Source organism: Enterobacter hormaechei subsp. xiangfangensis, from assembly GCF_001729785.1.
Lineage (GTDB): Bacteria > Pseudomonadota > Gammaproteobacteria > Enterobacterales > Enterobacteriaceae > Enterobacter > Enterobacter hormaechei_C.
The window spans coordinates 56017-170256 of the sequence record NZ_CP017183.1 but is presented as its reverse complement, the minus strand read 5'-3'; the positions used below and the strand labels follow the sequence as shown (position 1 = coordinate 170256).

Annotated in this window: 112 protein-coding genes and 1 tRNA gene (1 of these 113 only partly in view); 55 read left to right on the top strand and 58 right to left on the bottom strand. The window is 54.4% G+C overall.

Annotated elements, in window-relative coordinates:
- The 7 genes from rffC to trxA form a co-directional block, all read right to left on the bottom strand.
- Window positions 1-60: the 5' end (the start) of a dTDP-4-amino-4,6-dideoxy-D-galactose acyltransferase gene (gene rffC / locus BFV63_RS00830; RefSeq protein WP_022650165.1), read on the bottom strand. 618 nt of this gene lie to the left of the window's left edge; the window shows 60 of its 678 coding nt (coding positions 1-60); the start codon lies at window positions 58-60; the stop codon falls past the left edge of the window.
- The gene (gene wecC / locus BFV63_RS00825; RefSeq protein ID WP_048209856.1) at window positions 57-1319 is read right to left on the bottom strand and encodes a UDP-N-acetyl-D-mannosamine dehydrogenase; all 1263 of its coding nucleotides are present in this window, start codon (window positions 1317-1319) and stop codon (window positions 57-59) included. Before wecC ends, rffC begins: the two co-directional genes overlap by 4 nt.
- Window positions 1316-2446, bottom strand: coding sequence for a non-hydrolyzing UDP-N-acetylglucosamine 2-epimerase (gene wecB, locus BFV63_RS00820; protein WP_032608211.1), 1131 nt, complete (start codon window positions 2444-2446; stop codon window positions 1316-1318). The genes wecC and wecB overlap by 4 nt, the downstream gene beginning before the upstream one ends.
- Window positions 2447-2502: 56 nt before the next feature.
- Entirely contained in the window at window positions 2503-3549 is a 1047-nt protein-coding gene (gene wzzE / locus BFV63_RS00815; protein WP_017383601.1) for an ECA polysaccharide chain length modulation protein, read from the bottom strand.
- A 13-nt stretch (window positions 3550-3562) separates the two neighbouring features.
- Window positions 3563-4666 carry a UDP-N-acetylglucosamine--undecaprenyl-phosphate N-acetylglucosaminephosphotransferase gene (gene wecA, locus BFV63_RS00810; protein ID WP_001050933.1) on the bottom strand — a complete coding sequence of 368 codons (1104 nt, stop codon included), beginning with the start codon at window positions 4664-4666 and terminating at the stop codon, window positions 3563-3565.
- Window positions 4667-4908: 242 nt separating this feature from the next.
- Window positions 4909-6168, bottom strand: coding sequence for a transcription termination factor Rho (gene rho, locus BFV63_RS00805; protein WP_001054528.1), 1260 nt, complete (start codon window positions 6166-6168; stop codon window positions 4909-4911).
- Window positions 6169-6509: 341 nt separating this feature from the next.
- Window positions 6510-6839: a thioredoxin TrxA gene (gene trxA, locus BFV63_RS00800; RefSeq protein ID WP_006812392.1), complete on the bottom strand. Its 330-nt coding sequence runs from the start codon at window positions 6837-6839 to the stop codon at window positions 6510-6512.
- Window positions 6840-6983: 144 nt separating this feature from the next.
- On the opposite strand from trxA, the gene rhlB reads away from it, so the two are divergent.
- Window positions 6984-8252, top strand: a complete 1269-nt coding sequence (rhlB, locus tag BFV63_RS00795) for an ATP-dependent RNA helicase RhlB (RefSeq protein WP_003860827.1) — start codon at window positions 6984-6986, stop codon at window positions 8250-8252.
- Between the two features lie 6 nt (window positions 8253-8258).
- Entirely contained in the window at window positions 8259-9743 is a 1485-nt protein-coding gene (gene gppA, locus BFV63_RS00790; RefSeq protein ID WP_032661064.1) for a guanosine-5'-triphosphate,3'-diphosphate diphosphatase, read from the top strand.
- Window positions 9744-9793: 50 nt separating this feature from the next.
- On the opposite strand, the gene rep is transcribed toward gppA, so the two are convergent.
- Window positions 9794-11818 carry a DNA helicase Rep gene (gene rep / locus BFV63_RS00785; protein ID WP_048241564.1) on the bottom strand — a complete coding sequence of 675 codons (2025 nt, stop codon included), beginning with the start codon at window positions 11816-11818 and terminating at the stop codon, window positions 9794-9796.
- A gap of 85 nt (window positions 11819-11903) precedes the next feature.
- Between rep and ppiC the strand changes: the two genes are divergently transcribed.
- A complete protein-coding gene (gene ppiC / locus BFV63_RS00780; protein ID WP_006812396.1) occupies window positions 11904-12185 on the top strand; it encodes a peptidylprolyl isomerase PpiC in 282 nt (93 codons plus the stop codon).
- 54 nt (window positions 12186-12239) lie between these two features.
- Here the strand turns inward: ppiC and cysE are convergent, their stop codons facing one another.
- The 5 genes from cysE to BFV63_RS00755 all read right to left on the bottom strand — a co-directional run bounded on the left by cysE (window position 12240) and on the right by BFV63_RS00755 (window position 15349).
- Window positions 12240-13061 carry a serine O-acetyltransferase gene (gene cysE / locus BFV63_RS00775; RefSeq protein ID WP_022646641.1) on the bottom strand — a complete coding sequence of 274 codons (822 nt, stop codon included), beginning with the start codon at window positions 13059-13061 and terminating at the stop codon, window positions 12240-12242.
- 75 nt (window positions 13062-13136) lie between these two features.
- Window positions 13137-14156 (bottom strand): NAD(P)H-dependent glycerol-3-phosphate dehydrogenase, encoded by a 1020-nt coding sequence (gene gpsA, locus BFV63_RS00770; RefSeq protein ID WP_006812398.1) that lies wholly within the window; start codon window positions 14154-14156, stop codon window positions 13137-13139.
- Window positions 14156-14623 carry a protein-export chaperone SecB gene (gene secB, locus BFV63_RS00765; protein WP_003860835.1) on the bottom strand — a complete coding sequence of 156 codons (468 nt, stop codon included), beginning with the start codon at window positions 14621-14623 and terminating at the stop codon, window positions 14156-14158. Before secB ends, gpsA begins: the two co-directional genes overlap by 1 nt.
- Window positions 14624-14654: 31 nt before the next feature.
- Window positions 14655-14906 carry a glutaredoxin 3 gene (gene grxC / locus BFV63_RS00760; RefSeq protein WP_003860837.1) on the bottom strand — a complete coding sequence of 84 codons (252 nt, stop codon included), beginning with the start codon at window positions 14904-14906 and terminating at the stop codon, window positions 14655-14657.
- Between the two features lie 11 nt (window positions 14907-14917).
- Window positions 14918-15349 (bottom strand): rhodanese-like domain-containing protein, encoded by a 432-nt coding sequence (locus BFV63_RS00755; protein WP_003860840.1) that lies wholly within the window; start codon window positions 15347-15349, stop codon window positions 14918-14920.
- A gap of 248 nt (window positions 15350-15597) precedes the next feature.
- Here BFV63_RS00755 and gpmM point away from each other — a divergent pair, with 248 nt between their 5' ends.
- The 3 genes from gpmM to BFV63_RS00740 are packed head-to-tail and all read left to right on the top strand — an operon-like array spanning window position 15598 to window position 19371.
- A complete protein-coding gene (gpmM, locus tag BFV63_RS00750) occupies window positions 15598-17142 on the top strand; it encodes a 2,3-bisphosphoglycerate-independent phosphoglycerate mutase (RefSeq protein ID WP_048241566.1) in 1545 nt (514 codons plus the stop codon).
- A 33-nt stretch (window positions 17143-17175) separates the two neighbouring features.
- A complete protein-coding gene (envC, locus tag BFV63_RS00745; RefSeq protein WP_026094345.1) occupies window positions 17176-18435 on the top strand; it encodes a murein hydrolase activator EnvC in 1260 nt (419 codons plus the stop codon).
- Window positions 18436-18438: 3 nt separating this feature from the next.
- Window positions 18439-19371, top strand: coding sequence for a divergent polysaccharide deacetylase family protein (locus BFV63_RS00740; RefSeq protein WP_032634365.1), 933 nt, complete (start codon window positions 18439-18441; stop codon window positions 19369-19371).
- An 11-nt stretch (window positions 19372-19382) separates the two neighbouring features.
- On the opposite strand, the gene BFV63_RS00735 is transcribed toward BFV63_RS00740, so the two are convergent.
- Window positions 19383-20183, bottom strand: coding sequence for a glycosyltransferase family 2 protein (locus BFV63_RS00735; protein ID WP_023323978.1), 801 nt, complete (start codon window positions 20181-20183; stop codon window positions 19383-19385).
- Between the two features lie 205 nt (window positions 20184-20388).
- On the opposite strand from BFV63_RS00735, the gene BFV63_RS00730 reads away from it, so the two are divergent.
- Complete coding sequence (locus tag BFV63_RS00730) at window positions 20389-21594, top strand: glycosyltransferase (RefSeq protein WP_045350346.1); 1206 nt, start codon at window positions 20389-20391, stop codon at window positions 21592-21594.
- Between the two features lie 15 nt (window positions 21595-21609).
- Window positions 21610-22524, top strand: coding sequence for a hypothetical protein (locus tag BFV63_RS00725; protein WP_045350347.1), 915 nt, complete (start codon window positions 21610-21612; stop codon window positions 22522-22524).
- Between the two features lie 27 nt (window positions 22525-22551).
- Here BFV63_RS00725 and tdh read toward each other — a convergent pair whose 3' ends face one another.
- Window positions 22552-23580 carry an L-threonine 3-dehydrogenase gene (gene tdh, locus BFV63_RS00720; RefSeq protein WP_017383610.1) on the bottom strand — a complete coding sequence of 343 codons (1029 nt, stop codon included), beginning with the start codon at window positions 23578-23580 and terminating at the stop codon, window positions 22552-22554.
- A gap of 9 nt (window positions 23581-23589) precedes the next feature.
- Complete coding sequence (kbl, locus tag BFV63_RS00715; protein ID WP_045346016.1) at window positions 23590-24786, bottom strand: glycine C-acetyltransferase; 1197 nt, start codon at window positions 24784-24786, stop codon at window positions 23590-23592.
- Window positions 24787-24999: 213 nt separating this feature from the next.
- Here kbl and rfaD point away from each other — a divergent pair, with 213 nt between their 5' ends.
- From rfaD to BFV63_RS00685, 6 genes are read left to right on the top strand one after another with little or no spacing between them, the layout of a single operon-like run.
- Window positions 25000-25932 carry an ADP-glyceromanno-heptose 6-epimerase gene (gene rfaD, locus BFV63_RS00710; RefSeq protein WP_003860858.1) on the top strand — a complete coding sequence of 311 codons (933 nt, stop codon included), beginning with the start codon at window positions 25000-25002 and terminating at the stop codon, window positions 25930-25932.
- A gap of 2 nt (window positions 25933-25934) precedes the next feature.
- A complete protein-coding gene (rfaF, locus tag BFV63_RS00705) occupies window positions 25935-26981 on the top strand; it encodes an ADP-heptose--LPS heptosyltransferase RfaF (protein ID WP_003860863.1) in 1047 nt (348 codons plus the stop codon).
- 3 nt (window positions 26982-26984) lie between these two features.
- On the top strand, window positions 26985-27968 hold the full coding sequence (rfaC, locus tag BFV63_RS00700; protein WP_022646632.1) for a lipopolysaccharide heptosyltransferase RfaC: 984 nt from the start codon (window positions 26985-26987) through the stop codon (window positions 27966-27968).
- A gap of 3 nt (window positions 27969-27971) precedes the next feature.
- Complete coding sequence (locus tag BFV63_RS00695; RefSeq protein ID WP_022650153.1) at window positions 27972-29081, top strand: glycosyltransferase family 9 protein; 1110 nt, start codon at window positions 27972-27974, stop codon at window positions 29079-29081.
- A 5-nt stretch (window positions 29082-29086) separates the two neighbouring features.
- On the top strand, window positions 29087-29986 hold the full coding sequence (locus tag BFV63_RS00690) for a glycosyltransferase family 2 protein (RefSeq protein ID WP_022650152.1): 900 nt from the start codon (window positions 29087-29089) through the stop codon (window positions 29984-29986).
- A complete protein-coding gene (locus BFV63_RS00685) occupies window positions 29974-31185 on the top strand; it encodes an O-antigen ligase family protein (RefSeq protein WP_048241568.1) in 1212 nt (403 codons plus the stop codon). The genes BFV63_RS00690 and BFV63_RS00685 overlap by 13 nt, the downstream gene beginning before the upstream one ends.
- Window positions 31186-31211: 26 nt before the next feature.
- On the opposite strand, the gene BFV63_RS00680 is transcribed toward BFV63_RS00685, so the two are convergent.
- Window positions 31212-32165, bottom strand: coding sequence for a polysaccharide deacetylase family protein (locus BFV63_RS00680; RefSeq protein ID WP_048241570.1), 954 nt, complete (start codon window positions 32163-32165; stop codon window positions 31212-31214).
- 150 nt (window positions 32166-32315) lie between these two features.
- Between BFV63_RS00680 and rfaQ the strand changes: the two genes are divergently transcribed.
- The 7 genes from rfaQ (at window position 32316) to coaD (ending at window position 39208) form a co-directional block, all read left to right on the top strand.
- Window positions 32316-33386 carry a putative lipopolysaccharide heptosyltransferase III gene (gene rfaQ, locus BFV63_RS00675; protein ID WP_003860870.1) on the top strand — a complete coding sequence of 357 codons (1071 nt, stop codon included), beginning with the start codon at window positions 32316-32318 and terminating at the stop codon, window positions 33384-33386.
- The gene (locus BFV63_RS00670; RefSeq protein WP_023315168.1) at window positions 33383-34510 is read left to right on the top strand and encodes a glycosyltransferase family 4 protein; all 1128 of its coding nucleotides are present in this window, start codon (window positions 33383-33385) and stop codon (window positions 34508-34510) included. Before rfaQ ends, BFV63_RS00670 begins: the two co-directional genes overlap by 4 nt.
- A gap of 2 nt (window positions 34511-34512) precedes the next feature.
- Window positions 34513-35613: a glycosyltransferase gene (locus BFV63_RS00665; RefSeq protein ID WP_023323973.1), complete on the top strand. Its 1101-nt coding sequence runs from the start codon at window positions 34513-34515 to the stop codon at window positions 35611-35613.
- Window positions 35614-35624: 11 nt separating this feature from the next.
- A complete protein-coding gene (locus tag BFV63_RS00660; protein ID WP_048241573.1) occupies window positions 35625-36614 on the top strand; it encodes a glycosyltransferase in 990 nt (329 codons plus the stop codon).
- A gap of 66 nt (window positions 36615-36680) precedes the next feature.
- Window positions 36681-37955, top strand: a complete 1275-nt coding sequence (gene waaA / locus BFV63_RS00655; protein WP_003860874.1) for a lipid IV(A) 3-deoxy-D-manno-octulosonic acid transferase — start codon at window positions 36681-36683, stop codon at window positions 37953-37955.
- The gene (locus BFV63_RS00650) at window positions 37955-38725 is read left to right on the top strand and encodes a glycosyltransferase family 2 protein (protein WP_003860875.1); all 771 of its coding nucleotides are present in this window, start codon (window positions 37955-37957) and stop codon (window positions 38723-38725) included. The genes waaA and BFV63_RS00650 overlap by 1 nt, the downstream gene beginning before the upstream one ends.
- 3 nt (window positions 38726-38728) lie before the next feature.
- The gene (gene coaD / locus BFV63_RS00645; RefSeq protein WP_023315165.1) at window positions 38729-39208 is read left to right on the top strand and encodes a pantetheine-phosphate adenylyltransferase; all 480 of its coding nucleotides are present in this window, start codon (window positions 38729-38731) and stop codon (window positions 39206-39208) included.
- Between the two features lie 2 nt (window positions 39209-39210).
- Here the strand turns inward: coaD and mutM are convergent, their stop codons facing one another.
- The 4 genes from mutM to radC all read right to left on the bottom strand — a co-directional run bounded on the left by mutM (window position 39211) and on the right by radC (window position 41402).
- The gene (mutM, locus tag BFV63_RS00640) at window positions 39211-40020 is read right to left on the bottom strand and encodes a bifunctional DNA-formamidopyrimidine glycosylase/DNA-(apurinic or apyrimidinic site) lyase (RefSeq protein WP_003860879.1); all 810 of its coding nucleotides are present in this window, start codon (window positions 40018-40020) and stop codon (window positions 39211-39213) included.
- A 72-nt stretch (window positions 40021-40092) separates the two neighbouring features.
- A complete protein-coding gene (gene rpmG / locus BFV63_RS00635) occupies window positions 40093-40260 on the bottom strand; it encodes a 50S ribosomal protein L33 (RefSeq protein ID WP_003024094.1) in 168 nt (55 codons plus the stop codon).
- A 22-nt stretch (window positions 40261-40282) separates the two neighbouring features.
- Complete coding sequence (gene rpmB, locus BFV63_RS00630; protein ID WP_002436699.1) at window positions 40283-40519, bottom strand: 50S ribosomal protein L28; 237 nt, start codon at window positions 40517-40519, stop codon at window positions 40283-40285.
- A 217-nt stretch (window positions 40520-40736) separates the two neighbouring features.
- A complete protein-coding gene (radC, locus tag BFV63_RS00625; RefSeq protein WP_006812419.1) occupies window positions 40737-41402 on the bottom strand; it encodes a RadC family protein in 666 nt (221 codons plus the stop codon).
- Window positions 41403-41575: 173 nt separating this feature from the next.
- Between radC and coaBC the strand changes: the two genes are divergently transcribed.
- From coaBC to slmA, 3 genes are all read left to right on the top strand, one after another.
- Window positions 41576-42787 carry a bifunctional phosphopantothenoylcysteine decarboxylase/phosphopantothenate--cysteine ligase CoaBC gene (coaBC, locus tag BFV63_RS00620; RefSeq protein ID WP_168707755.1) on the top strand — a complete coding sequence of 404 codons (1212 nt, stop codon included), beginning with the start codon at window positions 41576-41578 and terminating at the stop codon, window positions 42785-42787.
- Window positions 42765-43223 carry a dUTP diphosphatase gene (dut, locus tag BFV63_RS00615; protein WP_015570042.1) on the top strand — a complete coding sequence of 153 codons (459 nt, stop codon included), beginning with the start codon at window positions 42765-42767 and terminating at the stop codon, window positions 43221-43223. Before coaBC ends, dut begins: the two co-directional genes overlap by 23 nt.
- Before the next feature lie 121 nt (window positions 43224-43344).
- Entirely contained in the window at window positions 43345-43941 is a 597-nt protein-coding gene (gene slmA / locus BFV63_RS00610; protein ID WP_003860901.1) for a nucleoid occlusion factor SlmA, read from the top strand.
- 82 nt (window positions 43942-44023) lie between these two features.
- Here slmA and pyrE read toward each other — a convergent pair whose 3' ends face one another.
- Window positions 44024-44665: an orotate phosphoribosyltransferase gene (pyrE, locus tag BFV63_RS00605; protein ID WP_003860903.1), complete on the bottom strand. Its 642-nt coding sequence runs from the start codon at window positions 44663-44665 to the stop codon at window positions 44024-44026.
- Window positions 44666-44731: 66 nt separating this feature from the next.
- Window positions 44732-45448, bottom strand: coding sequence for a ribonuclease PH (gene rph / locus BFV63_RS00600; RefSeq protein ID WP_015570044.1), 717 nt, complete (start codon window positions 45446-45448; stop codon window positions 44732-44734).
- 125 nt (window positions 45449-45573) lie between these two features.
- On the opposite strand from rph, the gene BFV63_RS00595 reads away from it, so the two are divergent.
- Entirely contained in the window at window positions 45574-46437 is an 864-nt protein-coding gene (locus tag BFV63_RS00595; RefSeq protein WP_003860907.1) for a YicC/YloC family endoribonuclease, read from the top strand.
- Window positions 46438-46645: 208 nt separating this feature from the next.
- Window positions 46646-47263: a trimeric intracellular cation channel family protein gene (locus tag BFV63_RS00590; RefSeq protein ID WP_003860909.1), complete on the top strand. Its 618-nt coding sequence runs from the start codon at window positions 46646-46648 to the stop codon at window positions 47261-47263.
- A 26-nt stretch (window positions 47264-47289) separates the two neighbouring features.
- Here the strand turns inward: BFV63_RS00590 and etk are convergent, their stop codons facing one another.
- From etk to ligB, 8 genes are all read right to left on the bottom strand, one after another.
- Window positions 47290-49467 (bottom strand): tyrosine-protein kinase, encoded by a 2178-nt coding sequence (gene etk, locus BFV63_RS00585; protein WP_045332964.1) that lies wholly within the window; start codon window positions 49465-49467, stop codon window positions 47290-47292.
- 22 nt (window positions 49468-49489) lie between these two features.
- Window positions 49490-49933, bottom strand: coding sequence for an arsenate reductase/protein-tyrosine-phosphatase family protein (locus BFV63_RS00580; protein WP_015570047.1), 444 nt, complete (start codon window positions 49931-49933; stop codon window positions 49490-49492).
- Window positions 49921-51054 (bottom strand): polysaccharide export protein, encoded by a 1134-nt coding sequence (locus BFV63_RS00575; RefSeq protein WP_045342684.1) that lies wholly within the window; start codon window positions 51052-51054, stop codon window positions 49921-49923. The genes BFV63_RS00580 and BFV63_RS00575 overlap by 13 nt, the downstream gene beginning before the upstream one ends.
- 43 nt (window positions 51055-51097) lie before the next feature.
- The gene (locus BFV63_RS00570; protein ID WP_072163320.1) at window positions 51098-53191 is read right to left on the bottom strand and encodes a YjbH domain-containing protein; all 2094 of its coding nucleotides are present in this window, start codon (window positions 53189-53191) and stop codon (window positions 51098-51100) included.
- Window positions 53191-53928 (bottom strand): capsule biosynthesis GfcC family protein, encoded by a 738-nt coding sequence (locus tag BFV63_RS00565; RefSeq protein WP_023323967.1) that lies wholly within the window; start codon window positions 53926-53928, stop codon window positions 53191-53193. Before BFV63_RS00565 ends, BFV63_RS00570 begins: the two co-directional genes overlap by 1 nt.
- Complete coding sequence (locus BFV63_RS00560; protein ID WP_023323966.1) at window positions 53925-54569, bottom strand: YjbF family lipoprotein; 645 nt, start codon at window positions 54567-54569, stop codon at window positions 53925-53927. The genes BFV63_RS00565 and BFV63_RS00560 overlap by 4 nt, the downstream gene beginning before the upstream one ends.
- Before the next feature lie 115 nt (window positions 54570-54684).
- Complete coding sequence (locus tag BFV63_RS00555; RefSeq protein WP_022650140.1) at window positions 54685-54981, bottom strand: hypothetical protein; 297 nt, start codon at window positions 54979-54981, stop codon at window positions 54685-54687.
- A gap of 708 nt (window positions 54982-55689) precedes the next feature.
- Window positions 55690-57360, bottom strand: coding sequence for an NAD-dependent DNA ligase LigB (gene ligB / locus BFV63_RS00550; protein ID WP_048241577.1), 1671 nt, complete (start codon window positions 57358-57360; stop codon window positions 55690-55692).
- Between the two features lie 250 nt (window positions 57361-57610).
- Between ligB and gmk the strand changes: the two genes are divergently transcribed.
- The 5 genes from gmk to recG are packed head-to-tail and all read left to right on the top strand — an operon-like array spanning window position 57611 to window position 63477.
- The gene (gmk, locus tag BFV63_RS00545; RefSeq protein ID WP_006177710.1) at window positions 57611-58234 is read left to right on the top strand and encodes a guanylate kinase; all 624 of its coding nucleotides are present in this window, start codon (window positions 57611-57613) and stop codon (window positions 58232-58234) included.
- A 54-nt stretch (window positions 58235-58288) separates the two neighbouring features.
- On the top strand, window positions 58289-58564 hold the full coding sequence (rpoZ, locus tag BFV63_RS00540) for a DNA-directed RNA polymerase subunit omega (RefSeq protein WP_000135058.1): 276 nt from the start codon (window positions 58289-58291) through the stop codon (window positions 58562-58564).
- Between the two features lie 19 nt (window positions 58565-58583).
- Window positions 58584-60698: a bifunctional GTP diphosphokinase/guanosine-3',5'-bis pyrophosphate 3'-pyrophosphohydrolase gene (gene spoT, locus BFV63_RS00535; RefSeq protein WP_003860921.1), complete on the top strand. Its 2115-nt coding sequence runs from the start codon at window positions 58584-58586 to the stop codon at window positions 60696-60698.
- Window positions 60699-60702: 4 nt separating this feature from the next.
- Window positions 60703-61392 carry a tRNA (guanosine(18)-2'-O)-methyltransferase TrmH gene (gene trmH / locus BFV63_RS00530; RefSeq protein ID WP_003860922.1) on the top strand — a complete coding sequence of 230 codons (690 nt, stop codon included), beginning with the start codon at window positions 60703-60705 and terminating at the stop codon, window positions 61390-61392.
- Between the two features lie 3 nt (window positions 61393-61395).
- A complete protein-coding gene (gene recG, locus BFV63_RS00525; RefSeq protein WP_045897271.1) occupies window positions 61396-63477 on the top strand; it encodes an ATP-dependent DNA helicase RecG in 2082 nt (693 codons plus the stop codon).
- Window positions 63478-63480: 3 nt separating this feature from the next.
- On the opposite strand, the gene gltS is transcribed toward recG, so the two are convergent.
- Window positions 63481-64683 carry a sodium/glutamate symporter gene (gltS, locus tag BFV63_RS00520; protein ID WP_006812438.1) on the bottom strand — a complete coding sequence of 401 codons (1203 nt, stop codon included), beginning with the start codon at window positions 64681-64683 and terminating at the stop codon, window positions 63481-63483.
- Between the two features lie 225 nt (window positions 64684-64908).
- Here gltS and xanP point away from each other — a divergent pair, with 225 nt between their 5' ends.
- Together xanP and BFV63_RS00510 are read left to right on the top strand one after the other, a co-directional pair.
- Window positions 64909-66300 (top strand): xanthine/proton symporter XanP, encoded by a 1392-nt coding sequence (gene xanP, locus BFV63_RS00515; RefSeq protein WP_003860925.1) that lies wholly within the window; start codon window positions 64909-64911, stop codon window positions 66298-66300.
- 118 nt (window positions 66301-66418) lie between these two features.
- Window positions 66419-68113, top strand: a complete 1695-nt coding sequence (locus BFV63_RS00510; protein ID WP_048210834.1) for an AsmA family protein — start codon at window positions 66419-66421, stop codon at window positions 68111-68113.
- Window positions 68114-68197: 84 nt separating this feature from the next.
- Here the strand turns inward: BFV63_RS00510 and yicI are convergent, their stop codons facing one another.
- A complete protein-coding gene (gene yicI / locus BFV63_RS00505; RefSeq protein WP_048241579.1) occupies window positions 68198-70516 on the bottom strand; it encodes an alpha-xylosidase in 2319 nt (772 codons plus the stop codon).
- 12 nt (window positions 70517-70528) lie between these two features.
- Entirely contained in the window at window positions 70529-71920 is a 1392-nt protein-coding gene (locus BFV63_RS00500) for a glycoside-pentoside-hexuronide family transporter (protein ID WP_048241581.1), read from the bottom strand.
- Between the two features lie 287 nt (window positions 71921-72207).
- Here BFV63_RS00500 and BFV63_RS00495 point away from each other — a divergent pair.
- A tRNA-Sec gene (locus BFV63_RS00495) sits at window positions 72208-72302 on the top strand.
- 15 nt (window positions 72303-72317) lie between these two features.
- Here BFV63_RS00495 and BFV63_RS00490 read toward each other — a convergent pair.
- Together BFV63_RS00490 and BFV63_RS00485 are read right to left on the bottom strand one after the other, a co-directional pair.
- Entirely contained in the window at window positions 72318-73331 is a 1014-nt protein-coding gene (locus BFV63_RS00490) for a DUF3800 domain-containing protein (RefSeq protein WP_023323950.1), read from the bottom strand.
- Window positions 73332-73336: 5 nt separating this feature from the next.
- The gene (locus tag BFV63_RS00485) at window positions 73337-73507 is read right to left on the bottom strand and encodes a YlcI/YnfO family protein (RefSeq protein ID WP_065186978.1); all 171 of its coding nucleotides are present in this window, start codon (window positions 73505-73507) and stop codon (window positions 73337-73339) included.
- A gap of 128 nt (window positions 73508-73635) precedes the next feature.
- Between BFV63_RS00485 and BFV63_RS00480 the strand changes: the two genes are divergently transcribed.
- The 4 genes from BFV63_RS00480 to BFV63_RS00470 all read left to right on the top strand — a co-directional run bounded on the left by BFV63_RS00480 (window position 73636) and on the right by BFV63_RS00470 (window position 75753).
- Complete coding sequence (locus BFV63_RS00480) at window positions 73636-73932, top strand: SymE family type I addiction module toxin (protein ID WP_023323949.1); 297 nt, start codon at window positions 73636-73638, stop codon at window positions 73930-73932.
- Window positions 73933-74308: 376 nt separating this feature from the next.
- The gene (gene tssD / locus BFV63_RS00475; protein ID WP_023323948.1) at window positions 74309-74794 is read left to right on the top strand and encodes a type VI secretion system tube protein TssD; all 486 of its coding nucleotides are present in this window, start codon (window positions 74309-74311) and stop codon (window positions 74792-74794) included.
- A gap of 9 nt (window positions 74795-74803) precedes the next feature.
- Complete coding sequence (locus BFV63_RS22270; protein ID WP_023323947.1) at window positions 74804-75169, top strand: tlde1 domain-containing protein; 366 nt, start codon at window positions 74804-74806, stop codon at window positions 75167-75169.
- Window positions 75166-75753 (top strand): hypothetical protein, encoded by a 588-nt coding sequence (locus tag BFV63_RS00470; protein WP_023323946.1) that lies wholly within the window; start codon window positions 75166-75168, stop codon window positions 75751-75753. Before BFV63_RS22270 ends, BFV63_RS00470 begins: the two co-directional genes overlap by 4 nt.
- Window positions 75754-75785: 32 nt before the next feature.
- Here BFV63_RS00470 and BFV63_RS00465 read toward each other — a convergent pair whose 3' ends face one another.
- From BFV63_RS00465 to BFV63_RS00450, 4 genes are all read right to left on the bottom strand, one after another.
- Window positions 75786-76229: a GNAT family N-acetyltransferase gene (locus BFV63_RS00465; protein WP_017383639.1), complete on the bottom strand. Its 444-nt coding sequence runs from the start codon at window positions 76227-76229 to the stop codon at window positions 75786-75788.
- 48 nt (window positions 76230-76277) lie between these two features.
- Complete coding sequence (locus tag BFV63_RS00460; RefSeq protein WP_263740538.1) at window positions 76278-77048, bottom strand: GlxA family transcriptional regulator; 771 nt, start codon at window positions 77046-77048, stop codon at window positions 76278-76280.
- 353 nt (window positions 77049-77401) lie between these two features.
- Window positions 77402-77881: a YqeJ family protein gene (locus BFV63_RS00455; RefSeq protein ID WP_017693981.1), complete on the bottom strand. Its 480-nt coding sequence runs from the start codon at window positions 77879-77881 to the stop codon at window positions 77402-77404.
- Between the two features lies 1 nt (window position 77882).
- Window positions 77883-78671: a winged helix-turn-helix domain-containing protein gene (locus BFV63_RS00450; RefSeq protein WP_022650133.1), complete on the bottom strand. Its 789-nt coding sequence runs from the start codon at window positions 78669-78671 to the stop codon at window positions 77883-77885.
- A gap of 834 nt (window positions 78672-79505) precedes the next feature.
- Between BFV63_RS00450 and BFV63_RS00445 the strand changes: the two genes are divergently transcribed.
- Genes BFV63_RS00445 through BFV63_RS00420 form a run of 6 tightly spaced genes read left to right on the top strand, consistent with a single transcriptional unit; the run spans window position 79506 to window position 85541 of the window.
- Window positions 79506-80108 carry a helix-turn-helix domain-containing protein gene (locus BFV63_RS00445; RefSeq protein WP_022650132.1) on the top strand — a complete coding sequence of 201 codons (603 nt, stop codon included), beginning with the start codon at window positions 79506-79508 and terminating at the stop codon, window positions 80106-80108.
- Window positions 80109-80160: 52 nt separating this feature from the next.
- Window positions 80161-80745, top strand: a complete 585-nt coding sequence (locus tag BFV63_RS00440; RefSeq protein WP_003860947.1) for a fimbrial protein — start codon at window positions 80161-80163, stop codon at window positions 80743-80745.
- A gap of 53 nt (window positions 80746-80798) precedes the next feature.
- On the top strand, window positions 80799-81476 hold the full coding sequence (locus tag BFV63_RS00435) for a fimbrial biogenesis chaperone (RefSeq protein WP_023323945.1): 678 nt from the start codon (window positions 80799-80801) through the stop codon (window positions 81474-81476).
- A gap of 23 nt (window positions 81477-81499) precedes the next feature.
- A complete protein-coding gene (locus BFV63_RS00430; RefSeq protein ID WP_057058944.1) occupies window positions 81500-84025 on the top strand; it encodes a fimbria/pilus outer membrane usher protein in 2526 nt (841 codons plus the stop codon).
- Window positions 84016-84534: a fimbrial protein gene (locus tag BFV63_RS00425; protein ID WP_022650129.1), complete on the top strand. Its 519-nt coding sequence runs from the start codon at window positions 84016-84018 to the stop codon at window positions 84532-84534. The genes BFV63_RS00430 and BFV63_RS00425 overlap by 10 nt, the downstream gene beginning before the upstream one ends.
- Entirely contained in the window at window positions 84534-85541 is a 1008-nt protein-coding gene (locus BFV63_RS00420; protein ID WP_023315120.1) for a fimbrial protein, read from the top strand. The genes BFV63_RS00425 and BFV63_RS00420 overlap by 1 nt, the downstream gene beginning before the upstream one ends.
- Before the next feature lies 1 nt (window position 85542).
- Here the strand turns inward: BFV63_RS00420 and BFV63_RS00415 are convergent, their stop codons facing one another.
- Window positions 85543-86067 carry a lipocalin family protein gene (locus tag BFV63_RS00415; RefSeq protein WP_003860954.1) on the bottom strand — a complete coding sequence of 175 codons (525 nt, stop codon included), beginning with the start codon at window positions 86065-86067 and terminating at the stop codon, window positions 85543-85545.
- Window positions 86068-86184: 117 nt separating this feature from the next.
- On the opposite strand from BFV63_RS00415, the gene BFV63_RS00410 reads away from it, so the two are divergent.
- From BFV63_RS00410 to BFV63_RS00390, 5 genes are all read left to right on the top strand, one after another.
- Window positions 86185-86910 carry a MerR family transcriptional regulator gene (locus tag BFV63_RS00410; RefSeq protein ID WP_032608172.1) on the top strand — a complete coding sequence of 242 codons (726 nt, stop codon included), beginning with the start codon at window positions 86185-86187 and terminating at the stop codon, window positions 86908-86910.
- 99 nt (window positions 86911-87009) lie between these two features.
- On the top strand, window positions 87010-87420 hold the full coding sequence (gene uraH / locus BFV63_RS00405; RefSeq protein WP_022650126.1) for a hydroxyisourate hydrolase: 411 nt from the start codon (window positions 87010-87012) through the stop codon (window positions 87418-87420).
- Window positions 87421-87522: 102 nt separating this feature from the next.
- Entirely contained in the window at window positions 87523-88482 is a 960-nt protein-coding gene (locus tag BFV63_RS00400) for a YbgA family protein (protein WP_048241585.1), read from the top strand.
- Window positions 88483-88628: 146 nt separating this feature from the next.
- Window positions 88629-89717, top strand: a complete 1089-nt coding sequence (locus BFV63_RS00395; protein WP_069597423.1) for an AAA family ATPase — start codon at window positions 88629-88631, stop codon at window positions 89715-89717.
- A 175-nt stretch (window positions 89718-89892) separates the two neighbouring features.
- Complete coding sequence (locus BFV63_RS00390; RefSeq protein ID WP_048241587.1) at window positions 89893-90696, top strand: DUF4225 domain-containing protein; 804 nt, start codon at window positions 89893-89895, stop codon at window positions 90694-90696.
- Here BFV63_RS00390 and BFV63_RS00385 read toward each other — a convergent pair.
- The 15 genes from BFV63_RS00385 to BFV63_RS00315 form a co-directional block, all read right to left on the bottom strand.
- A complete protein-coding gene (locus BFV63_RS00385; RefSeq protein WP_023315117.1) occupies window positions 90674-91003 on the bottom strand; it encodes a hypothetical protein in 330 nt (109 codons plus the stop codon). The two genes, BFV63_RS00390 and BFV63_RS00385, sit on opposite strands and share 23 nt — an antisense overlap.
- Window positions 91004-91126: 123 nt before the next feature.
- Window positions 91127-92113, bottom strand: a complete 987-nt coding sequence (locus BFV63_RS00380) for a GlxA family transcriptional regulator (RefSeq protein ID WP_022650122.1) — start codon at window positions 92111-92113, stop codon at window positions 91127-91129.
- A gap of 25 nt (window positions 92114-92138) precedes the next feature.
- On the bottom strand, window positions 92139-92918 hold the full coding sequence (locus BFV63_RS00375; RefSeq protein WP_022650121.1) for an MBL fold metallo-hydrolase: 780 nt from the start codon (window positions 92916-92918) through the stop codon (window positions 92139-92141).
- An 89-nt stretch (window positions 92919-93007) separates the two neighbouring features.
- Window positions 93008-94258, bottom strand: a complete 1251-nt coding sequence (locus BFV63_RS00370; RefSeq protein ID WP_023315115.1) for an HlyD family secretion protein — start codon at window positions 94256-94258, stop codon at window positions 93008-93010.
- 6 nt (window positions 94259-94264) lie between these two features.
- Window positions 94265-95014, bottom strand: a complete 750-nt coding sequence (locus BFV63_RS00365) for a hypothetical protein (RefSeq protein WP_003860969.1) — start codon at window positions 95012-95014, stop codon at window positions 94265-94267.
- The gene (locus BFV63_RS00360; RefSeq protein ID WP_048241589.1) at window positions 95011-97107 is read right to left on the bottom strand and encodes a peptidase domain-containing ABC transporter; all 2097 of its coding nucleotides are present in this window, start codon (window positions 97105-97107) and stop codon (window positions 95011-95013) included. Before BFV63_RS00360 ends, BFV63_RS00365 begins: the two co-directional genes overlap by 4 nt.
- A 67-nt stretch (window positions 97108-97174) precedes the next feature.
- Window positions 97175-97360 (bottom strand): hypothetical protein, encoded by a 186-nt coding sequence (locus tag BFV63_RS00355; protein WP_001196016.1) that lies wholly within the window; start codon window positions 97358-97360, stop codon window positions 97175-97177.
- A 23-nt stretch (window positions 97361-97383) separates the two neighbouring features.
- The gene (locus tag BFV63_RS00350) at window positions 97384-97578 is read right to left on the bottom strand and encodes a hypothetical protein (RefSeq protein ID WP_022646586.1); all 195 of its coding nucleotides are present in this window, start codon (window positions 97576-97578) and stop codon (window positions 97384-97386) included.
- Window positions 97579-97651: 73 nt separating this feature from the next.
- Entirely contained in the window at window positions 97652-98305 is a 654-nt protein-coding gene (locus tag BFV63_RS00345) for an EcpB family pilus assembly chaperone (RefSeq protein ID WP_006812468.1), read from the bottom strand.
- Between the two features lie 6 nt (window positions 98306-98311).
- Complete coding sequence (locus BFV63_RS00340) at window positions 98312-99910, bottom strand: fimbrial adhesin EcpD family protein (RefSeq protein ID WP_048210827.1); 1599 nt, start codon at window positions 99908-99910, stop codon at window positions 98312-98314.
- Complete coding sequence (locus tag BFV63_RS00335; RefSeq protein ID WP_032608167.1) at window positions 99888-102482, bottom strand: CS1-pili formation C-terminal domain-containing protein; 2595 nt, start codon at window positions 102480-102482, stop codon at window positions 99888-99890. Before BFV63_RS00335 ends, BFV63_RS00340 begins: the two co-directional genes overlap by 23 nt.
- Window positions 102483-102488: 6 nt before the next feature.
- Complete coding sequence (locus BFV63_RS00330; protein WP_022650117.1) at window positions 102489-103166, bottom strand: EcpB family pilus assembly chaperone; 678 nt, start codon at window positions 103164-103166, stop codon at window positions 102489-102491.
- A 45-nt stretch (window positions 103167-103211) separates the two neighbouring features.
- Window positions 103212-103835 (bottom strand): common pilus major fimbrillin subunit EcpA, encoded by a 624-nt coding sequence (locus BFV63_RS00325; RefSeq protein WP_003860995.1) that lies wholly within the window; start codon window positions 103833-103835, stop codon window positions 103212-103214.
- A gap of 227 nt (window positions 103836-104062) precedes the next feature.
- Entirely contained in the window at window positions 104063-104533 is a 471-nt protein-coding gene (locus BFV63_RS00320) for a FidL-like protein (RefSeq protein ID WP_003860998.1), read from the bottom strand.
- An 18-nt stretch (window positions 104534-104551) separates the two neighbouring features.
- Window positions 104552-105364 carry a winged helix-turn-helix domain-containing protein gene (locus BFV63_RS00315; protein WP_022650116.1) on the bottom strand — a complete coding sequence of 271 codons (813 nt, stop codon included), beginning with the start codon at window positions 105362-105364 and terminating at the stop codon, window positions 104552-104554.
- Window positions 105365-105738: 374 nt separating this feature from the next.
- On the opposite strand from BFV63_RS00315, the gene BFV63_RS00310 reads away from it, so the two are divergent.
- From BFV63_RS00310 to BFV63_RS00295, 4 genes are read left to right on the top strand one after another with little or no spacing between them, the layout of a single operon-like run.
- Window positions 105739-106323 (top strand): fimbrial protein, encoded by a 585-nt coding sequence (locus BFV63_RS00310; protein WP_045342666.1) that lies wholly within the window; start codon window positions 105739-105741, stop codon window positions 106321-106323.
- A gap of 52 nt (window positions 106324-106375) precedes the next feature.
- The gene (locus BFV63_RS00305; protein WP_001223973.1) at window positions 106376-107068 is read left to right on the top strand and encodes a fimbrial biogenesis chaperone; all 693 of its coding nucleotides are present in this window, start codon (window positions 106376-106378) and stop codon (window positions 107066-107068) included.
- Window positions 107069-107083: 15 nt separating this feature from the next.
- Window positions 107084-109576 carry a fimbria/pilus outer membrane usher protein gene (locus tag BFV63_RS00300; protein WP_048241591.1) on the top strand — a complete coding sequence of 831 codons (2493 nt, stop codon included), beginning with the start codon at window positions 107084-107086 and terminating at the stop codon, window positions 109574-109576.
- A gap of 15 nt (window positions 109577-109591) precedes the next feature.
- Window positions 109592-110656 (top strand): fimbrial protein, encoded by a 1065-nt coding sequence (locus tag BFV63_RS00295; RefSeq protein WP_022650114.1) that lies wholly within the window; start codon window positions 109592-109594, stop codon window positions 110654-110656.
- A gap of 6 nt (window positions 110657-110662) precedes the next feature.
- Here BFV63_RS00295 and BFV63_RS00290 read toward each other — a convergent pair whose 3' ends face one another.
- Entirely contained in the window at window positions 110663-111298 is a 636-nt protein-coding gene (locus BFV63_RS00290; RefSeq protein WP_015570092.1) for a LuxR C-terminal-related transcriptional regulator, read from the bottom strand.
- A gap of 570 nt (window positions 111299-111868) precedes the next feature.
- Between BFV63_RS00290 and BFV63_RS00285 the strand changes: the two genes are divergently transcribed.
- Window positions 111869-112489 (top strand): LuxR C-terminal-related transcriptional regulator, encoded by a 621-nt coding sequence (locus tag BFV63_RS00285; protein ID WP_015570093.1) that lies wholly within the window; start codon window positions 111869-111871, stop codon window positions 112487-112489.
- Window positions 112490-112565: 76 nt separating this feature from the next.
- Window positions 112566-113246 carry an EAL domain-containing protein gene (locus tag BFV63_RS00280; protein WP_023315105.1) on the top strand — a complete coding sequence of 227 codons (681 nt, stop codon included), beginning with the start codon at window positions 112566-112568 and terminating at the stop codon, window positions 113244-113246.
- A gap of 33 nt (window positions 113247-113279) precedes the next feature.
- Here BFV63_RS00280 and nlpA read toward each other — a convergent pair whose 3' ends face one another.
- Entirely contained in the window at window positions 113280-114080 is an 801-nt protein-coding gene (gene nlpA, locus BFV63_RS00275; RefSeq protein WP_048241592.1) for a lipoprotein NlpA, read from the bottom strand.
- Window positions 114081-114240: the final 160 nt, after the last annotated feature.

Sequence of the window (114240 nt, the reverse complement as noted above, 5' to 3'; positions counted from 1 at the left end):
ACGCGCAAAAAATGCGCTTTCCCACTCAAGAGACTCCAGCACGCCGTTGAGGATACTCAACGCCACACGCCTTTGGTATCAACAACATACTGCTGACATACGGCATCACCGGAAACCGCTTTAAACGCATTGTGATCCACCAGCAGCACCAGCACATCCGCCGTCGCCAGCGCGTCATCCAGGGCGGTAAGGGTGCAGTGACCGGCAAGTTTTGCCGGCAACGCATGAATATTCGGCTCAACCACCAGCGTTTCACCGCTGTGCCAGGCAGCGATCATTTCGGCAATTTCCATCGCCGGGCTTTCGCGCAGATCGTCAATATTCGGTTTGAATGCCAGACCAAAGCAGGCAATTTTCAGCTCACTGGCGCGTTTGCCGCTGTCGGCCAGGCAATCCGCGACCGTGGCTTTGACCTGGTTGATAACCCAGTGCGGTTTATGGTCGTTTACTTCGCGCGCGGTGCGAATCAGGCGTGCCTGTTCCGGATTTTGCGCCACGATAAACCACGGATCGACCGCGATGCAGTGCCCACCCACGCCCGGCCCCGGCTGAAGGATGTTCACGCGGGGGTGACGGTTGGCAAGGCGAATAAGTTCCCAGACGTTAATCCCCTGATCGGCGCAAATCAACGACAGTTCATTCGCAAACGCGATGTTAACGTCGCGGAAACTGTTTTCGGTCAGTTTGCACATCTCGGCGGTGCGGGAGTTGGTCACCACACATTCGCCTTCAAGGAAAATTTTATACAGCTCGCTGGCGCGCGCGGAGCAGACTGGCGTCATGCCGCCAATCACGCGGTCATTTTTAATCAGTTCCACCATCACCTGGCCTGGCAGTACGCGCTCAGGGCAGTAGGCGATATTGATATCGGCCTGGTCGCCCACCTGCTGGGGGAAGCTAAGATCGGGACGCGCCTCGGCCAGCCACTGTGCCATCTGCTCGGTTGCCCCAACAGGTGAAGTGGACTCAAGGATAACCAGCGCCCCTTTCTTCAGCACAGGCGCAATGGATTTTGCCGCCGCCTCGACGTAAACCATGTCAGGCTCATGATCGCCTTTAAAGGGCGTTGGAACCGCAATCAGGTACGCATCGGCTTCTACCGGCGTGGTGCTGGCGCGCAGGAAGCCACCGTCCACCGCCTTTTTCACCACGCGATCGAGATCGGGCTCCACGATATGAATTTCGCCACGGTTGATGGTTTCCACCGCGTGCGCGTTGATATCTACGCCAACGACCTGCTTTTGACGAGAGGCAAAGGCCGCCGCAGTAGGCAGCCCGATATAGCCAAGACCAACAACAGAGATGGTAGTAAAACTCATAGCGTTACCCGATTGTGTTTAAGTGCGTGCAAAATACGACCACAAGCCTGCCCGTCACCGTACGGATTGTGGGCCCGGCTCATCGCCTGATACTCTTCATCGTCATGCAGTAAGCGCGTGACCTCTTCGACAATACGACGCGGATCCGTTCCCACCAGACGCACGGTACCGGCAGTAACCGCTTCCGGGCGTTCGGTGGTTTCACGCATCACCAGTACCGGCTTACCGAGGGAGGGCGCCTCTTCCTGAATGCCGCCAGAATCGGTCAGGATCAGCCAGGCGTGGTTCATCAGCCAGACAAATGGCAGATAGTCCTGCGGCTCGATCAGGAGCACGTTTTCCACGTGACCCAGGATACGGTTGACCGGTTCGCTGACGTTCGGGTTGAGGTGCACCGGATAGACAATCTGCACATCCTCGTTCTGCGCGGCGATTTCAGCCAGCGCGTGGCAGATTTGCTCAAAGCCACGGCCAAAGCTTTCGCGGCGGTGGCCCGTCACCAGAATCGTTTTCTTGCCGTTGTTCAGGAACGGATAGCGCGCAGCAAGTTCTGCCTGAAGCTCGCTGTTAGCCAGCACGCGGTCACGCACCCAAATCAGCGCATCAATGACCGTATTGCCGGTGACGAAGATCTTGCTGTCGCTGATATTTTCGCGCAGCAGGTTTTGGCGTGAGTTCTCGGTTGGCGCAAAATGGTACATCGCCAGGTGACCGGTGAGCGTACGGTTGGCCTCTTCCGGCCACGGGGAATAGAGATTGCCGGTACGCAGACCCGCTTCAATATGACCAACGGGGATACGCTGATAGAACGCGGCCAGGCTGGTTGCCACGGTAGTGGTGGTGTCGCCGTGCACCAGCACTACATCCGGCCTGAACGACTCCAGAATAGGCTTTAATTCTTGCAGAATACGGCAGGTGATTTCCGTCAGTCCCTGTCCCGGTTTCATTATATTGAGATCGTAATCCGGGACGATAGAAAAGAGGGTTAAGACCTGATCGAGCATCTCACGGTGCTGGGCAGTCACGCACACTTTCGCTTCAATATCAGGATCTCTGGCCAGCGCATGAACCAGAGGCGCCATCTTGATGGCCTCCGGCCTGGTGCCAAATACGGTTAGTACTTTCACATCGATTCTCTTCGATTAGACGATGAAGGTCACAGCCTTCATCGTAGACGGCGTTCTTAGTTTGTGCGGCGACGCAATAACGCTACGCCAGCGCCAGTCAGTGCGCCCACAATCCCCCACATGATCATCAGGAATGCGCGACGCGGACTATCGCGTTTTACAGGCTCTTCAGGCGTTCTTAAATAACGATAGGTCTGAAAACGCGGGTCCAGCGTTGGACCGACGTTGAGCGTATTGAGCATGGCGCGATTTTGGTCGTAATCAAGGTCAAAGTCAGGGCCAACGGCCTGGATATTTTCCAGACGAGCCTGAAGCATTGGGCGACCAAGAAGGAACATTTCTGAATCCGGGAGTTCGTCCGCCGGAACATCCGTTTCGCTACGGGAAATATTGTGCTGTTCCGCAATCTTCAGCGCCTGCTCAAGATTATGCACGCGACGGGCGAAGATGGCCTTAGCGACCTCTTCCTGACGTTTGACCTGCGCTTTCATCTGGATAGTGCGCGCAGCCCAGGCGCCTTTTAGCTCGTCATTCAAATGACTGGCCGCGCGCTGGCTGGCAAAAGCAACGTACTGACGCAACAGGTTATTGGCGTCCGGCGCCGTTTCCGCAATCAGCTTCACGCTGTCGCTAACGTTACGAAGCACATCGCCAGGCATAAACTGAATGTTATTAATCAGATCATCCAGCAGCGCGGCATCCGCTTTGCTGTTACCGACCATGCGCTGCTTGTAGTAGTCCGTCTGGGACCAGAAATCGCGACGTGTATCCCACGACGCCAGCTGCATCACAAACTCTTTGTAGGATTCATCCATCACCGAGGCCTGATCCGGGGTCGCCAGATTGGCCTTGATATCAAGATTACGCAGGAATTGCTGCTGGGAGTAGTAGCCTCCAAGCATATTCACCGTTGGTCGGTCTGTGATCGCCGTGGCGCTCCACTCTTGTTTTGCAAAGAAGGTGTAAGCAAGCGCTAACAGCGCGAACCCCAGGGCAATCCCTACAATCCACAGTTTGCCCTGCCATAACACGCGAAACAAACCACGAATATCCAGCTCGTTCTCAGTGCCCACTGATTTCGCTCCCGCCAACGGTTGAGTCATCATAGTCCCGGTTTTACTTAGTTAATGTTGTGTTTTTGCCACTGTTCCGACGCATCCTGCGTTTTAAACGTTTAATAAAACGCGCGACTTTCCATGCACGCTTGATGCAGTAACCGTACATGAAAAATGCTAGCAAGAATAATACCAACATTACCCATTCAGGAATGAAATGTGCGTATTCCGCGGCAACGCCAATCGCAGCCAGAATAGCAGCCGCAAGCGTAATCAACACAAATGCCTGACGAGACGTGAAGCCGGCGCGCATAATCAGGTGGTGAATATGCTGCCGATCGGGAGAAAACGGGCTCATCCCTTTACGCAGACGGCGGTACATAATAGCGACCATGTCCATCAGCGGGATGGCGATAATCCAGAGGGCCGTTACCGGGCTGATAGGGTGCGTTTTACCCTGCGTGGTTTCCAGCAGGACCCAGATAACCGTAAAGCCAATCAGGGTACTGCCCGCATCGCCCATAAAGACTTTATAGCGACGCCCTAACACACCCAGGTTCAGGCAGATGTATGGCAGGATGGCGGCAATCATAGCAAAGCACCACATTGACAGGCTGTACTGGCCGTCAAACCATAAGATGATGCCGATCGCGCCAAACGAAACAGAGGACAGCCCACCAAGCAGACCGTCGATACCGTCAACCATGTTAAAGGCGTTGATAGCCGCCCACACGGCAAACAGCGTCAGGAAGAAGCCGAATGGCCCAAGCACCAGCTCCCAGGGACCAAACACGTAGCCCAGGCTTCTGAGATAGAGGCCGCCTACCACCATCATAATGATGCCAATGGCCGCCTGTACCGTCGCGCGGAACTTCACGCTGATATCAAAACGATCATCAAGGGCGCCGACCAGTACCAGCACACCGGCACATGCCAGATAGAGTGCGGCATGGGGGATATAATAATCCGCGATCCCGAATGTGAAACAGATGCCTGCGTATACCGAAATGCCGCCCACCAGCGGAATAAGCCCCTGATGACGTTTACGGAAGTTCGGTTTGTCCACTAACCCAATTCTTTTTGCTACCTTGCGCGCAATGAACAAAAAACAGGTTGTGAATAAAAAAATACTGATCAGCTCAGTTACTGCAGTGAGTAGATTCACAATGGATTGCTCTCAACAAATGTTAGTCCCGGAAGTATAACCATGAAGCCACTGCCTCAGAAGGATTAAAGATGGCTTCTCACAACTCTCTTTGTATGTTTTTCAATCAATTATTTCTTTGACTGTGCAAACATTCTTATTGTCGCACCGACAGGTCAAAATTGGGAGTGTGTGGTAATAGCGTATAGTCCATAAATAAAAAACGCCACGTAAAAACGTGGCGTTTACTGGGATTATTTGCGTTACGAGCGTTTCATCATGTCGAAGAAATCGTCGTTCGTTTTGGTCATCGCCAGTTTGTTGATGAGGAATTCCATTGCGTCGATTTCGCCCATTGGATGGATGATTTTGCGCAGGATCCACATTTTCTGAAGCTCTTCCTGAGTGGTAAGCAGCTCTTCTTTACGGGTACCGGAACGGTTGTAGTCGATCGCCGGGAAGACGCGTTTTTCTGCGATTTTACGAGAAAGGTGCAGTTCCATGTTGCCTGTACCTTTGAACTCTTCGTAGATAACTTCGTCCATTTTGGAGCCGGTATCGATCAGCGCCGTCGCGATAATGGTCAGGCTACCGCCCTCTTCCACGTTACGCGCCGCACCGAAGAAACGCTTCGGACGATGCAGGGCGTTGGCATCCACACCACCGGTCAGTACTTTACCGGAAGCCGGCACCACGGTGTTGTAGGCACGCGCCAGACGGGTGATGGAGTCGAGCAGGATGATCACATCTTTCTTGTGCTCAACCAGGCGTTTCGCCTTCTCGATAACCATTTCCGCAACCTGAACGTGGCGGGAAGCAGGCTCGTCGAAGGTAGACGCAACCACTTCCCCTTTCACCAGACGCTGCATCTCGGTCACTTCTTCCGGACGTTCGTCAATCAGCAGCACCATCAGCACACAGTCTGGGTGGTTGTAAGCAATGCTCTGCGCGATGTTTTGCAGCAGCATGGTTTTACCGGCTTTTGGCGGCGCTACAATCAGACCACGCTGGCCACGACCAATTGGCGATGCCAGATCCAGCACACGCGCGGTTAAGTCTTCAGTAGACCCGTTACCACGCTCCATGCGCAGGCGAGAGTTCGCGTGCAGCGGCGTTAAGTTCTCGAACAGGATCTTATTGCGGGAGTTTTCCGGTTTGTCGTAGTTAACTTCGTTAACCTTCAACAGCGCAAAGTAGCGTTCACCCTCTTTTGGAGGACGAATCTTACCTGAAATGGTGTCACCAGTGCGGAGGTTGAAACGGCGGATTTGGCTAGGGGATACGTAGATGTCGTCAGGGCCGGCGAGGTAGGAGCTGTCTGCGGAGCGGAGGAAACCAAATCCGTCTTGCAGTATCTCCAGCACACCGTCGCCAAAGATATCTTCGCCACTCTTAGCGTGCTGCTTCAGGATGGCGAAAATGATGTCCTGCTTGCGCATACGAGCCTGGTTTTCCAGTCCCATATTTTCGCCGAGAGTGATCAGCTCAGAAACCGGCGTATTCTTTAATTCGGTAAGATTCATAATGGTGTGGGTTCTTAAACTCGGGGTGATTCTCGAACTTAATGTTGTGAATGGTATGGCAGGGTCATCCATGCCTGTTTAGCGGCCATCACCTCATGTCTGTTCGCTGTCTGGTCACAGGGAAAGAACGCAGAACTGAAACGACAAGACGGATTGAGTGACAAGCCCGGAATCTAGCAACTTCACGCACTGTTTATGTTAACAACGGGAAGTATCGGGTAAAACAAGATTCAAACAACAAGATATGTTTAAAACGTAGTCATAGCTAACTTAGCACGACTAAAGCCGGGCGTCCAGATCTCGCCGTTAATTAGGCGCTCTGGACGCTCAGCTGAGAAACCTTACGCCAGGTTAGCGTCCAGGAACTCTTTCAGTTGACCTTTGGACAGTGCGCCCACTTTGGTCGCTGCCACGTCACCGTTCTTGAACAGCAGCAGGGTCGGGATGCCACGGATACCGTATTTTGGCGCGGTGCCCGGGTTCTGGTCGATGTTCAGCTTGGCAACGGTCAGTTTGCCCTGATATTCGTCAGCGATTTCATCCAGAATCGGAGCGATCATTTTGCAAGGACCACACCATTCAGCCCAGAAATCAACGAGGATCAGCCCGTCAGCTTTAAGTACGTCCGTGTCAAAACTGTCGTCAGTCAGGTGAATAATTTTATCGCTCATATATAACTCCACAGGAATAAGCCTGGTACGTTGGTTTTGTCTCCACCAACGACGTGTTGATGTCGCATTAACCAACTAAAGGTTGACTTTATTTCACCGGATACGCTTTCGTAAAGCAATAGTAAGCTGATATTCTACCACACTATGAGCAAAACACATTTAACAGAACAGAAGTTTTCCGACTTCGCCCTGCACCCAAAGGTGATCGAAGCCCTTGAAACTAAAGGGTTTCATAACTGCACGCCCATTCAGGCTCTCGCCCTGCCGCTGACGCTGGCCGGTCGCGATGTTGCAGGGCAGGCGCAAACCGGTACTGGCAAAACGATGGCGTTTTTAACGTCAACGTTTCATTATTTACTTTCTCACCCAGCGATTGCAGACCGCAAAGTTAACCAGCCGCGCGCGCTAATTATGGCCCCGACGCGAGAACTGGCGGTACAGATCCACGCAGACGCTGAGCCCCTGGCGCAAGCCACCGGCCTGAAACTTGGCCTGGCCTATGGCGGCGACGGCTACGATAAACAGCTGAAAGTGCTGGAAAGCGGCGTCGATATCCTGATTGGGACCACCGGCCGTCTTATCGACTACGCCAAACAGAACCATATCAACCTCGGCGCAATCCAGGTCGTGGTGCTGGATGAAGCAGACCGCATGTACGATCTGGGCTTCATTAAAGACATCCGCTGGCTGTTCCGCCGTATGCCTGCGGCAAACCAGCGTCTGAACATGCTGTTCTCCGCAACCCTGTCATACCGCGTACGTGAACTCGCATTCGAGCAGATGAACAACGCGGAATATGTGGAAGTAGAACCGGAGCAGAAAACCGGGCACCGCATTAAAGAAGAGCTTTTTTATCCTTCTAATGAAGAGAAAATGCGCCTGTTGCAAACCCTGATCGAAGAAGAGTGGCCGGATCGCGCGATTATCTTCGCGAACACCAAACACCGCTGTGAAGATATCTGGGGACACCTGGCGGCAGATGGTCACCGTGTGGGTCTGCTGACCGGCGACGTGGCGCAGAAAAAACGCCTGCGCATTCTCGACGAATTTACTCGTGGCGACCTTGATATTCTGGTCGCGACCGACGTGGCGGCCCGTGGCCTGCACATTCCAGCCGTGACGCACGTCTTTAACTATGACCTGCCAGATGACTGTGAAGACTATGTACACCGTATCGGTCGTACTGGTCGTGCAGGCGCAAGCGGTCACTCCATCAGCCTTGCGTGTGAAGAGTATGCGCTGAACCTTCCGGCCATTGAGACCTACATCGGTCACTCTATTCCACAGAGCAAATACAATCCGGAAGCGCTGTTAAGCGAGTTGCCGCCACCTAAGCGCCTTACACGTCCACGCTCCGGCAATGGCCCGCGTCGTTCCGGCGGTGCACCGCGTAATCGTCGTCGTTCAGGTTAAGAAAATATGCTCAGCTCCACCTCGCTTTATGCGGCAATTGATCTCGGTTCGAATAGTTTTCATATGCTGGTTGTGCGCGAGGTGGCGGGAAGCATACAAACGCTGACGCGCATTAAGCGCAAGGTCCGCCTCGCGGCGGGCCTGAGCAGCGATAATCATCTCTCCCCGGAAGCCATGGAACGTGGCTGGCAGTGTCTGCGTCTGTTTGCAGAACGTTTACAGGATATCCCGCTCAGTCAAATTCGCGTTGTTGCCACGGCGACCCTACGTCTGGCGGTTAACGCTGGCGATTTCATTGCCAGAGCACAGGAAATTCTGGGCTGTCCGGTGCAGGTCATCAGCGGTGAAGAAGAAGCGCGTCTGATTTATCAGGGTGTGGCGCATACGACCGGCGGCGACGATCGTCGTCTGGTGGTCGATATCGGTGGCGCCAGTACCGAACTGGTCACGGGCACAGGCGCGCAGGCGACGTCGCTCTTCAGCCTGTCAATGGGCTGTGTGACCTGGCTGGAACGCTACTTTACCGATCGAAACCTTGCCAAAGAGAATTTTGACGAGGCGGAAAACGCGGCGCGTGCGGTCCTGCGCCCGGTCATGGACGAACTGCGCTATCACGGCTGGAAAGTGTGTGTCGGCGCGTCCGGAACCGTGCAGGCGTTGCAGGAAATCATGATGGCACAGGGGATGGACGAGCGGATCACGCTTGCCAAACTCCAGCAGCTTAAACAGCGCGCCATCCAGTGTGGTCGTCTGGAAGAGCTTGAAATAGAAGGGCTGACGCTTGAACGCGCGCTGGTTTTCCCCAGTGGGCTCGCCATTCTAATCGCCATTTTCACCGAGCTTAATATCCAGTGTATGACCCTGGCAGGCGGTGCGCTGCGTGAAGGTCTGGTCTACGGAATGCTGCACCAGTCGGTCGATCAGGACATCCGTAGCCGTACGCTGCGTAACGTTCAACGCCGCTTTATTGTGGATACCGACCAGGCGCAGAGAGTGAGTCAACTGGCGTCACAGTTTGCCGATCAGGTGAAAAAAAGCTGGGATATTGAACCGTTAAGCCGCGATCTGTTGCTAAGCGCCTGTGCGCTACATGAAATTGGTCTCAGCGTGGAGTACAAGCAGGCACCGCTGCACGCGGCCTGGCTGGTGCGTAATCTCGATTTGCCGGGTTATACGCCCGCCCAGAAGAAGCTGCTGGCCACCCTGCTGCTGAATCAGACTAACGCCGTCGATCTCTCTTCCCTTCACCAGCAGAACGCTGTGCCGCCGCGCGTGGCGGAGCATCTGTGTCGTCTGCTTCGGCTGGCGATCTTGTTTGCCAGTCGGCGTCGAGATGATTTGCTGCCAGCCATTACGCTGGCGGCAGACGAGGAGAAACTGACGCTGACGCTACCGGAAAACTGGCTTGAGGATCATCCCCTTGGGGCGGAACTGATTGAGCAGGAGTACCAGTGGCAGAGCTATGTGCACTGGGCGCTTGATGTGAAGTGACCCTTGAAGCGTGCCGGGTGGCGGCTTCGCCTTACCCGGCCTACAAATAGTTATCCCTTCTCTTTGGCTTTTGCCAGCATCGCGCGAATGTTTGCCACGTTTGCCTGCCCTTTATGCATACGCTCTTCAGCGGTAATGACTTTACGCTCCTGCTCCCAGATAAGATCGTCCTGAGGCAACTCCAGCAGAAAACGGCTCGGCTCCGGGCGCACCAGCTCACCATACTGACGGCGCTCTTTGCACAGCGTAAACGTCAGCTCTTTCTGCGCACGGGTGATCCCAACGTAGGCCAGACGGCGCTCTTCGTCGACGTTATCTTCATCAATGCTGCTCTGGTGCGGCAATAGGCCCTCTTCCATCCCCACCAGATAGACATAAGGGAACTCCAGCCCTTTCGAGGCATGTAACGTCATCAGCTGAACCTGATCGGCCTCTTCTTCGCTTTCCCCGCGCTCCATCATATCGCGCAGCGTGAAGCGGGTGACCACCTGCGTCAGGGTCATGGGCTCGTCAATCTCAGATCCTTCAAGCATTTCGGTCATCCAGCTGAAGAGCTGGTTAACGTTTTTCATGCGCATCTCTGCCGCTTTCGGGCTGGCGGAGGTTTCATACAACCAGGATTCGTAATCAATGCCGTGGATCAGATCGCGTACTGCCGCCACAGGCTCGCGCTCAGCCAGACGCTGCACCTCACCCAGCCAGTGGGTAAAGCGGGTTAAGGCCTCATAGCCGCGCCCGGTCAGGGTCTGGCTCAGCCCCATATCGAAGCTGGCGGTGAACAGGCTTTTGTTGCGGGTCATCGCCCATTCACCCAGCTTTTGTAGCGTCGCAGAGCCAATCTCGCGCTTCGGCGTATTTACAATGCGCAGGAAAGCGCTGTCGTCATCCGGGTTGGTCAGCACGCGCAGATAGGCCAGCAGATCCTTGATTTCCGGACGCGAAAAGAACGACGTACCGCCGGAGATTTTGTAGGGGATGCGGTTCTGCATCAGCATCTTTTCAAAGACGCGCGACTGGTGGTTACCGCGATAGAGGATCGCGTAATCCTTGTATTCAGTTTTGTTGACGAAGTGATGGGCAATCAGCTCGCCGGTTACGCGCTCCGCTTCGTGCTCTTCGTTATTGGCGCTGAGCACTTTCAGCTCGGTCCCGTAACCCAGTTCAGAGAACAGGCGCTTCTCAAAGACGTGCGGGTTGTTGGCAATCAGGATGTTCGCCGCCTTCAGGATACGCCCGGAAGAACGGTAGTTCTGCTCCAGTTTAATCACCTGCAACGCCGGGAAGTCTTTGCTCAGCAGCACCAGGTTTTGCGGACGTGCGCCACGCCAGGAGTAAATCGACTGATCGTCATCGCCTACAACGGTAAAACGCGCGCGCTGTCCTACCAGCAGCTTTACCAGCTCGTACTGGCTGGTGTTGGTATCCTGGTATTCATCCACCAGCAGGTAACGAATTTTGTTCTGCCAGCGCTCGCGCACCTCTTCATTCCGCTGAAGCAGCAGCGTCGGCAGAAGGATCAGATCGTCGAAATCCAGGACGTTACAGGCTTTCATATGCGCGTCGTACAGACCGTAGCAGTGGGCAAAGATGCGGTCGCGCTCGCCTTTGGCACTTGCCGCTGCCTGGGCCGGCGTCATCAGATCGTTTTTCCAGTTCGAGATCGTCGAGATCAGCTGTTGCAACAGCACTTTGTCATCTTCGATCAGCCCTTCCGTTAGCTCTTTAAGCAGCGCCACCTGGTCGGTGTCATCAAAGAGAGAAAAGTTGGACTTCATGCTCAGCGCCGCGTATTCGCGCTTGATAATATCCAGACCCAGCGTGTGGAAGGTGGAGATCATCAGCCCGCGCGCCTCTTTACGGCCCAGCGTCTGGCCGACGCGCTCTTTCATCTCACGCGCCGCTTTGTTGGTAAAGGTGACCGCCGCGATATGGCGCGCCTGGTATCCACAACCCCGAATTAAATGGGCGATTTTGTTGGTGATCACGCGTGTTTTACCGGATCCCGCTCCCGCCAGCACCAGGCAGGGTCCGGTGACGAATTCGACAGCTTGTTGTTGTCCGGGGTTTAAACGCATAAATGATCACTCAATGAAAGTCGGGAGAGGAGGAAAAACGCGTGGTAGTATACCGACCGTAAACTCGTTGACTCAAGGCACGATCATGGCAAAAACAGCAGCAGCACTGCATATCCTTGTTAAAGAAGAGAAACTGGCACAGGATCTGCTCGAACAGATTAAAAACGGCGCCGACTTCGGCAAACTGGCGAAGAAACACTCGATTTGCCCGTCAGGCAAACGCGGTGGTGACTTAGGCGAGTTCCGCCAGGGCCAGATGGTCCCGGCGTTTGATAAAGTGGTTTTCTCCTGCCCGGTGCTGGAGCCAACCGGCCCACTGCATACGCAGTTCGGCTATCACATTATCAAAGTGTTATACCGCAACTAATCAAAAGCCCGGTGCATTGACTCACCGGGCTTTTTTATTTGGCTGTTCCGGCGTTCAGATGCCGTCGCCGTATTCGAAGGTGTGGTGAATACCGTTGAAGTGCTGATCCATATCCATCGACGGCTTATCGCTGTCTGGCTTACCGACGATGCGCGCCGGGACGCCAGCGGCGGTGGTGTGCGGCGGTACAGGCTGGAGCACAACCGACCCCGCGCCAATCTTCGCGCCGCGTCCGACTTCAATATTGCCGAGGATTTTAGCACCCGCGCCAATCATCACCCCTTCACGAATTTTCGGATGGCGATCGCCGCTGGTTTTACCGGTACCGCCCAGCGTAACGGATTGCAGGATCGACACGTCATCTTCGATCACCGCCGTTTCACCGACAACAATGCCGGTGGCGTGGTCGAGCATGATCCCACGGCCAATTTTCGCCGCCGGATGAATATCGACCTGGAAGGTCACGGAAACCTGGTTTTGAAGAAAGATGGCCAGCGCGCGGCGTCCCTCATTCCATAACCAGTGGCCGATGCGGTACGCCTGTAAGGCGTGGAATCCTTTGAGATACAGTAGCGGCGTGGAGTATTTATCCACCGCCGGGTCACGCGTACGCACGGCCTGAATGTCGCAGGCGGCAGAAGCAATCATCTCCGGATCTGCGGCGTAGGCCTCTTCAACCACCTCGCGAATGGCAATAGCAGGCATGATAGGGGAAGCCAGTTTATTGGCGAGCATATAGCTCAGGGCGCTGCCGAGATTTTCGTGCTTAAGTAGCGTCGCGTGATAGAAACTGGCCAGCATGGGCTCACAGTCGGCCAAAGCTCGGGCTTCGGCTTTAATATTATTCCAGACGATATCCAGTTCTTCACACGGCATTGCTTGCTCCAGACGATAGTTAATGACCAGCCAGTTCTGCGCTGGCTGGGTCATTCAGGTGACGATACTTCCCGGCTAATTGCTGCTGCGCTCGTCCTTGCGCGCACGACCTAATAAGGTCAATGCTGCCTCGCGCGCATTTTTTCCGCAATACAATACCTGATAAATTTCCTCGGTTATTGGCATTTCGACACCGAAACGGTGCGCCAATTCGCGAACTTCTTTGGTATTGCGATAGCCTTCAACCACCTGACCAATCTTCTCCTGCGCGCTTTTTACATCGCTGCCCTGTCCGAGCATCATGCCAAAGCGGCGGTTACGCGACTGGTTATCGGTGCAGGTCAGCACCAGGTCGCCCAGCCCAGCCATTCCCATAAAAGTGGCCGGATCGGCACCCAGCGCTTCGCCCAGGCGGGACATTTCGGTCAGACCACGGGTGATCAACGCCGTACGCGCATTCGCGCCGAAACCGATGCCGTCAGACATCCCGGCCCCGATGGCAATGACGTTCTTCACCGCGCCGCCCAGCTGCACGCCGATAAAATCGGGGTTGCTGTACACGCGGAAGCTTTTGCCGCAGTGCAGCAGTTGCTGAAGATCGTCTGAAAATGCCTGGTCGGTGGACGCCAGCGAGATCGCCGTCGGCAAGCCCGCAGCCAGCTCTTTGGCAAAGGTCGGCCCCGAGATCACCGCCAGCGGGATCGCTGTTCCCAGCGCTTCGCGGGCAACGTCCTGCAACAGACGTCCGGTTTCCGCTTCCAGCCCCTTCGTCGCCCACACAATACGCGCATCCGCACGCATCAGCGGCTTAATCTGACGCAGGACTTCGCCAAACACGTGGCTTGGCACCACAATCAGAATATTGCGGCTGGCCGCCAGCGCGGTCGCGAGGTCGCTTTCCAGATAGAGAGAGTCAGGGAACGGAACGTCCGGGAGAAACGCCACGTTGCAGCGGTCGTGTTGCAACGTCGCGATATGTTTTGGATCGTGGCCCCACAGGACCACGTCGTGACCATTTCTTGCCAGCGTGATGGCAAGAGCGGTGCCGTAAGAGCCGGCACCGATCACAGTCATTGACGCATTAACAGTGCTCATCAGGCATCCTGATGTTGTTCGGCACCTTCGCCAGCCTGCTGCTGTAGATAGTTCATGAACAGCGCATCAAAGTTTACTGGCGCGAGGTTCAGTTGCGGGAATGTACCGCGAGAAACCAGGCTGGTGATGCATTCACGCGCATACGGGAACAGGATGTTCGGGCAGTATGCACCCAGGCAATGCGCCATCTGGTTACCTTCGATGCCGCCGATGGAGAAGATACCGCCCTGCTGAACTTCGCACAGGAACGCAGTTTCTTCGCCCAGAGAGGCGGTCACGGTGACACGCAGTACGACTTCATACACATCATCCGCCAGCTGGGTGGATGCGGTATCCAGATCAAGTTTAACCTCTGGCTGCCAGTCTTTCTGGAAAACGTGCGGCGCATTTGGCGCTTCGAAAGAGACATCCTTGGTGTAGATGCGCTGGATCTGGAAAGTCATCTCGGTGTTATTTTGTTCTGACATGGAAAAACCCTTTTTAATTGTCCTAAAGTCTCTAGCTCAGCAGCGGATCGAGTCCACCACGGGCGTCGAGCGCATACAAGTCATCACAGCCGCCAATGTGCTGCGCATCAATAAAAATCTGTGGAACCGTTGTGCGACCACTGCGTTGGATCATCTCTTCGCGTTTAATCGCGTCACCATCGATCGGCAGTTCCTTGAACGTTACGCCTTTGCTGGACAGCAGCGCTTTCGCTCGGTGGCAGAACGGGCACGTTGCTTTGGTGTAGATCTCAATATTGGCCATCACTTAACTCCTTATTTACCGCGCACTAAAGGAAGATTCTCCCCGCTCCAGCCGGAGATGCCTTCTTTCAGCACCGTTACGTTTTCAAAGCCTGCTTTATGCAGTGCGTTGGCAGATTCCTGCGCCTGCATGCCAGTGCCGTCAACAACAATAATCGGCTGGGCTTTATGCTTCTCCAGCTCACCAATGTTGTTCGCTTTAATTTCCGCTGGCAGCAGGTTGATAGCACCTGCAATATGGCCCTTGCGGAAATCGTCGCGCTGACGCAGATCGACAACCACGGCGTCCTCTTTGTTGATCAGACGTGTCGCTTCACCGCGGGTGATCACCTTAATTTTAGACGTCAGTCCCTTAAATGTGGTGAACAGTACAGCGACCAGCAGGCCAATCCACGCGATGCTCAGAACCGGGTGGCGGCTAACGAATTGCATAATTTCTTGCATGGGGGGTAACAACTCCCGACTAAGTGATTAAAAAAACCAGGACAGGAGTATACCTGTGCGCTGTGGCAAATACAGCCAGCGACATAAAGCTAATCTATTTTCTGCGGCATGCCACGTAAAAAAAGCCTCAAAATGGCCTGAGAACAGCCTTGCCCCCGCGCTTTCTTTGATCTTCTGCGGCTATTTTATCGATTCAGCTGTAGTAAAATTACGCAAAATTTTTGTCTCTTGAGCATGAGGTTGTCGCAATGTCGGTTTCTAAAAAACCTATGGTACTGGTGATTCTGGATGGCTATGGCTACCGTGAAGATCAACAGGATAACGCCATTTTCAACGCCAAAACCCCGGTTATGGATGCGCTATGGGCAAAACGTCCCCACACCCTGATTGATGCGTCTGGCCTGGAAGTGGGTCTGCCGGATCGTCAGATGGGCAACTCAGAAGTGGGTCACGTTAACCTGGGTGCGGGCCGTATCGTTTATCAGGACCTGACGCGCCTGGACGTTGAAATCAAAGAACGTACATTCTTTGCCAACCCAACGCTCACCGGAGCGGTTGATAAAGCCGTTGCCGCAGGCAAGGCCGTTCACATTATGGGTCTGCTCTCTGCGGGCGGTGTTCACAGCCACGAAGATCACATCATGGCGATGGTAGAACTGGCCGCTGAGCGCGGTGCGGAAAAAATCTATCTGCACGCCTTCCTGGATGGTCGCGATACGCCGCCACGCAGCGCAAAAGGTTCTCTTGAAACGTTTGAAGACAAATTTGCCGCACTGGGCAAAGGCCGCGTGGCGTCCATCATTGGTCGTTACTATGCCATGGACCGCGACAACCGCTGGGACCGCGTTGAGCAAGCCTATGATCTGCTGACCCTGGCAAAAGGCGAGTTCCAGTTCCCGACCGCCGTTGAAGGCCTGGAAGCGGCTTACGCGCGTGATGAAAACGACGAATTTGTGAAGGCAACCGTGATCCGCGCTGAAGGCCAGGCCGATGCCGCCATGGAAGATGGCGATGCGCTGATCTTCATGAACTTCCGTGCCGATCGCGCGCGCGAAATCACCCGCGCCTTCGTCAACAGCGATTTCGACGGTTTCGCCCGTAAGAAAGTGGCGAAGATTGATTTCATCCAGTTGACCGAATATGCAGCGGATATCAAAGCCCCATGCGCGTATCCACCCGCCTCGCTGGCAAACACCTTCGGCGAGTGGATGGCGAAAAATGACAAAACGCAGCTGCGCATCTCCGAAACTGAGAAGTATGCGCACGTGACATTCTTCTTTAACGGCGGCGTAGAAGAGCCGTTTAAAGGCGAAGACCGCATCCTGATTAACTCACCGAAAGTCGCCACTTACGATCTCCAGCCAGAAATGAGCTCTGCGGAGCTGACCGAAAAACTGGTGGCCGCGATCCAAAGCGGTAAATACGATACCATCATCTGTAACTATCCGAATGGCGATATGGTGGGCCACACCGGCGTGATGGAAGCAGCCGTTAAAGCGGTTGAAGCGCTGGACCACTGCGTTGAGCAGGTTGCGAAAGCGGTTGAATCCGTAGGCGGCCAACTGCTGATTACCGCTGACCACGGTAACGCAGAACAGATGCGTGACCCGGCAACCGGTCAGGCACATACCGCCCATACCAACCTGCCTGTTCCACTGATTTATGTGGGTGATAAATCAGTGAAAGCAGTGGAAGGCGGCAAGCTTTCCGACATCGCGCCAACCATGTTGTCGCTGATGGGTATGGAAATCCCTGAAGAGATGACTGGCAAGCCGCTGTTCATCGTGGAATAATCGCTCCCCATGAGGGGAAAGGCGATTTTTTCAATCACATGGGTCGTGAAGCCGCTTCGGTTATCAGTCAGACCTCTGCTTTGCGCCAGCGCACTCAGCGCTGGCGTATTGCTGTGCGCCGCATCCGCCCATGCGGATGACCGCGATCAGCTTAAATCCATTCAGGCCGATATCGCCGCCAAAGAGCGTGCGGTACGTCAGCAGCAACAGCAGCGCGCCACCCTGCTCGCCCAGCTTAAAAAGCAGGAAGAGGCCATTTCCGCCGCCGCGCGTAAGCTGCGTGAAACACAAAACACCCTTGCCCAGCTCAATAAGCAAATCGATGAAATGAACGCGTCGATTGCGAAACTGGAGCGTCAGCGCGATGCCCAGGAGCGGAACCTTGCTGCACAACTTGATGCTGCTTTCCGTCAGGGTGAACACACAGGCCTTCAGCTGATCCTCAGCGGTGAAGAGAGCCAGCGAGGTCAGCGTTTACAGGCCTATTTCGGCTATCTTAACCAGGCGCGTCAGGAGACCATTGCGCAGCTGAAACAGACGCGCGAAGAAGTCACCACGCAAAAAGCCGAGCTGGAAGAGAAGCAGAGCCAGCAGCAAACGCTGCTCTACGATCAGCAGGCGCAGCAGGAGAAGCTTGAGCAGGCGCGCAATGAGCGTAAGAAGACGCTCGCCGGGCTGGAGTCCTCTATCCAGGCAGGACAAAGCCAGCTGAGCGAAATGCGCGCCAACGAATCCAGACTGCGTAACAGCATTGCCCGGGCAGAAGCCGCGGCCAAAGCGCGCGCCGAAAAAGAAGCGCGCGAAGCGCAGGCGGTGCGTAACAAGCAGCAGGAAGCCTCCCGCAAAGGCACCACCTACAAACCGACTGAAAATGAACGTTCCCTGATGTCCCGTACCGGCGGCCTCGGCTCCCCGCGTGGTCAGGCTTACTGGCCCGTTCGCGGTACGATCCTGCATCGCTATGGCGAACAGTTGCAGGGTGAGCTACGTTGGAAGGGGATCGTTATCGGTGCGTCTGAAGGTAGCGAAGTGAAAGCCATCGCCGATGGCCGCGTGATCCTGGCCGACTGGCTACAGGGTTATGGGCTCGTGGTGGTGGTTGAACACGGTAAAGGCGACATGAGTCTTTACGGCTACAACCAGAGTGCGCTGGTCAGCGTTGGCACTCAGGTGCGCGCGGGTCAACCCATTGCCCTTGTGGGCAGCAGTGGCGGTCAGGGCCGCCCGTCACTCTATTTCGAAATTCGTCGTCAGGGTCAGGCGGTCAATCCACAGCCGTGGTTGGGAAGATAGGTTTTGCTTCAATTTCGTCGAATTGTTTTTTCCGTAGTCAGCGCACTGGCGCTGGCTGCACCGGTTTATGCAGGCAAACTCGCGATTGTGATTGATGACTTCGGTTATCGACCACACTATGAAAATCAGGTGCTGGCGATGCCGTCAGCCATCTCTGTCGCCGTCCTGCCTAATGCGCCTCACGCGCATGAAATGGCGACCAAAGCTCACAATGGCGGCCATCAGGTCCTTATCCATCTGCCGATGGCCCCCCTCAGCAAGCAGCCGCTGGAAAAAGATACCCTGCGCCCGGACATGAGCAGCGACGAGATCGATCGCATCATCCGCGATGCGTACAATAAAGTGCCGTATGCCGTGGGTCTGAATAACCATATGGGCAGCGCGATGACCTCCAGCCTGTACGGTATGCTGAAAGTGATGCAGGCGCTGGAGCGTTACAACCTCTATTTCCTCGACAGCATGACCATCGGCAACAGCCAGGCGATGCGTGCCGCTCAGGGAACGGGCGTGAAAGTCATCAAGCGCAAAGTATTCCTGGATGACTCCCAGAACGAAGCGGATATCCGCGTCCAGTTCAACCGCGCGGTACAGCTGGCGCGCCGTAACGGTTCGGCGATTGCCATTGGGCATCCGCATCCATCTACCGTTCGCGTTTTGCAGCAAATGTTGCCGGGCTTACCCGCCGATATCACGCTGGTGCGTCCGAGCGATCTGCTCAATGAACCTCAGGTGGATACTTCTCGTCCGGGTAGCGCGCAACCACCCGCAACGCGGCCACGTAATCCATTCCGCGGCGTGAAGAACTGCACGCTGAAACAGCCGCCTGAACCGGTCTATGCAACCCGCTTCTTCACGGTGATTGGCGAAAGCATCAGCAGCAGTACGCTGGTTAAATACGTCCAGCAACAGTGGCAGGGTTGGGGAAAAAAAGCCTGATCGGCTAACGCCTATTCTGCCAGATAAGAGTCCGATTGCTCTTTTGCAACGGACTCTTTCTTTTCCCGATTCTGATACCAGGCCTTGAAATACTTCAAAAAACTGTACGCCGTGGCATAAAACCCTGTCACCACACCCACTTTGCCCTGACGCCAGGCACCACTAAACAGATACCATTTGAAAAATGCGCCGATAGCGCTGATCGCTCCGCGACCAAGAGAGGGACGTATCGTCTGATATTGAACCAGGCGAGTGGTATATCCGTTTAATTTATTGAAAAGTTCATGCAGTGAATAAAATGTATCATGTCTGACATAGCCAGGAATACGTTCAGAATGGAGAAAACCTTCGACCTGATCGTCTACTGGCCGGTTATTAAATCGCGACTGCGTACGGTTAAAAAGACGCACCGGATAATCCGGTGATGAGACGGGATAAATCGTTCGGACATTTTCTCCCAGAACAAACCAGTGACGACATATCCGCCACGCCATATCCGGTTCGGGTTCATCGCCCATTTTTAATTTTAAAATAGCATCAACGGTTTCTTGATCGAGTATTTCGTCGCTGTCCATGCACAGCACCCAGTCGTTGTGCGCATGGGATACGGCATGGTTCATCTGCTCGCCGTGCCAGCTATATTTTTTGAATATGGCCGACAATCCATAACTCTGGCAAATATATATCGTTGCGTCTGTACTTCCGGAATCAACTACAACGAATTCATCCGCTATTTTTAAAAGAGGAGGAATAACATCGTGCAACGTTCTTTCGGAGTTAAACGTTAATAAGCAGACCGTTATTTTAAACATTTTCTCACTCTCTCAATAACAACATAAATACTTTCGCTAATAGTATCTAATTGAGAAGAGGCGATTAAAGTCTTAAATCACACTTTTAAAATAAGCGCGTTTAAAACGTTTTCTTATAAAAAGACAAAGAAATACAAAAAATCTATTTTATTTCAACAAATTCTTTATAATGCGGTCAGATGAAGGGTAGCATACGGATTCAGACATGCCGCAAAAACGTAAAATCCTCCTCCTGGACACGGGCAAAGAATGGGGGGGAGGTACCAACAGTATGCTTGAGCTTCTGAAGCGAATCAACCGCGAAAAATTCGACATTACTTGTTGTTTTTACAGTGATTATAGTCGTGCTGAAGGTGAAACGATAGGCCAGGTGCTCAATAGCATTGGGATACCTCTACTCGTTATCCCTCAACGTAAGCAACCGGCATGGGCAAAACTCCTGAAAGAAGCGGGACGTGGTCTGCTGTTTTTCTCGCGTTCGGCGCGCAAAGCATTTACGCGACATATCGATACCCTGTGGCGCATTCGCCCCAACGTCAGCAAGATCGAGACCATTTTCAGGGAAGGTGGATTCGATACGCTGTATATGAACAACCAGCCAGGCTCTAACGAAGAAGGGTATCTGGCGGGCGCAAACCTGCATGCGCGGATAATCCAGCACTGCCGGATTGAACCGGTGCTGACCCCGCCGCTGGTGAAGTTGGTCAATGCCCATGCCACAAAAATCATCGCCGTCTCGCACGGCGTTGAACGCGTGTTGCTTCAGCATGGCGTCCGGCCAGCGCTGTGTACCACGGTCAACAATGCTATCGACATCCACCAGCCTTTGCCTGACCGACGCGCGATGCGCCAGCGCCTGAACATTGATGACGACACGTTTGTGTTCGGCAGCATTGGCTCGCTAATCCCTCGCAAAGCCAACCACCATACGCTGGAGGCGCTGGCACAGTTCAGCCAGAGGCACCCGCAGGCAAAATGGAAGATGGTGCTGGTCGGTGAAGGGGCGGAGCGCGGCGCACTGGCGGCACAGGCTGACGCGCTGGGTATTGCTGAGCACGTCATTTTTACCGGTTTCCAGAACACGCCTTTTGACTATCTCGCCACCTTTGACGCATTTATTCTGGCCTCGAAGAGCGAAGGCCTGCCGCGCGTCGTGCTGGAGGCAATGCTGCTGAATATTCCCGTGATTGGTTCAAAGGTGACCGGCACGGCAGAATTGATCGATCATGAGTCGACCGGCCTGCTGTTTCCCTGGAGCGACGTGTCGCAACTTGCTCAACATCTGGATAATATCTGGCAGGATCCTGCTCTGCGCGCCCGGCTCGCCGCTGCCGCACACCAGAATGTCTGCAACATGTATGCCATTGAAAGCTATGTTAACGGTGTCGAGGCCGTTCTTGGCGCGCAATAACCAAACGAGAAGAACATGTTTAAATTCCTGAATGCTCGCTACCGCCACATTACCGGGCGTCATAACATTCCTTACGCTTCCCTTCCGGTCACGCGCGATCTCGTTGCGGTTGATTCCATTGTGATCCCGTGTACGGGCGCGGATTTCGTCGAAGAGGCGTTATTATCAGCGACCTTTGCAGAGCGTTACGCCACCGACGTCAGCGAGATTGTTATCGTCAGCGATCAGCCTGAATCCGCTTTCGGCGAGCTGCCGCTAAAAACCCGCGTTGTGACCCTCACGCTTCCAAAACGTGAAGAAGACTACCGCTATAAGCAAATCTACCTCAGTCGTCTGGTGAAGCTTAATGCTCCGTTGCAGGCGCGCGGTGAAGGGGTGCTGATGATCGACTCCGATCTCAACCTGCTTAAAATGCCAGAGATCAACATGGCGGATATGCACATCTACTCCAGCTTCCGTCAGGGCAAAATGATTGCCAAGCTGGACGGTGCGCCAGCGGAGAAAGTGCCGGCATATTACAAAGAAACGGTGCGCCCGTATCTGGTCGATCACGTTAACGGCGCGTTTCTTGCGGCCACCAAAAAGACCTGGCGCCGTATCTGCCCGCTGTGGCTGACGCTGTTCCAGGATACCTGGGAGCTGATGGACGATACGCAGCCGCCGACCGATCAGCTGCCGCTCGCTGCGCTGCTGGACATGCTGGATGTAAAAACGGTTAACCTGGGCGACTGGATGAACTGGCCGGTCTCCAAGAAGATCGGCGGTCAGGAAGCCGTTGTGCCGAAAGAGGTGATTGGCGCGCACGGTGGTTTCCCGCTTTCCGAGTGGCAGAAGTATCTGGAATCGCCGGATAACAAACTGCTGTTCAAAGGTCAGGACTACACCCGCAAGGTGCGTTACCTGACGGACGAAGAGAAAAAGAATCAGTAAAATAAGGGGCCGCTGGCCCCTTTTTCATTATTTATCCCAGCTCAGGATCACTTTCCCTGACTGGCCGGAACGCATCGCGTCAAAGCCCTGCTGGAACTCATCGATGGAGAAACGGTGAGTGATAATCGGGGACAGATCCAGACCAGACTGGATCAGCGCGGCCATCTTGTACCAGGTCTCAAACATCTCGCGGCCATAGATGCCCTTAATGAATAGCCCCTTGAAGATGACTTTGTTCCAGTCGATGGACATATCTGACGGCGGAATACCCAGCATCGCGATACGACCACCGTGGTTCATGGTGTCGAGCATGGTGCGGAACGCGGGTGGCGCGCCGGACATCTCCAGACCCACGTCAAAGCCTTCGGTCATGCCCAGCTCTTCCATCACGTCGGTCAGGCTCTCTTTCGAGACATCCACCGCGCGGGTGACGCCCATTTTGCGCGCCAGCGACAGGCGGTATTCGTTCACGTCGGTGATCACCACGTTGCGCGCACCCACATGCTTCGCCACGGCTGCCGCCATAATACCGATGGGGCCTGCGCCGGAGACCAGCACGTCTTCCCCCACCAGGTCGAAGGAGAGCGCCGTATGTACCGCGTTGCCGAACGGGTCGAAGATGGAGGCCAGATCGTCAGAGATATTGTCCGGGATTTTGAACGCGTTAAACGCCGGGATCACCAGGTATTCCGCGAAGCAGCCCGGACGGTTCACGCCCACGCCGACGGTGTTGCGGCACAGGTGGGTACGCCCACCGCGACAGTTGCGGCAGTGACCACAGGTAATGTGGCCTTCACCGGAGACGCGGTCGCCAATGTTGAAGCCTTTCACTTCCTGGCCGATGCCGACTACTTCGCCGACATATTCGTGGCCGACTACCATTGGCACGGGAATAGTTTTTTGCGACCACTGGTCCCAGTTGTAGATGTGAACGTCAGTACCGCAAATGGCGGTTTTACGAATTTTGATCAGCAGATCGTTATGACCGACTTCCGGCTCCGGTACGTCGGTCATCCAAATCCCTTCTTCCGCTTTCAGTTTGGATAACGCTTTCATCACACGTCCTCAGGCAATTACGCCCAGCTGTTTGCCGATGCGGGTAAAGGCTTCCACCGCACGTTCAATTTGTTCAGGCGAGTGCGCCGCAGACATCTGGGTGCGGATACGCGCCTGACCTTTTGGTACCACCGGGAAGAAGAACCCGGTCACGTAAATCCCTTCTTTCTGAAGCTCACGAGCAAATTGCTGTGCGACAACCGCGTCACCCAGCATCACCGGAATGATCGCGTGGTCAGCACCGGCCAGGGTGAACCCTGCTGCGCTCATTTTTTCACGGAACAGGCGGGCGTTAGCCCACAGACGCTCGCGCAGTTCAGCTCCTGATTCCACCATCTCCAGCACTTTAATAGAGGCAGCCACAATCGCCGGCGCCAGGGAGTTGGAGAACAGGTACGGGCGGGAGCGCTGACGCAGCCACTCAACCACCTCTTTACGCGCAGCGGTATAACCGCCAGACGCGCCGCCGAGCGCTTTGCCCAGCGTACCGGTGATGATGTCCACGCGGCCCATTACGTCACAGTATTCGTGGGAGCCGCGGCCGTTTTCGCCGACAAAGCCAACCGCGTGAGAGTCATCCACCATCACCAGCGCGTCGTATTTATCCGCCAGATCGCACACGCCCTTCAGGTTGGCGATCACGCCATCCATGGAGAACACGCCGTCGGTGGCGATCAGCACGTGGCGGGCACCCGCTTCGCGTGCCTCTTTCAGGCGGGCTTCCAGCTCAACCATGTCGTTGTTGGCGTAGCGGAAACGCTTCGCTTTACACAGGCGAACACCGTCGATGATGGAGGCGTGGTTCAGGGCGTCGGAGATAATCGCATCTTCTGCGCCGAGCAGGGTTTCAAACAGACCGCCGTTGGCGTCGAAGCAGGATGAGTACAGAATCGCGTCTTCCATTCCGAGGAAGTTCGCCAGCTTTTGCTCAAGCTGCTTGTGGCTGTCCTGGGTACCGCAGATAAAGCGAACGGAGGCCATACCGAAACCGTGGGTGTCCATGCCGCTTTTCGCCGCGGCAATCAGCTCAGGGTGATTCGCAAGACCTAAGTAGTTGTTCGCGCAAAAGTTGATCACATGGCTGCCGTCGGCAACGGTGATGTCCGCCTGCTGGGCAGACGTGATAATACGCTCTTCTTTGAACAACCCTTCCGCACGTGCGGTCTCGAGGTCGCTGTTTAACTGTTTGTAAAAATCACCACGCATTGCAATTCTCCAGACTCGGCAAATTTTGGCACATATTACCCAAACCAATAGTTCATGACGAGATGACGCAGTATCTCTTCTCGTTTTTGCAGCATAAATCACGCGTACCCCTGCTGCATATCGGTGAATGGCTGAAGCCTGAGCATTGTGATGATATGATAAAGAGATTAGCGTTCGGGATATTCCCCGACTCATACTTCAAAGGTTACAGTTATGATCATCGTTACTGGCGGCGCGGGCTTTATCGGCAGCAATATTGTTAAGGCCCTCAATGACAAAGGCATCACCGACATTCTGGTGGTGGACAACCTGAAAGACGGCACCAAGTTCGTGAACCTGGTGGATCTGAACATCGCTGACTACATGGATAAAGAAGACTTCCTTATCCAGATTATGGCGGGTGAAGAGTTCGGCGAGATCGAAGCCATCTTCCACGAAGGTGCATGCTCCTCCACCACCGAGTGGGACGGCAAGTACATGATGGATAACAACTATCAGTACTCCAAAGAGCTCCTGCACTACTGCCTGGAGCGTGAAATTCCGTTCCTGTACGCCTCTTCCGCGGCAACCTACGGTGGTCGCACTTCAGATTTCATCGAATCCCGCGAATATGAGCAGCCGCTGAACGTCTACGGTTACTCCAAATTCCTGTTTGATGAGTACGTGCGTCAGATCCTGCCTGAAGCGAACTCGCAAATTGTCGGCTTCCGCTACTTCAACGTCTACGGGCCGCGCGAAGGCCACAAAGGCAGCATGGCGAGCGTGGCGTTCCACCTGAACACCCAGTTAAATAACGGCGAAAGCCCGAAACTGTTCGAAGGCAGCGACGGCTTCAAGCGTGACTTCGTCTACGTGGGCGACGTGGCGGCAGTGAACCTGTGGTTCCTGGAAAATGGCGTGTCCGGCATTTTCAACCTGGGCACCGGCCGCGCGGAATCCTTCCAGGCGGTGGCAGACGCGACGCTGGCGTACCATAAGAAAGGCAGCATCGAGTACATTCCATTCCCGGATAAGCTGAAAGGCCGCTACCAGGCATTCACTCAGGCGGATCTGACTAACCTGCGCGCCGCAGGCTACGACAAGCCGTTCAAGACCGTTGCCGAAGGCGTAACGGAATATATGGCCTGGCTGAACCGCGACGCATAAGTATGAAAATTCTGGTGATCGGCCCGTCATGGGTGGGCGACATGATGATGTCGCAAAGTCTCTATCGCACGCTCAAGGCGCGTTATCCCCAGGCGATAATCGACGTGATGGCACCCGCATGGTGCCGTCCGCTGTTATCGCGTATGCCGGAAGTGAACGAGGCGATCCCGATGCCGCTCGGCCACGGGGCGCTGGAAATCGGTGAACGCCGCAAACTCGGCCACAGCCTGCGCGAGAAACGCTATGACCGCGCCTACGTGCTACCTAACTCCTTCAAATCTGCCCTTGTGCCCTTCTTTGCGGGCATCCCGCATCGTACCGGCTGGCGCGGTGAAATGCGCTACGGCCTGCTGAACGATGCTCGTGTGCTGGATAAAGAGGCCTGGCCGCTGATGGTCGAGCGCTACGTGGCGCTGGCCTACGACAAAGGCGTGATGCGCAGCGCGAAAGATCTGCCGCAGCCGCTGCTGTGGCCGCAGCTCCAGGTAAGCGATGGGGAGAAATCCCACACCTGTAACGCATTTGGCATTTCGTCCGAACGCCCGATGATTGGGTTCTGCCCTGGCGCGGAGTTTGGTCCGGCAAAACGCTGGCCGCACTATCACTATGCAGAGCTGGCGAAACAGCTTATCGATGAAGGCTATCAGATTGTGCTGTTTGGCTCGGCGAAAGATCATGAGGCGGGCAATGAAATTCTCGCCACGCTCAGTACCGAGCAACAGGCCTGGTGCCGAAACCTGGCCGGGGAAACGCAGCTCGAGCAGGCGGTTATTTTGATTGCCGCCTGTAAAGCCGTGGTGACGAACGACTCCGGTTTAATGCACGTCGCCGCCGCGCTGGATCGTCCCCTGGTTGCGCTGTATGGCCCAAGCAGCCCGGACTTCACGCCGCCGCTGTCGCACAAGGCGCGCGTGATCCGTTTAATCACCGGCTACCACAAGGTGCGTAAAGGCGATGCCGCAGAAGGCTATCATCAGAGCCTGATCGACATCACGCCGCAGCGCGTCCTTGAAGAACTCAACGCATTGCTGTTGAGCGAAGAAGGATAACGGATGCGGGTATTGATCGTTAAAACCTCCTCAATGGGTGATGTTCTGCATACGCTGCCGTCGCTGACGGACGCCATGCGGGCCATTCCCGGCATCCGTTTTGACTGGGTGGTGGAAGAAGGCTTCGCGCAGATCCCCACCTGGCATGAAGCGGTTGATCGCGTGATCCCGGTGGCCATTCGCCGCTGGCGCAAAGCGTGGTTCTCCGCACCGATTAAAGCCGAACGCAAAGCCTTCCGCGAAGCGGTGCAGGCCCGGCGTTACGACGCGATCGTCGACGCCCAGGGGCTGGTGAAAAGCGCCGCGCTGGTCACGCGTCTGGCGCACGGCGTAAAGCACGGCATGGACTGGCAAACCGCCCGCGAACCGCTGGCGAGCCTGTTCTATAACCGTCGACACCATATTGCGAAACAACAGCACGCCGTGGAGCGCACCCGCGAGCTGTTCGCGAAAAGCCTGGGCTATGCAAAACCTGAAGCCCAGGGTGACTACGCTATTGCACAGCATTTTTTGCGCGAGACGGAGGAGCATGCCGAGCCGTATCTGGTGTTCCTGCATGCCACAACGCGCGACGATAAGCACTGGCCGGAAACGCACTGGCGAAGGCTGATTGAACTAATGCAACCTTGCGGTATCCATATTAAACTCCCGTGGGGCGCTGAACATGAGCGTCAGCGTGCGGAGCGTCTGGCAGCCGGTTTTTCCCATGTCGAGGTGTTACCCAAACTCACGCTGGCGCAAGTTGCCGCACAGCTGGCGGGCGCAAACGCCGTCGTTTCTGTGGATACAGGGTTAAGCCATTTAACCGCCGCACTGGATCGACCTAATATCACGATTTTCGGCCCGACCGATCCGGGGTTGATCGGGGGTTACGGTAAAAACCAGCATCAGATGGTCAGCCCTACGCAACAAACGAAGGATATTAGCGCAGATGCTATTTTTTCATTTTTACAGGGCAGCCATCGGCTTTCCAACAGGGATATTTAACCCATGAGTTATGTATTTCTGCTGATTTTACTCTTTCCGGTGAAACTCATCCGGAAGCTGTTTCGAAAGGACACGGGCAAGAACCTTGTCATTCAAACAGCCAAAATCGGTGACTTTATTAATGCGACGCCTCTTCTGGCCTGGCTGCAAAAAAGCGATGTGTTGATCAGTCGCAGCGTTGGCGCGCTGGCGAAGCATGATGAGACTATCGAGCAGATCTATTTTATTGAGCAGCATAAGCGCAACCTGTGGCGTAAACTGTGCTTCGCGTGCAGGATCATGAACCGCTACGACAACGTCTACCTGCTACAGCCCAACAGCGTGAACCTCTTTTTTGCCGCCGTCTGCAATGCCAAAAACAAACAATTTTTAAGCATTTACACGCGCAGGTGGTATCACGGGATTTTCTATCTCGCGGCCGACGGTACCGTTGAGCATGGCAAAAAAACGCTTTCGGTGACGAACTACCTGAAACTGGCCGACCGCTCGCTCACATGGCAAGACTCTCCCAAGCACGCCACAAAGCCGCTCTTCAAGCCGACGACCTGGCCGGCTATTCTTGATAAACCTGACGTTATCCGCATCGGCATCAGTATTGCGGCAGGCAATAAAGCCAAAACCGTCCCTCCGGTTATCTGGAAGCGGATTGTTGATCAACTCGCTGATTTACCCTGCGAGTTTTATGTCTTCGGCGCGCCAAACGAACAGTCGTGGATGGATGATATCACCCGCCTTTACGGTGAAATCCCTAATTTTATTAATCTTATTGGCAAAATTTCGCTAGAAGAGCTTCCCTGGGCCATTTCAAAGATGGACTGCTATATCGCGTCTGACTCGGGGAATGTCTATATCGCAGACGCCGTCGGCGTGCCGGTGGTCCTGCTGTTTGGACCGTGTTGTCATTACGAACAGCGTCCGCTTGGCAATGTGATGCTGATCGGGAATGACGACAACATTTGTTCTTATGTGTTTGAAACGCGCTATTACTTCCCGCAAGAACGGGAAGCGCTATTCTCTGTCACTGACTCCGCGTTACACGATCTTCAGCAGTTTGTCCGTACATTACCCAAAGCCCGCTCACTGGCTAGCGCTACCGACGCTCAAGGAAACTAATTTTTATGGCTTTTTTAAGCGTCATTATTGCTGCGCATAACGCTGAAGCTACGCTGCACGCCACGCTTTCAAGCCTGCTGGCAGCAATCGGTCAGGACACTGAAGTCATTATTTTCAATGACAGTTCTGAGGATGCCACGCAGGCAATAATTGAAGAGTGGTCGCCGAAATTTCCTCAGATCATCACGCGCACCGTGAACTTTCGTAACGTAGGCCGGGTACGAAACAGCGCTGTCGCGCTGGCATCGGGAGAGTATATTACGATGCTCGACAGTGACGATTGCTTAAAGCCGGGCAGCCTCGGGGACGCAATAGCCTTCCTGAAAGCGCAACGTCCGGATATGTTACTGACACGTTTGCTTGAGATTCGCGATCCCCGGAAAATGACTTCAGACTGGCAGGGATTTAATCCTGTGCCATTGCCACGAAATGAAGCAGTCGCTCGTTTCTTACGCCATAAAGACTTTCAGGCACATCTCATTGGCCAGTTTATTCATCGTAGCCTGTACGAGAGTAACCCTATTCCTCCGATGTTATGTTATGAGGATTTCGCTGTCTTCCCTGGAATGCTGATGCAATCGAACAAAATAGTCTATCAACGCCAGGGGCATTATTATTACATCAAGCGTCGCGACAGTTTGTCGAGCACTCTGGACGCCAGCAAAATTTCAACGCTTGTCGAATGCACGTTACAGATGGAAAGAACATTTCCGTCAAGCTACAAGCATCTCGTCAATTGCCACTGGTTTGATATTTACAGCAACCATCGGTCCTGTCTTACAGACCAACAATTGCAGCTCGTGAAACAACGCGTAAAGGCCATGTATACATTGTCTTTTTTCCTCTCCACCGATGTTCGTTTTAGCTATAAAAAAAGGGTTATTGAGGCATTATGGAAAAAATAAAACCACGGCTCTATCAACTGACGATCGCTTTGAGCCTCATCTCTTTGATACTGGCTTTAGTCAGTTCAGGGAAGCAAAGAGAGTTTTTCTATATTGCTATTTACGTCAGTATTATTGGCCTGGCTTTCGAATATAAAAAAATCACTCTGAGACCTTTTACTATAGCGCTGCCCATTCTGCTGATTGGATTACTTAACCTCGGCTGGTATTTACTCTATGAGTATCATAACGAGGGACTCAACCTTTACAGCGACTATCTCGGTGCCAGCAAAAAATTAATTTTAGCGAGTGTCCTGATTTTCTATATTGACCGCTTTAAGTTTTATATCGATAAGGACACCTTCAGGAAATTTTTCTTCTTCGCAACGGCCTTAGGATTTGTGCTCGCCACAGGGTATGGCTTGTGGCAGGCCTCACAAGGTATGACTCGCGTTGAGATGGCAATTAACCGTGCCACCGTTTCAGCCTATGTTTATTCTGTCCTGTCACTGGCTTTCGTATACAGTCTTTACCTTCAACAGAACGTGAAGCTGTATGTTGTTGCGGGCTTCACTATATTAATCTCTTACTTCGTCATACTGTTGACGGGGACCCGTGCTGCGATGGGTTTATATCTGCTTCTGGCAATTGTGCTCACGCTTTATCATTTCAGAAAGATTCATCTTAAATCAGCCCTCATCTTTCTATGCATTGTTGCAGGCGTTGTAATCGTGAGCTACAAGCCATTGATTTCGCCGAAAATAAAACAAACCCAACATGAGGTTGAACGTTATCAACAAGGTTTTGACCGCACGTCATTGGGCGCACGTTTTTCGATGTGGACTGTCGGGATCGAGAATGGTCTTGCGCATCCGTTAGGGCAATCGCTGGAACAGCGTGAAGCGTGGACGCGGCAGTATATTAAAGACGGACATCCACACCTTGGCAGTGCACTCGAATACATCAAAGTCCATCTGCATAATGAATTTATTGAGAAATACTCTTTGCAGGGGATCCCCGGCGTAGCGGTAATACTCTTTTTCTTCGTTTCGATGATTGCGTATGCCCTACGAAACAGAAACGCGCTGCTGCTAACGTCAATGCTTCTTTTGCTTTTGTATGGACTGACGGATGTCATACTGCTCAGTTCAGAAGCCTTAATCTTCTTTATGATTTTGTTTGCGTTAAGTACACCTTTCTCACAAACAAAGCAGCAATAACAAATATGCCCGCCTGGCGGGCATAACTATTTTTTGTACTGGTAAAACTCCGCAAGCGTCATCCCCACGGTCTTATCTGATAACCAGGTAAAGAGCTGCTCCAGATCCTGATACAGTCCCTCAATCGCGGCCTGGTCTTTAAAAGTAGGGCTGCCGCCAGGCATAAATTCCGACGAATGCAGCATGAACTCTACGTAGTCATTCCCCTGAGCCAGGCACTGCTGCGCAACCTTAATCATCTCCTGCGCTTTACCGCCGGACGGGCGTAACCAGTTAACTGACGGAGAACGGTATTTACCGCGCAGACGATCGTAACCCTGCTTCAGGGAATTCAGCCATGCCGGGTGTTTATACTGGATACTCATCGGCACTTCGAGGAGAGGGCTGTTTCCCGGCCGGGAAATGTCGTCTACGTCCAAAAAATAGGCGCGATCGGGAAAATGCTGGTAATTCGTTCCGCCATTACCCTGCGGGGCACCTTTCGCGTTGCGCCAGTTCACGCGCGGCGTAACGGAACAATCTACCTGATACCCCAGCTCAATCAGCAACCGGGCGTAACGGCTGTCGAATGCCCAGCGCCCGGCGCGATGGCTGAGCATTTTTGTCTGGAAAGTCTCTTCCAGTAAGCGGGTCATGAACAGCACTTTCTCACGCATGACCTCGTCTGAAAACTCAATCAGATAAGGCTGCCAGCGCCAGTCATCACCGGTCAGATCGTGCTCCGGAGGGCTATTCCAGGCATGGAGATGCATTCCCACCTCACCCTGGCCGCGGGCTATGACCTCTTTCGCGAACTCAATGAATACCGGTTCGACGGCCATCTCGTAGTTGGTCAGCCAGACGGGCTTAAAGCCGAAGCGTTCACAAAGCGCCTGAAACCGCGCCAGGTAGCGCGCGTTTTCCGTTTTGATCACCCGGTGGTTCTGCCAGAGATTATCCCCTTCGGTATCGATCGTGATGATAAACGCTGGTTTTTTCATAATAAGTCCGCAAGACAAAATAGTTAGCGCTATGTTACGCACGCCCGAAAGCAGGAGTAAACCCTTCCAGGGAAATTCCTGACATTATGGAGAAAGAGTGCAAGTCGTTACCAGGTCTATTAGAATTGCCAATAGTACAACGCCGATAAGATGATGATGAATAACTTACCTGACACGCCTGATTTGCGCATTTTACTGATCAAACTTCGCCATCATGGCGACATGTTACTCACCACCCCCGTCATCAATTCATTACGCCAGAAATGGCCTGAAGCCCAAATCGACGTGCTTCTCTATGAAGAGACGCGAGACATGCTCGCCGCGCATCCGGCAATCGGGACGATCTATGGTATCGATCGTAAATGGAAGCAGCTGGGGACGCTGAAGCACCTGCAAAAAGAGTGGCAGTTGCTTCGTGCTTTACGCGCTCAGCATTATCATCTGGTGATCAATCTTGCCGATCAGTGGCGCAGCGCGATTGTTACCCGCTTCACCGGCGCACCGGTTCGGCTCGGGTTCGCTTTTAACAAGCGCAAGAATGCCTTCTGGCGTTTTTGTCACAGTGAACTGGTCTCGGTCGCCAGCCATCAGTCGCTGCACACCGTTGAACAAAATCTCTCCATACTGTCAGCGCTGCCGGTAATGGCCAACCCTACCGTCACCATGGCTTACAGCGCGGATGACTGGCGCCATGCTCACCAAAAGCTGACGCAAAAGGGCGTGGGAGACCGCTACATCGTTATTCAACCCACGTCACGCTGGTTCTTTAAGTGCTGGGACGAAGGCAAAATGGCGCAAACTATCGCCGCGTTGCAGCAGGACGGCCACACTATCGTCCTTACGGCGGGACCGGATAAGAAAGAGCTGGCGATGATTGACCGCATTCTTGCCGCCTCCCCGCAGACGGGTGTTGTATCGCTGGCAGGGCAGTTAACCCTGCGCCAGCTGGCCTCGCTAATCGATCACGCGATCCTGTTCATTGGCGTTGACTCCGTACCCATGCACATGGCCGCCGCCCTTCAGACGCCCTGCGTGGCGCTGTTTGGCCCGTCAAAATTGACGTTCTGGTCGCCATGGCAGGTTAACGGCGAGGTCATCTGGGCAGGTAACTACGGCCCGCTTCCCAACCCTGACGCCATTGATACAAAAACGACGGAACGTTATCTCGACGCCATCCCCGTTGATGCTGTCGTCTCCGCCGCAAGGAGATACCTGCAATGAAGCTTCATCGTCTGGCCATTGTGCGCCAAAAATATCGTCCGGATGGAGGAGCAGAACGTTTTGTCTCCAGGGCACTTACCGCGCTGAGCAATCAAAATCTTGAGCTCAACGTCATCACCCGCGAGTGGCAGGGCGAAAAGCAGGACGACTGGCATATTCATATTTGCGATCCACGAAAGTGGGGCCGCATCAGCCGTGAGCGCGGCTTTGCACACGCCGCACGCGCGCTGTGGCAGCAACAGCAGTTTGATATTGTCCAGAGCCACGAACGTATTCCGGGCTGCGATATTTACCGCGCCGGGGATGGTGTACATCGACGCTGGCTGCTACAGCGTACGCGTATTCTTCCCGCCTGGCGTGCGAAGCTGCTTATGCACGATCGTTATCACCGCTACGTGATGAACGCAGAACGTGAAATGTACCAGGCTCCCGAGTTGAAAGCCGTTATCTGTAATGCGGAGATGATCAAACGCGAAATCGTCGAAGACTTTGATATTGACGCAAAAAAGATACATGTGATTTATAATTCAATAGATTCCAGCCGCTTCGTTCCGGCAGAAGAGAGACAACGCGCTGTACTGCGTCAGCAATTTGGCTTACCCGCTGATGCCGTCATTTTCTGCTTCGTGGGTTCAGGGTTTGAACGCAAGGGGCTGGCAAGCGCTATTCGGGCTATAGCAGGAACATCGGCGTGGCTGGTTGTGGTCGGTCAGGATAAAGCGGAAAGCCGTTATCGCGACCTCGCCCGTTCATTAGGCTGTGAGGGGCAAATCCGTTTTCTGGGGATGCAAAAAGAGACGCTGCCATTTTATCAGCTTTCTGATGGTTTACTGCTGCCGACGCTGTATGATCCTTTCCCTAACGTCATACTTGAAGCAATGGCCTGTGGATTGCCCGTCATTACGTCAGAGAGTTGCGGTGGTTCAGAATTTATTGAGCAAGGCCAGAACGGGTTTTACTGTGATGCACTTGATATCCACACATTGAAGGAGGCCGTCATGTCCATCCCTTCACTGGAAAAAAATAATAATATGGGGCTTGCGGCGCGTGAACGCGTCAGAGAAGCAACCCCTGAAAAACTATCAAGTCAGCTTATTTCGCTTTATCAAAAATTACTGGATTAATAATGCGCATCCTAATGATTATTGATGGTTTACCCGGTGGAGGAGCCGAAAAAACGGTTCTCACCCTCTCCAGCGGACTGACAGAACTGGGGCATCAGGTCACCCTTTTCTCCTTACGGAAGGTGTGCGACTACGCCATTCCGGAAGGCATCGATTTTCAGATTGTGCAGGATACCTGTAAAAAACCCTGGCGGAAGCTGACCGAGATCCCGCGTCGCGCCCGTTTGCTGGATCGCGCCATCGAGAATGCAGAACGCAGCGGTAAATTTGACGTCGTGTTCTCGCATCTGCATAAAACCGACCGTATCGTGGCGCACAGCCGCGTGCTGGATCGGGATAAGGTCTGGTTCTGCGTTCACGGGATGTTCTCCTTCTCCTATTTGCGCCATCGCAGCGGGCTTTCTCGCTGGTTTAAGCATTATAAAATTCGGCATACCTATGAAAACCGCAACGTGGTGGCGGTTTCCGGCGCCGTGCTGCACGACCTCTCTCAAGTACTCGCGATCCCCCTGCGGCGCAAAGCGGTTATCCATAACCCCTTTGATATCCCTGAAATTCAGCGTCTGGCGGAAGCGCCCTTTGAGATGCAGGGGCAGGATTACATTATCCACGTTGGCCGTTTTCATGAACACAAACGTCACGACCGGCTGCTGCGGGCGTTTGCGCTGAGCAAGATCGACGCATCGCTGGTGTTGATGGGCAAAGGTTCTGACGCGAAAATAAACCAGCTTAAACAGCTTGCCGCTAAGCTGGGAATTGAAAACAAGATCGTCTTCCGCCCGTTCGAAACCAACCCCTACCCGTGGATCAAAGGGGCACGCCTTTTAGTGTTAAGTTCCGACTGCGAAGGTTTTGGTAATGTACTGGTAGAGTCCATTATCTGTCAGACCCCACCGGTGAGTACAAACTGCCCTGGCGGTCCTGCTGAGATCCTTACTGGCCCCCTGGCGCGAGGTCTGACAGCGTTAACCGACGAATCACTGGCGAAAACACTGGCAGAATTGTATGCCTCTCCGCCAGTTGTTGATCGCGAAACGATCGCATCGTTCGGTATTAACGCCATTTGCCAGCAATACATTGCTTTGGTCGACAACCAAAAATAATCAGGTTTCATATGCAAAATTCAGCGCCTTTATTAAGCGTGGTGGTTGCCGTTTATAACGGTGAAGCTTTTCTCGATCAGTTCTTTACCTGCCTTGTAAATCAACACATCGACAGTATGGAAGTCATCATCGTGAATGACGGCTCCACTGACCGCTCGATGCAGATTGTCGAAAAATGGCGCGAAAAGCTGCCACAGATGCGGGTTATTGAACAACCTAATCAGGGCGTGTCTATCGCGCGTAATACCGGCCTGGCGGTTGCGACCGGGCAGTATCTCTCTTTCCCGGATATTGATGATGTCTTCAAACCCGGCATGTACCAGCGTCTGCTGGATATGGCCGTCACGCAGAACCTGGATGTCACCACCTGCAATGGCAACTACGTCTGGGAAAATAACAAAAAACCGTCTCGCCCTATCTTCCCTGAAGATAAGCTCGCCTCAACGGGCGTCATGAATGGTGCGGCATGGTTAAAAAAGGCGCTGGATTCACGTAAGTTCCTGCATGTGACCTGGCTGAATATCTATCGTCACGATTTTATTCGTCAGCACGGCTTCCGTTTCGAGCCTGGCCTGCGCCATCAGGATATTCCGTGGACGACTGAGGTGCTGCTTGCCGCGGAACGCGTTCAGTACACCAGCGAACGCTTTTACGACTACTACATTCACTCCGCCTCGGTATCGCACACCCCGGATAATGACGACACGCTGATTCGCTCTGCGCGCCATTACATGAAGATACTGAAGATGCTTGATGCCATTAACCAGCGCTACCCGGATAAAGTGAAAAATATCCCGGCCTGCCACTGGCAAATCGCCAAAGAGGGTCTGGGAATTATTCATACCTTCGACAACATGAAGGATGAGGCGAAGAAAGCAATGATAATCAAAGAGTTCTTCGACACCGGGATCTGGAAGCTCATCTGGAAAAGTGCCAAAAGCCCGCGTTTGCGCTGGCGCCTGGGTCGACGCTACTTCCGTTTAAAACGGTATCTGGCATAAGAGATAGCTTTAGCACGCTTAAATGCTTAGAATTTCCCGGCCGAAACTAAAAAAACGGATAATCGCTTGGAATTGTTGTATACCGCCCTGCTCTACATCATTCAGCCACTGGTTTGGCTGCGACTGTTGCTTCGTAGCCGTAAAGCGCCTGCGTACCGTAAACGCTGGGCCGAACGCTATGGCTACTGCCGCAATAAAGTGGCGCCGGACGGTATTCTGCTGCATTCCGTGTCAGTCGGGGAAACGCTGGCCGCCATTCCACTGGTGCGTGCCCTGCGCCACCGTTATCCGTCACTGCCCATCACCGTCACCACGATGACGCCAACCGGCTCAGAGCGCGTGATGTCTGCCTTCGGTAAAGACGTGCATCACGTCTACCTGCCGTACGATCTCCCCTGCGCCATGAACCGTTTCCTGAATACCGTGCGCCCTAAACTGGTGATCGTCATGGAAACCGAACTGTGGCCGAATATGATTTCCGCCCTGCATGCCCGTAAAATTCCTTTGGTTATCGCCAACGCGCGTCTGTCGGAACGCTCGGCTAAAGGGTACGGCAAGCTGGGTAAATTTATGCGTCGCCTGCTCAGCAAAATCACGCTGATCGCCGCGCAGAACGAAGAAGATGCCGCGCGCTTTATCGCCCTAGGTCTGAAGCGCAACCAGCTTGCGGTCACGGGTAGCCTGAAGTTCGATATTTCCGTCACCCCTGAACTCGCCGCCCGTGCGGTAACGCTGCGTCGTCAGTGGGCGCCGCGTCGCCAGGTCTGGATTGCCACCAGCACCCATGACGGCGAAGAAGCCATTATCCTTCAGGCTCACCGCCAGCTGCTGGAAAAATTCCCTGATTTACTGCTGATTCTGGTTCCTCGCCATCCGGAGCGTTTTAAAGATGCCCGCGAGATGGTGCAAAAAGGCGGTTTCAGCTTTACCCTGCGCAGCAGCGGCGAAATCCCCTCTGGCAGCACGCAGGTGGTGATTGGCGATACGATGGGCGAACTGATGCTGCTGTACGGCATTGCAGACCTCGCCTTTGTTGGAGGTAGCCTGGTGGAGCGAGGTGGTCATAACCCGCTGGAGCCGGCAGCCCACGCCATTCCCGTGCTGATGGGTCCACACACGTTTAACTTCAAAGATATCTGCGCGAAATTGCAGCAAGCCGATGGCTTAATCACCGTGACCGATGCGGACTCGGTGGTCAAAGAGGTCTCAACCCTTCTGACTGACGAAGATTACCGCCTGTGGTACGGTCGTCACGCCGTTGAAGTCCTGCATCAGAACCAGGGCGCACTGACCCGTCTGCTGCAACTTCTGCAACCTTATCTGCCGCAGCGGAGCCACTAATGTCAACGCGTCTGTCGGTCGTGATGATCGCCAAAAACGCCGCCGACCTGCTTCCGGATTGCCTGGCCTCTGTTGCCTGGGCTGACGAAATCGTCATTCTCGACTCCGGAAGTACGGACAATACGGCGGACGTTGCCCGTGCAGCCGGGGCAAAAGTCTTTACCGACACCGACTGGCAGGGCTACGGTATTCAGCGTCAGCGTGCGCAGGGTTACGCCACGGGGGATTACGTGTTGATGATCGATACCGATGAGCGCGTCACCCCAGAACTCCGACAGGCCATTCAAACGGTGCTTGCCGCGCCACAGCCTGGCGCGGTCTACAGTATCGCGCGTCGTAACTATTTCCTGGGCCGCTTTATGCGCCACAGCGGCTGGTACCCCGACCGCGTGATGCGCCTCTATGCCCGCGAGCGTTATCAGTACAACGATAACCTGGTCCATGAGTCTCTGGCCTGCGATAACGCTCAGGTCATCCCCCTGACGGGCGATCTGCTTCATCTGACCTGCCGCGATTTCGCCAGCTTCCAGCGTAAACAGCTGAACTATGCCACCGCCTGGGCACAGGAGCGGCATGCGCGCGGCAAGAAGGCCACGCTGACCGGCATCTTCACCCACACGCTGGGCGCGTTTCTGAAAACGCTGCTGCTGCGTGGCGGCGTGCTGGACGGCAAACAGGGCTGGTTACTGGCCGTAGTGAATGCCCAGTATACTTTTAACAAATACACCGAGCTGTGGGCGCTGAACCGCGGCTACTCAGAGAAAACGTGAGCCATGAGCACAAAAGCGATTTATCCGGGTACCTTCGATCCGATCACTAACGGTCATCTTGATATCATCACCCGTGCGGCGTGTATGTTCGACAAGGTGATTCTGGCCATTGCCGCCAGCCCGAGCAAAAAGCCGATGTTCGACCTGAACGAACGCGTGCAGCTTGCCACCGATGCGATTTCGCATCTGTCGAATGTTGAGGTCGTCGGATTCAGCGACTTGATGGCAAACTTTGCCCGTGACCGGCATGCCAATATCCTGATCCGCGGTCTTCGCGCGGTAGCAGACTTCGAATATGAGATGCAGCTGGCACACATGAACCGCCATCTGATGCCGGAGCTGGAGAGCGTATTCCTGATGCCCTCCAAAGAGTGGTCCTTCATCTCTTCTTCGCTGGTGAAAGAGGTGGCGCGCCATCATGGGGACGTTACCCACTTCCTGCCGGTTAACGTCCACCAGGCGTTGATGGAAAAGCTAAAGTAACCCTACTTCTGACACTGACGGCAGTAAAACGTGGCGCGCTGAGCGTGCTTCGTGGCAATAATCGGCGTCCCGCAGGCTCTGCACGGCTCACCCTTACGGCCATAAACCTGCAACTCCTGCGCAAAATAACCCGGCTTCCCGTCGCTTTGCAGGAAATCCTTCAGCGTCGTCCCGCCCTGCTCAATTGAGCGCAGCAGTACCGCTTTAATAACTCTGACCAGCAGCTCGCACTCCTGCGCCGACAGCGAGGAGGCCAGCCGATCGGGATGGATCCCGGCGGCAAACAACGATTCGCTGGCGTAGATATTCCCCACGCCCACCACCAGCTTGTTATCCATCAGCCAGGGTTTAATCGGGGTTTTCTTTTTCGCGCACTTCTCTTTGAGATAATCTGCGTTAAACGCCTCTGAGAGCGGCTCAGGTCCGAGATGCGCCAGCACGTTGTGTCCTTCCAGCTCTTTGGTCCACAGCCATGCGCCAAAGCGACGCGGGTCGGTGTAACGCAGCACTTTGCCGTTACTCATCACCAGATCAACGTGGTCGTGCTTTTCCGCAGGCAACTCTTCGGTAAGAATACGCAGGCTTCCCGACATGCCCAGATGGATAATGATCCAGCCGTCAGGCAGCTCCAGCAGCAGGTATTTCGCGCGGCGCTGCACGCTCAGGACGGGTTTGTCACTTAACGCGTGGATCTCATCGGACACCGGCCAGCGCAGACGCCCGTTGCGAACGACAGCATGAAGAATAGTCGCGCCAACCAGATGGGGCTCAATGCCGCGGCGGCTGGTCTCTACCTCAGGTAATTCAGGCATGGTTCCTCCGTTGAGATGCAGAATGCAAAAAACCCCGCAGTTGCGGGGTTTTTCAATACAAGGAGACTAAAATTATTTGATTTTAGCTTCTTTGTACAGTACGTGCTGGCGTACAACTGGATCGAATTTTTTCAGTTCCAGTTTTTCCGGCTTAGTACGTTTGTTCTTCGTGGTGGTGTAGAAGTGACCTGTACCAGCAGAAGAAACCAGCTTGATTTTCTCGCGAATACCTTTAGCCATGATTTATTTCCTCTTTAAGTACTTAGTACTTTTCGCCACGGGCACGCAGTTCGGACAGAACTGTATCGATGCCTTTCTTATCGATTACACGCATACCTTTAGCAGATACGCGCAGGGTGACAAAACGCTTCTCGCTCTCAACCCAGAAACGGTGAGAGTGCAGGTTCGGCAGGAAACGGCGTTTAGTCGCGTTCAGTGCGTGGGAACGGTTGTTACCGGTCACCGGACGCTTGCCAGTAACTTGGCAGACTCGGGACATGTCTATTCTCCAAAAATCAAATTAGCTCGAGCTTCGTATGGGGTATCGGCGCCTCGTCAGGCTTTACAGCCCGGTCATCGCATAGTTCTATTGAACTCTCGATTGCCAGGCCCAAATGCCAAACCCGAGATTCTCAAAGGTGGCGTAGTATACGCTGACTCGGCGGTGTGCTCAAGTCCCGAACAGACAAAGATCCCGATGGATCGCGAGAAAAGGCCTAAATCCAGCCACGTTCGGCAAAAGAAATGTACTCTCCGCGGCCAATTATCAGATGGTCCAGCACACGAATGTCCATGAATTGACAGCATTTGATAATACGTTCGGTAATTGCTTTGTCAGCTCTGCTTGGTTCTGCACAGCCAGAGGGGTGATTATGCGCGAGGATCACGCCGGCTGCATTCACTTTTATCGCTTCCCGCACAATTTCACGCGGATGCACCTCAACATGGCTCAATGTTCCCGAAAAAAGGCGGGTATGTTTCAGTACCCGGTTTTTGTTGTCGAGAAAGATCACCATAAAGATCTCCCGCTCCAGATCGGAGAGCTGGCTTTGCAGAAATTCGCGGGTCATGTCGGGGGTGAGGATCGGGTCTTCTTCCTCCATACGCACGTTGTAAAATCGCCGGGCCAGCTCGGCAATGCCCCGCAACTGGGCATATTTCGCCACGCCAATGCCCTCAACGTGCGTAAACGCCTCCAGCTCAGCGGTCAGCAATCCATACAGTGAACCGAAATGGTCTATCAGTTCTTTCGCCAGCGTAAATACCGTTTTCCCCGGCGTGCCTGTGCGTAAAAAGAGCGCCAGCAGCTCGTCGTCCTTTAACAACGTGACGCCATGACGCAGCATTTTTTCACGCGGTAGCAGCAGTTCAGTCTCTTCCATGCCTGGCCTCCTTCTGTTTGCCATTATGCTGCCACAGGCAAATTCGGGGTTCGATGCTGGCATTTCGTTCTTGCGTAACGCCTCGCAAAGTGAATTAAGGACATCATCACCCCGTTTTAGGGATTGTGATAAAATGCCCGCTCTCTGGTGAAACCCAACAGGAAAGAATCATGATGAGCCTGGCCGGTAAAAAAATCGTTCTTGGCGTCAGCGGCGGTATTGCTGCCTATAAAACGCCAGACCTGGTGCGCCGTTTGCGCGAGCGCGGGGCCGACGTACGGGTCGCGATCACCGAAGGCGGCAAAGCCTTTATCACCCCACTGAGCCTGCAAGCCGTCTCGGGATACCCGGTATCCGACAGCCTTCTCGATCCGGCGGCCGAAGCCGCAATGGGCCACATTGAGCTGGGGAAATGGGCCGATCTGGTTATCCTTGCCCCCGCCACGGCAGATTTAATTGCCCGCCTGGCAGCCGGTATGGCGAACGATCTGGTAACGACCATTTGCCTCGCCACGCCTGCGCCCGTCGCGGTTGTGCCCGCAATGAACCAGCAGATGTACCGCAACGCCGCTACCCAGCACAATCTGGACACGCTGGCCTCGCGCGGCCTGCTGATTTGGGGACCGGACAGCGGCAGCCAGGCCTGCGGCGACGTGGGGCCAGGGCGTATGCTCGACCCATTAACGATTGTTGATATGGCCGCCGCCCATTTCTCGCCTGTCAACGATATGCAACATCTCAACATCATGATTACCGCGGGCCCCACGCGCGAGCCGCTGGATCCGGTGCGTTACATCACCAACCACAGCTCCGGCAAAATGGGCTTTGCGATTGCTGCCGCGGCAGCCAAACGCGGCGCGAACGTCACGCTGGTGAGCGGCCCGGTGTCGCTTACCACCCCTGCGTTTGTGCAGCGTATTGATGTGACGACCGCGCTGGAAATGAACGCCGCCGTACAGGCACATGCTCAACAGCAGCATATTTTTATCGGCTGTGCGGCCGTCGCTGATTACCGCGCCGAAACTATTGCTGACGCCAAAATTAAAAAGCAAGGCGATGAATTAACAATAAAAATGGTGAAGAACCCGGATATCGTTGCCGGCGTCGCCGCACTGAAAACTCATCGTCCTTACGTTGTTGGGTTTGCCGCAGAAACGAATAATGTGGAAGAATATGCCCGGCAAAAACGTACCCGCAAAAACCTCGATTTAATTTGCGCGAACGACGTATCGCTGTCCACGCAAGGATTTAACAGCGACAGCAACGCATTGCACCTTTTCTGGCAGGATGGAGATAAAGTCTTACCGCTTGAGCGCAAAGAACTCCTGGGCCAACACTTACTGGACGAGATCGTTACCCGTTATGATGAAAAAAATCGACGTTAAGATTCTGGACCCGCGCGTTGGCGAGCAATTTCCGCTGCCAACGTATGCCACCTCCGGCTCTGCCGGTCTTGACCTGCGCGCCTGTCTCGATGACGCCGTAGAACTGGCGCCGGGTGCAACGACCCTGATCCCGACCGGGCTGGCGATTCACATTGCTGACCCGTCACTGGCAGCGGTGATCCTGCCGCGCTCTGGCCTGGGCCATAAGCATGGCGTCGTGCTGGGTAACCTGGTCGGCCTGATCGACTCTGACTATCAGGGTCAGCTGATGGTATCCGTATGGAACCGTGGCCAGGACAGCTTCACCATTGAGCCGGGCGAGCGTATCGCGCAGATGGTGTTTGTACCGGTGGTGCAGGCAGAATTTAACCTGGTGGCAGACTTCGACGCTACCGACCGTGGCGAAGGCGGCTTCGGCCATTCCGGGCGCAAATAACCGCCCGACAAACACGCATCTCACAGCGCCATAATGCAATAACAAACCGCAAACGTCAGTTTGCGGGTCGCTGTGTGGTTGCCAGCCTGACAAGTGCTTATTTTCAGGGGTATTTTGTAACATGGCAGAAAAACAAACCGCGAAAAGGAATCGTCGCGAAGAAATACTTCAATCTCTGGCTCTGATGCTTGAATCCAGCGACGGCAGTCAACGCATCACCACCGCAAAACTGGCGGCCTCTGTGGGCGTGTCAGAGGCGGCGCTGTATCGTCATTTCCCGAGCAAAACCCGGATGTTTGACAGCCTGATCGAGTTTATCGAAGACAGCCTGATCACGCGCATCAACCTGATTCTGAAGGATGAAAAAGACACCAGCACGCGTCTGCGTCTGATTGTGCTGCTGATTCTGGGCTTTGGTGAACGTAACCCGGGTCTGACCCGTATTCTGACCGGCCACGCGCTGATGTTTGAACAGGATCGTCTGCAAGGCCGTATAAACCAGCTTTTTGAGCGTATCGAAGCCCAGCTGCGTCAGGTTCTGCGCGAGAAGAAAATGCGGGAAGGCGAGGGATATAATACGGATGAGACCCTGCTGGCAAGCCAGATCCTGGCATTTTGCGAAGGGATGCTCTCCCGGTTTGTGCGCAGCGAGTTTAAATATCGACCAACGGACGATTTTGACGCCCGCTGGCCGTTAGTGGCTGCTCAGTTACAGTAACGCCATCGCCGGATGGCGGCTTCGCCTTATCCGGCCTACGAACGGGTAGGCCCGGTAAGCGCAGCGCCACCGGGCAATTGAATTAAACGCCAAACTCTTCGCGGTATTGACGCACCGCCGCCAGATGATCAGCCATCTCAGGCTTCTCTTCCAGATACGCAATCAGATCTTTCAGGGTGATAATCGACGTCACTTTGCAGTTGTAGTCGCGCTCCACTTCCTGAATAGCAGAGATGTCGCCGCGCCCACGCTCCTGACGATCGAGCGAAATCAGCACGCCCGCAAGCGTTGCACCGTTAGCCTGGATTATCTCCATCGATTCACGGATCGCGGTACCTGCGGTGATCACGTCATCCACCAGCATCACGCGGCCCTGCAACGCACTGCCTACCAGATTGCCGCCTTCACCGTGGGTTTTGGCTTCTTTACGGTTAAAGCAGTACGGTACGTCGCGGTCATGGTGCTCCGCCAGCGCCACCGCCGTGGTGGTTGCGATTGGAATGCCTTTGTACGCGGGGCCAAACAGCAGGTCGAAATCAATCCCGGAATCCACCAGCGCTTCGGCATAGAAGCGGCCTAACAGTGCCAGGTCGCGCCCGGTATTAAACAGCCCGGCGTTGAAGAAATACGGGCTTTTACGCCCGGATTTCAGCGTGAACTCGCCAAACTTAAGTACCTGCTTGTTAAGCGCAAACTCAATAAACTGGCGCTGATACGATTTCATGGATTTGCTCCTTTGTCTTTTCAGTCTTACAGGCAAAAAAAAGGCGACTCATTGGTCGCCTTAAAATCAATTTTCTAACGCCGCTTTCTGCGTCGCTACAATAGATTCGATTCCCCCTCGGGCCAACGCCAGCAAGGTGAGCAGTTCTTCGTGGGTGAATGGCTCGCCTTCTGCCGTACCCTGCACTTCAATGATGCGACCATCTTCGGTCATCACCACGTTCATGTCGGTTTCTGCGGCAGAATCTTCAACGTATTCCAGATCGCAAAGCGCTTCGCCGTTAACGATACCAACGGAGACAGCAGCAACCATCCCTTTCATTGGGTTGGTTTTCAGCTTACCGGCGGCAACCAGCTTGTTCAGGGCGTCTGCCAGCGCCACACAGGCACCGGTAATAGAGGCCGTACGCGTGCCACCATCGGCCTGGATCACGTCGCAGTCCAGCGTGATGGTGAACTCACCCAACGTTTTCAGGTCAACCGCGGCGCGGAGCGCACGCGCGATCAGGCGCTGAATCTCCATAGTACGGCCGCCCTGCTTACCTTTTGCCGCTTCACGGGCATTACGGGTATGGGTTGCGCGCGGCAACATACCGTATTCGGCGGTGATCCACCCCTGGCCCTGACCTTTCAGGAAGCGAGGCACGCCCTCTTCAATGGACGCGGTGCAAAGCACCTTGGTGTCACCAAACTCAACCAGCACGGAGCCTTCAGCGTGTTTTGTATAGTTACGGGTCAGGGTGACGGGACGCACCTGGTTGGCGCTACGACCTGCTGGACGCATGATGGATTCTCCGGCTTGAAACGAATGTGGCTGCGCATTATACGGATAAAGGACGCTTATTCCTATCCTGAGAAGCCCCTGAAAGCTATAATCCCCCCATCTCTCCTTTAAAAACGGGAATGTCTATGATCCGCAGTATGACCGCCTACGCCCGGCGTGAAATCAAGGGTAGCTGGGGTAGCGCTACCTGGGAAATGCGCTCGGTAAACCAGCGCTATCTGGAAACGTATTTCCGTATGCCGGAACAGTTCCGCAGCCTGGAGCCTGTGGTGCGTGAGCGTATCCGTACGCGTCTGACCCGCGGGAAAGTGGAATGTAACCTGCGTTTTGAGCCTGATGCCAGTGCACAGGGCGAACTGATCCTGAACGAAAAGTTGGCAAAACAGCTGGTTAATGCGGCGAACTGGGTCAAAATGCAAAGCGATGAAGGCGAGATCAACCCGGTTGATATTCTGCGCTGGCCTGGCGTGATGGCCGCCGGAGAGCAGGATCTGGACGCGATTACCGCTGAGATCCTGGCTGCACTCGACGGCACGCTGGACGACTTTATCGTTGCCCGCGAAACCGAAGGCCAGGCGCTGAAAGCGATGATTGAGCAACGCCTTGAGGGCGTGAGCGCCGAAGTCGCTAAAGTGCGCGCTCATATGCCAGAAGTGCTGCAATGGCAGCGTGAGCGTCTTGTCGCCAAACTGGAAGAGGCGGAAGTCCAGCTGGAAAACAACCGTCTGGAACAAGAGCTGGTGCTGATGGCGCAGCGTGTGGACGTGGCTGAAGAGCTGGATCGTCTGGAAGCGCACGTTAAAGAGACCTACAACATTCTGAAGAAGAAAGAAGCGGTAGGCCGCCGTCTCGACTTTATGATGCAGGAGTTCAATCGCGAGTCGAACACGCTGGCGTCTAAGTCTATCAATGCAGAGGTAACCAATTCAGCGATTGAACTGAAGGTCCTGATTGAGCAGATGCGCGAGCAGATCCAGAATATCGAGTAATTCCTTTCAGGGTGGTATTGCCTCGCATACCACCCATTACTTTTTCTAATCCTTTCTTAGCCCTACTTCCTTTCTATCCCGCCTTATATCAAGCCTGCCTGGCATGCGTTGATAATTTTCTGTAGGGCAAACCCCCTCACCTTAGAAAATCTCAATCGTGATCTTCCGCACAAATCGCTAATCTCCTTCTCTTCATTCCGGAGGGTTTATGCTGCTTCACATTCTTTATCTTATTGGCATTACCGCAGAAGCCATGACCGGCGCGCTCGCTGCCGGACGTCGCCGTATGGACACCTTCGGCGTGATTATCATTGCCACAGCCACCGCGCTCGGCGGCGGGTCCGTACGCGATATCCTGCTTGGCCATTATCCGCTCGGCTGGGTAAAAAACCCTGAGTACGTCATTATCGTGGCAACGGCAGCCGTGCTAACCACGATTGTGGCCCCGGTGATGCCTCATCTGCGCCGCGTGTTCCTGGTGCTGGATGCGCTTGGGCTGATTGTTTTTTCCATCATTGGCGCACAAATCGCTCTCGATATGAGTGAAGGCCCGGTTATCGCCACCATTGCTGCCGTGATCACGGGCGTGTTTGGCGGGGTGCTGCGGGATATGTTCTGCAAACGTATCCCGCTGGTTTTCCAGAAGGAACTGTATGCCGGCATCTCCTTTGCTGCGGCAGTGCTTTACGTCGCCTTGCAGCACTATGTCACCAGCCACGATGTGGTGGTTATCTCCACCCTGCTGTTTGGCTTCACCGCGCGTATGCTGGCATTGCGCCTGAAGCTGGGCCTGCCCGTTTTTCATTACAAACACAATGCGCATTAATGTCAGAACGGGCAGGCGCCGGATAATCAGTTACTCGAGTAGTTGTAACCGTAGTGATGATAGCCGTAGCCGTAAGCGTTGCTTGCCCGCTTAACGACGCCGTTGAGAATCACCCCTTTGGTATTGACGCCACTCTGCTCCAGACGCTGTACACAGACCAGCATCTCCTTCACGCTGTTCATCCCGAAGCGGGCGACCAGCAGCGTGGTGCCTGCGCGACGGCCGACAACCGCCGCGTCGGTGACCGCCAGGATCGGTGGCGTATCGATAATCACCAGATCGTAGCGTTCATTCGCCCAGTCCAGCAGCTGCTGGAAACGCGTATGCATCAGAAGCTCCGCCGGATTAGGAGGGATCTGCCCGCGCACGATGGTATCGAACCCGCCTTTATCGAATGTCTGAACGCCCTGGGTATACTCCGCCTTACCGGACAACATCTCCGACAAGCCGCAGGTATTGTCGAGCTTAAACAGATCATGGGCATACCCGCGACGCATATCCGCATCAATATAGAGCACTTTCTGGCCCGCCTGCGCCACGACGGCCGCCAGGGTACTGCTGACAAAGGTTTTACCGCTGTCAGGCGTGGCGCCAGAGATCATCAGTATATTGTTCGCTGACTCCATCATCGCAAAATGCAGACTGGTGCGCAGGCCGCGAATCGCCTCCACGGAGAGATCGACCGGATTATCCGCCGCCAGGAAGGGGATATGTTTGGTCTTATGGCGCAGCCCTGGGGACATAAAGTCTTTTTTACGCAAACGCATCTTTTTAGCCAGCCATTCTGACAGCGGTACGGTGGCATAGACGTTAATCCCATGCTCCTCCAGCTGCTCCGGCGTTTCAATGCCCATACGCAGCATACTGCGCGCCAGGATCCAGCCCGCAGAGACGAACAGACCCAGGAGAACCCCCAGAACGACGACCAGCGCTTTTTTCGGCTTGACTGGCTGCGGCCGGGTCACGGCCGGATCGATAATGCGGACGTTACCAATTGCGCTCGACCGGGCGATGCTCAGCTCCTGTTCGCGGTTAAGCAGCTGCTGGTAGATAACGCGTCCCGACTCCACATCACGGCTCAGGCGCAACACCTCCTGCTGGGTTGACGGCATGGACGATACCCGTTTATTCAGGCGGTTTTTTTCCTGCTCCAGCGTCTGCCGTTTCTCAATCAGCGCCCGGTAGGTGGGGTGATCTTTTTTGTAGAGCTGCGAAATTTCCGCTTCCCGGAAGGTCAGTTCATTGAGCTGATTGTCCGCATTTACAATCTGCTCCAGCACCGCTTTTGCCTCCAGGTTCAGGTCAACGGAGTCGTTTTGCTGGCGATAGCGGTTGAGCTTCTCCTCGGCCTGGTCCAGCTCGCTGCGCACCTGCGGAAGCTGCTGCTTCAAAAATTGCAGGCTTTTCGCATCCTGCGCCGCCTGGCGAGCCACGTTCTGTTGTAAATAGTTGTCGGCGATGCAGTTAAGCACGCGAGCCATCTCGTCGGGGTCTTCCCCCGTGATGGTCAGGCCAAGCATCCCGCTGTCCTTGCTGCGCTCGCTCACGGAAAAACGCAGCTGTAGCGCGTCAATGGCCTCCAGCTCACTCTGCTGTGTAATCGTAAATTGCGTACCCGGCTTCGCCTGGATATCGGCAATGGTAATGGCGATATTCGCCGCGCTCAGGGGTTGTCCCACAACGCCCTGTAACGTCACATTATCGCCTTCCAGCTGATAGTGGCCCTTCTCGCCGACGGTCAGCGTCAGCTTTTGCGCCCGGCCCGCGACAGGGGGAAGATTGAGCATACGGATATCGACGATGCCAGGCTGTTGGCCGGTGAGCCGCGCCCAGCCGCGTCCGACAAGGGGAAAATAGTTTTCACTTACCTGCGTGCGCAGGTTAAGGTCATCAATCGTTTTACCGAGGATCATGCGCGACTGGAGAAGCTGAAGCTCCGGTGCCGACTCCGGCGAGGAGTCAGGGATGAACTCGCTAAGGTTACTGAGTAGCGCGTTGCCCTGCTTCTGTTCCACCTGTATCAGCGCATCGGCCTGATAAACCGGTGTGGCAAAGAGCGCATAAAGCAGGGCCACCAGCGTGAACAGCGCGGTAAGGATGAGAATGAATTTTCGGTGGTCGAGCAGCTCACCCAACAGGCGCACAAGATCGATCTCGTTATTCGCGGCAGACGCATCATGGGCGTGAAGGTTATTTGTTGACATAAAACGTAACTATCCCGTGTGATTAACTGAGCCGTTTCGCCCATTCCAGACTGGCCTGCTCCAGCAGCCCATAAACATATTCAAATGCGTCCCGGTTTTTACGGTAGGGGTCCGGGATCTCTTTTCTGCCCGTCCAGTGACCAAAGAGCATCATTTTGCCGCGCGCCTCCGGTGCGATAGCCGTGACCTGCTCGATATGTTCCAGCTCCATCGCCAGAATCAGATCGTAGTCGCGCACCATGGCGGGGGTGAGCCTGCGCGCCACGTGGCCCTCAAGCAGGGTGCCGCGTTCGGCGGCGATCTCTGTCGCCTGTGAATCGGCGGTGCGCCCTTCCAGGCCACACGTTCCCGCTGAATCGACCCGGGCAGCGGGAAGCAGCCGGCGCAGCAGCCGTTCCCCAATGGGGGAGCGGCAGATATTGCCGGTACAGATCACCAGGATGGCGTTAAACGTTAGTTTGGCCATGTTCTGATATATCTCCCTGTTTCAGTCAGGTCATGTACGCCGGTAATGGTCGGCACAAGCTGAGAGATCACGCGGTTCCAGCGCACCAGCGGCGCGGTGGTGACATAGACGATGTCGTAAGGCTCAAGCTGAAATTCGGTGCTCAACACCATCGCGGTGGCATCCCGGGCGTTAAGCTGGTAGACGTTGGCGATTTTGCCGTTCTGCTTGCCCTGCAACGGACGAATCACAAAGATTCCGGTGGCGTCGGCCATATCCTGATTCACGCCCTGTGCATTACCCAGCGCTTCCGCCAGCGTCATGCCGCTACGGTCCATCTTCAGGGTGCTCTGTTTACCCACCTCGCCCATGACAAACACTTTCAGGTCGTCATTACGGGGAATGAAGAGAATATCGCCCGGATAGAGGAGTTTGTTCTGGGTGAGATCGCCGCGCTGCATCAGCGCGTAGAGCGAAATGTGCGTGTCCTGGCCGTTGTGGGTCAGCACCACATGGCGCCAGTCCGCCTCAGATGTCAGGCCGCCAGCCGCATTGATCGCATCCATTATCGTCAGCGGAATGTTGGTGATGGGCTGCTGGCCCGACTTAGCCACTTCGCCCGTCACGTAGGCTTTTTGCGAGCGGAATGCCGCGACGCTGACATCCACCTGCGGGCTCTCAATCACCGAGTCCAGCCGGGCGGCGATCTCATCGCGCACCTGGGCCAGCGTTTTGCCGACGACGCGGATTTTGCCGATATAGGGGTAGAAGATCGTGCCATCGGCATTCACCCAGTTGCCCGTATCGCTGGCGCTGCGGTACTGACCTGCGGGGGTGGTCAGCTCCGGGTGGTCCCAGACGGTAACCATCAGCACGTCGCCGACGCCGATGCAATATTGGTAGTTCTGAAGCTGGCGATCCAGTTCAGGATTCGCGCGGGAGTCGACTTTGCCAGGCAGCAACTGCTCCACCAGCCCCGGCGTGAGGGGATAGACGTTGACCATCTTATTCAGATCGTAATTGCTGTCAGGCAGATCGATAATATCTTTGCCCTGGTTGCTAAGTCCCTGGCCCGGTACGATAGTACAACCGCTTAACGCCATCATAGCCAACGCCAGCACGGAAAATTTAACGTTTTTCATTCAGGAAAATCATCTGGTTAAGTAATGCCTGTTTCATCCGGTACTACTGCCCTACCGGGGTTTCGCGTTCTGACGTCATGTCATAGAGCTGATATTTACGGCCTAACATCTGGCCGCCATCACGCGTGAGAGGCGTCCACGAGACCACCGCCCGGTTGCGATTTGGGCCGATCGTCATCAGATCAAGCGGGATCGAGATGTAGAAGCCTTTGCTAAAGCCACCTTCGCCATAATCCTCTTTCGAGACGTTGGTCAGCGCCGCCCAGACGCCTACCGTCACGCCGCTGTCGAATCGCTTCGCGACGTCGAGGGTGGCGCCTTTATCCTTCGCCAGGTACTGCCCGACGCTCAGCTTCATTAGCACACTGTTGAGCTTCGCCGGGTTCCAGTAGGCGGTGATAAATCCGGTTGGCACGCTGTAGTCGGTGAAGCGCATCATGTCGTCCCAGTCGCGCTGCTTGACGTAATTCGCATCCACGCCCAGCGCCCAGTCGCTATCCAGCGGGCGCCAGAGCGCCTCTGCTCCCACGCCGCCGTACATGGTTTCGAGGTAGCCGCCATAAATCTGGGCATAGAAGCCGTTCCCCAGCGCATCGACATAGTTGGCTTGTAAGTTGTTGATGTAGACGTCATTGCTGACATAATCGCGAATATGGGTTCTGACGCGCGGCAGGCTGGAGTCAGCGGGAAGTAGCGAGGATTTGAACTTGTCGTAGTTGTTATAGAGGTTGGCGAACACGCCGCCGTCGAGCAGCAGACGATCGGTCAGCCAGTAGCTGGCGCTGGCCATCACCCCCACCTGGAACATATAGAAATCTTCCGGACCGCCCAGCGACTGCGCCAGCGTCGGTTTAACGCTGTAGCTGAAGCGATCGGCGCGAATACGGTAGCCACGCCCGAATGCTGTGGTATCCACAGGCTCGACGCGCTGCTGCCTGAGCGCCTCCTCCTGGCCGAGCGGCTGCCCCGCCAACTGTTTGCGCAGGCTGGCGACATCGGTTTGCGTCGTGACGAGCGGCAGATGATCACGCTGCTGGGTGATAGCGATCGTGTCGACCCCGTCGGGCAGGTTATTGATCAGAATACGGTTGGCACGATCCACCGCTTCGCGCGGATCGCGATAGCGATACTGTTCGCCGGTCATGTATAAGGTATTGCCGTGCTGAAGGATCTCCGGCGCATCGAAGCCTGCGTTGTACTTAAGCGCGGTGAGCTGGTTCGCCGCAGAGGTATAGTCCAGCGTCTCGCCTGCCGGTGCCGGTTGCCAGGCCGGTTTCGGGTTATCACGCAGCGCGGGGCGCAGGTCGTTAAAGTTGGTCCGCAGGGTGAAGCCAAACATCAGCGTATTGCCGCGCTCGTAGCTGAGGTTGAGATCGGCCCAGTCGGCAACGCGATAGACCGCCCCCACGTTAATATGGCTCGACTGCTTAATGGAGCCGGCAAAATCATCGGCATAATTGTTGCCGTCATACTCAAGCTTCAGGCGCAGGGGCTGCCAGGGCGTCTGATACTGGAGGCCGCCAAACAGAGACGCCGGACCACGAAACATATCGCTAAAGCTGATATCTCCGGCATCATGCGACTCGCCGCGGGTGCAATACTTATTGTTGTCATGGCAAAGCGGGTTACCCACGTTGTCGCTATTACCGGGATATCCCCAGGCTATTCCAAAGGTAAAATCGACCGGTCCGGCCATTTTACTGGCAACCAGATATTCACCATCGAACAGGCCGGTGCCTGCAATATCACGCTTGCCGAGCGCCACCTGCGGCAGGCTATAGTCCTCTTCCCACAGACGAACTTTAAAGTCGAACGACTTATCCTTGTAGCTTTGATCACCGCTGAAATCCTCGTCGCTGCTGTATTTACGGGTGCGGACGTCGGTATAGCGAATTGTCCCTTCCAGCCACGGGAAGAGCACGACCGAAGAGGAGTAAAAACGGTACTGGTTGTTATCGCGGTAGTTGACGCTGAATTCCCCTTCCCGGCCAAAGCGCGCGTCGGGCATTTGCATCAGGCCGGTGCCGCCAAAATCGGACTGTGACGGTCCGGTCGGATCGGGCCAGGTACGCAGCTCCGCGTGGCAGGCAGAAGAGATCGCCAGAGCAAGGCCGCTCAGTAAAAAAAGTTTGTTCATCAGTCAGGTATCCGCCGCGTCAGGAGCGCAACGATTTGCTCATTCAGACCGGTAAAATCGTCCGGTACCGCCCGGGGATCAAACCCCACCCACAGAACAGCGCCCGGCTCTGCTTCAATATGGCGTGCGTTCCAGTACGCCACCGGCGCAACAACCGTACTGCCGTCAGGATCGATAACGGTTACGTTATTCCTGTCGGCGCCGGCCAGCCGCAACTGCCCCTGTAAGTAGTCCCGGATGCTTGCGCCCGGTCGCCAGGCCCGTTTCCCCGGCGTGACGACCGCCCCCATCAGCGTGACGGTACGGGGCGCAGGAGAGAGCCACAGATCGTAACGGCCCTCAAGGGAGCGATCGCCGCGGGCGTCGGTACGCACGGCATCTGGGTCGAGGCTGACAAACTGCCGCCCGACGATCCGCAGGGAGCGGATCTGTGCAGCGACAGCGCGAATGGTCGCGATCCGCTCGTCATCGGCGCGATTCTGCCAGGCTGAAAGCGACGCCAGCACCTGCTGTTGCGTCTGTTGCGCGCGCAGCGTGGCGGAAGGGGTTGCGATGACAGCCCCCTGCCACCAGACGTTGTTCAGCTGCGGCTGGGTGACCAGCCGGGAGAGCGTATCAGCCGGTTCAGCAGACCACGTTTTGCCCGGCTGATGCACGGTAACGACGCTTGCGCATAAGGCGGACAGGCTGAAGAGAGATAGCCCTACGCCAGGTAACCATTTTCTGAGTCTGTTCATGGGGCGGGCTTCAACATCGTCATGGCGACAGGGAATACGCCCGCGCCGAGCATCTGTTCGCTCTGGCGTACCTGGCCGGTAGCGGAATCAATCCAGAAGGTGTTATGCCAGCGACGATCGAGGCCGTCGGCCTGCACCGCCTCCTGCCAGACCTGACAACGTAGCGTGTTTCCGGCAAGGGTCAGGTTTTCCGTCCCGCTCAGGGAGAAGCGCGAGGTCAGGTGTGCGGAGCGATACCGCCCCTCTTCCTGCCAGCGCACATCACGCGACCACTGGCTGCCGTCGCGGAGCTGCGGCGTGTGGCGCAGCGGATCGTGCTCAAGATTGGTTACCTCAAGCAGGTTATAAGGAAGCTTGAGCGTGTGGATAAGGCGACCGTTATGCGTGACGATCATCGCATTATCCTGCGATAACCATTTACTGTTTCCCTGTTCGATGTATCCGAGAACCACCAGGATCCTCGGGCCATTATCCAGTCGCAGGTACATGGTTGAGTATGGGAGCGCCTGAATCTGCCCGTCCGTTACCGTCACATCCTGGCGCCCGTCCAGACTGGCGTTAAAGGTCTCAATAATGCTCTGCTGGCTCGGCGTACACCCCTGGATCAGCAGAGTCACGATGAGCAGAATAAACAGTCTCACCAGAAATCCTTGATTAAATAACATTGAAATCAATCAAATACCCGGCTTTGATATCGACGCCGGGTCAAGTCGTTGCGCTGTTCAGCGCAAGGCTATATCGCCTTGCGCACCAGCCTTAGCGGGTAACTGTCGTCGTGGAAGTACCATTGCTTGAGTCATCGCCACTGTCGCTTGCCGCGACAACGGCTAACGTCGCTACGCCGGCAATCGCAGCGGTGGTGACAACAGCGGTTGTCCCAATCGCCCCTGCCGCCAGTCCCCCCGTAGTGCCAGCGGTAGTTCCCACCGTTGCTCCGGTTGTTGTTCCGGTTGTTGCTGCGCTGGTGCTACCTGCTTCGGTGGTAGCGCCTATAGCAGGCAAGGCAGTCGCCAGCGTGAGTGCCGTCAGCACTGTACAAAGCGTCCTTTTCATTTTTGGTCCTCATTCAAATGAAGGAAAATATGAGCACCTGGAAACCAGGTCCCGGTTAACGGGCATAAAGCCCGGGGCTGAATTCCGGCCCGACAGGGACGGAAAATCATCCATGTAAAAGCCCTGGGCTCTGAACACCAGCGCATATAAACCGCCAGGATATATTTCGGTACCCTTAATTGCTTCAATTGGAGTTCAGATAGTTAACTCCCTCACGGGGTGCAAAAAGAAAGGAAAACGCAGAAGTGATGCAAAATGCACCCCAGCGGTAACTACCTTAAAAATTTTGGATAAGATAATTCTTATAATAATTTGACGCAATGATTTCCGTCAGAATAAATATGACCAATTGTTAACCAGAAAAAACTCAATATATTATTAATTAAACATTTAACCAACTGAAATTAAAAGCAAAACCACGTCAAGCAAACAGACTACATCACCTATAACGCCTTCATTACCGGCTAGTGTTCTCGATTAATAATGATTGAGATCAATTAAACCAACCTCTCGAGAAAAATAAAAACACAAGCAGAGTAAACCCTGAAATCAGGATCGGGAATAATATTTCCTCAAAATATATTTATCATGAATAATTCATTTATATTCATAATTACTGCGTATATAAACCGCGTCTCATAAATACGCTATTTCACGGCAGCGAAAATGTTTTCCTCCCTCGCCAGTCTGTTCAGGAGCGCATGCAGATTAAAATCCACCGATGTGCTCTGCGGCCAGCCACTTTGCCAGGGCATCAATCTGAGGCTGATGCAGCCAGTTTACGATCTGGCGGGCTTTCTCCTGCCCGACACCCGGTAGCAGCCGCCACTCCGCTTCGCTTCGCTGAATCAGCGCCTGCCAGGTGCGATCCCCTGCCGCCTTGAGCGTCGACCGGGCCAGCGGTATTCCCATCGCGGTGATCCAGCGGATAAAAGGACGCTCCCGCGCCAGGTTAAACTGATGCCACAGCGCAGCGCCATGCGATGCCGATATCCCCGGCGTCGCGGTGAGCTGCGCCTGCGTGAGCTGTAGCCAGGAGAAGAGGTGCTCAAACCGATGCGCCTGATAGAGGGTCCGCCATCCTGATTCGCCCATACCTTCAATATCTAACGCCTGCCTGGAACTTAGCCACGTCAGCCGGGCAAAAAATTGCTCCATGCACTCCGGGGAGGCATAGAAACAGGTTAAGCCGTTATAGCGCGATGAGGGCGACTGTGGTTTACGGCGATCCACATTGCGCCACACCACGTTATCCAGCCGGGGAATACCTTGTCCCGCCAGGCTTACCAGCACCTGATCGCCGGGGGCAATATCCAGCCTCTGCCAGCGGTTAACTGACCCTAAGCTGACGCGCTGTACGTGTTTATCGTCGAGCATCAGCGGCTCAAGCTGCGCAATCGCGGTGATCCGCCCGGTACGGCCAACGGTAAAGTGAATCGCTTTGACTTCCGTCACCTGGGCCACAGGAAGGTATTTCCATGCGACGACCCAACTTCCTTCCCCCGGCAGCCACTCCTCGCCCGGCGGCTCTGCCGAGGCGCGGACCACGATGCCATCCGTGGCGAAGGGCAACGAAGCCTTAAACCAGGCCGTCCGCTGCGCTTCCACGTCAGCCGCGTTTTTAACCGGCAGGGTATAGCGCGCCGTCAGGGTAAAACCAGCCTCCGCCAGCGCGGAAAGGCGTGCTTTCATCACTTTTGGGCCGTTCGGCCAGGCCCAGATAAAAATGCCTGTCTGCTTCAGCGCTGCGCGATCGGTCGCGCGCATCATCGCCCCCGCTACCTTCGCACGCGCGTTCATCCCCCCCATCCGCTGCTGGATATGCCCCTCGCGCAGCAGAAAAAGTTCCCCCTGCAACACGCTGTTGGCAAGCGGCCCGGCCAGTGTTTGCGGAATAGCGGGGATCATTCGCGCCTGTGCCGTCCACTCTTCCCCCTGTAAGCCGTCGCCCCGGCTGATCGCCTGCGCCAGCTTGCCGTTTTTGTAGACCAGGGTGACCGCAACACCATCCACCTTTGGCTGTACCCAGAGATCCTGCTGCGTCGCCATCCAGCGGCTAAGCGCCTGCTTGCTTTCTACTTTATGCACGCCGGTATGGGCGAAGGGATGCTTCACCGTCCCGCTGGCGGCAGGGCGATCGTCGTGCAGCGGCTCATCGTGAAAACAGCGCTGCCACTGTTTTAAGCGGCCGTTAAGCCTGTCGTAAACGTCGTCGCTCACCTCGCTGCTGCCCTGCTTCCAGTAATCTTCATTCCAGCGGGTCAGCTGCGCCTTCAGGGCCGCGATCTCCTGCCCGGCTTTAGCCGGTGACCAGACCGGGCAGATAGCCATCGCCCCGCTGCTTAAGAAGATCATCAGTATGCTTATCCATTTCACCATTATTACCCCTCCCTGTTTTGCGAAGGGTATACCCTGCCCGGGAGCCGCAGACCAGCTGCAAAAATGCATTTTACGAGCGCGCTTCAGCGCATTGTTTTTGTTGCAGCAAAAGGAAGGTAAAAGCTGAAAACGGCACGCAAAATTTAATCATCCGGGGGAAAAAGTGTGACAAAGACTACGTCACACAGCGGCGACGTGTATAATAAGCCCGTATGTAGGACTTCTTCGTTAACACATACAAAAGACTCTCATGGCTCAAGGCACGCTTTATATTGTTTCTGCCCCTAGTGGCGCGGGTAAATCCAGCCTTATTCAGGCACTGTTAAAAACCCAACCGTTGTACGATACGCAGGTTTCTGTTTCTCACACCACGCGAGCACCGCGTCCGGGTGAAGTGCACGGTGAACATTATTTCTTTGTAAATCACGACGAATTCAGAGCGATGATTGGCAGAGACGCGTTTCTTGAACACGCAGAAGTATTCGGTAACTACTACGGTACTTCGCGTGAAACCATTGAGCAGGTTCTGGCGACCGGCGTGAACGTGTTCCTGGATATCGACTGGCAGGGCGCGCAGCAAATTCGTAAGAAAATGCCTGATTCGCGCAGTATCTTTATTTTACCGCCATCGAAAGATGAACTGGATCGCCGCCTGCGTGGTCGCGGCCAGGACAGCGAAGAAGTTATCGCGAAGCGTATGGCGCAGGCTGTTGCAGAAATGAGCCATTACGCGGAATATGATTACCTTATTGTGAATGATGATTTTGATGCCGCGCTGAGCGATCTCAAAACTATCCTTCGCGCAGAACGCCTGCGTATGAGCCGCCAGAAGCAGCGACATGACGCATTAATCACCAAACTGTTGGCAGACTGAACCCACTTTCAGTATCATGCCCAGTCATTTCTTCACCTGTGGAGCATTTTAAGTATGGCACGCGTAACTGTTCAGGACGCTGTAGAGAAAATTGGTAACCGTTTTGACCTGGTGCTGGTCGCCGCGCGTCGCGCTCGTCAGATGCAGGTAGGCGGTAAAGATCCGCTGGTACCGGAAGAAAACGATAAAACCACCGTTATTGCACTTCGCGAAATCGAAGAAGGTCTGATCAACAACCAGATCCTCGACGTGCGTGAGCGCCAGGAGCAGCAAGAGCAGGAAGCCGCTGAATTACAAGCTGTTACCGCTATTGCTGAAGGTCGTCGTTAATTAAACCTGCGGGTCGCCCTTGTATCTGTTTGAAAGCCTGAATCAACTGATTCAAACCTACCTGCCTGAAGACCAGATTAAGCGTCTTCAGCAGGCGTATCTCGTTGCACGTGACGCTCACGAGGGCCAGACACGTTCAAGCGGTGAACCTTATATCACGCACCCGGTAGCGGTGGCCTGTATTCTGGCCGAGATGAAACTCGACTACGAAACGCTGATGGCCGCCCTGCTGCATGACGTGATTGAAGATACCCCTGCCACCTACCAGGACATGGAACAGCTGTTTGGCAAAAGCGTTGCCGAGCTGGTGGAAGGGGTCTCTAAGCTTGATAAGCTGAAATTCCGCGATAAGAAAGAGGCGCAGGCCGAAAACTTCCGCAAGATGATCATGGCGATGGTGCAGGATATCCGCGTCATTCTCATCAAACTCGCTGACCGCACCCACAATATGCGCACGCTGGGCTCACTTCGCCCGGATAAACGTCGCCGCATCGCCCGTGAAACCCTCGAAATCTACAGTCCGCTGGCGCACCGTTTAGGTATTCATCACATTAAAACCGAGCTGGAAGAGCTGGGTTTTGAGGCGTTGTACCCGAACCGCTATCGCGTGATTAAAGAGGTGGTGAAAGCCGCTCGCGGTAACCGTAAAGAGATGATTCAAAAGATCCTCTCTGAAATCGAAGGGCGTTTGCAGGAAGCGGGCATTCCGTGCCGCGTGAGCGGTCGCGAAAAGCATTTGTACTCTATCTACTGCAAAATGGTGCTCAAAGAGCAGCGTTTTCACTCGATCATGGATATCTACGCGTTCCGCGTCATCGTCCACGACTCAGACACCTGTTATCGCGTGCTGGGGCAGATGCACAGCCTGTACAAGCCGCGTCCGGGGCGCGTCAAAGATTACATCGCCATTCCAAAAGCGAACGGATATCAGTCTTTGCACACCTCCATGATTGGCCCGCACGGTGTCCCTGTTGAGGTGCAGATTCGTACCGAAGATATGGATCAGATGGCGGAGATGGGTGTCGCGGCGCACTGGGCTTACAAAGAGCACGGCGGCGAAAGCAGCACCACCGCGCAAATCCGCGCCCAGCGCTGGATGCAGAGCCTGCTGGAGCTGCAACAGAGCGCAGGTAGCTCGTTTGAATTTATCGAGAGCGTTAAATCCGATCTCTTCCCGGATGAGATTTACGTTTTCACGCCGGAAGGGCGCATTGTCGAACTGCCTGCGGGCGCGACACCGGTCGACTTCGCTTACGCCGTGCATACCGATATCGGCCACGCCTGCGTAGGTGCCCGCGTCGACAGGCAGCCTTATCCGCTGTCGCAGCCGCTCTTCAGCGGACAGACGGTGGAGATCATTACCGCGCCGGGGGCACGTCCTAACGCCGCCTGGCTGAACTTTGTCGTGAGCTCAAAAGCGCGCGCAAAAATCCGCCAGCTGCTGAAAAACCTTAAGCGCGACGACTCCGTTAGCCTGGGGCGTCGTCTGCTCAATCACGCGCTGGGTGGCAGCCGCAAACTGGCAGAGATCCCGCCAGAAAACATTCAGCATGAGCTGGAGCGTATGAAGCTCGCCTCGCTGGATGACCTGCTGGCAGAGATTGGTCTCGGCAACGCCATGAGCGTGGTCGTGGCGAAGAATCTGCAACAAGGCGAAACGACAGCCGTTCCTGCCACCACGCAAAATCATGGTCACCTGCCGATCAAAGGCGCTGACGGTGTGCTCATCACCTTCGCCAAATGCTGCCGTCCTATCCCGGGCGACCCGATTATTGCGCACGTCAGCCCGGGTAAAGGGCTGGTGATCCACCACGAATCCTGCCGTAACATCCGTGGCTATCAGAAAGAGCCTGAGAAGTTCATGGCGGTCGAGTGGGATAAAGAGACGGCGCAGGAATTTATCACTGAAATCAAGGTGGATATGTTCAACCACCAGGGTGCACTGGCGAACCTGACGGCAGCGATTAACACGGCCTCGTCCAACATTCAAAGCCTGAATACGGAAGAAAAAGATGGCCGCGTTTACAGCGCCTTTATTCGCCTGACCGCCCGTGACCGCGTGCATCTGGCCAATATTATGCGCAAGATCCGCGTGATGCCGGATGTCATTAAAGTCACCCGTAACCGAAACTAGCATTATGAATTCAAAACGTTACGAGCGAATCTGCGAAATGCTCGCCAGGCGTCAGCCTGATCTGACGGTCTGCATGGAGCAGGTCCATAAACCTCATAACGTCTCTGCTATCGTCCGCACCGCAGATGCCGTCGGCGTGCATGAAGTCCACGCCGTCTGGCCTGGCGCACGTATGCGTACCATGGCCTCCACCGCCGCAGGCAGCAACAGCTGGGTATCAGTGAAAACTCACCAGACTATTGGTGAAGCGGTCTCGCACCTGAAAGGGCGTGGCATGCAGGTTCTGGCAACCAACCTCTCTGCTAAAGCCGTGGATTTCCGTGAGATCGACTACACCCGTCCGACCTGTATTTTAATGGGCCAGGAGAAAACGGGGATCACGCAGGAAGCACTGGATTTGGCCGATCGGGACATCATCATTCCGATGATTGGCATGGTCCAGTCACTCAACGTGTCGGTCGCCTCAGCGCTGATCCTGTATGAAGCGCAGCGCCAGCGTCAGAATGCCGGAATGTACGAGCGCAGCAACAGCATGCTGCCGGAAGAGGAGCAGCAGCGCCTGCTGTTTGAAGGTGGCTATCCGGTGCTGGCTCGCGTTGCGAAGCAGAAGAAATTGCCTTACCCCCACGTCAACGCGCAGGGCGAAATTGAAGCCGATGCCGAGTGGTGGTCCACCATGCAGTACGCGGGATAAATCATGAAAGGCCGCCTGCTGGACGCTATACCGCTCAACAGCCTGACGGGCGTGGGCGCGGCACAAAGCAGTAAACTGGCGAAGATTGGCCTGCACACCGTGCAGGATCTCCTGCTCCACCTCCCCCTGCGTTACGAAGACCGTACTCAGCTTTATAAAATTGGCGATCTGCTGCCCGCTATTTACGCCACCGTTGAAGGGGAAGTGCTGAACTGCAACATCACCTTTGGCGGACGCAGGATGATGACCTGCCAGATCAGCGACGGCACCGGTATTCTTACCCTGCGCTTTTTCAACTTCAGCGCGGCGATGAAAAACAGCCTTGCCACGGGACGACGCGTGCTCGCGTACGGCGAAGCGAAACGTGGCAAATACGGCGCGGAGATGATCCACCCGGAATACCGCGTGCAGGGTGATCTCAGCTCACCTGAGCTACAGGAGACGCTCACGCCGGTCTATCCAACCACTGAAGGCATTAAGCAGGCTACGCTGCGCAAGCTCACCGACCAGGCGCTGGAGCTGCTCGATACCTGCGCCATTAACGAGCTGCTGCCGCCGGAGCTGGCGCAGGGCATGATGAGCCTGCCAGAGGCGTTGCGCACCCTGCACCGCCCACCGCCAACGCTTCAGCTTGTTGATTTAGAGAGCGGTAAACACCCCGCCCAACGGCGTCTTATCCTTGAGGAATTACTGGCTCACAACCTGAGCATGCTGGCCCTGCGCGCAGGTGCGCAGCGTTTCCACGCGCAGCCATTAAGCCAGCGTGATGAGCTCAAAGATAAGCTGCTGGCCTCACTGCCGTTTAAACCCACCGGCGCCCAGGCGCGGGTGACCGCCGAGATCGAACGCGATATGGCGCTGGATGTGCCGATGATGCGCCTGGTGCAGGGCGATGTGGGTTCCGGTAAAACGCTGGTCGCCGCGCTGGCCGCTTTGCGCGCTATCGCCCACGGCAAGCAGGTGGCGCTGATGGCACCGACGGAACTGCTGGCCGAGCAGCACGCCAACAATTTCCGTAACTGGTTTGCCCCGCTGGGAATTGAAGTGGGCTGGCTGGCCGGGAAGCAGAAGGGCAAAGCGCGCCTTGCGCAGCAGGAGGCGATAGCCAGCGGGCAGGTGCAGATGATTGTCGGCACGCACGCCATTTTCCAGGAACAGGTGCAGTTTAACGGCCTGGCGCTGGTGATTATCGACGAACAGCACCGCTTTGGTGTTCATCAGCGTCTGGCGTTGTGGGAGAAAGGTCTGCAACAGGGCTTCCACCCGCATCAGCTGATCATGACCGCCACGCCGATTCCGCGCACCCTGGCGATGACGGCCTATGCCGATCTGGATACCTCCACCATCGACGAACTCCCCCCGGGTCGTACGCCGGTGACAACGGTCGCCATTCCGGACACGCGCCGCAGCGACATCATTGACCGCGTGCGCAACGCCTGCACCCACGAAGGACGTCAGGCTTACTGGGTCTGTACCCTGATTGAAGAGTCTGAGCTGCTGGAAGCGCAGGCTGCCGAAGCCACATGGGAAGAGTTAAAGCTCGCCCTGCCGGAGCTGAACGTCGGTCTGGTTCACGGGCGCATGAAGCCTGCCGAAAAGCAGGCGGTGATGCAGTCGTTCAAACAGGGTGAACTGCATTTACTCGTTGCGACCACGGTTATCGAAGTGGGCGTGGACGTGCCGAACTCCAGCCTGATGATTATTGAGAACCCGGAGCGCCTGGGCCTGGCGCAGCTCCACCAGCTACGAGGCCGTGTGGGCCGTGGCGCGATCGCCTCTCACTGCGTGCTGCTCTACAAAGCCCCGCTGTCGAAAACCGCGCAGATGCGTTTGCAGGTATTACGCGACAGCAATGACGGCTTCGTCATTGCGCAAAAAGATCTGGAGATCCGCGGCCCGGGTGAACTGCTGGGCACGCGTCAGACGGGTAACGCCGAATTTAAAGTGGCGGATTTGTTGCGCGATCAGGCCATGATCCCCGAAGTACAACGCCTTGCACGTCATATTCATGAACGCTACCCCGAACAGGCGGCAGCGTTAATTGAACGCTGGATGCCGGAAACCGAGCGGTATTCCAACGCCTGACGATCAGCCAAACATCGGCAGCATCAGGTAGAGCTTAATGACCAGCGCGTTGACGATATCAATGAAGAATGCCCCCACCATCGGCACCACCAGAAACGCCATGTGCGACGGACCGAACCGTTCAGTGATCGCCTGCATGTTTGCGATGGCCGTTGGCGTTGCCCCCAGTCCAAACCCACAGTGACCCGCTGCCAGTACCGCCGCATCATAGTTTTTGCCCATCATGCGCCAGGTAACAAAGATGGCATACAGCGCCATAAACACGGCCTGTACCGCCAGGATCGCCACCATCGGCAGCGCCAGCGAGGCCAGTTCCCACAGCTTGAGGCTCATCAGCGCCATCGCCAGGAACAGCGACAGGCTGACGTTCCCCAGCACGGACACTGCGCGCTCAAAGACGCGGTAGAAGCCCATCTGCGCCAGACCGTTGCTCAGGATCACCCCGATAAACAGCACGCAGACAAAGGTTGGCAGTTCGAAAGCCGTTCCCGCCAGCCATTGCGCAACGATTTTGCCCACGGTGAGGCAGATAGCAATCATGGCGATGGTTTCAATCATCACCAGCGAGGTGATACTACGGCCAACGTCCGGTTTTTCAAATGCGGTCGGCACCATTTCATCGTCTGGCCTGCCTTCCGGCGTGGTGGAGTGTTTCACCAGATAGCGCGCCACCGGGCCGCCAATCAGCCCGCCAAGCACCAGGCCAAAGGTCGCGCAGGCCATCGCCACTTCCGTTGCGTTTTCAAAGCCATAGCGTTCGATGAACAGCTTGCTCCACGCCGCGCCAGTTCCGTGGCCACCTGACAGGGTAATCGACCCCGCCAGCAGACCCATCAGCGGATCCAGCCCCAGCAATGACGCCATACCGATGCCGATGGCGTTTTGCATCAGAAGCAGGCCCACCACAACAATCAGAAACACGCCCAGCACCTTGCCACCCGAACGCAGGCTTGCGAGGTTAGCGTTCAGGCCGATAGTGGCAAAGAAGGCCAGCATCAACGGATCTTTCAGGGACATATCAAAATCGATTTCCCAGCCCATGCTTTTTTTCAGTACCAGCAGGGCCAGCGCCACCAGCAAACCACCGGCGACGGGTTCAGGAATGGTGTACTTTTTCAGAAAGGAAACACTGTGTACCAGCTTGCGACCAAGCAGAAGAACCAGCGTTGCGGCAACAAGGGTCGACAACGTATCGAGATGAATCATAAAAGGCTCCTGTTATGCGCGTATTCCATACACACGCGGCGTTATCCTGGGCCGGGTGATGCTCGTCATGAGCCGCCGGCGCGAAAAGTGTAATTTTTTTTTCCTGTTCGTTGTAGAAAAGCTGCTCACACCGGCAGATTTTCTCTCTTTTTTTTGCTGGCAATCGTTTGCTTTTACCAGGTGGTCAGCTAAAATGCCCGCTTTTCCACCGTGGGATTGCCGCCGATGTCTGTTAACACTCTGGAGTCTGCTGATGCGCAACCGATTGCGCAGAAGCAAAACAGCGAACTGATTTACCGCCTTGAAGATCGTCCCCCGCTGCCACAAACCCTGTTTGCCGCCTGCCAGCACCTGCTGGCGATGTTCGTTGCGGTCATCACGCCGGCTCTGCTGATTTGCCAGGCGCTAGGGTTACCGGCGCAGGATACGCAACACATCATCAGTATGTCTCTGTTCGCTTCCGGCGTGGCCTCCATCATTCAAATTAAAGCCTGGGGTCCGGTGGGTTCAGGTTTGCTGTCGATTCAGGGCACCAGCTTTAACTTTGTGGCTCCGCTGATCATGGGCGGTACGGCACTGAAAACCGGCGGCGCAGATGTCCCGACGATGATGGCGGCGCTTTTCGGCACCCTGATGCTGGCAAGCTGCACAGAGATGTTCATCTCCCGCGTTCTGCACCTGGCGCGCCGGGTGATTACCCCGCTGGTCTCCGGCGTGGTGGTGATGATTATCGGCCTGTCGCTGATTCAGGTGGGTCTGACCTCCATCGGGGGCGGCTACGCGGCAATGAGCGACCATACCTTCGGCGCGCCGAAAAACCTGCTGCTGGCAGGCGTGGTGCTGGCGATCATTATTCTGCTTAACCGTCAGCGTAACCCGTACCTGCGCGTGGCATCGCTGGTGATCGCCATGGCGGCCGGTTACCTGCTGGCGTGGGCGCTGGGTATGCTCCCGGAGAACACCACCCCAACCAACAGCGCGTTGATTACCGTGCCAACGCCGCTCTACTATGGCCTGGGCATTGACTGGAGTCTGCTCCTGCCGCTGATGCTGGTCTTTATGATTACCTCGCTGGAAACCATTGGCGATATCACCGCCACCTCCGACGTGTCCGAGCAGCCGGTCTCCGGCCCGCTGTACATGAAACGTCTTAAAGGCGGCGTGCTGGCGAACGGACTGAACTCGTTTGTCTCGGCGGTGTTCAACACCTTCCCGAACTCCTGCTTCGGCCAGAACAACGGCGTGATCCAGCTGACCGGCGTGGCCAGCCGCTACGTGGGCTTCGTGGTGGCGCTGATGCTGGTGGTCCTCGGCCTGTTCCCGGCGGTAAGCGGATTTGTACAGCACATTCCCGAGCCGGTGCTGGGCGGCGCGACGCTGGTCATGTTCGGTACCATCGCGGCCTCCGGCGTGCGTATCGTCTCCCGCGAGCCGCTGAACCGCCGCGCAATCATGATTATTGCGCTGTCTCTCGCCGTAGGGCTTGGCGTCTCCCAGCAGCCGATGATTTTGCAGTTTGCCCCGGACTGGGTGAAAAACCTGCTCTCTTCCGGCATCGCCGCGGGCGGTATTACCGCTATCGTGCTGAATCTCATTTTCCCGCCTGAAAAGAACTGATCCCCACACGGCAGGCTGTCAATGCCTGCCGTGACATCTCTTTACACCATTCCCGCCTTGAGCATTGCGCATAAATCGTGCATAACACCCTTATGTGCGTTTCGCGGGAAGGAAGACCATGAAATTTATTGGAAAGCTGCTTATCTATCTTCTGGTAGCCCTGCTCATTGTAGTGCTCGCCTTTTATTTTCTGCTCCAGACCCGCTGGGGCGCATCGCAGGTCAGCAGCTGGATCACGGTGAATACCGATTACGAGCTCAACTTTGACCTGATGGATCACCGCTTTTCATCCCCTTCTCACATCCTTCTGGAAAACGTTACCTTCGGACGAGATGGCAAACCGGCCACGCTGGTCGCTAAAAAAGTGGATATTGGCTTAAGCAGCCGCCAGATCACCGACCCGCTGCATATGGATGCCATCACCCTGTTCGATGGCACGCTGAATTTATCGCCGCAGACGGCGCCGCTGCCGTTCCAGGCCGACCGTCTGCAACTGAATAACATGGCCTTTAACAGCCCGAATACGGAGTGGGATCTCAGTGCGCAAAAGGTGACCGGCGGCGTCAGCCCGTGGCAGCCCGAGGCGGGGAACGTACTGGGGAAAAATGCGCAAATCCAGATGAGCGCCGGGTCGCTCACCCTCAACGGCATACCGGCCAACAACGTGCTGATTCAGGGACAACTCAACGGCAAAGAGGTGGCGCTGAATACCATCGGTGCCGATATGGCGCGCGGCTCGCTTACGGGCTCGGCTCTGCGTAATGCCGACGGTGGCTGGGTTATCAACACCCTGCGTCTGAATGAGATCCGCCTGCAAAGCGACAAATCGCTGCTGGATTTCTTCGCCCCTCTCTCCACCCTGCCTTCGTTACAGATTGGGCGGCTGGAAGTGACCGATGCCCGTCTACAGGGGCCAGACTGGGCGGTAACCGACCTCGATCTCAGCCTGCGTAACCTCACCCTGAGTAAAGGTGACTGGCAAAGCCAGGAGGGACGGTTATCCATGAACGCCAGCGAATTTATCTACGGCTCGCTGCATCTGTTTGACCCTATCCTGAACGCGGAATTCTCCCCGCAGGGCATTGCGCTGCGTCAGTTCACCTCCCGCTGGGAAGGGGGCATGGTGCGCACCTCCGGCAACTGGCTGCGCGAGGGTCAGGCGCTGGTGCTGGACGACGTTGCGATTGCCGGGCTGGAATATACGCTTCCGGAAAACTGGAAAACGCTGTGGATGGACCCGCTCCCGGCATGGCTGAACAGCGTGACGCTGAAAAAATTCGGCCTGAGCCGCAACCTGGTGATCGACATCGATCCGGCGTTCCCGTGGCAGATCACCTCCCTCGACGGTTATGGCGCTAATTTGCGGCTGGCGCAGGATCACAAGTGGGGCGTGTGGGGCGGTAACGCAACCCTCAACGGGGCGGCAGCGACCTTTAACCGCGTCGACGTGCGTCGCCCGTCGCTGGCGCTGAATGCCAACGCCGCAACGGTAAATATTACCGACCTGAGCGCCTTTACCGAGAAAGGGATCCTGGAAGCGACCGCCACCGTGTCACAGCTGCCACAGCGACAAACCACCGTGAGCCTGAACGGGCGCGGTGTACCACTCAACGTTTTGCAGCAGTGGGGCTGGCCAGCGCTGCCGATTGCGGGCGACGGCAATATTCAGCTCACCGCCAGCGGAAGCGTGCAGGCGAATGCGCCGCTGAAGCCGACGGTGAACGGGAAGCTGAGCGCGGTGAATATGGATAAACAGCAGGTGCAACAGACGATGACGGGTGGTGTGGTGTCGACGGTGGCTCCGGCACAGTAAATAGCCGGGTGGCGGCTTCGCCTTACCCGGCCTACGATCTCATGTAGGCCCGGTAAGCGAAGCGCCACCGGGCATTTTTCCAGCTCAGAGGTGAACCACCACCTCATCCCCCTCGGCTTTCACCACCACACCCCACTCGCTGCCCGCATGTGAACCGCCTTTTACGCCGCCGACCTTCTCCACGTTGCGCAAGCACACCGACCAATTTTGCGCATCTCCCGCGCCGGTAAAGGTCACGACGTCGCCCTGACGTGACGCCTTCAGCGTAAACAACACGGAACCGTCCGCCGCAGGCACTTCACTCACCGCCGTTGCGCCATCGCTCAGGTTGAAGAGCTGGAAGGCTGTCCCCTCATGCCACGCATAGTCCGGCTTCTGGTTATTATTGCCGAGCGCCAGCAGCGTGTTGTCGCGCACATAGACCGGCAGGCTCTGGAAATCGTGCTGCTGCTTATGCCAGCGGCTACCCTCGATTTCGTCGTTGTGCCACAGGTGCGTCCAGCGCCCTTCCGGCAGGTAAAACTGCACATCGCCCGCCTCGGAGAACACCGGCGCCACCATCATTGAATCCCCCAGCATGTACTGACGGTCAAGATAGTCACACGCCGGATCGTCCGGGAACTCCAGCATCATCGCCCGCAGCATCGGCGTGCCGAACTCGTGCGCCAGCGCCGCCTGACGATACAGGTACGGCATCAGCTGACATTTCAGCTGCGTGAAGTGGCGCACCACGTCGCAGGACTCGTCATCGTACGCCCACGGCACGCGGTAGGATTTGCTGCCGTGCAGGCGGCTGTGGCTGGAGAACAGCCCGAACGCGCACCAGCGTTTGTAGACGTGCGCCGGAGCGGTGTTTTCGAACCCGCCGATATCGTGGCTCCAGAACCCGAAGCCGGACAGCCCAATCGACAGCCCGCCGCGCAGGCTTTCGGCCATCGATTCATAGTTGGCGTAGCAGTCGCCGCCCCAGTGTACCGGGAACTGTTGCGCACCCACGGACGCGGAGCGGGCAAACAGCACCGCCTCTTCTTCTCCCACCGTCTCTTTCAGCACGTTCCATACCAGTTCGTTGTAGATGTAGGCGTAATGGTTGTGCATCTTCTGCGGATCGTACCCGTCGAACCACTGCACGTCCGTCGGGATACGCTCGCCGAAATCGGTCTTGAAGCAGTCGACGCCGATCTCCACCAGGCCTTTCAGTTTGTCCGCATACCACCTGCACGCGTCCGGGTTGGTGAAGTCGTAGATCGCCAGCCCCGGCTGCCATTTGTCCCACTGCCACAGGGAGCCGTCCGGGCGCTTCAGCAGGTAGCCCTTCTCTTTCAGCTCGCGGAAAATCGGGGATTTCTGGCCGATGTACGGGTTGATCCACACGCAGACCTTCAGCCCTTTCTCTTTCAGGCGGCGGATCATCCCTTCCGGATCGGGGAAGGTCACCGGGTCCCACTCGAAATCGCACCACTGGAAGGCCTTCATCCAGAAGCAGTCGAAGTGGAACACGTGCAGCGGCAGGTCGCGCTCGGCCATGCCGTCGATAAAGCTGTTTACCGTGGCTTCGTCGTAGTTGGTGGTGAACGAGGTGGTCAGCCACAGGCCGAACGACCACGCAGGCGGCAGCGCCGGACGGCCAGTGAAGCGGGTATAGCGGTTCAGCACTTCTTTCGGCGTCGGGCCGTCGATCACGAAGTACTCCAGATACTCCCCTTCCACGCTGAACTGCACTTTGGAGACTTTTTCAGAGCCGACTTCAAACGAGACGTTTTCCGGATGATTCACCAGCACGCCGTAGCCGCGGTTGGTCAGGTAGAACGGGATATTTTTGTAGGACTGCTCGGTGCTGGTGCCCCCGTCGCGGTTCCAGGTTTCGACCGTCTGACCGTTGCGCACCAGGGCGGTGAAGCGCTCGCCCAGGCCGTAGACCGTTTCCCCCACGCCCAGATCCAGACGTTCAAACACATAGTTGCGATCGGTATTGCTGTCCTGTACGTAGCCGTTGTTTTTCAGCTGGCTGCCGGTAATGCGCTGGCCGTTGCGCAGGAAATCCAGAGCCCAGAACTCGCCTTTGGTAACGCGCACGCTGACGCTGCCGCTTTTCAGCTCGGCAAATTCGGCGTTGTTTTCAATCTCAACTTTTGCATCCTTCAGAACGTTCAGCGGATAGTGCGGGCCGTTGTTCAGCGTGCCCTGGAAGTGCTCGATGCGCACCCCCACAATCCCTTCCTGCGGAGCAAACAGGCGCACCGTGAACATCAACGTGTCGAGCTGCCAGGTGCGTTCGCGCACGTCACGCGGCGCCACATACACCATCAGGTCATTGCCCTGCTGCTCCACGTCGAATACCTGCACCGGACAGGTCACGTTCAGGCCCGGTTGAATAAGCCAGTTTCCATCACTGATTTTCATGCTCTCGTCCTCTTAGTTCTTTAATTCTTTGCTGACCGGCAGGTTTTCAAACTCCTGCTGATTACGGCGCGCGCCCTGTGCCAGCTCGCCCAGGATTTTGGTCAGGAAGGGGGTTTTCAGCGTGTAGTAGCGTTTGGCGATGATGGCGCTCAGCACGTAGCAGACCGCCGGGGCCAGGGTAAACAGGCCGATAATGATGCTGATGGTCGCGCTGTTCTGGGTTTTGGCCGCCGCGTCGTAGCCACCTCCAGCCAGCATCCAGCCGATCATCGCCCCGCCCAGCGCCAGGCCGAGTTTCAGCACGAACAGCGTGCCCGCAAAGCTGATGCCGGTCAGGCGTTTGCCGTTGGTCCATTCGCCGTAGTCGACGGTATCGGACATCATTACCCACTGAATCGGCGTCACGAGCTGGTGCAGCACGCCGATAACGAAGATGAAGCCGAACATCAGCACGGTGGCATGCATCGGCACGAAGAACATCGCCACGCTGACCACCGCCAGCGCGGCGTTGGTCCACCAGAAGATGCTCACCTTGCACTTCCAGTCGGTGAGCGGTTTCGCCAGCGCCGAGCCAATCAGGTTGCCGACGCAGTAGGTGGTGAGGAAGGCGACGAACACCTCCGGCGAGCCCATGATCCAGGTGCAGTAGTACATCATCGCGCCGCCGCGCACGCAGACGGCGAGGATGTTGAGGATGGTGAGCACGCCGACAATACGCCACTGGTCGTTTTGCCAGATGTCGCGCAGATCTTCACGCATGGAGGTGGTGCTCGGTGGCACCTGGATGCGCTCTTTGGTGGTGAAGAAGCAGAACGCCAACATCAGGAACGCGACCACCGACAGCACGGCGATCCCGCCCTGGAAGCCGAACGCTTTATCGTCGCCGCCAATCAGGTTCACCAGCGGCATCATCAGCACCGTGGAGAGCATGCCGCCCGCCGTCGCCAGCACAAAGCGCCACGACTGAAGGGAGATACGCTGCGTCGGGTCGTTGGTGATCACGCCGCCCAGCGCGCAGTACGGGATGTTGACCACGGTATAGAGCAGGGTCAGCAGCGTGTAGGTGATGGCGGCGTAAACCATTTTGCCGTTGAGGCTCAGGTCCGGCGTGGTATACGCCAGCACGCAGACGATGCCGAACGGGATAGCGCCAAACAAAATCCATGGACGGAACTTGCCCCAGCGGCTGCGGGTGCGGTCGGCAATCAGCCCCATGCACGGGTCGGAGATCGCATCCAGCGCGCGGGCCAGCAGGAACATGGTGCCGACAAACCCGGCGGGAATACCAAAAATATCGGTGTAGAAAAACATCATATAAAGCATGACGTTATCAAAAATGATATGGCTGGCGGCGTCTCCCATGCCGTAGCCAATCTTCTCTTTTACTGACAGTACTTCGCTCATATTTTTATCCTTCACGCTGTAGGGGGCGCTGAGACCGGTTACCGTTTTTTAAACCATTGTTTCAGGAGCGGGTATTGCGTTTTCTGGTTAAGAGATTACGTTTCTTGTTTTTTGTGATCGGGATAAAAGTTGATGAGCACGAAATGCTAACCTGAGGATTTTCTTAAGAATTAGCTGAAACAGGGGGATTCAGGTCAAAAGAGAGGTGAAAAAAGTGGTGTGGGGTATGTGGTAAATGCCTGAAAGTAGCTATAATGCGCCCCGCCTCCATGTAGCAATGCAGGCGCGGAAGATCGTCATCTCCGGTGAGGTGGCTGGACTTCAAATCCAGTTGGGGACGCCAGCGTTCCCGGGCAGGTTCGACTCCTGTGATCTTCCGCCAAATATTTTACCTACTTCAACGTATCATTCGTTTTGAGTTTTTAATTAATATTTTTACAAGCTCATCTAATTCTTTTCTTAAAGCAGCAGATTTTTCATCGAAAACAATTATGTCTATGGGCGGATTATTATATTGCTGCTGTATCATGAGACTGCCGAGTAGATTGGCTATTAAAGTATTATCTGCAAATCTCATTTTTAAAAGCTTACGCATACCAGAAGCCAAAAGATCTATAACTTGCAAACCGTCATTTTTCATTGAATCCTCATAGCTAATGTCATCCCGTAATATTTTTTGGATGTTAAAAGCGCGGCTATTAGCTAAGGATGTTTTTTTCTCGATCAGATAATTAGGTATCTCTCCTTCATTATAAATAAACTCTCTCATATATTTATAGTTAAAACCATTCACTATACCTAAAGGGTTTTCAAGGGTATACATTTGCAACAAAGCTGGTGAAAATTTTTCAAATATCAACTCATACTTAGTTTTGTGAGACGGCTGTTTTTGATCTAAACGCCATTTGAATTTTTTTAACGTCTGTGGTTGTCGTTGTGCATAGTAATTTACAGATTGGGAGATTATTGTATGCACTAATCTTATTTGGCACATCAACTGAATATAAAGTGGGAGAGATACAGACAATAATTCTTTTGCCATCAAATGTTGAGCAAGTTTTCCCTCGTGATAACGCATCTGCTCAATACTATTTACTATGGTTTTCACATGCGTATCTTTATGATTTTCGATAAAGCTTTTATTATTATAATATGAGTCTGTTACAACACAAAAAAGACTACCGTTCAGCTGCGAAATTTCTTGAAGAAACAAAATATAGTTACTTTCACTAATGTTAACTAATTTTATCTCTTGTCTGCCCAAACCATTCCTTTTTTTTAAATTATTGAGGGCATTCCTATATTTCCTTTTTTCAGTTTCCGGACAAATATAAGCAGCAACTACACTCCAAGAATTTTCTAGTTCACTTTCAGGAGTAAATGAACCTGATTCATCAATTAATATTTCCATATTTACTACTCTCTTTGGCTAGATAATAATCTTAACCTACAAGCCTCCTTCACCCATTTACTAAAATTCCCTTTCCCCGCCGCCTTCTCGATCTGCTCCAAAAGCTCATCCTCGAAACGTATGTTCTTCATCGTGCTCTTAGTGCGGTCAAAATTTGGTTTCTTTTTCTCTTGCATGGTAGGTACCACTTCGGTTAATTTATTCGCACGTGGTACCTACCACATGGATTCGGAATTTTGACAACGCCCAGCAGTGTTGGAGCACTAAAGGGCGTCTAACCTCACCAACTATCAAGGAGTTGATTATGGCTGATTCGCATTCTACCCCAGACACCGACCAATCCGGAACCGAGCGTTCGTTAATTGTGGGATACCGCCCGAATGTTTACGACAAATCTACGCCAAAAATCATCCTTTCCGGCAAGTGGCTGCGCGCGGCGGGTTTTGATACCGGACAGCAGGTCACGGTAAAGGTCATGAAAGGGTGCATCGTTCTGGTAGCGTATAACGAGCAGGAGCAAAGGATTCTGGACGATTACAAACGCACTAAAGCAAAGTTATGCCAGATCGAGAACACGCTGGCGAGCCTGCAATTATCATAACCGTTCCCGCTGTTATCAAGTTGGCTGCTGGGCATGCAGCCAACATAAAAAACAATATAGAATGCCAGATTTCTTCCATAACATCCAAAAAGCAATCGAACCCAACATGTAATGCTAACTTACAAGTTCAATATTTGATGACATTCATCATTTCAATACCTGATGCTATTTTTACTTAGCATTTATCTTACGATGGCAACGAAATCATAATTCAATGTTATAATTTTTGGAAATATATTTGAGAAACTTATACATCGCAAAGAGCAATTTTAAGTCCCACTTCCATATTTTATTTTATTTTCTATTTTGAAATGAATGTCACAATTTAAATCCATAATGAAGAGTAGTTTCCCTCAGTCTATAAAAGGAGATTGAGATGGCTATACCTGTTTACTTATGGCTTGAGGACGATGCAGGCCGGAGAATTAAAGGCTCTGTCGATGTAAAAGATCGCGAAGGCTCAATAGAAGTTATTGAATTTATGCACTCAATCGAACAACCTATTGATAAGCACTCCGGAAAAATCACTTCAAAACGTATTTGTAGCACCTATGCATTCATGAAAGAGATTGATTCCTCATCCTCATATCTATACAAGGCCTTGAGCACTGGACAAACACTAACAAGAGCAGAATTTATATTTTACAGGATCAACTATAACGGGCTCGAAGAGGCTTACTTTAAGACAACTTTAGAAAATGCAAGAGTAGTTCAAATTGAACCACTCATGTTTGACATTAAACTACCGCAAAACGAACGCTATACACATTGTGAATATGTAGATCTAACATATGAAAAAATAACATGGCATTACATAGATGGAAACATCATTCATTCTGATACCTGGAAGGAACGCGCTTAAGGAGAAAGTATGTCCTGGGAATATAATGTAAAAGAGCACAAATTTTATCTTGATGGTGTTTATCAGTTCGATGCAGATTATGCAGGAGCAAGTGGTTACAAAAACGATCCATCTCAAGAATGTGTAAAAAACAGTGGGCTTCTACCTCGAGGGAAATACACAATTGGTTCCCCTCATAATTCTGCCCACACAGGAAAATATACCCTCAGCCTCACGCCCTACTCGACAAATGATATGTGTGGCAGAGACTCATTTAAAATTCATGGCAAAAGCAGTTTGCACCCTGATGACTCTTCAGACGGCTGCATTATTGCTCCTTTGAGTGCGAGAAGAAGCATCTGGAAAAGCAACGATACGGTGTTGATTGTCAAATGAAGCGTTTAATTTGTTCATTGCCATTACTCGTTGCAGTCAGTTTGCACGTCTCAGCATCTGAAATGACCGGCTTCGCAACACAGTATTACGATGAAGACGGCTCGCTGACGGAAATTTCAACCATAGTGCCCCTTTCCCCGACCATCACGATCGGCAAGAAAACGGTTCAGATGGAAGTTACTCATCTGTCTCAGATTTTCAGTACATACGTGGAGAAAGACAGCTCCGCGCACTGGATCTGCCTTCATGACGACGATGGCACCAATTATTGGTTCATTTCAGATAACGAAATGGGTGCAGGGCTGTTAACTGCGCTAGCCATATCCAGGGATGGCATCCATAAAGAGTGTGTGAATACAACGGAACGAGTCAGTGTCTCAGTCTCTGGCGTTCCATTGTTAAATGCCACTCACGGGGATTTAGTTGAATTGTTCGGCAAAAAAACAATCGGCAACAGAAAAAAGATCCTGCTTTATCAGGAGACACCTGTACAGGATGGATTTGTTCAGAACAATACCGTCTCTTATTACTTTGATGGCGAAAAATTGCGCGGCGTAATTATCGGGCAAATAACCAGTAACTAGCTTGCAGGCTCCCTCTTTTACAGAAGAGGGCGTTAAGCCTGTCCACTCAACCGCATATGCAACAGCGGAAACGGATTCCCCTGCCCGTCCAGTTCCGAACGCCCGACCTGCTCAAACCCCATATGGCGATAAAACGCCACCCCCTGCGGATTCTGCTCGTTCACATCCACTTCATTTACGCCGAATTCTGCAATGGCATATTGCAGCAGCATTTTCCCGATACCCTTCCCCCGGCTCGCATCATCCACAAACAGCATTTCAATGCGATTTTTATCCACGCCCAAAAAGCCGTGAATAATACCCACGTCATCCCGGGCAATCACAACCCTGAGATTAGGCAAATATGCGTTGAGCAATAACGGACGCAGCGCCGCGATATCGCTTTCCTGCAAAAAGCGGTGCGTGGCGCGTACGGACGACTCCCAGACTGCGACGAGGCGTTCAAATTGCGAGGGGTGTGCGGCTTCTATTTTCATGGTGATATTCCGGTTGAGTAAAGTTTCAGGGCAGCAATGTAATGATATTCAGCTCTGCGACGTGCGCCACACCCCAGGCGTACAACCATACTCCGTCTGGAAATGACGAATAAAGTGCGCGCAGTCGCTGAATCCCATCCGCTGCGCAATATCCGTCACGCTTTGCTGCGAGTTCTTCAGCAGCCAGCAAGCATAGCGCAGCCTGGCGCTGCGGATAAATTCGCGGGCCGTTTTGCCGAATTCTGCGTGGAACAGGCGGTTGAGCTGGCGTTCACTCAATGCCACTTCTCGCGCAAGCCCGGCGGTGGTGAGCGGCCGGGTCAGGAACTGTTCAATCAGCATGACGGCGCGGCGCAACCGCGAGTCAGGGATAAGCGCAAGATTCGCCGGACGTGGGGTGGCAATTTCATGCGGAACGAGCGACAAACGCTGGCAGGTGGTGCTGGCGATATCATCCCCGGCATGGGCGCGGATAAGCTCAGTTGCCAGCGTCAGGGTGGAAATACCGCCCGGGCAGGTCAGCACATCGCCATCGTCGATGAAATCATACCCTTGCTCAGCATAAACCAGCGGGAAAGCCTGCCGAAATGCATCAAGGTGGAAAGGATGGATGGAGGCTCGTCGTTCATTCAGCAATCCTTCCTGTGCGAGGACAAAACTGCCGGTGCCAATGCCAATGAGCGGAACTCCGGCATGGTGGGCATGTGCCAGATACGCTTTATCCCCCTGATACCCTAAGTCCAGATACTGCAATTCACCGCCGATAACAGCAAGGTAGTTAAAACTGTCCGGCGGCGCATGGGTGGAATCCGGTCTCATGATAATCCCCGCATTGCTGATAATCGGGATATCAGGAAATTCACTTATCAGGCTGATTTTAAATGCTAATTTATCCTGAGCTTTCGCTGCATAACGCAGCGCCTCCAGCAATCCGGAGACGGCCAGGAGTGAATAACGGGGCCATAATATCAACCCAATATGCAGACACTTTTCCGGTACTGATTTCCCCCCATCGGAGGAGTCAAATACACTTTTCATTTACTTGCCAAATTTAAAATTAATTACATTATCGCAACATGATCTGTCGCACTTTATATTTCTAAGATAATCCTGATATTTTAAATCAAGCATAAATGAGAAGGGAGGAAAATATAATGTTTTTCTCGTTTATATCATTCTTTTTTTGAACCACGACACACATATGTCGGTAATGTTCCTAAGGTAAAGATATAGTTACCATTATGTTGTTCATTGATCCGCATATAAATACTCTTGCCCGGATAGACAAAAAATTGCGGTTCATATTTTTCCAGCCAGCTGTCGTCAACATTATCGTCCGGGAACGTCATATTTTTTTCTGACGTCAGCAAATAGAGATGATCTTGCCTCTCCACCCGAAAGGAAATTTTCCTGTCGATGGTTTTACCCGGATCGCTCTTTGCCCGGCCATTCATGCTCAGGGTGCCGAATTTCCCGTCGAAGGTGTAATTCAGCCAGACCGTCAGCGTCTCATCCGGATGGTGCTGGACCAGATTAGCCTGGCATGAAAAAGGCTGAACGTAAGTTCGGTGCCACAGGTAATAGCCCGTCAGCACGCCTGCGGTGACGAGGCCCGTCACGATGATATACAGCATCTGCCGAAAACGAGTCATGCTAGCTATCCTTCAGGAAATAATCAGATATACAGCGGTTCGGTTCTTTCATTGGCCGGTCGCAGCGAATAACCGACGCACGAGGAAGCAGAGCGTACCAGCTGATGTAAACCCAGGGATATTGCGCGCATTCAGCCTTGAATTGTTCCACATAGGTCAGCGCGGAAGCGCGTTCAGCGTGAGTCTGAATGTCGTTCGCAAGATAAACGCGACAGGCTCCGACGGATGCCGCAAAACGGTAATCCTCAACAAAACGGTTTTCTGTGGCGTTCATATATCCCGTCACGCCTGCCCCGGCCAGGACGATCAATAGCCCCATGACAACAGCCAGCCAGCGCGTGGGCTTCCTGGCAACGGGCGTTGCTGGCGCGGAGGATGCAGAAACCTCCTCGATCGCTGGCGCCTCCACACATTGTTCCTCTGCGGGTTGAGGCGCGACAGGTGAAGACTCTCTGACGGTTATTTGCGTGTCGCTTGCCAGCGTCAACCCAATCCGCGGAATGGTAACGATAGGGTCAGTTTCAAAACCAATCTTTTTGAGCCCTTTGCGCAGGATGGAGATGTTCTGGTAATAGGTATTGGAGGAGACAAGCATGCCGCGGCTTTGCCAGACAATATCAAGGAACTCTTGCTGAGTGACAATCGACCCCGCTCTGTCGATTAATAACAACAGGCATCGGCCTGCTGGCGAATTTAACACAACCACACGGTCAGGATTGTTGATATCACGTAACGTGCTGGCCGCAGGATGAAATTCGACGATATTATTTATAATGTAATGCTTATGCATAGGGGCAGTATGAATTCTCCGGTTAACAGATGTTGAACCTGGGTCACCGCATGTATGGGATGACATTCACGTCGGGATTAATGTGACTGATTAACGGCATGCTGTATATCTTCGCCATTGGCGAAAAATCTTAATTTATATTTCATCCCTTAAGCTTCACTGAACCTGCATAAGAACTCAACCCTTGTAGAATGCGGCTTGCAGAGCCACTTCATCCGCGATCATCCTCATTATGATGTTTTGTGAAGTGAATTTCCGCTCCACAGAAGTATCTCACTACCGGCAGCATCTCATTTATCAGAGCCTCACCTTTTGGCGCACTCCTCGCCTCTTGACATTGACAAATACCTACATAAAAAAACATTGTACGCCACGGACATGCGTGTCTGAAATATTCAGCACCCTTAAGCCTTAACTTTTCTCAACCAGAACAATATCAATAACTTATATGGTTTTTGTATGCTTTTCAGCCACCTTTCTATCAGTTTTTATCGATGATAACATTCGTAAATTGTTATTCCCCGTCAGCAACTTCACACCCGCACTGACACCAGACGACAAACTCCTTACAAAACATTTATCAAAGCTAAATTTTCATTAAAAATAGAAGCTATCATAATTTACAGAAAGCGAAGCGGAATAAGACCAATCAGAGGGAAGCGTCGTAACCGGTCTCGATCTTAGTAATTAATACAATTTTAGATTAATTCAGATTACCTCTTTATTGGCCGACGTATAGTAGGCCTACACTATGCAATACGTCATTGCTTCGAGAATACTGGCGATAACCTTATAAATAATTCGCCTGATTACTATTATAAATCGAGGATTAACATGACGAACAATAGCCAAATAACACAGCATATAACTGTTGCACTGATGGGCGGCGATCATTATGCAAGAAACGGCATTAAAACATTATTAAGCAGCATCCGCGACGACCTTCACATCATTATCATCGAAGGAGGTTATCAGGAACTGGATAAGGCGCTGTCGTCGATTCGTGTCGATATCTTATTTATATCCGGCGCAGAGAAATACCATACAGGGTATGACTCACTGAAATATTTAAAAAAAATCAAAGCCACGCACCCTGAAGTGATGATCTGCCTGTACTCAACCTCTGCCCATTCCCTGTTATGGGTCCGGGAAGATATTGATGCCTATATCTCGCTACAGAACACGGTTTATCAGTGGCGGATAAAGCTAGCAAAAATGGTCGATAGCCATTATCGGCCCCAAAAGCAGCCAGCGGCGTTATCGCTGACGCCTGGAGAAAGGAGAGTATTAAAGGAACTCAGGAACGGACTGGATATACGTTACATCGCAGAACTGGAGAAACTTTCTTATCGCCGCGTGAGCGCCTTAAAAAGCTCAGCGATAAGGAAACTCGGGCTCAGGAATAAGACAGATTTGCTGGTCTTTTTAACCAGTTAGACCTGCCGCTTTCAGAGCAAATCTCGTAATAAAAAAACCAAGGAACTATGAAATGAAAGCACGCCTTACTTGCCATTCTCTGCTGGCATTAAGCATTGCCGCCCTGCTGCCAGCGGGCTCAGCACTGGCCGCCGCCACCAGCGGCGGCACGGTTAACTTCAGCGGTAAAGTGGTGACCTCCGCCTGTGCCATCAGCGCCGGTAGCGCCAATATCGACGTCGACATGGGGGAAGTGCGTACCGCCACGCTGGCTGCCGCAGGCAGTGAAGCCAGTACCGCAAAAGCCTTCTCCATCACCCTGGAGGATTGCGAAATCGCCGATACCTCCGCGTCCACGGAAAATAACCCCATCGCCGCAACGACCGTGGCTATCACCTTCACCGGTACGCCGGACAGTACCGATGTGAATAGCCTGGCCGCGGGAGTAAACGGCGGCGCGGGCTCGGCGCAGCATGTCGCTATCCGTCTTTATGACGAACAGGGCAACGTCGTCAGGCTGGGTGAGCCGGCAGCAGCGATCCCCCTGCGTGCGGGGGCGAACACCCTGAACTTCAGCGCGAAATATTACTCCCCACTGGGCAACGCCACGGCGGGTGATGCCAGCGCGGTCGCCACCTACACCGTGACCTATTCGTAATCTTCAGGCCCGGTCTGCTGGCCGGGTCTGACTCAGCTTTCAGGAGACGCACAATGCGCGTAAACACATGGATTTGTCTGGCTGGCACGTTATGTTCATCCGCCGTGTATGCAGGCGGCGTGGGGTTAGGCGCAACGCGGCTGGTCTACGCAGGCGCGGCTACGCAGACGATGATGCAGGTAAGAAATACCCACCCTGATGCCACGTTCCTGATCCAGTCATGGATGGAAGACGAGAAAGGGAGCCGTACCAACGACTTCGTCATCACGCCGCCGCTGTACGTCATGAAGCCCGCCAGCGAAAGCGCGGTGAAAATCATGTTCAGCGGTGACGCCCTGCCAGCCGATCGCGAGACGCTGTACTGGATGACGGTCAAAGCTATCCCACAGCAGGTTAAAAACGGTTCCGGCAATTCGCTGCAATTCGCCTCTGCCAACCGCATCAAGGTCTTTTATCGCCCGGAGCGGCTCAGGGAAGGTGCAGGGGAGGCATGGAAAAACCTTGCCGGCGCCTACCGCGCGGGCAAGGTCACGCTGACCAACCCAACGCCGTATTACCTCACCACCATTAACGTGAAAATTGATGGCAGGCCGGTATCGCCCGTCATGGTACCGCCGAAAGCCAGCGTGACGCTGGCAGACACCTTCAGCCATGCGAGCAGCATGAGCTACCAGACGATTAACGATTATGGGGCCTGGACGCCCGTCACCCGCACGTCATTGTCCCAATAATAAAAACAGTAAGGCGTGACCACATGAAAATTAAAATCCTGTGCGCCACGGCGATCGCCCTGGTGATTCGGCAAGCCGTGGCTGCCGAAAGCGAGCTGCAATTTAATCCTGCGTTTCTCAACGGCGAGCGCGCCAACAGCGCCGATCTCGCCTGGGTCAACGCCGGGAGCGCGTTGCCGCCGGGCGAGTACAATCTTAACGTGTATATCAACACCCAGTTCGCGTTCACAGGTAACGTCACGTTTCGCGTCGCTGAAAGCACCGCCGGTGAAGCCCTGCCGTGCCTTACGCCTGCACAATTCGCCGCACTTGGCATCGACAGCCGTCAGGCTAAAGGGGGTGAGCTGCCGCCTGCGCAGCGCTGCATTTTTTTAACCCAGTCATTCGCCGATACCCGGTTTGATTTTGACCAGAGGACGCTTACCCTCAACTTCACCGTACCGCAAAGCGCGATGCGCGCTCTGCCGCGCGGATACGTCAGCCCGGAGAGCTGGGAGTCCGGCATCCCTGCCGCGTGGCTGAACTATGTGGTCAATGGCGCGAATAATGACTACCGGGGCGAGACGCGCACGCGGGAACAACAGCTGTTTGTGAGCCTGAACAGCGGCGCCAACCTGGGCGCATGGCGGCTGCGTGATTTCACCACGTGGACCAAAGAGAGTAACGAGCTCACCCACGTCCAGACCTGGCTACAGCGGGATATCCGCGCCCTGCGTGCCCAGGTTTATGCCGGTGAAACGTTCACCTCCTCGCAGGTGTTTGACGCCGTTGGCCTGCGTGGGATTGCCCTGAAGACCGATGACAATATGTTGCCCGCCAGCCTGAGCGGTTACGCGCCTGAAGTGCGCGGCATCGCGCGCAGCAATGCCACGGTGACGGTTCGCCAGAACGGTAACGTCATCTATCAAACCTCCGTTCCGCCGGGGGCGTTTGTGCTGAAAGATCTCTATCCGACCTCTTCCGGCGGCGATCTCGCGGTCACCATTCAGGAGAGCGACGGTAGCCAGACGCAATACACCCTGCCCTTTGCCAGCGTGCCGAATCTGGTGCGTAACGGTCAGGTCAAATATGCTCTGGGGGCGGGGAAATACCGCCCTGCGGGCAATCAGATCTCGCCCTCCTTCGCGCAGGGCGAGCTGTTCCTGGGCTGGCGATACGGCCTCACGTTTTATGGCGGGGCGCAGTTTTCCGATCGCTACACCGGCCTGGCCTTCGGGATCGGGCAGAATCTCGGCCGCTTTGGCGCCTACTCTCTCGACCTCACCCATGCCCGCAGCCAGCTGGCTGATAACCAGCACTACACCGGTGATTCGGTGCGCCTGCGGTACAGCAAGCTGCTGAACGATATCGGTACGCGAGTCAATTTCTTCTCGCTGCGTTACTCAACGGCAGGGTTTTATACTCTCAGCGATACCACTTACAAAGGCATGGCGGGCGGAGCGCCAGAACAGACCGTGGAAGACGATGGCACCGTCACCACTCACTACGACACGGTTTACAACCTGCATATGTCGCGTAAGGCAAAAAATCAGCTGCTGTTGTCGCAGCTGATGGGCGAATACGGCGCGCTGTCGCTGTCCTGGGATCAACAAACCTACTGGAATACGTCAAAAACCACGCAAAGTTTGCAGTTCGCGTGGAACGCGACGTTTCGTAACCTGTCGCTTGGCATCAGCGCCCAGCGTAGCTCTGGCCTGTACGACAACAAGAAAGACAATATCCTCGCGTTGTCCCTGTCGGTGCCGCTGGGTAATCCGGCGCTGTCGACCCGTCTCCGTTTTACCGCTACCCATGCGGATCCCGCTGGCACCACCGCCAGTACCGGTGTCAGTGGTTATCTGCCGGGGCAGGAGAATCTTTTCTATAGCGTCAACCAGCGCTACAGCGCGCAGCAGCACTACGGCGGCGATGCCGCGCTGCAATACGAGGGCGCGTGGGGAGACTATAACCTGGGCTACAGCTACGCCGGTGACTCCCGCAACCTCAGCTACGGGATGAGCGGCGGAGCGGTGCTGCATGAGGATGGTCTGACGCTGAGCCAGCCGCTCGGGAACACCAATATTCTGGTGAAAGCCCCGGGCGCCAGCCATGTCGCCGTGCTCAACCACAAGGGCATCAAAACCGACAGCCGGGGCTATGCGGTGATCCCGTACGCCACGCCGTATCGCGTTAATCAGGTTGCGCTGGATGTCACCACCGTGGGCAATGACGTGGAACTTGAGAACGCCATCGCCAATAAAATCCCCACCGACGGGGCACTGGTTCGCGCCACCCTCACCACGCGTCAGGGAGCAAAAGCGATGTTTATCGTACGTCACGCTAAAGACGTGCTCCCCTTCGGCACGCTGGTCTCGTCAGAGGATGACAAAGCCAGCGGTATCGTCGGCGACGGCGGCAGCGTGTATCTGACCGGCCTGTCAGCGCAGGGAACCTTGCATGCCGTATGGGGACGCGACAGCGCCCAGCGCTGCACGATCCGCTATGCGTTGAACCCGCAGAATTATCACGCCCGCACCGGGCTTTATTCCCAGGAGGCCATATGTCAGTAACCGTCCGTTTCCTCCCCCTGATCCTGCTGATGGTCATCACCGTCCCCGCGCGCGGCTATGACGTGCTGGTTTCCGTGACCGGCAACGTGATCGGCAATACCTGCATTGTCTCGGAAGATTCGAAGGAGCAAAACGTGCCGCTGGGCACCCTCGGCGTGAAGCAATTTAGCGAGGCGGGGGCAGTCAGCAATATCAAAACGCCCTTCACGCTCACCCTTGAAGCGTGCGGCCCCACCTTTGCTGGCGTGAAAATCCGCTTCAGCGGTACGCCGGATGACGAAAACCCGCAGCTTCTGAAAGTCGCTGACGGCGGCGCGACCGGCGTGGCAGTGCAGATACTGGATAAAGACAGCGTACTTATCCCGCTGGACACCCAAACCGCTGCTTACGGCGCGGCGGGGGATGACAGCGTAAAAATGACCTTCTATGCGCGACTGGCCGCCACGGGTGCGCCGGTCAATGCCGGAGACGTTTCGGCAGTGGCGACCTGGACGACGGAGTATCAATAATGCGTTTACTGTTTTTAGCCCTGTTTTTCATGTCCTCTCAGGCGCTTGCCCTCTCCTGGACATCGGATATCACCCTTTCGCCAACGCCCATGTCGTGGTCCGGCCCGGCAGACTCCATCGTGCCTGGAAAGACGATCGGCTCTGAATGGAGCGCCTCTGCGAGCGTCTCGGAAGTGTTCTGGTGCGGCCTGGTATTTACCTGCTCCAAAGGGACGCTGGAGCCGAGCAGCAGTATAACCGCCACCGGCATCACGGTTATTCTTGATGGCGCAAATTACATGGTATTTGAAACGGGCGTGCCCGGCATCGGCTTCATTCTTGGGCTCAAAGATTATAACGGCACCACCTATGTGCCGATGCAGACGGGCATTACGCAGAGCTATCCGGCCGATGGGACTAACGGTTACGCCACCGCACTGGGCTGGTCAGCAAAAGTGACGTTTATCAAGACCGGCGTTCCGCTGAAATCCGGCGTATACCAGACCCCGACCATTAACGCGGCGATCCTGACGGCCTATAACAACGAAGTGAAAACCGCGCAGGTGATCATCAACCCCACCACCATCACGGTGACGGCAAGCGGCTGCACGGTAGGCACAAAAAGCGCCAACGTCGACCTGGGCACCATTGATGTTCACACGCTGCCCAGCGTAGGCAGCACCTCGCCGTCGGGGGAGTTTAACGTCAGCCTGACCTGCGATGAGAACGTGGCGGTTAACGCAGTGATGACCGATCAGACCACACCGTCAAATACCTCGTCGGTCGTGACGCTGACCGGGGACTCCACGGCCTCCGGCATTGGCGTACAGTTTTTCTATAACGGTACCGGGCCGCTGATGATGGGGCCAGACAGCTCGGCCGCAGGCACGACGGGACAGTTTTTCATCCAGACCACCAGCGCAGCACAAACGCTATCCCTGCCGTTCCAGGCGCAGTACATCCGAACCGGAGACCTGGTCCCCGGCTCGGCCAATGCCCTGGCAAGCATCACCTTTTCGTATCAGTAGGTTAGTGCTTCACCCACACCAGCTGATCGACCCGGAAGCCCAGACCGCGTGCGGTGTTCAGGTAGTCCTGTTTTACCGCATCCGGAATGGTCGGGGTGCGCGATAAAATCCACAGGTAGTCACGGTTCGGGCCGCTGACCAGCGCGTACTGGTACTTATCGTCCAGCTTGATCACGTTATAGCCGCCGTAGAACGGGCCGAAGAACGATACCTTCAGCGCAGCCGTAGTCGGTTCGCCGGTAAAGTACGCCTTTCCTTCGCTCTCATTCCATTTGTTCTTCACCGGATCATAGCCGCGGTTCAGTACGCTGATACCGCCATCGCTGCGCTTGCCGTACGTCGCGGTGACCTGTTCCAGACCGCGCTCAAAGCGGTTTTCCAGTCGGGCGACTTCATACCATTTGCCGAGATAGCGGCTGGCATCAAAGCCGGTAATGGGCTGCACGCCTTTCGGCGGCGTGGGAGATTTACAGGCAACCAGAGTCAGCGCAATGGCGACACCGGTAACTACAGGCCATAGCCTCATGAGAACTCCTTTCATTTACGCGGTTGGACGTTAAGTGTAGCGCACCCGTGCGGCGCTTCATCCCGTCGGAGAATATTCGTAGTATATTGAGACAACTCCTTCTCTTCGGATGCAGACATGGCTTACTCCATCGGCGAATTCGCCAGACTCAGCGGCATCACCGCCACCACGCTGCGGGCGTGGCAGCGACGCTATGGCTTGCTCAAACCCGAGCGTACGGACGGCGGTCACCGCCTGTACAGCGATGAGGACGTTCAGCAGGCGCTGAAAATCCTCGACTGGGTAAAAAAAGGCGTACCCATCGGTCAGGTTAAATCACTGCTGGAACGCCCTGCGCCGCGCCGCGCCAATAACTGGCAAACCCTGCAACAGGCCATGATGCAAAAGTTGCAGGAGGGGAAAATTGAATCCCTGCGTCAGATGATTTACGACGCCGGACGCGAATACCCAAGGCCAGAGCTGGTCACTAACGTGCTGCGTCCGTTGCGCAGCCAGATATCGGCCAACGTCGCCGCCGCCATGACGCTGCGTGAGATCCTCGACGGCATCCTCATCGCCTATACCTCGTTTTGCCTTGAGGGCGATAAAAAAGCGCCGGGCGATAACATCCTCATCAGCGGCTGGTACCTCAACGACCCGTGTGAGATCTGGCTTGAAGCCCTGACGCGCACCGGCCAGGGCCACCGCATCGACATCCTGCCGGTTCCCCCTGCCGCGCTGGCCCCGGAAATTTTCCCGGATCGCAAATGGCTGCTGGTCACCAGCGGCAAACTCACCGCCGCGCGGAAAAAGCAGGTTGCGCAGTGGCAGCAGCAGGTTTCCCTTGAGGTAATTATCCTCTGATTATTTTCTGCTGTGGCAATCTTCACGAAAAGTTGAATATTTTTTCGCGCAGCGAGTGCTAACGTTTTCCTGTCACCGACAACTCAACAGGAAAACACGATGAAAAAGACACTCCCTCTGATGATGCTGGCTGCCATGGCTTTCGCGCCTGCCGCATTCAGCGCCCCGGCAGGCACCCTGAGCGTCCACGTTCTGGACCAGCAAACCGGTATGCCGCCAGCGGATGTGACCGTTACGCTGGAGAAGCAGGAGCAGGACAAGTGGACCCCGATTGCCAGCGGTAAAACCGACCACGACGGGCGCATTAAATCGCTTTATCCGCAGGATCAGGATATGGCACCTGGCGTGTATAAAGTGACCTTCAAAACCGCCGATTACTTCCACGGCAAAAAGCTGGACTCCTTCTTCCCGGAAGTGCCGGTGCTGTTCACCGTCACCCGCACCAATGAAAAACTGCACATCCCGCTTCTGCTCAGCCAGTACGGTTACTCAACCTACAAGGGCAGCTGATTGCTCTTGATTTTAAAGACGATTAAAAAATAATCCCGCCAATACTTGGACAAACTAGCATTGTTGTGTAACTTTTAGATATGAGATCGGGAGGTGCACACCATGACAACAAAACCTGTGCTGGGTATTAGCGGATGTTTGACCGGTTCCGCCGTTCGCTTTGACGGCGGGCATAAGCGTATGGGCTTTGTGATGGATGAGCTGGCGCAGTGGGTCGCTTTCCGCCCGGTATGCCCTGAAATGGCTATCGGCCTGCCCACGCCTCGTCCGGCGCTGCGCCTGGTGATGACCACCGGCGGCGAGACAGAAATGCGGTTCAGCAAAGCGCCCCACGATGACGTCACGCAGAAGATGGCTGCATTTACGGCAGATTATCTGCCGAAAATCGGCGATCTGTCGGGGTTTATCGTCTGTGCAAAATCCCCCAGCTGCGGCATGGAGCGCGTGCGGCTGTACGACGAAAACGGCAACCGGGGCCGCAAGGAGGGTGTCGGGCTGTTCACCGCCTCCCTCCTTGAAACTTTCCCCTGGCTGCCCGTCGAAGAAGACGGTCGCCTGCACGATCCGGTACTGCGGGAAAACTTTGTTGAGCGCGTTTTTGCCCTCCACGAACTGAACGTAATGCGTAAAAATGGCCTGACGCGCCGTGCTCTGCTGGACTTTCACAGCCGCTATAAGCTTCAGCTTCTGGCGCACCATCAGGCAGGCTACCGTGAAATTGGCCCGTTCGTGGCATCACTGCACGAGTGGGACGATCTGGACGCGTTTTTCGTGGCCTATCGCGACAAACTGATGACCATCCTGAAAAAACCCGCTTCGCGGAAGAATCACACTAACGTGCTGATGCACATTCAGGGCTATTTCCGTAACCAGCTGAACAGCCGCCAGCGCGGAGAACTGCGTGATGTGATCCTGCATTACCGGGACGGACTGCTGCCGATCCTCGCGCCGCTGACGCTGCTTAAGCATTATCTGGCTGAATACCCTGACCGGTATCTGATGACGCAAAACTACTTTGATCCCTATCCTGATGATTTGGGTCTGCGTCTGGCCGTTACCTGATAAGAAAGAAGCGAAGGCCCCATTGACCCACAGAGGCCCAAAGCTGTACCCCGTTTAGACGACACCCTCACTGTCGTCTTTTTTTTGCGCTCAGCGTAAAATACTGTAATTCTGTACAGGTTAAGCGTGCACAGCGGAGTAACCCGATGATCAAAAATCTGCATATTCAAAACTATCGCTCAATTCGCGATATGTCGCTTGAGCTGGAACAGCTCAATATCGTGTTCGGCCCCAACGGCACCGGAAAATCCAATATTTATAAGGCGATTTACCTGATGCACAGCGCGGCGCAGGGGCAATTCTCCCAGACGCTGGCAAACGAGGGGGGCATTTTGAAAGTGTTCTGGGCGGGCAAAACCCGCAGCGACCAGCTGCGGCGCATGAACCTGGCGGTGGAAACGGAAACCTATGAATATGAGCTTCAGGTCGGGTTTGTGGAAAAGCTGCCCTACCCCTCACAGTTTCAGCTCGATCCGGTGATCAAAGAGGAATCTATCTGGCTGAGCGGCCAGCACCGTCGTCCGTCGTCACAGCTGATGAAGCGTAAGAACCAGGCCGTATTCCTGAACAACGTACATCACGAAAAAGTGACCCACAGCGGTACGCTGTATGAGAACGAGTCAGTGTTCGGTCAGCTCGGTGAACCGCACCTCTACCCCGAAGTGTCGCAGATGCGTGAGTCCCTGCGTAACTGGCGCTTTTATCATGAGTTTTCCGTTTCATCCGGCTCGGCGATCCGCGCGCCGCAGGTGGGTTTCCGCTCCCCGGTGCTGGCCAGCGACGGCGCGAACCTGGCCGCCGCGTTTCAGACCATTGTCGAAATTGGCGACGAGCTGCTGCTGATGCGCATTCTCGACCAGGCCTTCCCCGGCTGCGTGTTTTACAGCGACAACACCGGCGGGCGCTTCCGCATGATGATGCAGCGCGAGGGGCTGAGCAGACCGCTGGAACCGGCAGAGTTCTCCGACGGCACGCTGCGTTTTTTATGCCTGGCGGTGGCGCTGTTAAGCCCGCGCCCTCCCGCATTTATCGCCCTCAACGAACCGGAAAACAGCCTGCATCCGCAGATGCTGCCCGCCCTGGCAAGCCTCATTGCCGAGGCCAGCCGCTATTCGCAGATCTGGCTCACCAGCCACTCGCCGGAGCTGGCGCATTTGATTGAGAAGCACCGATCGTTTTCGCTGTATCAGCTGTCGATGGCGGAGGGGGAGACACGGATGGAGCGGCTGGGGTAATGCACTTCTTTTATGCTGTCACCACTTTCAAGGTCGCCATCAACGACGAAGATGATTTCCGTCGGTATATACCTTCGGCGAATTCTGCGCTCGCGACAGATTATCCAATTTATTGTTGCCAGTTTCTGATGTCAGGATAATCTGTAAACGTTGGTTATCAGATGAGAAAATTAAAATGGATATTGTACTTTTCCCTGGTCAGAACGCCCGCGCATGGGCTGAAACAATGATAAATCTTGAAGCCCGCAAGCTCATCAATACTGCGAATATTGTCGGAGGGCAACATCTCAGCGACGGACTCGCACGGATTAAATTTATGGATGATATTCGGCAGTTTGTGATGCAACAATTTAGTGCTACCCGGGCAGCCAGAAGTGATGAGGAGTGCATGGAATGCCTGAAAAACATCCGGGCTGAGAACGAAAGTCTTCTTGAGCAAAGCAGAATGCTTCGCTCCCGTACAGCTCAGCTTTTTGCTCAGATTGAACTGGTTAAAGAAAATAACAAAGTCGTCGGTTACGTTATCTCATCGATTAAGGTTGTGCTTTCAGGGTTACAGATTGTTGCAGGTGTTGGTGCAATGATGACAATGAATCCAGTGGGTGCGCTTGCAGGAGCGATTCTGGTTATGGATGGTGCAAATGCCATTTCAAAAGAAATTAACAGAACGCTTCAACATCAACCAAACTCCGAAGGTATGCTGGCAGATGGCGTCATGGATATCGCTCAGTTTATGGGATTTAAACGTGAATCAGCACTTGGGGTATTCAATAGCGTAAGCCTGGCAGCAAGCGTCTATACGGTATTTGGCGCCATCCGGAAACCCGAATCATGGCGTCTGTTTCGTTATCTCCCGCTGGATTTCTACCGCAAAGTCGACGGAATGAATCGCGCAGCGCTCACTATGAAAATTATCGGCTGGGGTGTCTCTGCAAAAGTCTCGTTTGATTTAATTTCTAATGCGTCTGGACAGAACTAATGTATTTCTTTCTGAAGCGCCAGGCTTTGTAGGTAATGATCGGGGGTTGAAAAAACCAGGCAATAATCAATACGATGAAAAGAGAAATGCCACCGGAAACAATATTATAATGTTCAGCGAAAAAAAGAAGCGCCAGGAAAATCAGGGCCACAGTCGCAGTAATACACAGAACCATGATAAATCGCTTACCTAACTCAAGCACTACCTCGAGCAGGGATGAACCATAACGGCTAATGTTTCGGTTCAGATACGCTAATTCTTTTACGGTGAAACCTGATTCAAGTAACTGCGTTTCAATATTGTTCATGCCACTACCTTTTCTTCTGGAAAGTAACGTGGATTATCTTAACCGGAAGAGAAGTGCTTGTAACCCGTCTGATGCATATCCATTGCCGCCAGCTTTAAAGGCAAAGAAGCCGCCCACGTCTTTTTATTCCATCGCGCCAGCATTATTTTTCGCTGCATACGGCTTAACGCGAAACGTCTTACGCCACTCCGCCGGACTGACACCAAAGCGCGCCTTAAACTGCTGCCGATACGTCACCGCTGATAAAAACCCCACCTGCTCAGCGACGCTTTCGATTGGCAGACTGCCGGACTCCAGCAGGATCTGGCTGCGCCGCAGGCGCTCGGCGGTAAGCCAGTCGGCAACGCTCATGCCCGTCGCCTTGATAAAATGGCGGGTCAGCGTGCGTCGGCTCATCGACACCACGTCCGCCAGCGAATCCAGGTTATGCGGTTCGGAAATGTGCTGCTGAAGGTAGTCAATGAGACAGTTAATCCGCCCGTCGCGGGTATCTTTCGGCACAGGTTGCGCAATAAACTGCGCCTGCCCGCCCTCGCGGTGCGGCGGGACGATCATCCGGCGGGCAATCTGATTGGCGACAACGCTGCCAAAGCGCTGGCGGATGATATACAAACAGCAGTCGAGCGCGGCGGCGGTACCTGCCGAGGTGATCACATTGCCGTCGTCCACGTAGAGCGCGTTGATGTCCAGTCGAACGTCCGGAAACAGCGTCTGAAACTGGTGTTCAAACTCCCAGTGGGTGGCGGCCCGTTTGCCGCTGAGTATGCCCGCATAGCCCAGTACAAACGATCCCAGACACAGCCCAACAATTTCCGCCCCGTTGTCTCTGGCCTGAACCAGGCTGTCGAGCAGCGTCTGAGGCGGGCGCTCCAGCACGTGCTGCCAGTAGGGTACAACCACAATTTCAGCCGATGCGATTGCAGAAAAATCCTGCGTCGCATGCAGGGCAAAACCGTCTTTCGAGGTCAGGAATCCCGGTTTTTCAGCGCAGATCGTAACGTTAAAGCGCTTTTCCCCGGATACCGTATCGCCAAACAGAATGCAGGGGACGGAGTAGTGGAACGGGCTAAACCCGTCCACCGCGACAATAGCAACGTTAACAAGCGGCATCTGTCTCTCCTTTCCCCTTTAACACTCAGAATATAACGGTTTCGCCGTCCTGAGGAATGCTCACCGCGTCACTTATCTCGTTGGCGTCAACATACTCGCGCAGCGCGCGGCGGGTCAGCAGGCAGTGGTTGATAGCTTCCATATGGGTCGCCACGATTTTCGCCTGCGGCAGCAGGAAATGCACGTTAAGCAGATCTTCTTCCCCCATGATAATCGGCCCAAACCCAATGACATGAGCGTAACCGGCGTTGAGCACGACGATATCCGGCTGGTGCTTTTGCAGATCGGCCGCCACCGCATCGCGCCAGATGGTATCCCCTGCGATATAAAGCGTCTTCTCATCGGGATGACGGAACACCACGCCGCAGGCTTCCCCCAGAAACTCTGCCAGCTCCGGCACGGCGTAAGCGCGGTCAGTACCGTGCTGGCCGCCGTGGGTTTTCACTATCCGGATATCGCCGTATGTTGTTTCCCCGGTCATGATCGTCAGGTTGGTAAATCCCTGGCTGCGCAGCAGCGCGGCATCGCTATCATTTTGCACGTAGATCGGCTTGCCTTTGGCGATCAGCTCAACGGCGTACTGATCCCAGTGATCGGCATGGGTATGGGTGACGATCACCGCGTCAGCATCCAGAAGCGTTTGAACGTCAACGGGAAGCTCGACCATCGGGTTGCGAATATCAGCCCGCGCCGTGCCGGGAAAACCCGGATAAGTGCCTTTTGGCGCCAGCATTGGGTCGATTAAAAAGCGTTTTCCCGCGTAAGTGATCAGTTGGGTGGCATTGCGAATTTGCGTAATGTTCATGGGCTATCCTCCGGTTGGTATGAGAAGGAGAATAGCCCCAGGGTGCCGTTAAGAATGTGGGCCAAAGGGCGATGATCGATGAAATCGGGTCAATCGATAAACCGCTTGCGCACCCTTTCCAGCGGGGCAATCAGCAGATTGATAAGCGGCTTACGATCGATAACGATATCGGCGTTCACCGTCATCCCGCCCATCAGCATGCGCTTTTTCTTGTCCGGGTCGGTAAACCAGGAGGGGACGCGCACTTTAGCCAGGTAGTAGTTCTGCCCTTCCTGGAGCGGGATCAGCGCCGAATGGGCATCAATGTTTACCTCATAGAAATCGGACAGCGTCGCCTCCACGGAACCGTATTTGTCCACGGGCCAGGAGTCGAAGCGCAGCTTGACCTTATCGCCTTTCGCCACGCGCCCCACCCCCGTTGCCGGAACATACAGGTACCCCTCCATCGTCGCCGCGGTATTTTTACGGATCACCACCACCACCTCGCTATTTTGCGTAATGGCCCGGCCAGGCGGGAAGTTAATCGCCACCACGTAACCATCGGCAGGGGCCAGCATCGCCATGGTGGAACTTCCCCGGCTGGACAGGTTGCGATCGATTTCGCTGATGCGGTTTTTCACATACAGCTGCTCTTCGCTCAGAGAGTCAATTTGCGACTGGGTGCTGTCGGTCAGGCTGGTTTTGCGTGCCTCAAGCTCAAGAATAGTGCTCTCCTCCAGCGTCAGGTTGAGCTGCGCATTGAGCACATCATTGTGGCTTTTATCGAGATCCACTCTGGAGACATAGCCCTTCCCGGAGACGGATTTCCACGCCTCGTAGGTGTCGGTGCTGTTTTTTAACAGCGCGCGCAGCTTCTTCACCTTATCGCGGGAAACGGCGATCTGCTTGTCGGTGAGAGCCAGCTGCTGCGCCAGATTTTTGCGATACGACGCAATCGAGTCCTCAATGGCCTGGATGCGCTGCTCGCTGCGCTTCTTCTCCGCTTCCATCTGCTGGCGGTCAAACTGCACCACCGAGCCCTGCTTGCCGCCATAGTCCTGCGACACGGTGAACAGCGGATCGTTTTCCTTCACGTACTGACCGGGCCGGACGGCAAAATCGACAAGGGTACCGGACTCTCTGGCGCGGACTTCCACATCGCCCTGCGCCGGGATCAACACCCCGCGTGCCAGCGTGGTTTCCGAAAAATTAAAGACAATCGCAAAGACCAGCAGGCAGAGAAAAAAGGCGATGAACAAGGTCAGCACGGCTTTCAGCCGTGGCGCGTTGATGTGATAGCTTTTTGAGAAGTGATGCGGGATCAGCGCCCGCCGCTGTCCGCTTCGGTTTTTTAATTTCACGATATGTCATCCATGATAAATCACTGAAAGATCATCCCATGCACTCCAGAGCGTGGGGGTTTTGCGCAGCGCGTTCAGCGTGTCGGCGGCGGCCTGACGGTAATCCTCCGGCGCATACGCCTGACTCTCCAGCCCAAACTCCGCCGCGTGCAGCGAACAGATCGGCAGCAGCGTTCGGACGCTGTAGCCATAGCGCGATAAAAACCGCGTTGAGACGTCCGTTAACCACGCCTTTTGATCCCCTGCCTGGGTGGAGAACAGCGGCGCATCCGGCAGGCGTTCGTCCATCAGCAGCACCGTCACCAGGCGGTGAGGGGCGAAAAACGAGCTGGCGCGTCGGCCTTCGTGCGCGGCCATCAGCTTATGCAGCGCAGGGTGACGGGTAATAAACTGAAAGCGCACATCGGCTGGCGCGGTGGCGAGCAGCGCATCCACGATCAGACCAAAGCCCGCCCAGCGCATGCCCAGTAGCAGGGTGCGAGATGAACTGTAAAATGCCTGCTCCCGCGTCCACTGCGCCACGTACCCGTGCAGATCAAAACTAACGTTGCGCGCCCAAAGCGCGGGCGGGAAGATCTGCTCCACGAAGTTAAACCCGCTCAGCTCATGCGCATTCTGATGCAGAAAATCAGCCGGAACATCGGCCTCCGGGCAACGCATAAACTGGCTGTAGTTTTGCGTGATCCGGTTTGCCAGCAGCGTGCGCCCGGCCTGGCGCGCGCAGAGTCGCGCATAGAGACGCGGCAAAAGCATCATTGCTCACTCTCCCGCAGGGTGCCGTTTTCCATGGTATAGAGACGCCCCTGACAGCCCACCACGTCCGGCGAGTGGGTGACAAACACCAGGCCAATCCCCAGGCTACGCAGGTTCGCCAGCACTTTCTGCGCGGTCGTTTTATCCAGGTTCGCCGTCACTTCGTCACAGAGCAGAAGCTTAGGCTGGCTGTACAGGGCGCGCGCCAGAACCAGACGCTGCATCTCCCCGGCAGAGAAAAAGGTGTTCCCCGGCAGCATCTCCGTTTCGTAGCCGTGCGGCAGCCGGGCGACGACGTGGTCCACCTCCGCCAGCCGACACGCGGCAATGACCTGCTCTTTATCCGGTGCGCTGTCAAAGCAGGCGATGTTGTCCAGAATCGAGCCGGTGAAGAGAATATCGTCCGCATGGACGATGCGGATGTGCTGACGCAGCGAGGAAAGATCGCACTCCTCAATGGGGATCTTATTGATCCGCAGCGTGCCAGACGATGCCAGCAGCATGCCGGAGATCAAACGCAGCAGCGTGGTTTTTCCCGACCCGCTCTGGCCCACAATCACCGCCTCTTCGCCCTGCTTCAGGGTCATGTTGATATGCTGTAGCGTGGCCTCCCGGCCAGGATAGGCAAATGAGACATCCTCAAATTGCAGACAGACCGGCGAGGTGACAATCCGCTTCCCAAACTGGCTGGTTTCAGAGGGAGCAAACAGCAGGTCGCCCACGCGATCCAGCGGCCCCTTGAGGGCATTTTTGTCCAGCAGCTTCTGCGCCACCTGCACCATGGCATCGGAAAAATAGCGCTTATAGCTGATATAGGCGTAAAGCATCCCGATGCTCATCTGCCCTTCCAGGATCAGCCACGCGCCAAAGCAGACCACCAGCAGCTGCTCGGCATTGATCACCAGCAGCGAAGCCACGTCAAAGCGGGCCAGTAGCCGCTCTTTACGCATCAGCCCGGCGATGTGCTCGCGCTGGGATTTGTCCATCACCGCATCCCGGGCCTGCTCCATGTTGTTCGCTTTGAGCGTTATGATCCCTTTCTGCGTCTCCACCAGCAGAGACTCATACTGGGCGGTGCGCTCGATGGAGTCATCCACCGCGCGTTGATAGGGGCCGATCAGCGAAAAGCGGATCAGAAAAAACACGCCCATCAGCAGCATTGTCAGCAGCGCAATTTTGACGTTATACAGCAGCATAAACAGCAGGCTGGTGACGGCGATCAGGCTGGAAAAGAGAATTTGCACGTAACCATTGCTGATGAACTCCGCGCAGGCGTGGAGCGATTTCTCAATAGCCAGCACGATGCCCGGCGGGCGCGAGCGGAACCAGCTGGTCTGGGTGCGCAGCATGTAGTGGCGCACGGACTGGCTTAAATCGTCATAGGCAATGTTACGCATCAGGATCTCAAGCAGCTGCTTGAGGAATTTACCGATGACTTCAAAGATAAAGACGATAGCGAAGATCGCGGTGAGCAGGATCACCAGATCGCTGTCGCTGCGGGAAATGGCCTCATCCATAATCAGCTGCACGTAGGTGGGGCTTGCCAGCATGGTGATGAGAGTAAAAATACAGAGCACAAACAGCAGCAGCTGGCGCTGGAACAGGCTCGGAGATTTATTGGCTAAACGGCCAAGCGTGAGCTTTTCATCCGGGGATTTCTTTTCGAAGCACGGCGTGGGCTTAAGCTCAAGCACATAGCCGGAAAAGAGTTTTTCCGCCTCTTTCAGACGGTAACGACGCACGCCGCTGGCCGGGTCGTGAACGGTCACGCTGCGGCTGTCGATCTTCACGATGACCACGAAATGGTTGCTGCGCCAGAAGGCGATGAGCGGCAGCTCAGACGTTTCTATTTCAGTGATTTCGCCTTTAAGCACCCGGCCAGACATATTTTTATCGCTGGCAAGGGTCATCAATTCCGCCATTGAGGTTCCCGCATCGGCGGAAACGGAAATCTCCCGGCGCAGCTGGCTGACGGAGACATGGTGGTCGTAGTGCCCCAACACCATCGCCAGGCAGGCCAGTCCACATTCGGTAAATTCATGCTGGCGAATAACAGGGGTCTTACCCTGTTTTTTATACTGAAAGAGCGAAAACATAATGATCCGTGGCTGAAATAAAAAAATGGCCCGGCAATGCGGGCCATGCGTACAACGTGCTTCTCGCTTAGGCGCTGAAGAAACCGCCGATGAAGCCGCCCACCAGGCCGAATACGCCGCCGATGGTGCCGCCCAGCGCGCCTAACATCTGGCTGCCCGCGTTATAGCCCGCGCTTGCGCCCTGAATAGCGGCAGCAAACGGATCCCAACCACCGATGATGGCCTGTGCTTTTTTGAAATCGATAACTTGCATGATACTTTTCCTGTTAACGTGAATTAGTTGTAGCTACCAACCAGCGCGCCCAGGAAGCCCATTGCGCCACCCAGAACTCCGCCAACCACACCGCCAACCATGCCCATGATGCTGGCGCCAGTGTCGTAACCCAGCTGTGCACCTTTAACCAGACCAGCGAACGGGTTTAACGCGCCGCCAATAATGTCTTTCGCTTCTACGAATGAAATCGCTTTCATTTTTATCTCCTGTAGTGATGGATCTTTAGCATGATGCTAAAGGCTAATTTCCTTTTATGAAGGAAAGCGGTTGCTACGGGCAGGTGGTCAGCGGAATGATTTTATTGCCATAAATAATCATCCGCCTTGCAGCCTGCCCGGCATTATCTATTTCCAGCCGTTGCCCCGGTGGAATATATTTTGAATTGTTGTATTGCGTACTGCACCCGACCGAGGAAACATATTTAAAATAGGTATTCCCGGTATTACTCACCACCCCGTTGCTAAACGCATAATCAAAATGTCGTGTCCATGGTCGGACAATCAAAATAGCCTCAAGCGAGACCACCACATCCGACTGGATGCGCTGGCCTTTGCGCGTGATAACCTTTGCCTGGAGCGGCGTCTCGGTGAATTTTACGCGATAGTATCGCTCTTTGTTGTCATGCGGGCCGGTATAATAAAATTTAAAACCCGCGCGTTCACCGCTCCCCAGCGTTAATTGCTTAGGCGAATACATGACTTCGCCGTCTTTTATTTCGGTTTCTTTTCCCTTCTCTTTAGGAACGTCTACCTGAATAAGCGACACGGTATAATTCTGACGCTCGCTGGTATCGTTTTTTATCGGCTGAAAAACAACTTCTCTTTCGGGAAGAAAATCAATATTCAGACTTTCGATAATTAAAGCATTTGCCCCTGTGGAAATGAAGCAATTTATTGCAAAAATAGCCAGGAATTTTCCAGTCATGGTTGATTAATTCCAGGATGCGCTAACATCTATTCTTCCCTGCGCGGTCACTTCACCAAACCAGCTATTTCCGTCATAGGTGGTTTTCGATACCGGATTATCCATAACGAACTGGAGGATCAGCGGTGTTTTCCAGAGCCACATATCGGTCACGCCGGAACTCATTTTGTCCCACTCTTCCGCATGGGTGGCCGGCGCCGGGATCGACAGTACTTCGCCTTTACAGTTGTGCGCCATCAGCGTCTGGCTTTTCCCCACCAGCACGTTGCCCGGAATGGGAACCGTAAAGCCGTTGCCGCTAAAGGCGCAGTAGTCCACCCCATTCAGGCTTTGGGTAGGCCCGGTGACTTTTACCGTGACCGCAATCGCCGCATCTTTTTGCGCCCCGCTGTAGGTGATGGTGTAGGGGATCTCAATGGGCGCTTCGCCGATAATGCCTTTCCCTGAGCCGCCCAGACCGTCAGGATCGAGGGTGTAATCCGGGTTGTCTGGCACAATTTCCAGCCCGGGTTCGATAGGGTTAATCACCAGGCCGCCCCCCGGCTGGAAGCAGAAATCCGCCGCCAGCGAGCTGTTGCCGGGCGTCAGACACAGGCTGACGATATTGCCAATGTTGCTGCCGTCCCCCGCCTGCGCCACGCTCAGAATTAACGCTTTCGGCAAAAAGATTTTAAGGTACGCTTTGCCGCCGTTTTTCTGCGGCGCTGCAAGGAAGGTGTTCGCCAGGACACGCGTATCGCTCAGGATACCGCCGGAGATACTGTACCAGGTGTTTTCATCGAAGGTCAGCTCGGCGGCAAGCCCGGTGCCGCCGCTCATGTGCGATTGCAGCACGCTGTTGACGCGGGAAGAGGTGAGCGCCAGCCCTCCGTTGTAACCGGAGATATCTTCCCCAACAAATGTGTATTCGAGCAGGTCGCACAGGACGCCAGAGACCGTGTTACGGGTGTACTTGGTGCAGGTGGCCCCCGTTGATCCATCGACAATCGTCACCTCGCCGCTGATCGGGTCAATACCCAGGTTAAGCGCTCTGGAGTTGGTCATGGTCAGCGTGCCCACCTTGTGAAGCGTATTGGTGGTGGTCACTTTGTTGATGGAGCTGATTTGCGGCGTGGAGGTGATGGTCACTTCATCCCCTGGCGCGGCGTTGAGCAAATAGTTAAAGAACGGATCGCCCAGTACCCAGCGCCCGTATGACGTGCCGGGCTCCATCACCGGCGGCTTAACCACCATCGACGTGTCGGTATAGCTGGTCGTCGGGGTGTACCCCGTGTTGCCGCAGGACGAGGAACACGCCGTCCCTTTAAAGAACGGAGAAGCGCTGGAACCGGTCACCGAAAAGTCGATAGTTAACGCGCTGCCTGCCGGGCCGTTGAAGCTGTTGTCCGGGATGTAAGTGGCGATACCGTTATTCGTTTTCGCACTCAGGGTCGGCCACTCGCGCGAACCGTGTAAAAACGCGGTCGACGTGCTGTTCAGACTAAACAGCCCTGCGCTGTTTCCCGTACCGTTATTGTCCGGGTTATTAATGGCGAAATAGGGCAGCTCCTGCGCCAGGGCCGCCGCGCTTATCAGCAGTAAATTAAGAGCGAATATCTTTTTCATCGTCACGTTCCTGCGTTCCTTTTGCTTCCTGCCAGACGAAATCGCCTTTGTCGCAGGAGATGTCCCCAAGCCACAGCGCACCGCGGTTAGACTCGATGTCCAGGCGCACTTCGCAGACGCTGTCGTCCGGCGTGGCGATACTCAGGACAGGGTTGTTCTTATCAACGTCGATCACGAAGCGTCCGTCGTTTTCCGTCCGGGTCAGCCCGACGTGGTTTTTGATCTGCATGGCGCCAATCGGGGCCCCGTTTGCATCCACAAGACGACCAAACAGAGTGACGATTTTCTTCACCTGCGGCTTCATCACCACGGTATTGCCCGGATAAACCGTGATATGGCGACGCGCATTCGCGCCAATCTCATAGCTTTCCGTACCGGTTTCACTGTTCATCACTTCCAGGTCATAAGCCTGGTATGCCGGCAGCGACAGCCAGGTCTTATCCCCTTTGATGCGTTCTGCCCGGCCGTTAAGCTTCAGGGTCAGCGCTTCATCAGATTTGAGACCGGTACTGACAATCACCCCTGCGCTTTCGGTGCCTTTCCCGGCGGCGATGGCCTCTTTGGACCAGCCCACGCTGCCGTCACTGGTCAGCGTGGAGTTCCAGCCTTTACTCATGCCGCTCTGGACGCTGAGGATGTTGCTGTTCCACGGCGTGTCGAAGTTCACGCTGCCGCCGCCGCTTACGCTGCGATCCTGGCGGCTGTTAAAGGCTTTCGAGACGTTGGCGGTAGCCGATTTCAGGTAATCGCCTTCAAACTGGCGGCTGGCGCTGACGTTCAGCGCCGTGCCGGTATCGCGATTGTGGGAAACGCCAACCGACACGGTATTGCCGAGCGGTATAGCGAAATCGAGCATCACGTAACGATCTTTCTCTTCGTAATACCCGTCGTATTTGTTGCGCGACATTCCCACCCGCAGGCGCGCCGTACCGTAGCGACCGGCGTATAACCCCTGGGAGTAGTCCAGCTGATAGCGTTTATAGCGATAGAGGTCGTCCTCCTGGCGCATCAGGCTCAGGTTGCCCGCCGAGGGCAGACCGAACGACGGCAGGCTAAAGGAGGCGCCCCAGGTATTGCCCTTGCTCTCATAGATATCGAGGAACTTGCCACTGGAGAGCTGTTCATGGGAGTACCACACCGAGCCGATCTGCCACGGCAGGCTGAGATTCGCCCCATAGTTGGCGCGATAGGTTCCGTCGGAGGCGGCCATGGTCTGGGTATTCACCGAGAAATAGCCCGTCAGGTTCAGGGAGGCCCACAGCTCGCTGACGATGTGTTCCCGCATCATGTAGGTGGAGGCGTTCCAGTCGACCATCCCGCTGCGCTTGCTGAACGAGGCTCCCACCAGCGACATGGTGTCTTTATGTTTGGTGTCGTAATCGTAGTAGTAGGTGTTGTCCTGCTCGTTTTTGCGTTTCGCGTATTTTTTATAATTGACGACGGATTTATCGCGGCTATACATCCCGCCCCACATCTGCCAGCGCAGCGTTTCCGACACGTTGCTGGAGAACGGCTTATTTACGGTGTACATGTTACGCGACACGGTGCGGCTTCCGCTCACCACCTCAACTTCGATGCTGTAGATCCCGTAGGGCAGGCTGCTGGTGTCAATTTCATGGTTGCCGACGTCAAAGCGCTGAATGCCGATAAGCTGCCCGTCACGACGAATACGGGCCTCGCCCGCCGTGGGGAAATAGACCACCACCGGCGTCAGAGAGAGCGTGTTATCGCGTTTGCGGGAGTTGGCCTGGTTGCCCATGGAAACGCCGTAGACTTCACCGCCGGAAATCCCGCTGACGCTCGCCAGAGACTGCATCGCCCAGCCGTTCAGCATGCCTGCGGCGTAGCGCATCCCCTGATAGTCGCGCTCCCACATAACCGCGTTCATCTGGGTATCGCTGCTGCTCTCGTTGACGTAGCCAGAGCCATCGATCAGCACATGATCGACGCCCATTGAGATCCAGTTTCTCGCGTTCAGATAGCCCGACGACCAGCTGTCACCGTAGCCGCTCTCGGTGTGATACGCCCCGAGGTTGTAGGAGAACGTGCCGCTCAGGTCGTCAGACTCCGGCGCATCAATATCCACCTCACGCGGGCGAATATTCACCCCGTAGTCGCTCTGCGACAGATTCAGCAACAGGCGCATTTTTTTCTGATCCAGTTCGAACGCCGAACCCGCGCTAACCGGAATACGCATCTGGTCATCAAACTGCTTATCGTTAATGCTTTGCAGTAACGCCCGCATCTCTTTTGACAGACGAATGCCGTTATCAGACTCCTGGACCTGAACGTCCCTCAGCCCCAGCTTCAGATCTTTTGCAAAGAGCGTCACGTCACCGATACGAACATATTCACTCGCCGTGCCTTCGTGGTTCCCTTGTTGTGCTGAGTGTGGACGCGTATTCACCAGATAGACGGGAATTTTGATCCCCTGCTCCAGCAGTGCATAAAGCGAGTCGGGAAAACGGTAATTAGCGATAACCACGGAGCTTGAGGCTGCATGCGCAAGCGCGGGCAGCGTGCCGGATGCGCAAGCCATCATCACCGGCAACACTAATTTATTTTTCACCATGCATCCTTACTTAACAGGAATGAACTGTTTCAGGTCCCATATTCCGAGATGAAAATGGTTATCCGTAACGTTGATATCCTCGATAGCGCGCGAGGTCTCTGGCATCAGGTAGAAGTTTTTGCTACACGGCGTGCCGGGGGATTCCGGATTCGGCTTCAGGCAGGTCCCGGTCGCATTGACGCGAAACGAGGTGTTCCCTTTATTGGTTATTTTTCCCGCCACATAGACGAAATCAATCTTCTTATCCCGGGGCTGAACCACCAGAATGGTGCTCACCACCGCGCGCGTCATCCCGGTGCCGTTTTTTGGCGAACCGCTGTCCACCTCTTCGCTTACCCCTTCATCCGTGAAGGTAATGCGGTAGTAACGCTCTTTGTTATCGGCGTTCCCGTGATAGTAAAATTTGACGATATTGCTGGTACCGGCGGGCATCACCATGCGCGTGGGCGTCAGCAACAGTTCGTCCACTTTCTCCGGATTGATGACGATCCCTTCATCCATTGGGCTGCTGATCCGCTGTGCGCGAACAGAAACAATGCGCACGCTGTCTGCTTCGTTTTTTATTTCCTTGGCGGTGGAGTCAGCATCCGCAGAAATAATGGTGGTGACTTTTCCCACATTAATGGCCAGCGCGGAGGAAGAGATAAATAATAAAAATAAGAAGGCGGATTTGAGGTTAAACATGCTATTTCCCTAAACAGGGGCTTGCGCCCCTGGATCGATCAGGCCTTAGCCCCAGGTTGCGCGGAACGCAACAGACACGGTCCCTTCCCACAGGCTGTTGGTCAGGTCTTTGAACTCTTTCGCCGTACCGGCATTGTCCTGAGCGGAGTCAACGTAGAAGACGAATTTGTCCTGGCCGGTAATTTCGGTATCTGCCGCCGCGCCTGCGCTGGTGGTCAGGTTCCACAGGCCAGAAGAGACGCCGGTGTTAGAAGAGGAATCAACCAGCGTGGTCCATGCGGTTGATTTCGCCCCCACGGTGCCACCGATAGAGCCCAGGTCGTTACCGCCCCAACGCGCACCCACTTTCAGCTTGGTCGCTTCACCACCCACGCTGAACAGCGTGTTGTTTGAATCGTCGAGGATAGCTTCGAGTTTGAAGCTGGTCGCCGTAGAGTGATCGCCACGGATAGCCACATCAAACAGACCGGTGTCGGTGTTGAAAGATTTGGTGTTGGCGCTGTAAACAAAGTTCAGAGCACGCGTTGGCGTAACAACCAGATCGGATTCGCTGTCTTTGGTCGCGGTTGCCTGCCATGTGGCAGAAGCCGTCGTTTCTGCTGCATTAACTGCGCTCAGGGCAGAAACAGACAGCAGGGAGCCCAGAACGATAGCGTTCAGTTTGTTCATTTATTTAGTCCTTCAAAAAAGAATCCACGTGTATAAAAAGGGGAGCCCCTTTTTCGAGGCGGAGTATAGACAGCCGCAAAATAACGAGGCAATACAGAAAAATTCACTCGACGGAGAGCAACAATAAAAATATAAATAAATTTCTCGTATCTTATTGTTACGTATTGAGTAAATTACTCACTTTCCCGAGTAATAGATAAATATCGATTTTTTAATAAAGAGAAATATCAGGACGTCGGGACAGCCACACACATCATTACAGGCAACACCAGCCCCTTAATTAACCACGCATGTTTTTTTACGCTGGTAATATAGAAGAAGTTGATATTATCAAGTAACATTTCGTTTACAACGCCATCCGGCGCCGCATCATCTTCAGATTTATTCAGCTTTTTATCCTTAATATAAAAGATATTGCTTCCATCGACTTTTTCCACGCTGAGCGTGTAATTTCGGTCAATCAGGTAGCTTTTGCCCTCTTTCTTGAGCACGCCTTTATGAATAACCGTCACAACATCTTTGTTGTTAAACAGGAAAAGCGTGGTTAGCGACATATCGGTTGACTCACCCGTGGAATATGTTTTCCAGGAAATGGTATCTGACTGGCAGCCAAACCCCTCATCCTGCGTTCTGGTAAAATAGATCCATAACAACGCGATGACAGACAGCGCCAGTACGATACTGAACAGTACACTCATTTTAGTCCTTGACATATTTTAACTCCCGGTCAGGCTTCTGTAAGAAATGCAGTTCTTATAATCGTCGATACTGTCCTGCTGATAACAGATGGCCAGGAAATAATTTTCTATCTGCGACTTTTTAAACCTGGAATAGTAAGCATCTGCAACCTGATGTTGACAGTCGATATGTTGACTGGCGATGACCTCTTTTACGTGATTAAAGTAGTGCTGTCGCGGCTGATACATATTCTTATCGATCAGGTATACCGTACACCGGTCCACTTTACCGAGCAGATGCATATCAGAATCTTTCAGGCTCTCGGCATAGGAATCCCTTTGGTGCAACAGTAAAACAGCGGTGCCGATAACGGTAATCAGTAATAAGGTGCAGAGAGAAATAAAGAGTCTGTGCAGCGATATTAATTGTTTAGGCGGATCGGCATCTTTCTTATGCGCTAGCGTATCGAATGATTCAGAGGCAGATTGTTCACTAAGCGTTGAAACAACCGGCGGCCTGACCGTGTGGTGTTCAATATGCGCGGCAAGGCTAAATCCCTTGCCACGTATCGTTTTTATCAGTAAAGGGTCGCATCCTAATGTACGAAATGCTTTTCTGATTTCACTTATGGCAACATTCAGACTCACCGAAGAACCAGAGAAACCATGATCCTCCCAGACCTTCTTTATCAGGTCGTCTCTGTCGAGAGTTTTACCATTATTGATGATAAGTTCATAAAGCAGACGACCCGCCTGGTTAGATAACTTAATGGATGACTCTTCCTCTCCATTAATCATGATCATACCGGTGTCGACTTCATAAAGCATTGTAAGATCAATGAGATACTTCATATTATTATTACGCCATTGTTAAAATTATGTGCATTTGCCAGGCAATAATAAGTCTAAAGTTTGTGTGGTCAAGTCGCGTGATATTAATTGAGAGATGAATTCATAAAGCTTCATTAATTAACAATTATTAAATCATTAATAAAAATATTTGAACCAACGCATTTAGGTTAAAACATTAAAAAAAACTAACACACAAGATTATAATCTTAAACTTTAGAAATTGTTGGAATAATGTTTTGTTATGTACTTTTTTAGTGCAACATAATATCGTCAAAGCATTCTCCCGAGTCGCCATGCGTCTAGCCGGTACATCAGGGACATGTGTAGCCGATTAACATTCATTTTAAATAACACAAATCTTCATGGAGTTTATCATGTTCAAATCGATCATGACCGTATCACTGCTGGCCGCTGCTATTGCCTCTACCAGCGCAGTGGCCGCAGACAATTCGGCGGGTGGTATTATTAACTTTACCGGCGCTATTACCGATACAACCTGTACCATTAACGGCGGTAAAAGCGCAGACTTTACCGTTGCGCTTTCCCCTATTTCGGTAAAAGATGCGGGCACCACGGTTGGCCTGATCACTAAGAATAAAAAATCTATTGCGCTGACTTTCTCAGGTTGTTCACCAGCAGCCGGAACGACCGGCACCCCGCTGAAAGTGTATTTCTCCAGCGCGGATAATATTTCCACTGACGGTAAATACCTGCTCAATAACAGCGTGAACGAAAGCGATGCCAGCATGGCACGTAATGTCGGTTTTGCGCTAGTGGAGCCAGGTTCGTCCACGCCAATTACCCTGAACCAGCCTTACACCACGGATATTATGGGTACAGCGACCGCGCCAGATTCCGAGACGCTGACGCTGGATGTTTATTATTATAAAACGAACGCCGCTGCCGCCACCGTGGGCGAGTTAAGCTCCAACGTAACGTATACCATTTCCTACCTGTAATAATGATTATTCAGGCTCTGTTTTCGCAGAGCCTGTATTTAAGGTTGCAATCATGCGCAAGGCAATTTTGCTGGCAGGCTTACTGCTAAGCACCGGTCACTCATGGGCCAATATTGTCATTAATGGCACCCGTGTCCTTTATCCTGAAAATAACAAAGAGGTGATCGTCCAGTTAATGAATACGGGCGATGCGCCCGCTCTGGTGCAATCCTGGATAGATGACGGTGATATTAATTCCACGCCGGAAACAGCCAATGTGCCGTTTTTGCTGTCGCCGCCAGTAATAAAGGTTAACGAACATAATGGCCAACAGCTTCGTATTAAAAAGCTGCCGTCCAGCTTGCCTGCGGATCGCGAATCCGTCTTTTTCCTGAATGTTCTCGACATTCCGCCCAGACCTGAAAATCTGCAAAATCAGAATACCGTTCAGCTGGCGATTAAATCCCGTATCAAACTTTTTTACCGGCCCGCTGCGCTGAAAGGCACGCTGGATGACGCGGTGGCGAAACTGACGCTCGCCGCCGAAGGCGATCGCTTTCGCATTACAAATAACAGTCCGTTCCATATTACGGTCGCCAATATTTCGCTGGGTAAAACGAAATTGCTCCAGGAGTCCCCTATGGTTTCCCCGTTTGGGCAGCTGACGGTCGCCGCAAAAAATACGGTTAAGCGCGGACAGACCTTCCAGCTGATGTATGTGGACGATCTTGGCGCGTATAAAACCCGGACTTTCACCAGTCAGTGATCGGAAAGACTCACCATGAAAATGAAACAAAACAGACTCTGTCTGCTGGCAGTCTGCACGCTTCTGCTTTCGCATAAATCAGGGGCCGTCTCGTTTGATCCCTCCCTGCTTGCTGGCGCATCCGGTGAGTCCGATCTGTCTCGCTTTTCCGAAAACAACGCCATGCCAGCCGGCAGTCAGGAGATGGATATCTACGTAAACGGCAGCTGGAAGGGACGTTATACCGTCATCTACGGCGAGCAGCGTGACGACATCCGCCTTGCCTGGAAAGATGCCCGGTCGCTTGGCATCAACACCACGTCCGTGCCTGCGCCCGCCATTGCGCACGGGCAGGTTCAGCTGCGCGATCTGGTTCAGGGCGGTGAAGTCAAAACCGATACCAGCACCCTGAGTCTGGCGCTTACCGTTCCGCAGGCGGCCGTGCTGCGTACTGAAGAAGGTTACATTGCCCCCCAGTTCTGGGACGAGGGGATACCGGCGCTGATGCTCTCGTGGAACACGACCTGGTACAACACCCGCGCGAAAGGCGCTGCGAAAGACACAAATGATGATTTTTATGCCGGGCTGGATTCCGGCGCCAACCTGTTCGGCTGGCAGTTTCGCGACAGCAGCGCCTGGCGGAAAACGGCCAGCGGAGAGAGTAGCTGGCAGAATAATACCCGCTACCTGCGCCGTCCCCTGGCCTCGCTGAAATCCAACCTGACGCTGGGTGACTTTTATATTCCTGGCGATCTGTTTGATTCCCTGCGCGTGCGCGGCGTGTCGCTGGCGTCGGACATGAAGATGCGCCCAAATTCACAGCAGGGTTTTTCACCGGTGGTTCACGGCGTGGCACGGACGAACGCCCTGGTGAAAGTTATCCAGAATGGCAACGTGATCTATCAGGAGAATGTGCCGCCGGGCCAGTTTACCCTCGACAGCATTCAGCCTACCGGCTCCGCGGGCGATTTGCTGGTGGTGGTGCGTGAAGCGGACGGTTCACAGCAGTCCTTCACGGTGCCGTTTTCCGCCGTACCCGGGATGCTAAAAGAAGGGGTGAGTCAGTACAGCGTGGTGGCGGGTAAAGTGCATCAGAACACGCTCGATGCCGAACCCGCATTCATGCAGGCCACGCTGCGCTACGGGTTTAATAACCTCATCACCGGGTATACCGGGACGATTATTAGCGATAACTACCAGGCCGGGCTTGTCGGTACCGGGTGGAACCTTCCCTTTGGCGCGGTCTCGTTTGATGTCACCCACGCCAAAACCACCCTACAGGATCGCACCAGCAGCGGTCAGAGTTATCGCGTGTCGTACAGCAAATTTATCGATACCACCGCCACCAACTTCACCCTGGCGGCCTATCGCTATTCCACTAAAGGCTATTACAGCTTCAGCGACGCGCTCTATTCGCGCGAAGGGTATCAGCGCCTGAGAGCGCAGTACGACGACTATGAAGATCGGTTTGGCGTTGCGCCCGACATGTCGCTAAGCACCTGGGACGCCATGCGCGCGGCGCAGCCCAAGAATACCTTTACGCTTAACCTTAATCAGCGCCTGCTCAATAACTGGGGCACGGTGTTTGTCTCCGGCACACAGCGCGATTACTGGAACTCACAGCAAACCACGCGCGAATACCAGATGGGCTATTCCAACGCCATCGGCCGCGCCAGCTATACCCTGTCGGCCAGCCGGGTACGGAACAGGGACAGTGAAGAAGAGACGCGCCTTTACCTCTCCCTCAGCCTGCCGTTCTCGCTGTTTGATAATAATGCGTGGATCACCTCCAGCCTGACGGCCAGCGATTCGCATTACGAGCAGAGCAATATCAGCATGAGCGGGAACGCGCTGGCGTCGAACCGACTGAGCTACACCCTCTCCGGCAGTAATGCGCGGGGGGGGAAAAATGCGGCAAGCGTTAACGCCGCGTACCGTTCGAACTTCGCGACACTCGGTGGCTCTTACAGCGAATCCTCCGACTACCGCCAGACCGGGCTCAGCGGACGCGGCAGCCTGGTGGCCTACCCGTGGCACGTTCTCGCCTCAAACGAAACCGGCACAACCATGACTATCGTCGATGCGCCAAAGGCGGAGGGGCTGATGGTGAACGGCGATGAAAGCATTATGACGAACCGCGATGGCGTGGCGCTGGTGCCTTACGCCACCCCGTATCGCAAAAACGCCATTACGTTAACTGAAACGGAAAACAGCGCTGGCGCGGAGGTGATCGGCAATATGGCTAACGTGGCTCCTTACGACGGGGCGGTGAGCTATATCCGCTTTGAAACCGACAAGCGCCAGTCATGGGTACTTCATGCGACGCGCGCCGACGGCAAACCGCTGCCCTTTGGCACCGAAGTGCTGGATGAACATGGTGAATCTGTCGGGTATGTCGGACAGGCCAGCGTACTGTATATCCGTGCTGAACAGCCGCCACGCGCGCTCAACGTGCATCTCCGCGGCGGAAAGTGCGAAATCTCCTCCCCGGCCTGGGGGCTGAACAGCCCCTCATCGGTTTGCCATTAATTACGGATTATCAAAATGTTACGATCATTCATGTTCCTGCTCCTCACCAGCGTTAGCGGGATGAGCTATGCCACCTGCTCCGGCAGCAGCATCGTTTATGGCACACCGATTACCATTGATTTATCGGATAAGCTGAGCCCGGCCACGCCCACATGGACCGGCAGCTTCACCACCCAGTACAGCGGCTCGTTCAACTGTACGACGGGTAATAGCGAATTTTCTTACACGCCGATCCTCTCGACCGACAGCAAATACGCGACCATCCTCGGATTCAGCAACAACAAGTATATGGTGCGGGCGGAGATCACCAATCCCCCGGCCAATAAAACCCTGTCTGCCAGCGGTAGCCATACGGCGTCTGAGCTGAATACACCGTTTACGGTTCGCTTCACCCTCGTTAACCAGAGCGGCACCACCCTGACGGGGGATACGGCGAACATGAGCGACGTTCTGTTCGTCAGCGACATGAGCGGGTTATCTATCTGGGAAATCATCACCTGGCCAATCAATCAGGTCATCAAGATAGCGCAGTGGTTATTCAGCGGGTTCAAGTGGCCTTACGACAACCGCGATATGTTTGGTCAGCCGATGATCATCAAATACGCGCCAAAACTGACTACCTGTTCCTTTGATAATGCGGGGCTGACCGTGGCGCTGCCGACGCTCGGCATTCCCCAGCTCAGTGCATCCTCACAGCCGGGGCTGACGCCTTTTTCACTGAACATGAGCTGTCAGAACGTCGGGGTTAATGGCAATTCCGATCGGGCAATTGAGATGTTTCTGTCCAGCACGCAGCTGCTTTCGACCGACAGCTCGGTGCTGATCGACAGCAGCAGTAGCGCGGCGCAGGGCGTGGGGCTCCGCCTGATAAAACGTGACGCCCCGCAAACGCCGGTGACCTTCTCTACCTCGACCACCAGCCGTGGCAACGCCACAATGATCTTCAGCGTGGCGGCTGGCGCGGCGCTGGACGAACATTTCACCCTTCCGATGGCGGCGTACTATTACGTGTGGGCACCCGCCCAGGTGAGCCAGGGTAAGATCAATACATCGGCTACGCTGAATATTATCTACCCCTGATGTGGACTATTCCTCCATCTTTCCAACCGCCTGCACATACTTAATCAGTTCGCTGTGGTTGGAAAGATTCAGCTTTTTCATCGCATTATGCTTCTGCGTCGCAATAGTACTGACCGAACGGTTTCGATGACGGGCAATCTCCGTCGTTGAAAATCCTTCCACAATAAGATGAAGCACCTCCCACTCTCTGGCCGAGAGGATGGAGCGCGCCCGGGAGCCGGACCGCATTACCCGCCTGAGCCACGAAGAGATCGACGGTTTTTGCCCGTCCGCCATGAGCAACGCGGGTAATTCCTTTTTCAGTTCAGTCAATTCATCCTGCTGACTGATGGTTAATTCAAATTTCATCTCCAGAACTTTTTTTAACAGCCCGTAAGGCAGCTCGGGCACCAACAGAACACGCCTGACGTGATGGGTTTTACATAAAGATGTAAAACGGCTGCTGACCTCCGCACTCCACTCTTTATGATTAAGCAGATAATTAAATTCAGTGAAGAAAACATCCACGTTATTATCCGCCACCGCCGCCAGCGCCTGTTCTGTGGAATCGACCTGAGTAATGTTCAGTACGTAATCGGGTAAAAGATCCTGGAGCGCCCGGAATATTATCTCTTTAAATATATTTATTTTGTAAAACACCATTACCCTTACGATACGTTCAGTATTATTCATGTCTTTTCTAAATTCTCGTGACCGGAGGAAAATGATAATAGTTTATGTACTCACCACTCACAACCTCTTCGCGCCAGGATTTTATCCTTCTCAGGCTTAAAAATCTGAACAAGGACATTAAATTCATAGAAAAAATTCTATTTTATTCTGCGCGCCGTTTCCCCTTGCAGATAAAGCCTTGTCGATAACTCTGCCACGATCACAATTTTTCTTACAGGAATAGCATTAAGCCACTGAAAAATCGGTGGATTAACCCCATTAATTAACCGCCCGATGCTTATTATCCGCTCATTTACAGAATAAAAATCTGGCATGAATATTATTAGAAGATTAAAACAATTGCATATACCATTAAAACCCTTTTTCAATTTTATCTTCCTCTAATAATTGGCATCAGCTTTACTCGACGGTTTGTATTGGCTTACATTGATGCCATCGCATCGCGTTATTTAAAAAAGTGCTCGCTATTCTTTTAATAAGAGAGTGCGAACCGCCATTTTCTCTTATATGGACTGTTTACTCAGCGAAAGGAGAATGCCAATGCAAAATAAAAAAACAATTCACGTTGCCGTTGTTGACAGCTGCGAATTCACGATGATTGGCCTGCAATCGCTTGGAAAGCGTGAGCCTGATGAAAAACACGACGTTATTTTCCATGGGTTTACCCATATCGAAGAACTTGCTATGAGTGAACAACTCTTTGATATCATCATTTATGATCCGTTGAATACGCGTCATTTCCGGGTGACGACGAATGACGACATTCTCTGTATTAAACAGAAACAAGTGACAGCGAAGATCTATATCTATTCGTTATCCGCCGGCTATTTGAAATTCAAACATGTTGATGGAGTCATCAGCAAAAGAGTCTCCCTGGGGGATATCAAAGCGCTGTGGCAAATACTGATGAGCCAGACGCCGCAAGAGTCTGGCCGTTACAACGTAGGCATGACGACCCGCTTACGCACCCCGGCGAGGCTGTCCAGCGAGGAGGCAAGCGTATTGCGCGGCTATTCCTGTAATCTCAAAACCAAGCAAATCGCCCGTCAGCTGGGGTGTAACGTCAGGCTGGTTTACTTTTATAAGAACAACGCCATGAACAAGCTTAAAGCCGTGCGTGGCCCCTCGTTTTACCAGAGCATTCGCTGGATCCTGAATTAAGAATTTGACCGTGTGTCGTTTGCCTTTTGTTCCCGTGTCCGCGGGAACCTTTTTTTCATTTTCTGAAGGCTGTTCCATGTATACCGTTCTTCCCTCTCCCCTGTTGCAACGTATCTCAGGGCTGCGCTTCCAGCCGCTTGTCGATCTTCATTCGGGCCAGGTGTTCGCGCATGAAGTGCTTGTGGAGATCCGTAACGTCAATCTTGAGGTGCTGTTTGCCTCGCTGCCCTCGCGCAGCGCGCTGCAAATCTTCTTCTGGCAGGCCAACACTCTCTTACAGATACCCGCCCGGGACGGTTACTGGCTAAACCTTCCGGCAGAGCACCTTCTCGACGAACGCGCTATCCGGTTGTTGCTGGCGTTACGCCATCAGCAGCGGTTAACGATTGAAATTCAGGATCCCCTGACCATCACACGGCTGAGCGAGGCTGAGCAACGTCATCTTCATGCCACGCTTGTTCGGTTAAAAGAGGCGGGATGGCAAATCTGGCTGGACGATTTAACCCGGGAGTTGGCTGAGGCGTTCGCGCGGCTTGCGCTACCGCTGGATGGGGTAAAAATTGACCGTTCAGCACTGCGCGAGCGCGCGCCGCTTGCCCCGTTTGTGCAGGAGGTCAGGACAGGTATCGCGCAATCAATTCTTATCGAAGGCATCGAAAACTCGCGGGATCTGGCGCGCGCCCGCACGTCCGGCGCACAGTCTGGCCAGGGTTTTCTGTGGCCCGAAAGCCGAACCGATGCCCGCGTAACGCTTTGACGGCCAGCGGAGCGCTGGCCTTTTTACCGGGGCTTACCAGCCCGGCACCGCGCCACCGTTAAAAAGGGTCTCTGCCGCTTTCGCCACTTCCGGCGACTGATAGGACTGGATAAATTCCTTCACGTTTTCAGCGTCTTTGTTGTCTTCACGCGTGACCACAATATTCACATAGGGTGAGTTTTTGTCTTCAATAAAGACGCTGTCGTGTACCGGAGACAGCCCCGTTTGCTGGAGATAGGTGGTACTGATGATGGCCACATCCACTTTCGGATCGTCCAGCACGCGCGGCAGCTGCGCCCCTTCCAGCTCCATAATCTGTAAGTTTTTCGGGTTCGCGGTAATATCCAGCGCCGTTGGCAGCAGGCCAACATCCGGTTTAAGGGTAATCAGCTTCTCTTTTTGCAGCAGCAACAGCGCGCGACCAAGGTTGGTGGGATCGTTTGGAATCGCAATGGTTGCGCCGTCCTTCAGCTCAGACACCGATTTAATCTTTCGGGAGTAACCCGCCATCGGGAAGACGAAGGTATTGGCCACGGCGACCAGATTGTAATTGTGCGCCTTGTTATCTTCTGCAAGGAAAGGGCGATGCTGGAAGACGTTGGCGTCCAGTTCGCCCTGGTTGGTGGCATCGTTGGGTAGCAGCGAGCCGCTAAAGCCCACCAGCTCAACATCCAGACCGTATTTCTCCTTTGCCACCTTTTTGGCGACTTCCGCCACGTCCTGCTCAGCGCCATTGATTACGCCGACTTTAATGTGTCTGGCATCATTGCCGCCCTGGTCACAGCCCGCGAGCAGCAGGCCAGTCAGGAGAAGCACACCCATTCGAAGTTTCACGAGACAGTTCCTTTTGAAAGACGTTTTGAAGACTATATCGACAACGAGACGGCAGGCTAAAAAACGAAAAGGAATCAGTAAGACGGTTAAGTTATATGCGGCCTGTTGCCGGGTGGCGCTGCGCTTACCCGGCCTACGTGACGGGGGAAGTGTAGGCCCG

Excerpts from the sequence above, each read along its gene's own strand:
- wecC (WP_048209856.1), bottom strand. The coding sequence starts at position 1,319 with ATGAGTTTTACTACCATCTCTGTTGTTGGTCTTGGCTATATCGGGCTG.
- wzzE (WP_017383601.1), bottom strand. The coding sequence starts at position 3,549 with ATGACTCAACCGTTGGCGGGAGCGAAATCAGTGGGCACTGAGAACGAG.
- rho (WP_001054528.1), bottom strand. The coding sequence starts at position 6,168 with ATGAATCTTACCGAATTAAAGAATACGCCGGTTTCTGAGCTGATCACT.
- trxA (WP_006812392.1), bottom strand. The coding sequence starts at position 6,839 with ATGAGCGATAAAATTATTCACCTGACTGACGACAGTTTTGACACGGAC.
- rhlB (WP_003860827.1), top strand. The coding sequence starts at position 6,984 with ATGAGCAAAACACATTTAACAGAACAGAAGTTTTCCGACTTCGCCCTG.
- gppA (WP_032661064.1), top strand. The coding sequence starts at position 8,259 with ATGCTCAGCTCCACCTCGCTTTATGCGGCAATTGATCTCGGTTCGAAT.
- rep (WP_048241564.1), bottom strand. The coding sequence starts at position 11,818 with ATGCGTTTAAACCCCGGACAACAACAAGCTGTCGAATTCGTCACCGGA.
- ppiC (WP_006812396.1), top strand. The coding sequence starts at position 11,904 with ATGGCAAAAACAGCAGCAGCACTGCATATCCTTGTTAAAGAAGAGAAA.
- cysE (WP_022646641.1), bottom strand. The coding sequence starts at position 13,061 with ATGCCGTGTGAAGAACTGGATATCGTCTGGAATAATATTAAAGCCGAA.
- gpsA (WP_006812398.1), bottom strand. The coding sequence starts at position 14,156 with ATGAGCACTGTTAATGCGTCAATGACTGTGATCGGTGCCGGCTCTTAC.
- secB (WP_003860835.1), bottom strand. The coding sequence starts at position 14,623 with ATGTCAGAACAAAATAACACCGAGATGACTTTCCAGATCCAGCGCATC.
- grxC (WP_003860837.1), bottom strand. The coding sequence starts at position 14,906 with ATGGCCAATATTGAGATCTACACCAAAGCAACGTGCCCGTTCTGCCAC.
- BFV63_RS00755 (WP_003860840.1), bottom strand. The coding sequence starts at position 15,349 with ATGCAAGAAATTATGCAATTCGTTAGCCGCCACCCGGTTCTGAGCATC.
- gpmM (WP_048241566.1), top strand. The coding sequence starts at position 15,598 with ATGTCGGTTTCTAAAAAACCTATGGTACTGGTGATTCTGGATGGCTAT.
- BFV63_RS00735 (WP_023323978.1), bottom strand. The coding sequence starts at position 20,183 with ATGTTTAAAATAACGGTCTGCTTATTAACGTTTAACTCCGAAAGAACG.
- BFV63_RS00730 (WP_045350346.1), top strand. The coding sequence starts at position 20,389 with ATGCCGCAAAAACGTAAAATCCTCCTCCTGGACACGGGCAAAGAATGG.
- BFV63_RS00725 (WP_045350347.1), top strand. The coding sequence starts at position 21,610 with ATGTTTAAATTCCTGAATGCTCGCTACCGCCACATTACCGGGCGTCAT.
- tdh (WP_017383610.1), bottom strand. The coding sequence starts at position 23,580 with ATGAAAGCGTTATCCAAACTGAAAGCGGAAGAAGGGATTTGGATGACC.
- kbl (WP_045346016.1), bottom strand. The coding sequence starts at position 24,786 with ATGCGTGGTGATTTTTACAAACAGTTAAACAGCGACCTCGAGACCGCA.
- rfaD (WP_003860858.1), top strand. The coding sequence starts at position 25,000 with ATGATCATCGTTACTGGCGGCGCGGGCTTTATCGGCAGCAATATTGTT.
- rfaF (WP_003860863.1), top strand. The coding sequence starts at position 25,935 with ATGAAAATTCTGGTGATCGGCCCGTCATGGGTGGGCGACATGATGATG.
- rfaC (WP_022646632.1), top strand. The coding sequence starts at position 26,985 with ATGCGGGTATTGATCGTTAAAACCTCCTCAATGGGTGATGTTCTGCAT.
- BFV63_RS00695 (WP_022650153.1), top strand. The coding sequence starts at position 27,972 with ATGAGTTATGTATTTCTGCTGATTTTACTCTTTCCGGTGAAACTCATC.
- BFV63_RS00690 (WP_022650152.1), top strand. The coding sequence starts at position 29,087 with ATGGCTTTTTTAAGCGTCATTATTGCTGCGCATAACGCTGAAGCTACG.
- BFV63_RS00685 (WP_048241568.1), top strand. The coding sequence starts at position 29,974 with ATGGAAAAAATAAAACCACGGCTCTATCAACTGACGATCGCTTTGAGC.
- BFV63_RS00680 (WP_048241570.1), bottom strand. The coding sequence starts at position 32,165 with ATGAAAAAACCAGCGTTTATCATCACGATCGATACCGAAGGGGATAAT.
- rfaQ (WP_003860870.1), top strand. The coding sequence starts at position 32,316 with ATGATGATGAATAACTTACCTGACACGCCTGATTTGCGCATTTTACTG.
- BFV63_RS00670 (WP_023315168.1), top strand. The coding sequence starts at position 33,383 with ATGAAGCTTCATCGTCTGGCCATTGTGCGCCAAAAATATCGTCCGGAT.
- BFV63_RS00665 (WP_023323973.1), top strand. The coding sequence starts at position 34,513 with ATGCGCATCCTAATGATTATTGATGGTTTACCCGGTGGAGGAGCCGAA.
- BFV63_RS00660 (WP_048241573.1), top strand. The coding sequence starts at position 35,625 with ATGCAAAATTCAGCGCCTTTATTAAGCGTGGTGGTTGCCGTTTATAAC.
- BFV63_RS00650 (WP_003860875.1), top strand. The coding sequence starts at position 37,955 with ATGTCAACGCGTCTGTCGGTCGTGATGATCGCCAAAAACGCCGCCGAC.
- coaD (WP_023315165.1), top strand. The coding sequence starts at position 38,729 with ATGAGCACAAAAGCGATTTATCCGGGTACCTTCGATCCGATCACTAAC.
- mutM (WP_003860879.1), bottom strand. The coding sequence starts at position 40,020 with ATGCCTGAATTACCTGAGGTAGAGACCAGCCGCCGCGGCATTGAGCCC.
- rpmG (WP_003024094.1), bottom strand. The coding sequence starts at position 40,260 with ATGGCTAAAGGTATTCGCGAGAAAATCAAGCTGGTTTCTTCTGCTGGT.
- rpmB (WP_002436699.1), bottom strand. The coding sequence starts at position 40,519 with ATGTCCCGAGTCTGCCAAGTTACTGGCAAGCGTCCGGTGACCGGTAAC.
- radC (WP_006812419.1), bottom strand. The coding sequence starts at position 41,402 with ATGGAAGAGACTGAACTGCTGCTACCGCGTGAAAAAATGCTGCGTCAT.
- coaBC (WP_168707755.1), top strand. The coding sequence starts at position 41,576 with ATGAGCCTGGCCGGTAAAAAAATCGTTCTTGGCGTCAGCGGCGGTATT.
- dut (WP_015570042.1), top strand. The coding sequence starts at position 42,765 with ATGATGAAAAAAATCGACGTTAAGATTCTGGACCCGCGCGTTGGCGAG.
- slmA (WP_003860901.1), top strand. The coding sequence starts at position 43,345 with ATGGCAGAAAAACAAACCGCGAAAAGGAATCGTCGCGAAGAAATACTT.
- pyrE (WP_003860903.1), bottom strand. The coding sequence starts at position 44,665 with ATGAAATCGTATCAGCGCCAGTTTATTGAGTTTGCGCTTAACAAGCAG.
- rph (WP_015570044.1), bottom strand. The coding sequence starts at position 45,448 with ATGCGTCCAGCAGGTCGTAGCGCCAACCAGGTGCGTCCCGTCACCCTG.
- BFV63_RS00595 (WP_003860907.1), top strand. The coding sequence starts at position 45,574 with ATGATCCGCAGTATGACCGCCTACGCCCGGCGTGAAATCAAGGGTAGC.
- BFV63_RS00590 (WP_003860909.1), top strand. The coding sequence starts at position 46,646 with ATGCTGCTTCACATTCTTTATCTTATTGGCATTACCGCAGAAGCCATG.
- etk (WP_045332964.1), bottom strand. The coding sequence starts at position 49,467 with ATGTCAACAAATAACCTTCACGCCCATGATGCGTCTGCCGCGAATAAC.
- BFV63_RS00580 (WP_015570047.1), bottom strand. The coding sequence starts at position 49,933 with ATGGCCAAACTAACGTTTAACGCCATCCTGGTGATCTGTACCGGCAAT.
- BFV63_RS00575 (WP_045342684.1), bottom strand. The coding sequence starts at position 51,054 with ATGAAAAACGTTAAATTTTCCGTGCTGGCGTTGGCTATGATGGCGTTA.
- BFV63_RS00570 (WP_072163320.1), bottom strand. The coding sequence starts at position 53,191 with ATGAACAAACTTTTTTTACTGAGCGGCCTTGCTCTGGCGATCTCTTCT.
- BFV63_RS00565 (WP_023323967.1), bottom strand. The coding sequence starts at position 53,928 with ATGAACAGACTCAGAAAATGGTTACCTGGCGTAGGGCTATCTCTCTTC.
- BFV63_RS00555 (WP_022650140.1), bottom strand. The coding sequence starts at position 54,981 with ATGAAAAGGACGCTTTGTACAGTGCTGACGGCACTCACGCTGGCGACT.
- ligB (WP_048241577.1), bottom strand. The coding sequence starts at position 57,360 with ATGGTGAAATGGATAAGCATACTGATGATCTTCTTAAGCAGCGGGGCG.
- gmk (WP_006177710.1), top strand. The coding sequence starts at position 57,611 with ATGGCTCAAGGCACGCTTTATATTGTTTCTGCCCCTAGTGGCGCGGGT.
- rpoZ (WP_000135058.1), top strand. The coding sequence starts at position 58,289 with ATGGCACGCGTAACTGTTCAGGACGCTGTAGAGAAAATTGGTAACCGT.
- trmH (WP_003860922.1), top strand. The coding sequence starts at position 60,703 with ATGAATTCAAAACGTTACGAGCGAATCTGCGAAATGCTCGCCAGGCGT.
- recG (WP_045897271.1), top strand. The coding sequence starts at position 61,396 with ATGAAAGGCCGCCTGCTGGACGCTATACCGCTCAACAGCCTGACGGGC.
- gltS (WP_006812438.1), bottom strand. The coding sequence starts at position 64,683 with ATGATTCATCTCGATACGTTGTCGACCCTTGTTGCCGCAACGCTGGTT.
- xanP (WP_003860925.1), top strand. The coding sequence starts at position 64,909 with ATGTCTGTTAACACTCTGGAGTCTGCTGATGCGCAACCGATTGCGCAG.
- BFV63_RS00510 (WP_048210834.1), top strand. The coding sequence starts at position 66,419 with ATGAAATTTATTGGAAAGCTGCTTATCTATCTTCTGGTAGCCCTGCTC.
- yicI (WP_048241579.1), bottom strand. The coding sequence starts at position 70,516 with ATGAAAATCAGTGATGGAAACTGGCTTATTCAACCGGGCCTGAACGTG.
- BFV63_RS00500 (WP_048241581.1), bottom strand. The coding sequence starts at position 71,920 with ATGAGCGAAGTACTGTCAGTAAAAGAGAAGATTGGCTACGGCATGGGA.
- BFV63_RS00490 (WP_023323950.1), bottom strand. The coding sequence starts at position 73,331 with ATGGAAATATTAATTGATGAATCAGGTTCATTTACTCCTGAAAGTGAA.
- BFV63_RS00485 (WP_065186978.1), bottom strand. The coding sequence starts at position 73,507 with ATGCAAGAGAAAAAGAAACCAAATTTTGACCGCACTAAGAGCACGATG.
- BFV63_RS00480 (WP_023323949.1), top strand. The coding sequence starts at position 73,636 with ATGGCTGATTCGCATTCTACCCCAGACACCGACCAATCCGGAACCGAG.
- tssD (WP_023323948.1), top strand. The coding sequence starts at position 74,309 with ATGGCTATACCTGTTTACTTATGGCTTGAGGACGATGCAGGCCGGAGA.
- BFV63_RS22270 (WP_023323947.1), top strand. The coding sequence starts at position 74,804 with ATGTCCTGGGAATATAATGTAAAAGAGCACAAATTTTATCTTGATGGT.
- BFV63_RS00470 (WP_023323946.1), top strand. The coding sequence starts at position 75,166 with ATGAAGCGTTTAATTTGTTCATTGCCATTACTCGTTGCAGTCAGTTTG.
- BFV63_RS00465 (WP_017383639.1), bottom strand. The coding sequence starts at position 76,229 with ATGAAAATAGAAGCCGCACACCCCTCGCAATTTGAACGCCTCGTCGCA.
- BFV63_RS00460 (WP_263740538.1), bottom strand. The coding sequence starts at position 77,048 with ATGAGACCGGATTCCACCCATGCGCCGCCGGACAGTTTTAACTACCTT.
- BFV63_RS00455 (WP_017693981.1), bottom strand. The coding sequence starts at position 77,881 with ATGACTCGTTTTCGGCAGATGCTGTATATCATCGTGACGGGCCTCGTC.
- BFV63_RS00450 (WP_022650133.1), bottom strand. The coding sequence starts at position 78,671 with ATGCATAAGCATTACATTATAAATAATATCGTCGAATTTCATCCTGCG.
- BFV63_RS00445 (WP_022650132.1), top strand. The coding sequence starts at position 79,506 with ATGACGAACAATAGCCAAATAACACAGCATATAACTGTTGCACTGATG.
- BFV63_RS00440 (WP_003860947.1), top strand. The coding sequence starts at position 80,161 with ATGAAAGCACGCCTTACTTGCCATTCTCTGCTGGCATTAAGCATTGCC.
- BFV63_RS00435 (WP_023323945.1), top strand. The coding sequence starts at position 80,799 with ATGCGCGTAAACACATGGATTTGTCTGGCTGGCACGTTATGTTCATCC.
- BFV63_RS00430 (WP_057058944.1), top strand. The coding sequence starts at position 81,500 with ATGAAAATTAAAATCCTGTGCGCCACGGCGATCGCCCTGGTGATTCGG.
- BFV63_RS00425 (WP_022650129.1), top strand. The coding sequence starts at position 84,016 with ATGTCAGTAACCGTCCGTTTCCTCCCCCTGATCCTGCTGATGGTCATC.
- BFV63_RS00420 (WP_023315120.1), top strand. The coding sequence starts at position 84,534 with ATGCGTTTACTGTTTTTAGCCCTGTTTTTCATGTCCTCTCAGGCGCTT.
- BFV63_RS00415 (WP_003860954.1), bottom strand. The coding sequence starts at position 86,067 with ATGAGGCTATGGCCTGTAGTTACCGGTGTCGCCATTGCGCTGACTCTG.
- BFV63_RS00410 (WP_032608172.1), top strand. The coding sequence starts at position 86,185 with ATGGCTTACTCCATCGGCGAATTCGCCAGACTCAGCGGCATCACCGCC.
- uraH (WP_022650126.1), top strand. The coding sequence starts at position 87,010 with ATGAAAAAGACACTCCCTCTGATGATGCTGGCTGCCATGGCTTTCGCG.
- BFV63_RS00400 (WP_048241585.1), top strand. The coding sequence starts at position 87,523 with ATGACAACAAAACCTGTGCTGGGTATTAGCGGATGTTTGACCGGTTCC.
- BFV63_RS00395 (WP_069597423.1), top strand. The coding sequence starts at position 88,629 with ATGATCAAAAATCTGCATATTCAAAACTATCGCTCAATTCGCGATATG.
- BFV63_RS00390 (WP_048241587.1), top strand. The coding sequence starts at position 89,893 with ATGGATATTGTACTTTTCCCTGGTCAGAACGCCCGCGCATGGGCTGAA.
- BFV63_RS00385 (WP_023315117.1), bottom strand. The coding sequence starts at position 91,003 with ATGAACAATATTGAAACGCAGTTACTTGAATCAGGTTTCACCGTAAAA.
- BFV63_RS00380 (WP_022650122.1), bottom strand. The coding sequence starts at position 92,113 with ATGCCGCTTGTTAACGTTGCTATTGTCGCGGTGGACGGGTTTAGCCCG.
- BFV63_RS00375 (WP_022650121.1), bottom strand. The coding sequence starts at position 92,918 with ATGAACATTACGCAAATTCGCAATGCCACCCAACTGATCACTTACGCG.
- BFV63_RS00365 (WP_003860969.1), bottom strand. The coding sequence starts at position 95,014 with ATGATGCTTTTGCCGCGTCTCTATGCGCGACTCTGCGCGCGCCAGGCC.
- BFV63_RS00360 (WP_048241589.1), bottom strand. The coding sequence starts at position 97,107 with ATGTTTTCGCTCTTTCAGTATAAAAAACAGGGTAAGACCCCTGTTATT.
- BFV63_RS00355 (WP_001196016.1), bottom strand. The coding sequence starts at position 97,360 with ATGCAAGTTATCGATTTCAAAAAAGCACAGGCCATCATCGGTGGTTGG.
- BFV63_RS00350 (WP_022646586.1), bottom strand. The coding sequence starts at position 97,578 with ATGAAAGCGATTTCATTCGTAGAAGCGAAAGACATTATTGGCGGCGCG.
- BFV63_RS00345 (WP_006812468.1), bottom strand. The coding sequence starts at position 98,305 with ATGACTGGAAAATTCCTGGCTATTTTTGCAATAAATTGCTTCATTTCC.
- BFV63_RS00340 (WP_048210827.1), bottom strand. The coding sequence starts at position 99,910 with ATGAAAAAGATATTCGCTCTTAATTTACTGCTGATAAGCGCGGCGGCC.
- BFV63_RS00335 (WP_032608167.1), bottom strand. The coding sequence starts at position 102,482 with ATGGTGAAAAATAAATTAGTGTTGCCGGTGATGATGGCTTGCGCATCC.
- BFV63_RS00330 (WP_022650117.1), bottom strand. The coding sequence starts at position 103,166 with ATGTTTAACCTCAAATCCGCCTTCTTATTTTTATTATTTATCTCTTCC.
- BFV63_RS00325 (WP_003860995.1), bottom strand. The coding sequence starts at position 103,835 with ATGAACAAACTGAACGCTATCGTTCTGGGCTCCCTGCTGTCTGTTTCT.
- BFV63_RS00320 (WP_003860998.1), bottom strand. The coding sequence starts at position 104,533 with ATGAGTGTACTGTTCAGTATCGTACTGGCGCTGTCTGTCATCGCGTTG.
- BFV63_RS00315 (WP_022650116.1), bottom strand. The coding sequence starts at position 105,364 with ATGAAGTATCTCATTGATCTTACAATGCTTTATGAAGTCGACACCGGT.
- BFV63_RS00310 (WP_045342666.1), top strand. The coding sequence starts at position 105,739 with ATGTTCAAATCGATCATGACCGTATCACTGCTGGCCGCTGCTATTGCC.
- BFV63_RS00305 (WP_001223973.1), top strand. The coding sequence starts at position 106,376 with ATGCGCAAGGCAATTTTGCTGGCAGGCTTACTGCTAAGCACCGGTCAC.
- BFV63_RS00300 (WP_048241591.1), top strand. The coding sequence starts at position 107,084 with ATGAAAATGAAACAAAACAGACTCTGTCTGCTGGCAGTCTGCACGCTT.
- BFV63_RS00295 (WP_022650114.1), top strand. The coding sequence starts at position 109,592 with ATGTTACGATCATTCATGTTCCTGCTCCTCACCAGCGTTAGCGGGATG.
- BFV63_RS00290 (WP_015570092.1), bottom strand. The coding sequence starts at position 111,298 with ATGGTGTTTTACAAAATAAATATATTTAAAGAGATAATATTCCGGGCG.
- BFV63_RS00285 (WP_015570093.1), top strand. The coding sequence starts at position 111,869 with ATGCAAAATAAAAAAACAATTCACGTTGCCGTTGTTGACAGCTGCGAA.
- BFV63_RS00280 (WP_023315105.1), top strand. The coding sequence starts at position 112,566 with ATGTATACCGTTCTTCCCTCTCCCCTGTTGCAACGTATCTCAGGGCTG.